96 protein-coding genes, 1 tRNA gene and 1 pseudogene are annotated in these 106554 nt (G+C 53.1%); 73 read left to right on the top strand and 25 right to left on the bottom strand.

Annotated features, from left to right (window positions below; genetic code table 11):
- Window positions 1-131: 131 nt before the first annotated feature.
- The 4 genes from ACFVTB_RS24720 to ACFVTB_RS24705 form a co-directional block, all read right to left on the bottom strand.
- Window positions 132-204 (bottom strand) — tRNA-Val (locus ACFVTB_RS24720).
- 316 nt (window positions 205-520) lie between these two features.
- A complete protein-coding gene (locus ACFVTB_RS24715) occupies window positions 521-787 on the bottom strand; it encodes a DUF2642 domain-containing protein (RefSeq protein ID WP_387755429.1) in 267 nt (88 codons plus the stop codon).
- A gap of 332 nt (window positions 788-1119) precedes the next feature.
- Window positions 1120-1644 carry a stalk domain-containing protein gene (locus ACFVTB_RS24710; protein WP_387755426.1) on the bottom strand — a complete coding sequence of 175 codons (525 nt, stop codon included), beginning with the start codon at window positions 1642-1644 and terminating at the stop codon, window positions 1120-1122.
- 29 nt (window positions 1645-1673) lie between these two features.
- Entirely contained in the window at window positions 1674-2462 is a 789-nt protein-coding gene (locus ACFVTB_RS24705) for a cupin domain-containing protein (protein ID WP_387755423.1), read from the bottom strand.
- A gap of 189 nt (window positions 2463-2651) precedes the next feature.
- Here ACFVTB_RS24705 and ACFVTB_RS24700 point away from each other — a divergent pair, with 189 nt between their 5' ends.
- Together ACFVTB_RS24700 and ACFVTB_RS24695 are read left to right on the top strand one after the other, a co-directional pair.
- The gene (locus tag ACFVTB_RS24700) at window positions 2652-2819 is read left to right on the top strand and encodes a hypothetical protein (RefSeq protein WP_387755420.1); all 168 of its coding nucleotides are present in this window, start codon (window positions 2652-2654) and stop codon (window positions 2817-2819) included.
- A gap of 137 nt (window positions 2820-2956) precedes the next feature.
- The gene (locus ACFVTB_RS24695) at window positions 2957-3199 is read left to right on the top strand and encodes a DUF3892 domain-containing protein (protein WP_387755417.1); all 243 of its coding nucleotides are present in this window, start codon (window positions 2957-2959) and stop codon (window positions 3197-3199) included.
- 294 nt (window positions 3200-3493) lie between these two features.
- Here ACFVTB_RS24695 and ACFVTB_RS24690 read toward each other — a convergent pair whose 3' ends face one another.
- Window positions 3494-4219 (bottom strand): MBL fold metallo-hydrolase, encoded by a 726-nt coding sequence (locus ACFVTB_RS24690; protein WP_387755414.1) that lies wholly within the window; start codon window positions 4217-4219, stop codon window positions 3494-3496.
- Window positions 4220-4385: 166 nt separating this feature from the next.
- On the opposite strand from ACFVTB_RS24690, the gene ACFVTB_RS24685 reads away from it, so the two are divergent.
- The 3 genes from ACFVTB_RS24685 to ACFVTB_RS24675 all read left to right on the top strand — a co-directional run bounded on the left by ACFVTB_RS24685 (window position 4386) and on the right by ACFVTB_RS24675 (window position 5673).
- On the top strand, window positions 4386-4586 hold the full coding sequence (locus ACFVTB_RS24685) for a hypothetical protein (RefSeq protein WP_387755411.1): 201 nt from the start codon (window positions 4386-4388) through the stop codon (window positions 4584-4586).
- Window positions 4587-4675: 89 nt separating this feature from the next.
- Complete coding sequence (locus tag ACFVTB_RS24680; protein ID WP_387755408.1) at window positions 4676-5236, top strand: stalk domain-containing protein; 561 nt, start codon at window positions 4676-4678, stop codon at window positions 5234-5236.
- A 116-nt stretch (window positions 5237-5352) separates the two neighbouring features.
- Window positions 5353-5673 carry a DUF1292 domain-containing protein gene (locus ACFVTB_RS24675; RefSeq protein WP_387755405.1) on the top strand — a complete coding sequence of 107 codons (321 nt, stop codon included), beginning with the start codon at window positions 5353-5355 and terminating at the stop codon, window positions 5671-5673.
- An 82-nt stretch (window positions 5674-5755) separates the two neighbouring features.
- On the opposite strand, the gene ACFVTB_RS24670 is transcribed toward ACFVTB_RS24675, so the two are convergent.
- Window positions 5756-6151, bottom strand: coding sequence for a DUF1885 family protein (locus tag ACFVTB_RS24670; protein ID WP_387755402.1), 396 nt, complete (start codon window positions 6149-6151; stop codon window positions 5756-5758).
- Between the two features lie 165 nt (window positions 6152-6316).
- On the bottom strand, window positions 6317-7786 hold the full coding sequence (locus ACFVTB_RS24665; protein WP_387755399.1) for an aminotransferase class I/II-fold pyridoxal phosphate-dependent enzyme: 1470 nt from the start codon (window positions 7784-7786) through the stop codon (window positions 6317-6319).
- Between the two features lie 200 nt (window positions 7787-7986).
- On the opposite strand from ACFVTB_RS24665, the gene ACFVTB_RS24660 reads away from it, so the two are divergent.
- Window positions 7987-9183, top strand: coding sequence for an MFS transporter (locus tag ACFVTB_RS24660; RefSeq protein WP_387755396.1), 1197 nt, complete (start codon window positions 7987-7989; stop codon window positions 9181-9183).
- Window positions 9184-9300: 117 nt separating this feature from the next.
- Here ACFVTB_RS24660 and ACFVTB_RS24655 read toward each other — a convergent pair whose 3' ends face one another.
- The 5 genes and pseudogenes from ACFVTB_RS24655 to ACFVTB_RS24635 form a co-directional block, all read right to left on the bottom strand.
- Window positions 9301-10326 (bottom strand): ABC transporter permease, encoded by a 1026-nt coding sequence (locus ACFVTB_RS24655; protein WP_387755394.1) that lies wholly within the window; start codon window positions 10324-10326, stop codon window positions 9301-9303.
- On the bottom strand, window positions 10323-11069 hold the full coding sequence (locus ACFVTB_RS24650; RefSeq protein ID WP_387755392.1) for an ABC transporter ATP-binding protein: 747 nt from the start codon (window positions 11067-11069) through the stop codon (window positions 10323-10325). Before ACFVTB_RS24650 ends, ACFVTB_RS24655 begins: the two co-directional genes overlap by 4 nt.
- A gap of 373 nt (window positions 11070-11442) precedes the next feature.
- The gene (locus ACFVTB_RS24645; protein ID WP_387755389.1) at window positions 11443-12111 is read right to left on the bottom strand and encodes a DUF1054 domain-containing protein; all 669 of its coding nucleotides are present in this window, start codon (window positions 12109-12111) and stop codon (window positions 11443-11445) included.
- A gap of 36 nt (window positions 12112-12147) precedes the next feature.
- Window positions 12148-12794, bottom strand: a pseudogene (locus ACFVTB_RS24640) (response regulator transcription factor).
- Between the two features lie 5 nt (window positions 12795-12799).
- Entirely contained in the window at window positions 12800-13966 is a 1167-nt protein-coding gene (locus ACFVTB_RS24635) for a sensor histidine kinase (RefSeq protein WP_387755386.1), read from the bottom strand.
- Between the two features lie 186 nt (window positions 13967-14152).
- Here ACFVTB_RS24635 and ACFVTB_RS24630 point away from each other — a divergent pair, with 186 nt between their 5' ends.
- From ACFVTB_RS24630 to gndA, 6 genes are all read left to right on the top strand, one after another.
- The gene (locus ACFVTB_RS24630) at window positions 14153-15100 is read left to right on the top strand and encodes an ABC transporter ATP-binding protein (protein WP_387755383.1); all 948 of its coding nucleotides are present in this window, start codon (window positions 14153-14155) and stop codon (window positions 15098-15100) included.
- Window positions 15101-15113: 13 nt separating this feature from the next.
- The gene (locus tag ACFVTB_RS24625) at window positions 15114-16274 is read left to right on the top strand and encodes an ABC transporter permease (RefSeq protein WP_387755380.1); all 1161 of its coding nucleotides are present in this window, start codon (window positions 15114-15116) and stop codon (window positions 16272-16274) included.
- Window positions 16267-17418 carry an ABC transporter permease gene (locus ACFVTB_RS24620; protein WP_387755377.1) on the top strand — a complete coding sequence of 384 codons (1152 nt, stop codon included), beginning with the start codon at window positions 16267-16269 and terminating at the stop codon, window positions 17416-17418. Before ACFVTB_RS24625 ends, ACFVTB_RS24620 begins: the two co-directional genes overlap by 8 nt.
- Before the next feature lie 559 nt (window positions 17419-17977).
- Entirely contained in the window at window positions 17978-19699 is a 1722-nt protein-coding gene (locus ACFVTB_RS24615; protein WP_387755374.1) for a proline--tRNA ligase, read from the top strand.
- Window positions 19700-19885: 186 nt separating this feature from the next.
- Window positions 19886-20482: a hypothetical protein gene (locus ACFVTB_RS24610; RefSeq protein ID WP_387755371.1), complete on the top strand. Its 597-nt coding sequence runs from the start codon at window positions 19886-19888 to the stop codon at window positions 20480-20482.
- A gap of 275 nt (window positions 20483-20757) precedes the next feature.
- Window positions 20758-22170, top strand: coding sequence for an NADP-dependent phosphogluconate dehydrogenase (gndA, locus tag ACFVTB_RS24605; protein ID WP_387755368.1), 1413 nt, complete (start codon window positions 20758-20760; stop codon window positions 22168-22170).
- A gap of 24 nt (window positions 22171-22194) precedes the next feature.
- On the opposite strand, the gene ACFVTB_RS24600 is transcribed toward gndA, so the two are convergent.
- Window positions 22195-22530 carry a hypothetical protein gene (locus ACFVTB_RS24600; RefSeq protein ID WP_387755366.1) on the bottom strand — a complete coding sequence of 112 codons (336 nt, stop codon included), beginning with the start codon at window positions 22528-22530 and terminating at the stop codon, window positions 22195-22197.
- A gap of 144 nt (window positions 22531-22674) precedes the next feature.
- On the opposite strand from ACFVTB_RS24600, the gene ACFVTB_RS24595 reads away from it, so the two are divergent.
- The 6 genes from ACFVTB_RS24595 to ACFVTB_RS24570 all read left to right on the top strand — a co-directional run bounded on the left by ACFVTB_RS24595 (window position 22675) and on the right by ACFVTB_RS24570 (window position 30261).
- Window positions 22675-23193, top strand: coding sequence for a shikimate kinase (locus ACFVTB_RS24595; RefSeq protein WP_387755438.1), 519 nt, complete (start codon window positions 22675-22677; stop codon window positions 23191-23193).
- A 56-nt stretch (window positions 23194-23249) separates the two neighbouring features.
- Complete coding sequence (aroA, locus tag ACFVTB_RS24590) at window positions 23250-24542, top strand: 3-phosphoshikimate 1-carboxyvinyltransferase (RefSeq protein ID WP_387755364.1); 1293 nt, start codon at window positions 23250-23252, stop codon at window positions 24540-24542.
- A gap of 41 nt (window positions 24543-24583) precedes the next feature.
- A complete protein-coding gene (locus ACFVTB_RS24585) occupies window positions 24584-25018 on the top strand; it encodes a CoA-binding protein (protein ID WP_387755362.1) in 435 nt (144 codons plus the stop codon).
- Between the two features lie 99 nt (window positions 25019-25117).
- Window positions 25118-27004 (top strand): glucose PTS transporter subunit IIA, encoded by a 1887-nt coding sequence (locus ACFVTB_RS24580; RefSeq protein WP_387755359.1) that lies wholly within the window; start codon window positions 25118-25120, stop codon window positions 27002-27004.
- The gene (ptsP, locus tag ACFVTB_RS24575) at window positions 27001-28746 is read left to right on the top strand and encodes a phosphoenolpyruvate--protein phosphotransferase (RefSeq protein ID WP_387755356.1); all 1746 of its coding nucleotides are present in this window, start codon (window positions 27001-27003) and stop codon (window positions 28744-28746) included. The genes ACFVTB_RS24580 and ptsP overlap by 4 nt, the downstream gene beginning before the upstream one ends.
- Window positions 28747-29079: 333 nt before the next feature.
- Window positions 29080-30261, top strand: coding sequence for an IS256 family transposase (locus ACFVTB_RS24570; RefSeq protein WP_387755353.1), 1182 nt, complete (start codon window positions 29080-29082; stop codon window positions 30259-30261).
- Window positions 30262-31108: 847 nt separating this feature from the next.
- Here ACFVTB_RS24570 and ACFVTB_RS24565 read toward each other — a convergent pair.
- A complete protein-coding gene (locus ACFVTB_RS24565) occupies window positions 31109-31636 on the bottom strand; it encodes a type 1 glutamine amidotransferase domain-containing protein (protein ID WP_387755350.1) in 528 nt (175 codons plus the stop codon).
- A gap of 93 nt (window positions 31637-31729) precedes the next feature.
- On the opposite strand from ACFVTB_RS24565, the gene ACFVTB_RS24560 reads away from it, so the two are divergent.
- From ACFVTB_RS24560 to ACFVTB_RS24545, 4 genes are all read left to right on the top strand, one after another.
- The gene (locus tag ACFVTB_RS24560) at window positions 31730-32161 is read left to right on the top strand and encodes a VanZ family protein (protein ID WP_387755347.1); all 432 of its coding nucleotides are present in this window, start codon (window positions 31730-31732) and stop codon (window positions 32159-32161) included.
- 127 nt (window positions 32162-32288) lie between these two features.
- Window positions 32289-32702, top strand: coding sequence for a hypothetical protein (locus ACFVTB_RS24555; RefSeq protein ID WP_387755345.1), 414 nt, complete (start codon window positions 32289-32291; stop codon window positions 32700-32702).
- A 207-nt stretch (window positions 32703-32909) separates the two neighbouring features.
- The gene (ccpA, locus tag ACFVTB_RS24550) at window positions 32910-33914 is read left to right on the top strand and encodes a catabolite control protein A (protein WP_387755342.1); all 1005 of its coding nucleotides are present in this window, start codon (window positions 32910-32912) and stop codon (window positions 33912-33914) included.
- Between the two features lie 5 nt (window positions 33915-33919).
- The gene (locus tag ACFVTB_RS24545; protein WP_387755340.1) at window positions 33920-34618 is read left to right on the top strand and encodes a 5'-methylthioadenosine/adenosylhomocysteine nucleosidase; all 699 of its coding nucleotides are present in this window, start codon (window positions 33920-33922) and stop codon (window positions 34616-34618) included.
- 104 nt (window positions 34619-34722) lie between these two features.
- On the opposite strand, the gene ACFVTB_RS24540 is transcribed toward ACFVTB_RS24545, so the two are convergent.
- Window positions 34723-35910, bottom strand: coding sequence for an acetoin utilization protein AcuC (locus ACFVTB_RS24540; protein WP_387755337.1), 1188 nt, complete (start codon window positions 35908-35910; stop codon window positions 34723-34725).
- A gap of 99 nt (window positions 35911-36009) precedes the next feature.
- A complete protein-coding gene (locus tag ACFVTB_RS24535; protein ID WP_387755334.1) occupies window positions 36010-36645 on the bottom strand; it encodes a GNAT family N-acetyltransferase in 636 nt (211 codons plus the stop codon).
- Window positions 36646-36888: 243 nt separating this feature from the next.
- Here ACFVTB_RS24535 and acsA point away from each other — a divergent pair, with 243 nt between their 5' ends.
- A complete protein-coding gene (acsA, locus tag ACFVTB_RS24530) occupies window positions 36889-38613 on the top strand; it encodes an acetate--CoA ligase (RefSeq protein ID WP_387755331.1) in 1725 nt (574 codons plus the stop codon).
- 64 nt (window positions 38614-38677) lie between these two features.
- On the opposite strand, the gene ACFVTB_RS24525 is transcribed toward acsA, so the two are convergent.
- Window positions 38678-41788 (bottom strand): transglycosylase domain-containing protein, encoded by a 3111-nt coding sequence (locus ACFVTB_RS24525; protein ID WP_387755328.1) that lies wholly within the window; start codon window positions 41786-41788, stop codon window positions 38678-38680.
- A 348-nt stretch (window positions 41789-42136) separates the two neighbouring features.
- Here ACFVTB_RS24525 and ACFVTB_RS24520 point away from each other — a divergent pair, with 348 nt between their 5' ends.
- Window positions 42137-42667, top strand: a complete 531-nt coding sequence (locus ACFVTB_RS24520; protein ID WP_387755325.1) for an NfeD family membrane protein — start codon at window positions 42137-42139, stop codon at window positions 42665-42667.
- A 57-nt stretch (window positions 42668-42724) separates the two neighbouring features.
- Window positions 42725-44272, top strand: coding sequence for a flotillin lipid rafts scaffold protein FloT (locus ACFVTB_RS24515; protein ID WP_387755322.1), 1548 nt, complete (start codon window positions 42725-42727; stop codon window positions 44270-44272).
- Window positions 44273-44437: 165 nt separating this feature from the next.
- On the opposite strand, the gene ACFVTB_RS24510 is transcribed toward ACFVTB_RS24515, so the two are convergent.
- Together ACFVTB_RS24510 and rpsD are read right to left on the bottom strand one after the other, a co-directional pair.
- A complete protein-coding gene (locus ACFVTB_RS24510) occupies window positions 44438-45217 on the bottom strand; it encodes a class I SAM-dependent methyltransferase (RefSeq protein ID WP_387755319.1) in 780 nt (259 codons plus the stop codon).
- Window positions 45218-45385: 168 nt separating this feature from the next.
- Entirely contained in the window at window positions 45386-45985 is a 600-nt protein-coding gene (gene rpsD, locus ACFVTB_RS24505; protein WP_387755317.1) for a 30S ribosomal protein S4, read from the bottom strand.
- 399 nt (window positions 45986-46384) lie between these two features.
- Here rpsD and ACFVTB_RS24500 point away from each other — a divergent pair, with 399 nt between their 5' ends.
- The 5 genes from ACFVTB_RS24500 to ACFVTB_RS24480 all read left to right on the top strand — a co-directional run bounded on the left by ACFVTB_RS24500 (window position 46385) and on the right by ACFVTB_RS24480 (window position 51795).
- On the top strand, window positions 46385-48331 hold the full coding sequence (locus tag ACFVTB_RS24500; RefSeq protein ID WP_387755314.1) for a sensor domain-containing diguanylate cyclase: 1947 nt from the start codon (window positions 46385-46387) through the stop codon (window positions 48329-48331).
- Between the two features lie 743 nt (window positions 48332-49074).
- Complete coding sequence (locus ACFVTB_RS24495) at window positions 49075-49800, top strand: hypothetical protein (RefSeq protein WP_387755311.1); 726 nt, start codon at window positions 49075-49077, stop codon at window positions 49798-49800.
- A 110-nt stretch (window positions 49801-49910) separates the two neighbouring features.
- Window positions 49911-51026, top strand: coding sequence for an aminopeptidase (locus ACFVTB_RS24490; RefSeq protein ID WP_387755308.1), 1116 nt, complete (start codon window positions 49911-49913; stop codon window positions 51024-51026).
- A gap of 101 nt (window positions 51027-51127) precedes the next feature.
- Window positions 51128-51370: an HPr family phosphocarrier protein gene (locus ACFVTB_RS24485; RefSeq protein WP_387755305.1), complete on the top strand. Its 243-nt coding sequence runs from the start codon at window positions 51128-51130 to the stop codon at window positions 51368-51370.
- A gap of 137 nt (window positions 51371-51507) precedes the next feature.
- Window positions 51508-51795 (top strand): Fpa/YlaN family protein, encoded by a 288-nt coding sequence (locus ACFVTB_RS24480; RefSeq protein ID WP_387755302.1) that lies wholly within the window; start codon window positions 51508-51510, stop codon window positions 51793-51795.
- A gap of 56 nt (window positions 51796-51851) precedes the next feature.
- Here ACFVTB_RS24480 and cax read toward each other — a convergent pair whose 3' ends face one another.
- A complete protein-coding gene (gene cax / locus ACFVTB_RS24475; RefSeq protein WP_387755299.1) occupies window positions 51852-52910 on the bottom strand; it encodes a calcium/proton exchanger in 1059 nt (352 codons plus the stop codon).
- A gap of 166 nt (window positions 52911-53076) precedes the next feature.
- On the opposite strand from cax, the gene ACFVTB_RS24470 reads away from it, so the two are divergent.
- Window positions 53077-53457: an Asp23/Gls24 family envelope stress response protein gene (locus tag ACFVTB_RS24470; protein ID WP_387755297.1), complete on the top strand. Its 381-nt coding sequence runs from the start codon at window positions 53077-53079 to the stop codon at window positions 53455-53457.
- Between the two features lie 67 nt (window positions 53458-53524).
- Here ACFVTB_RS24470 and ftsW read toward each other — a convergent pair whose 3' ends face one another.
- Together ftsW and ACFVTB_RS24460 are read right to left on the bottom strand one after the other, a co-directional pair.
- Window positions 53525-54748, bottom strand: a complete 1224-nt coding sequence (gene ftsW / locus ACFVTB_RS24465; protein ID WP_387755294.1) for a putative lipid II flippase FtsW — start codon at window positions 54746-54748, stop codon at window positions 53525-53527.
- Between the two features lies 1 nt (window position 54749).
- Window positions 54750-55088 (bottom strand): YugN family protein, encoded by a 339-nt coding sequence (locus ACFVTB_RS24460; protein WP_387755291.1) that lies wholly within the window; start codon window positions 55086-55088, stop codon window positions 54750-54752.
- 247 nt (window positions 55089-55335) lie between these two features.
- Here ACFVTB_RS24460 and ACFVTB_RS24455 point away from each other — a divergent pair, with 247 nt between their 5' ends.
- The 13 genes from ACFVTB_RS24455 (at window position 55336) to ACFVTB_RS24395 (ending at window position 67645) form a co-directional block, all read left to right on the top strand.
- Window positions 55336-56541, top strand: a complete 1206-nt coding sequence (locus ACFVTB_RS24455) for a M20 family metallopeptidase (protein ID WP_387755289.1) — start codon at window positions 55336-55338, stop codon at window positions 56539-56541.
- A 69-nt stretch (window positions 56542-56610) separates the two neighbouring features.
- Window positions 56611-57030 (top strand): CBS domain-containing protein, encoded by a 420-nt coding sequence (locus ACFVTB_RS24450; protein ID WP_387755435.1) that lies wholly within the window; start codon window positions 56611-56613, stop codon window positions 57028-57030.
- Between the two features lie 234 nt (window positions 57031-57264).
- Window positions 57265-57753 (top strand): RNA polymerase sigma factor, encoded by a 489-nt coding sequence (locus tag ACFVTB_RS24445; RefSeq protein WP_387755287.1) that lies wholly within the window; start codon window positions 57265-57267, stop codon window positions 57751-57753.
- The gene (locus tag ACFVTB_RS24440; protein ID WP_387755284.1) at window positions 57750-58328 is read left to right on the top strand and encodes a zf-HC2 domain-containing protein; all 579 of its coding nucleotides are present in this window, start codon (window positions 57750-57752) and stop codon (window positions 58326-58328) included. Before ACFVTB_RS24445 ends, ACFVTB_RS24440 begins: the two co-directional genes overlap by 4 nt.
- Before the next feature lies 1 nt (window position 58329).
- Window positions 58330-59145, top strand: coding sequence for a YfjL-like protein (locus ACFVTB_RS24435; RefSeq protein ID WP_387755282.1), 816 nt, complete (start codon window positions 58330-58332; stop codon window positions 59143-59145).
- A gap of 829 nt (window positions 59146-59974) precedes the next feature.
- Window positions 59975-61639: a DNA repair helicase XPB gene (locus ACFVTB_RS24430; protein WP_387755279.1), complete on the top strand. Its 1665-nt coding sequence runs from the start codon at window positions 59975-59977 to the stop codon at window positions 61637-61639.
- Window positions 61640-61675: 36 nt separating this feature from the next.
- Window positions 61676-63625: a hypothetical protein gene (locus ACFVTB_RS24425; protein WP_387755276.1), complete on the top strand. Its 1950-nt coding sequence runs from the start codon at window positions 61676-61678 to the stop codon at window positions 63623-63625.
- Window positions 63625-64110: a YlbF/YmcA family competence regulator gene (locus tag ACFVTB_RS24420; protein ID WP_387755274.1), complete on the top strand. Its 486-nt coding sequence runs from the start codon at window positions 63625-63627 to the stop codon at window positions 64108-64110. Before ACFVTB_RS24425 ends, ACFVTB_RS24420 begins: the two co-directional genes overlap by 1 nt.
- A 63-nt stretch (window positions 64111-64173) precedes the next feature.
- Window positions 64174-64437 (top strand): YlbG family protein, encoded by a 264-nt coding sequence (locus tag ACFVTB_RS24415; protein ID WP_387755271.1) that lies wholly within the window; start codon window positions 64174-64176, stop codon window positions 64435-64437.
- 297 nt (window positions 64438-64734) lie between these two features.
- Window positions 64735-65172, top strand: a complete 438-nt coding sequence (locus ACFVTB_RS24410) for a hypothetical protein (protein ID WP_387755268.1) — start codon at window positions 64735-64737, stop codon at window positions 65170-65172.
- A gap of 120 nt (window positions 65173-65292) precedes the next feature.
- A complete protein-coding gene (locus ACFVTB_RS24405) occupies window positions 65293-66204 on the top strand; it encodes a selenium metabolism-associated LysR family transcriptional regulator (RefSeq protein ID WP_387755265.1) in 912 nt (303 codons plus the stop codon).
- Window positions 66195-67097, top strand: coding sequence for a PHP domain-containing protein (locus ACFVTB_RS24400; protein ID WP_387755262.1), 903 nt, complete (start codon window positions 66195-66197; stop codon window positions 67095-67097). Before ACFVTB_RS24405 ends, ACFVTB_RS24400 begins: the two co-directional genes overlap by 10 nt.
- Before the next feature lie 20 nt (window positions 67098-67117).
- Complete coding sequence (locus ACFVTB_RS24395) at window positions 67118-67645, top strand: YfiT family bacillithiol transferase (RefSeq protein ID WP_387755432.1); 528 nt, start codon at window positions 67118-67120, stop codon at window positions 67643-67645.
- Between the two features lie 216 nt (window positions 67646-67861).
- On the opposite strand, the gene ACFVTB_RS24390 is transcribed toward ACFVTB_RS24395, so the two are convergent.
- Complete coding sequence (locus tag ACFVTB_RS24390; protein WP_387755260.1) at window positions 67862-69634, bottom strand: Rqc2 family fibronectin-binding protein; 1773 nt, start codon at window positions 69632-69634, stop codon at window positions 67862-67864.
- A 155-nt stretch (window positions 69635-69789) separates the two neighbouring features.
- Between ACFVTB_RS24390 and ACFVTB_RS24385 the strand changes: the two genes are divergently transcribed.
- The 12 genes from ACFVTB_RS24385 to ACFVTB_RS24330 all read left to right on the top strand — a co-directional run bounded on the left by ACFVTB_RS24385 (window position 69790) and on the right by ACFVTB_RS24330 (window position 85241).
- Window positions 69790-72564, top strand: coding sequence for a calcium-translocating P-type ATPase, SERCA-type (locus ACFVTB_RS24385; protein WP_387755258.1), 2775 nt, complete (start codon window positions 69790-69792; stop codon window positions 72562-72564).
- 134 nt (window positions 72565-72698) lie between these two features.
- Window positions 72699-73529 carry a diaminopimelate epimerase gene (gene dapF, locus ACFVTB_RS24380; RefSeq protein ID WP_387755256.1) on the top strand — a complete coding sequence of 277 codons (831 nt, stop codon included), beginning with the start codon at window positions 72699-72701 and terminating at the stop codon, window positions 73527-73529.
- Window positions 73530-73545: 16 nt separating this feature from the next.
- Entirely contained in the window at window positions 73546-75462 is a 1917-nt protein-coding gene (locus tag ACFVTB_RS24375; protein ID WP_387755253.1) for a bifunctional homocysteine S-methyltransferase/methylenetetrahydrofolate reductase, read from the top strand.
- A 325-nt stretch (window positions 75463-75787) separates the two neighbouring features.
- Window positions 75788-76048: an extracellular matrix/biofilm regulator RemA gene (gene remA, locus ACFVTB_RS24370; RefSeq protein ID WP_005548256.1), complete on the top strand. Its 261-nt coding sequence runs from the start codon at window positions 75788-75790 to the stop codon at window positions 76046-76048.
- A 19-nt stretch (window positions 76049-76067) separates the two neighbouring features.
- The gene (gene gmk, locus ACFVTB_RS24365) at window positions 76068-76679 is read left to right on the top strand and encodes a guanylate kinase (RefSeq protein ID WP_387755250.1); all 612 of its coding nucleotides are present in this window, start codon (window positions 76068-76070) and stop codon (window positions 76677-76679) included.
- A 25-nt stretch (window positions 76680-76704) separates the two neighbouring features.
- Window positions 76705-76914: a DNA-directed RNA polymerase subunit omega gene (rpoZ, locus tag ACFVTB_RS24360; RefSeq protein WP_387755247.1), complete on the top strand. Its 210-nt coding sequence runs from the start codon at window positions 76705-76707 to the stop codon at window positions 76912-76914.
- A gap of 1231 nt (window positions 76915-78145) precedes the next feature.
- Complete coding sequence (locus ACFVTB_RS24355; protein ID WP_387755244.1) at window positions 78146-80215, top strand: bifunctional aldolase/short-chain dehydrogenase; 2070 nt, start codon at window positions 78146-78148, stop codon at window positions 80213-80215.
- A gap of 399 nt (window positions 80216-80614) precedes the next feature.
- Window positions 80615-81373: a DeoR/GlpR family DNA-binding transcription regulator gene (locus tag ACFVTB_RS24350; protein ID WP_387755242.1), complete on the top strand. Its 759-nt coding sequence runs from the start codon at window positions 80615-80617 to the stop codon at window positions 81371-81373.
- A gap of 170 nt (window positions 81374-81543) precedes the next feature.
- Window positions 81544-82272, top strand: coding sequence for a (Fe-S)-binding protein (locus tag ACFVTB_RS24345; protein WP_387755240.1), 729 nt, complete (start codon window positions 81544-81546; stop codon window positions 82270-82272).
- The gene (locus ACFVTB_RS24340) at window positions 82269-83780 is read left to right on the top strand and encodes a LutB/LldF family L-lactate oxidation iron-sulfur protein (RefSeq protein ID WP_387755237.1); all 1512 of its coding nucleotides are present in this window, start codon (window positions 82269-82271) and stop codon (window positions 83778-83780) included. Before ACFVTB_RS24345 ends, ACFVTB_RS24340 begins: the two co-directional genes overlap by 4 nt.
- 1 nt (window position 83781) lies before the next feature.
- Entirely contained in the window at window positions 83782-84519 is a 738-nt protein-coding gene (locus ACFVTB_RS24335; RefSeq protein WP_387755234.1) for a LutC/YkgG family protein, read from the top strand.
- Between the two features lie 14 nt (window positions 84520-84533).
- On the top strand, window positions 84534-85241 hold the full coding sequence (locus ACFVTB_RS24330) for a FadR/GntR family transcriptional regulator (protein WP_387755231.1): 708 nt from the start codon (window positions 84534-84536) through the stop codon (window positions 85239-85241).
- Between the two features lie 94 nt (window positions 85242-85335).
- On the opposite strand, the gene ACFVTB_RS24325 is transcribed toward ACFVTB_RS24330, so the two are convergent.
- Window positions 85336-86271, bottom strand: a complete 936-nt coding sequence (locus ACFVTB_RS24325) for a J domain-containing protein (protein ID WP_387755229.1) — start codon at window positions 86269-86271, stop codon at window positions 85336-85338.
- A gap of 281 nt (window positions 86272-86552) precedes the next feature.
- Between ACFVTB_RS24325 and coaBC the strand changes: the two genes are divergently transcribed.
- The 12 genes from coaBC (at window position 86553) to spoVM (ending at window position 99487) form a co-directional block, all read left to right on the top strand.
- Entirely contained in the window at window positions 86553-87782 is a 1230-nt protein-coding gene (gene coaBC / locus ACFVTB_RS24320; RefSeq protein WP_387755226.1) for a bifunctional phosphopantothenoylcysteine decarboxylase/phosphopantothenate--cysteine ligase CoaBC, read from the top strand.
- A complete protein-coding gene (gene priA, locus ACFVTB_RS24315; protein WP_387755224.1) occupies window positions 87779-90274 on the top strand; it encodes a primosomal protein N' in 2496 nt (831 codons plus the stop codon). Before coaBC ends, priA begins: the two co-directional genes overlap by 4 nt.
- A gap of 36 nt (window positions 90275-90310) precedes the next feature.
- A complete protein-coding gene (def, locus tag ACFVTB_RS24310) occupies window positions 90311-90799 on the top strand; it encodes a peptide deformylase (protein ID WP_387755221.1) in 489 nt (162 codons plus the stop codon).
- On the top strand, window positions 90800-91783 hold the full coding sequence (fmt, locus tag ACFVTB_RS24305) for a methionyl-tRNA formyltransferase (RefSeq protein ID WP_387755218.1): 984 nt from the start codon (window positions 90800-90802) through the stop codon (window positions 91781-91783).
- The gene (gene rsmB, locus ACFVTB_RS24300; protein ID WP_387755215.1) at window positions 91780-93240 is read left to right on the top strand and encodes a 16S rRNA (cytosine(967)-C(5))-methyltransferase RsmB; all 1461 of its coding nucleotides are present in this window, start codon (window positions 91780-91782) and stop codon (window positions 93238-93240) included. Before fmt ends, rsmB begins: the two co-directional genes overlap by 4 nt.
- A gap of 93 nt (window positions 93241-93333) precedes the next feature.
- Entirely contained in the window at window positions 93334-94410 is a 1077-nt protein-coding gene (gene rlmN, locus ACFVTB_RS24295) for a dual-specificity RNA methyltransferase RlmN (RefSeq protein WP_387755213.1), read from the top strand.
- A complete protein-coding gene (locus ACFVTB_RS24290; RefSeq protein WP_387755210.1) occupies window positions 94394-95161 on the top strand; it encodes a Stp1/IreP family PP2C-type Ser/Thr phosphatase in 768 nt (255 codons plus the stop codon). The genes rlmN and ACFVTB_RS24290 overlap by 17 nt, the downstream gene beginning before the upstream one ends.
- A complete protein-coding gene (gene pknB / locus ACFVTB_RS24285; RefSeq protein WP_387755207.1) occupies window positions 95158-97308 on the top strand; it encodes a Stk1 family PASTA domain-containing Ser/Thr kinase in 2151 nt (716 codons plus the stop codon). The genes ACFVTB_RS24290 and pknB overlap by 4 nt, the downstream gene beginning before the upstream one ends.
- Window positions 97295-98242: a ribosome small subunit-dependent GTPase A gene (gene rsgA / locus ACFVTB_RS24280; RefSeq protein ID WP_387755204.1), complete on the top strand. Its 948-nt coding sequence runs from the start codon at window positions 97295-97297 to the stop codon at window positions 98240-98242. The genes pknB and rsgA overlap by 14 nt, the downstream gene beginning before the upstream one ends.
- Before the next feature lie 5 nt (window positions 98243-98247).
- The gene (gene rpe, locus ACFVTB_RS24275) at window positions 98248-98892 is read left to right on the top strand and encodes a ribulose-phosphate 3-epimerase (protein ID WP_387755201.1); all 645 of its coding nucleotides are present in this window, start codon (window positions 98248-98250) and stop codon (window positions 98890-98892) included.
- A 12-nt stretch (window positions 98893-98904) separates the two neighbouring features.
- A complete protein-coding gene (locus ACFVTB_RS24270) occupies window positions 98905-99207 on the top strand; it encodes a hypothetical protein (protein ID WP_387755198.1) in 303 nt (100 codons plus the stop codon).
- Window positions 99208-99406: 199 nt separating this feature from the next.
- Entirely contained in the window at window positions 99407-99487 is an 81-nt protein-coding gene (gene spoVM, locus ACFVTB_RS24265; protein ID WP_010345573.1) for a stage V sporulation protein SpoVM, read from the top strand.
- A 150-nt stretch (window positions 99488-99637) separates the two neighbouring features.
- Here the strand turns inward: spoVM and rpmB are convergent, their stop codons facing one another.
- Window positions 99638-99826, bottom strand: coding sequence for a 50S ribosomal protein L28 (gene rpmB / locus ACFVTB_RS24260; RefSeq protein ID WP_387755195.1), 189 nt, complete (start codon window positions 99824-99826; stop codon window positions 99638-99640).
- Window positions 99827-100360: 534 nt separating this feature from the next.
- Between rpmB and ACFVTB_RS24255 the strand changes: the two genes are divergently transcribed.
- The 5 genes from ACFVTB_RS24255 (at window position 100361) to ACFVTB_RS24235 (ending at window position 105855) form a co-directional block, all read left to right on the top strand.
- A complete protein-coding gene (locus ACFVTB_RS24255) occupies window positions 100361-100720 on the top strand; it encodes an Asp23/Gls24 family envelope stress response protein (protein WP_387755193.1) in 360 nt (119 codons plus the stop codon).
- A 19-nt stretch (window positions 100721-100739) separates the two neighbouring features.
- Complete coding sequence (locus ACFVTB_RS24250; protein WP_387755190.1) at window positions 100740-102545, top strand: DAK2 domain-containing protein; 1806 nt, start codon at window positions 100740-100742, stop codon at window positions 102543-102545.
- A 33-nt stretch (window positions 102546-102578) separates the two neighbouring features.
- Entirely contained in the window at window positions 102579-103433 is an 855-nt protein-coding gene (locus tag ACFVTB_RS24245) for a DegV family protein (RefSeq protein WP_387755187.1), read from the top strand.
- Window positions 103434-103444: 11 nt separating this feature from the next.
- Entirely contained in the window at window positions 103445-105496 is a 2052-nt protein-coding gene (gene recG / locus ACFVTB_RS24240; RefSeq protein WP_387755183.1) for an ATP-dependent DNA helicase RecG, read from the top strand.
- Between the two features lie 71 nt (window positions 105497-105567).
- Entirely contained in the window at window positions 105568-105855 is a 288-nt protein-coding gene (locus ACFVTB_RS24235; RefSeq protein WP_387755180.1) for a stage VI sporulation protein F, read from the top strand.
- The last annotated feature ends 699 nt before the right edge of the window (window positions 105856-106554 follow it).

Here is a 106554-nt window from a genome sequence, read left to right as displayed (position 1 = left end):
TTTCCTCATGATGTTCATTCCCCGTGTATTCTCGATAGTATGATTAAAACACAAAAACCCATAAGAGGTCACTTTTTTCAAAGTGTCCATCTTACGGGTTACAGTTCAGCTTTGCGGGTTTCTTTACTCTATGATCTGAACAGGGTTCGAACCTGTGACCCCCACCCTGTCAAGATGGTGCTCTCCCAGCTGAGCTATCAGATCACGTTGCAGCGACAAGTAATAATATATCAACAACCAGAAAAGAAGTCAATGTATTTTTTGTTCTGTGTTGTTCGTCTGTGATAATGTCACCCTATAACTGATCTGAGCTAATGTCACTATGTGACAAGAGACATTTGCATTGAGCAGTAAGGAACTGAAGAAAAAAATAAAACCATTAAAAAGCTAAAGAGAATTATTTCAAAGAACCCGGCAGCCGAACTGAAATAAGCTAAGCCGGGCTCGGTTATTCAAATATTACAATAACACTCTATATCAATATAGATGCCCTTGTTCTTCGCGGCTTCATTAATCGGGTCTATAAAGGCATCGTCCATACAATCTCTGCAATCCTTACACACGCCTGGCGGCTGTGCAGCTGTAAAAGTACATGGTCCGGCTTTACGTCTACGATGCTCCCTTCAATAGCGCCTCGCGTTGTTTCGAGTAGGACGCATCGGCCAATTAAGCGGCAAAGGGCCTCTACGACGTAAGGATCAATAGCCGAAACCGTAATAATTTGATTAGGATTAGTCTGGCTTGGACTTAGCTGATTGTAATTGTATGAATACAAAACTTGGATCACTCCCTGATGTTTTAAGCATTATATGTAGTTGCCTAGGTTTAGGAGTGGGCGGAGATCACAATACAAAATCCGAACCGAACTGCTTATGATTAAACCTTACTTAAAATGTTTGCTAAAGCAACCGTACCCATCACAAACAGAACAATGATAATCAAAAGAGCGATAACCACTATTTTGGACGCTTTCATGCTGACAGCTCCTTATTTATGTATGTCTTGTATGAGATTAGACGGTGGCGCTATGGATCAGGTTGCAACTGCAGCAGCTAACATCCGTAAGTTTGCACAAAAAAAGGATACCACGCAAGGAGGTATCCAGCTTACTAGAGGCTATTATTTTTCTGGTATAATGCCCAGTTTTTTCATTTCATCCAAGTAGACATAGAAATTGCCGTTTTTAATAACGAGCGTGAACTTTTTGCCGCTGAAATAAATCGTTTCCGAACGATCCTTAGTGGTATCCGGTTTATTAAAATAAATCGTGTCGCCGATTTCAATATGCTCTTTGATGACAACTTCCACATTGTAATCAAAGGCCAGCTCTTTTAGCGAGATCAACGATGTAGCAGCTTCGCCAGTTGAACCGCCGCTGCCAGAGTCAAGTGTAATCGTGCCGTTGTTGAAGCCTACTTTGTACCCAAGCACGTTTCCGGCTTCGCGCAATGGAATGTATGTATTGTTGTTATAAGTGATCGGTGCATTTTTCATATCGACTTTTTTGCCATCCACCTTAACGGTGTAGTCAGGACGGAGCAGCGCGGAGATTTTAGTAAAGCCTCCAGCTGCGAAAGCCGTTGCTGATGTAGCGAGCAGCGCGCCGGCTACGACGCCGACCAGCAGAGCGCGGATTTGTTTCATAAAGGAATCATTCCTTTCTCCTAATAGGATTACTCCTCTAGTATCGCTTCGTTTGACCCAGTTGTCGACCCTTTTTGTGAAGAAAAAATGAAAAAAGAGGCGGAAGTCGCTTCTATCAACGTTACAATCTGCTGTTTTTTAAGGCCTATAGTAATAACCCGGATAGCCGACCTCATAACCGTTGGACGTACCGGGGCCGGAACGGGAATGCATGGAGGCGACACAACCGTTTGATGAGCCGAGGAGTGAGATGAGGCCGAATGCCACCTATGCGTTTGAGCAATGCATTCGTCGGTAGGGCCGATAATGATTGTTTCGTTGTTTAAAGGCTTGAGCGTTTGCTTTAGCTGCTCCGGATTGAGGCAATACGTATGGGCCAACACTTCGATCGGTGTCTTCGTCAAAATGTCAGACCCGAAAATATATTCCGGATAAGGCGCATCGAAAATGGCCAGCAAATGGGTATTTTCGGATGTAGCGATCTCCCAGTGCCACCAGCCTTGCGGAATATTCGCCACTTGTCCGGGAGCGATATTGACATGCAGCAACTGGTTGTTAAAAGGATTGATAAACGAGACGGCGGCGGAACCGGAAATGCAGTAGACCAGCTCAGAAGCATTTTGATGGTAATGCGGCTCCACTACACGCCCTCTGCTTAAATAAATATCGAGCAGCGATACATTCCCAAGCGTATTGAGATTGTTGCGGCCTAGTTCGTTAATGTAATTTTGGGCATTTCGGGTCATAATTCGGTTCCCGTTGACGTCGAAAAAATATTGGACGTCCGGTTTTGTATAGTCCATATAGGACGTTGCCATCACTACACACCTCGTCGAAAATGTATTCCTTCCCTAAGGTATGGTATTCACCGTCGCCTCTTGCGTGACATTTCACCAGAATTGGCAGCAGAGACTCATATTCGCCGCAGTCGGCGCATACATCTACAATACTATACAGAATACGGAGCTTGCGGGCCCCAGGGCCGGGAAGCGCAGGGAGGCGTTCGTTTGGCGGCGGAGTATGCCCATTTGGCCATTTGGTTAATTGGCCTTTTTGGTATCGTCGTAACGGTAAGCGCTTTTGTGGCGAAGTTCGTTATGACCGATTCGTTAAATTATGACCAGCAATACTTATGGTTCAGAAAAGTGCCGGGGGACGGGAAGAAAAAAAGGTAATCAGTCGGCCTCCGCATTTTACAACACGTCACGTCATAAGGTGACGAAGGAATGGGCATGCTATTTTTTGGTATTGAAAAAAGGCTTCGTCCGGGCCGGCGCCCGGAACGGCCAAACCAAAGGAGCGTGCCATATCGATGAGTCCATCAAGCGAGGAACGCGAGCATTTTGTAGCGGTGCAAAAAAATGGAGACGGAGATTTGACGGCGTTCAAAACGTCTTCGGGCCGAACGCTGGATTACGACACGGCGCTGAATGAAGTGCAGGCCGGCAACATCGCGGGCGTAAATGCCTTTAAGGGCAGAGACGGCGAAACGTACATTCGCGGTGACGCGGACGGCGATCCGACGAACAATCTCGATCAGCTTCCGCTATTTTAACAGGAAAAAGGATGCGCAGCCGCGATGAACAGCGGAACGCATCCTTTTTTTATAGTTTGGAAAGACACCCTTTGAGTAACCTATAACAATGTTTTTATCCTTAGTCTTTTCCTAGGAGGAACACTACTATAAGAAAAGCTAAAAGAATCAGAGGTAATAACGAAAGAATCAATTGTTTTCTTTTATTTTTTATAACGGTTTTATCCTCACTAACACTCACCTGAACTCCTCCAATTCTATTTATGCATTATGGATGCGCAGCCGTGATGAACAGCGGACGCATCCTTTTTTTCGTTATACCGTGTACGTTTGTCCTTGCCGAACAAATGTCATTTTGCCGGTTCGCCCGATATAATCTTCCATATTGTCACCGTAATGCATGAGGAAAACCTTCGACTGCAGCGATTCCGGCAGTGTTAGCAGCTCGTCGAGACTGGCGTGAACGGCGCCCGGCGATAGGAGCTGACAGTCGTGGAAAAACGTTTCAATCCCTTCGCTTTCCAGCCTCTGCAGCAGCTCTCCATTGAATTTCATATCGGCCGAGTAGAAAAATCGGTCGTTGAAAATAAACGAGTAGCTCTGTTTTCCGGGAATGTGGTCGGTCTGGAGCAGTCGCACCGTCACGCCTGGATGCAGCTCGTTCGTTACACCTTCCTTAAGCGGTCGTACTTCAAAAAAATCATCCAGTGCCACAAGCGGCTCTTGCGTCAATCCGCCGCGAAGCGTCTGCTCCCACAAAGGCTCAATCAACGTCTCCGCTATGTACAGCACCGGCTTCCGGCCGTATACGAACATCATCTGAAAAGCATATTCTTCAAGCCCTCCGACATGGTCGCCGTGAATATGGCTGATCAGCACCGCGTCCAGCTCGGAAAAAGAAATTTCCGCCTCGTGCAGCGCTCTTGGCAATGTGATGCCGCAATCGACTAGCAGTTTAAAGCCCTCATGCTCGATCAAAGCGTTATTGTTATTATATTTTTTGGCAAAAGCGCTGCCTGTTCCAAGCATTGTAATATCCATCTCACAAGCCTCCCGTTTTGTGTCCGCGCAATTGCGAGTTAAAAGATAAATGCGCCGGCTTTCTTTCAATGTATCAAAAGCGAACCTGACTGACAAACGCCAGATACACTTTTGCCCAAGTCGACATATAATGCATCAGTTAGAACGGCAGGGAGGCAGAAGTGAAATGGTCAAAGGAAAAGGCAAGGTTGCCAAAAAAAAGCCGGCGTCGGAACGCAAGCAATTCCATTACAAGCTTGTACTATCGGATACCTGCGCCGTATGCAAAACGCCATGCGCGAGGGGAATGTCGTACTGGGCTAAAATGCAGCAGCCGGGAGCTGTCGGCAAAGGCGTGCCTTGCATTCTGACGCGTACGTACGGCTAATCTAAAAAAAATCATTTTCGACCGAAACTTTAGCCCGCTAGTCGAGTATAACCAAACATCCAGACAAACCGGATGGAGGGTTCTCAACGATGAAGTTCAGAAAGGTAGCCATTCTGCTCGTCCTGCTGTCGCTGTGCGGAGGCACGCTGTTGTATGCGGACTCGGCGGTTCAGAAGATACGGGTTATTTTGAATGGAAGCGATATCGACGAAGGCGGGATTATGGTCGACGGCAAGACGTATTTGCCTCTCCGTCAAGTGGCGAGCGGGCTGCAGGCCGTTGTGGCTTGGGACAATCAAAGCAAAAAAGCGACTCTATATAAACCGAACGTTCATATGGTATTGTTTCAAGACAACAAGGTGTTCGGTAATGTGACGAAGGGCCGTTATACGTTTAACGTACTGGCTCAGATCGACAACTTGACGACCGAGGTTGCGGCAGTCAAAGTATCGATTTTCGACCCGAACGGTACGGAAAAAGTGATTCAATCGCAAACGGTTGACATTAAGAAGGATAATTTCTGGTACCGTACCGAGGATTTCAAGTACAACTTCGATTTGGCAGGCAAATACTCCGTCCGCTTCTATATGAAGCTTAGCGCGGCAGACGAATGGACCGTCGTATCGGAGAAGCTTATCACCTCGCAATAATCGGTCAACGCCCCGTTATTCGCCAGCGAATAATGGGGCGTTTTCGTTTGACCACATACATTCCGCATGGTACGATACGAAGGTATGTATCTATTACTGAAATGGGGTATTTCTGCATGAGCGAGCATCAACATGATGAGAACTGTGGCTGCGGGCATGATCACGATCATGACCACGAAGAGCATGTATTCATAGTGGCCGATGACGAAGGCCAAGAGCGCGAAATGGTGATGGTCTATACGTTTGAATCGGAAAACAACGCATACGCGGTTCTGTTGGACCGCAACGATCCGGAAGCGGACGGCGTTATTTTCCGTTTTGAAGAAGAAGACGGAGAGTCGTTCCTCGTTGGTATCGAAGACGACGCCGAGTGGGATCGCGTTACGGCGATTTACGAAGAAATCGCCCGCGTGGAGAACGAATCCCAAGAAGGTTAATCGGCGCCTAGCCCGATTAATCGCGAAAACCGCTTGTCCGGCGGAGCGCTCTGTGAGCGTTCTGCGCCGGATAAGCGGTTTTTTATTTGCGTGGATTATAGTAGATAGTGCGGCCGTTAAAGAGCTTTAGCTCGGCTTGCCATTGCTTGGCCAAATATTTGCACAGCTCGTTTGCTTTCGATTTGTCGCCGTGGGTAGATTCGTCCGGTAGGACGACTTGAACGGCTCTGCCTTCCTCGGTGGTGCCAAAAATAATATATTTATATGACGGATGAGTCCCTTTCAAGTAAAACCAGCGATCGTCCTGCTTTGTTTCGATCGTGTACGGAAAAGCGGCGCCTGCGTAATCCCAATCTAGCTGCCGACCGGTCAGATCGGTTTGATCGCGGTAATGCAGCAGATTTTCTTTCAACTCCGACAGCGACAATTCCTGCCGGGAGGAGCCTTGCACAAGCTTAATGAAAGCGCTTTGACTCAATCGTCCCACCTCCATCCCCATCATAGCATGGCGAGCGTTTCATTTACAATAAGTGGAATGGGGGAGGATGGAGGAAAAGACAAACGCCGACTGAAGGACTGATAGAGCCCTTTCAATCGGCGTTTTAGCTTGTCTATTATTCTAATGGAACATGAAGTCTTTTTATTAGGAAATAGCCGTTTCCTCAACGATGACTTTCACGAATTCGATAGTGCGGTCTTCAGGACCTTTCACTGGCAGACCCACTTCGACGTGGTCGACGATATAGTCAATATTGTTTTGAGAGATAACCTCGCCCGGAAGCAGAATTGGAATACCCGGCGGATATACGTAGATGAATTCTGCAATGATACGTCCGGCCGATTCCTTGAACGGCACTACCTCGGTCTCGCCGTAAAAGGCATCGCGAGGCGACAAGCTGAGCTGCGGAATGTCGGGAATTTTTACGATCAACTCACGTGCTTCCGCACCTTCGTGGAAGGCATCGGATAAGCCGCGGAGCGCTTCGAGCAATTTTTGCACCGAATCGTACGTATCTCCCGGCGTAACTAGGCAAAGAATGTTATACATGTCGCTCATTTCAATTTCGACGTTGTAATGCTCGCGCAGCCAATTCTCCGTATCGTAGCCGGTAAGTCCAAGATGCCGGATATGAACGGAAACTTTGGTAGGATCATAGTCGTAGGTTGCCTCCGTGCCGAGAATCTCTTCTCCAAAGCTGTGGAGGCCTGGGATTTTATTGATTTCTGTTCGTGCATATTGTGCCAGCTCAATGGTCCGCTCAGCTATTTCATGGCCGTTGATCGCCAAATTGCGGCGCGAAGTGTCGAGTGAAGCCAGCAAAATATAGGAAGTGGACGTCGTCGTCAGCATGCTCAAAATTGTTTGGATGCGATGCGGATTAATCCGGTTGCCTCGCACATTCAGCACCGACGATTGCGTCATCGAACCGCCAAGCTTGTGCACGCTGGTCGCCGCCATATCCGCGCCGGCTTGCATAGCGGACATCGGGAGCTTTTCATGGAAATGAATAAGTACGCCATGCGCTTCGTCGACAAGGACCGGAATGTCGTAGCTGTGGACAAGGTCGACGATTTCTTTCAAATTGGTGCATACGCCGAAATAGGTCGGGTTAATGACCAATACCGCTTTCGCGTCGGGATGCCTGTCCAACGCCCGTTTCACCGAACGGGTCGTAATGCCGTGGTCGATGCCGAGGTTGGCGTCGCGCGCAGGGCTAATAAATACTGGCCGGGCGCCGGCAAATATGATGGCTGCCATAATCGATTTATGCACGTTGCGCGGAACGATAACTTTATCGCCCGGGGCGCATACCGACATGATCATCGTAATGATCGCACCGCTCGTTCCCTGCACGGAAAAATACGTATAATCCGCGCCAAACGCATCGGCTGCCAGCTTCTGAGCTTCTTCAATAACACCCGTCGGCTGATGCAGATCGTCTAGCGGAGCTATATTGATCAAATCGATCGACAACGCGTTATCGCCGATAAAATCGCGAAATTCAGCGTCGCTGCCGAGTCCTTTCTTATGTCCGGGAATATGAAATTGTACCGGGTTCTGCTCCGCATGGCGGCGGAGTGCGCTGAAGAGCGGGGTTTGGTTGTGATCCATCCCTTACATCCCTGCCTTTCGGTCTCGTCAAATGTACAAACAAAGTTGAGTATAGCAAAAACAAGTCGGATTGCAAGCTTCATTTTTGCAGCCAAATGTTAGAACCCTATTCAGATGATTTGCGGCGGTATTTTGTTCTTCATTTGTTCATAACTAAGCGAGGGTCCGTTATGGTACGATAACGGATGGAGGGATTTTACATGCGTGATAAACGACTACTCATTGTTGCAGCCATTTTAATGACCACGTTTCTGGGATTCGGGATCATTATCCCGGTAATGCCGGAAATTATTAAGGCAACCGATCCTGTCGGATTCGAGAAGCATACCGGCTATATGTTGGCCGTCTATTCGGCGGTTTCTTTTGTTCTGTCTCCGTACTGGGGCGGTTTGTCTGACCGAATTGGCCGGCGTCCGATCATTTTGATCGGCGTAGTCGGCTTTGCAGCCAGTTTTTTGTTGTTCGGTCTCGCCTCGGGCAATATAACGCTAATGTATCTTTCCCGCGTTTTGGGAGGGTTGTTCTCGGGGGCGGTAACGTCCGTTATCGTCGCTTACGTCGCCGATATTACAGCGAAGGAAGAGCGGACGAAAGGGATGGCCGTTGTCGGCATGTCGATCGGCATGGGCTTTACGTTCGGCCCTGCGTTCGGCGGCTTCCTAAGCCTTATTTCGCTTGAAGCGCCGTTTTTTGCGGCATCGATTCTCGCTCTTATTACATTCTTGCTGGCTTTGCTGAAGCTGAAGGAATCGCTCAAGCCAGAGCAGCGGAGAACGGCAAAAGCGGGTCCGCGTGTCTCGCGTTGGACGGCCTTTACCGGTCCGCTTAAATATTTGTATATCTTAGCGTTTTTTGTAACGTTTACGCTGGCGGGACTGGAGGCAACGCTGCAAATTTTCGGTATGCAGCGGTTCGCGGTAACGCCTCTGCAGGTCGGCATTCTATTCTTCGTCTGCGGCCTCGTCGGCGCTCTTATTCAAGGCGGCGTCGTGCGCCGGCGCGTCAAGAAGGGCGAGGAGCCGAAATATATCGCGATTGGGCTGATCTTATCGGCCGCGGGCTTTTTCATGCTGCTAGCCGCTCATTCCTTATGGTGGGCGACGCTGTCGCTTGCCGTATTCGGCGCCGGCAACGCGATGATCCGTCCTTGCGTCACATCGCTTATTACGCAAAAAACGACGGTCGGACAAGGTGTTGCTTCCGGTTTAAGCTCGTCGATGGACAGCCTCGGACGCATCGCAGGTCCGCTGTTCGGCACCTTCTTGTTCACAGTCAGCATGGGCTTGCCTTATATTTCGGGAGGCGTGCTCTGTATAGCCGCGCTGCTGCTGTTAGCAAGATTCCGCCGTTTAGTCGATCAATCGGAATCGGAACAAACGGCTGCCCAGGAAGTTTAAACTTGTTCATTCATTTCCTAGTGTTCGAAAAAAAGAGCCTGTTCGAAGGATCATCAAGCTTGCGCTTGCTTCCTTCGGACAGGCTTCTTTTCTTTGCGGCGCTCCTATTTGCCAAACTTAGACTGCGCGATGTTTCTTTAATGCGACGATATTCAGCAGAGCGAACGCAAGTGAAAAGCCGGCCAGCACGGCAATATCGAGCGTTAGGTCACTCCAGCCTTCTCCGCGGATCATGATGCCTCGCATTGCATCCGCGCCGTAGTAAAGAGGCATGATGTAGCTTAATTTCTGCAGCAGCGGATGCATCGCATCCAGATTGAATAAGCCCGAGAAGAACGCCTGCGGCACGATAACAATTGGAATGAACTGAATAATTTGAAACTCGCTTCCTGCGAAGGAGGAGAGCAGCGTGCCCAGCGTCAGCGCTGTCAGCGACAGCAGCAAATTGACGGCAAGCATGGCTGCGATGCTGCCGACCATATGCATCCCAAGCACATCGACGGAGTACCAGGCGATCAGAGATGCTTGCAACAGCGTGAACAGGCCGAAACCGGCCAAGTAGCCGAGCACGATTTCACTGCGCCGAATCGGCGAGGCCAGCAGTCGTTCCAGTGTGCCGCTCGTTCGCTCGCGCAGAAAGGAGACGCCAGCCAGCAAGAAGACGAAGAAAAAGGAGAAGAAGCCGATCAGCACCGGTCCGAAGGAATCAAACGGAGCCATATCGGGACCGCCGTGCAAGTAATTCGGCTTGAAATCGGCTAGCGGCGAGCCGGATTGGAGCGCTGTCTGCAGCGTTAGCAGCACGGCCCGGCTTTTGGATGGATCGCTGCCCTCCAGCGTCAGTGACGGACCTCCGTCCGTCCACAGGAGCAGCGCGTCGATCTTGCCTTCGGCGAGCGCCTGTCGGCCATCCTGCTCATTGTCGTAAGCGACTAGCTCAGCACCGTCGCCTACCTGAGCCAGCTTCTCTTCCGCCGTAGGAGGAAGAGAGGTGATGCCGATGATTGGCTGCACGGCTTGGCCGGCGAAGACGAACTTCATCAGCGTCAGGATCAGAAGGGGAGCAAGAAACAGCAGCGCCAGCGTTCTTTTGTCGCGGATGAACTGCTGAACGATGCGAATCGCCAATGCGCGAATGTTCATAAGGTTTCGCCTCCGTTTTCTCCGAACGCGATAAAGGCTTCTTCAAGCGTAACGGATCCGGTACGCTTCAGCAGTTCGGCAGGCGAGCCTGCGGCAATGAGCCGGCCATCTCGCAGCATGCCGAGCCGGTCGCACTTCTCCGCCTCATCCATCACATGCGTCGTAACGATTAACGTAACGCCGCTTGTGCGCAGCGCCGCCAGCTCCTGCCAGATCGACTGCCGCAGCAGCGGGTCGATGCCGACTGTCGGCTCATCAAGCACGAGCAGCTTAGGCTCGTGCAGAAGCGCGATTGCGAGCGACAGGCGCCGCTTCATGCCGCCGGAGTAAGCTCCGACTTGTTTGCCAAGTTCACCGGTCAAGGCGACTAGCCCGGCGGAGGAGGCGATTCGCTCCTGCAGCCGCTTGCCCTTCAAGCCGTACAGCGCTCCGAAAAAGGCCATATTTTGCTTGCCGGTCAGCTCGTTATACAACGCGTCGGATTGCGCCATATAGCCGATTTCCTTCAGGACGCTCAAATCGGGTACGGGGCTGCCGAAAACAGCGGCTTGACCGGCATCGGCCCGATCAATGCCAGTGAGAAGCTTAATCAGTGTCGTTTTTCCGGAACCGGAAGGTCCAAGCAATCCGAACAATTGTCCGGCCGGAATAGACAGCTCGACATGATCGATAATGGTTCGGCCCCCATGTCGGCGGACAAGTCCGGCAGCTTCGACGGCTGGCGGCGGTGCAGCGGCGGGCATAGACGTCACGCTCCTTCATTTGGAATGGAGAGGAAAAAGCATCTTTTATTCCAATATACAAAAATGAGGCGCAGGATTGAAGAGCGATTTTACGGTTCAATACTGAAATCTGTGTTTGACATTAAGCGAGGGCAAGCGCTGCGGGTCAGAGGGTTCTTCCGATGCCATTAAAGCCTGATTCCTTTACTATACGGATGTTTGTGGTAGGAATCTGGCTTTAAAAGCGACCACTATCGTTTCTCTAGAATCCCTCTGACCCTCCGCTGCTCTCTCCTTGTCAGTCGACAACTGATTTATAAGTTTGAACCATTTTACACATGAAAAAACCGGCCTATGCGGTCAAGCACAGGCCGGTTAAATTGTCTATTATTTGCTATACGAGGGAGAGCCGGTAAAGCGGCATAAGCGCCTCGAATGTGGAAGCGGCCATTTCATACAGCGCCTTGCCGTCCTTCAACAACGGATCGCCTACCGGAATATGGCGGCCGACGAGAAGCTCGGCTTTTTGCACGTCGCGGAAACGGGTAAGCGCGTCCTTCCAAGCCTGCTCATCCATTTGATCTACAGACAGCGATTCTTTCTTCGTATGATCGAGCGAAATCCGGTAACCGGCTGGAATCGAAGCTATGACGTCGTCGATCTGGTTCAAGTAAGCCTGGGCGATCGTTTTCTTGTTCGGCGCTTCATAAATAAGCGCAAACCAGAGGAACAAATGGTCGTCGAACAGCCCAAGCTGAAAATGGGGATGCGCTTTATAGCCGCGTTTGTTGGCACAAACAGCAAGCCAGGTGTCCTTCGGCGGATTAACGGTGCGGCGGGCGTGCTTGGCGACGTGCAGAAACATTTCGTTGCCGGCGTGCACAGCCAGGTCTGTCGCAAGCGCTTCGCCGATTTGTTGGAATTTCGGCCGAATGAGCTGCTGAATGGCGGCCATCCGCTCCTCTAATCCTTCAATATGAAATACGTCGAAATCAGCTTGCTCGAAGCCAGCGAAAGACGGTGAGGACGATCCGTTTGTTGCAGTCGGTGTGTTTGTCGTCATGACGAGTTTCTCCTTTGCGGGATGAATTGGATGGATCTATTGCGTCAGCTTTAAATAGAAAATGGCAATTTGGGTTCGGTCGCGGAGCGATAGCTTGCCAAGAATTTCGGTAATATAGTTTTGACGGTCCCCTCGCTAAGAAAAAGAGAGGCCGCAATTTCCTTATTCGATTGCCCGTCCGCAATATGTTTGACAATCTGCTGTTCGGCTGCGGTCAGCCCGTAGCCGTCCAACGTTTTCTCCGGCGGTCGCGGCGCGTAGCGCGGCTGGTCGATGAAACCCGCCAGCTTGCGCGCAATGTCCGGGTGAATGAGGAACGAGCCTTCGTGAACCGTCTTTATGCCGCTAATGATTTGAGCCGGGGGAACGTTTTTCAGCAGGTAGCCGCTAGCGCCGTTGCGGATCGCCTGGGCGATATATTCATCGTCGTCGAAGGTCGTTAAGATGAGCACCTTCGGCGGAACGGGCAGCTCCCGCAGCAGCTTCGTCCCTTCGACGCCGTCGCATACGGGCATGCGGATATCCATCAGCACGACGTCGATCGGCCGTTCAGCGGCAAAGCGGGCTGCTTCGCTGCCATTGCCGCAAGTTCCAGCTACGATCAGCGCGGGGTCCAGCTCCAATATGACCTTCATACTTTCGCGAATAAAAGGATCGTCGTCGACGATTAATACTTGCAGCATCGTGTTTATCTCTCCTCCCGCGTCTTGGTCCGGGTCTCCGTCGTCTCGCCTGTTAACGGCACGATGCTCGTTATCGCGAATCGATCGTCTAGCCGCCACTCCAGCTTTCCGCCGATCAAAGCAAGCCGCTCTTTCATGCCCCGAATACCGAGTCCGGCCTCGATTTCCCCTTCGGGCAGTTTGCCGTTGTTGGATACAGTAAGGGAGGCTTCATTTTCCCGATAATCGAGCACGACGTCAATGGCGGTTGCTCCTCCGTGCCTGACGGCATTCGTAATCGCTTCGCGGGCATTGTTGTACAACATAAACTCAATGCTTGGATAGAGGGGCCTCGGGATGCCGCGCGCTTCGAAACGGACCGGAATGCCGAATGCCTCGCCGGATTCCGCGACAAGACGGTCCAGCGCATAGCGGCGAGCATCCCGATCGTCGGTGTCGGCCAACCTGCGCACCGTTCGGCGCATCCGATCCATGCTGTCTCCCAACTGATCGCGAATTTGCGTCAGCGTTGCTTTCGCTTTTGAGGGATCGATATCGAACAGCTGCAAAGAAGCCTCCGACATCATTTTCAGCCGTATGAGCTGATGGCCGAGGTCGTCATGAATCTGTTTGCCGATCCGGTTGCGTTCCTCGACCTGCGCGTACTGCTCAATTTGCGACGCATAGTCGAGCAGCCGCCGCCTCGCCGCTTGCAGTTGTTCATGGCTTTCCGCAAGCTCCTCGTAAAGCATCTCGACGTGGAGTCGTTTCCGCTCATAGCGGTTTACGATATACAAAATAGACGCCGTCATCGCCCAGATCAACAGCACCGCAGCGATGAGGAAGCGTTCGCGGTCGTGAAGGGCGAGCAGCAGGGAGGCTGTTCCCGCAATCGTCCATGCACCGGCTGCTGCGGGCGAAAGCTTCAAAGTATTGACCTTCAGCAGCGAGGCAAACGGCAGCAGAAACAGCATCCCTTCATAAAGGCTCGCGAACCAGCCGAAATAAATCCATTCGGCTATAAGCAAGACTGTTGCCGCTTTCGGAAACAAGTCGCCAATCCGGGTCAGCAGCAAAGCGAGCAGCGCTAGCGCCGTGTATTCGAAATAGGAGCCCGCCGGCAGCGTCAGCGCGGTAGCGACCGCCGGAACGGCGATCAGCAGGCTTCGGGTTCGCTCGAGAAGCACATTCATAGAACAGGATCTCCGAGTGCAATTTTGCTCCATTATAGCATTTACCACCGTGGCTGTCAGGCAAGTGCTGGCCTAACGGTGCAGAAGATGACTTTTGTCACCTTGGCGAATGACTTTCGATACCTGCGGCCTTGCGAAGCGGTTGGTACAATAAATGCATGGAATAAAGACAGGAGATGAACACCGATGAGTTTCGTGAAATTTCGCGAGGTTGTGAAAAAGTACGATACCGCTTTGACGGTCAATCATTTGACGATGGACATTGAAGAAGGAGAAATTTTCTGCTTGCTCGGACCTAACGGAGCGGGTAAAAGCACGACGATCCGGATGCTTTCCGGCCTGCTTGAGCCGAGCGGCGGCTATATTACGGTGGAAGGCTATTCCGTGCGGAAAAATCCGCTCGAAGTGAAGCGCAGAATCGGGCTGGTGCCGCAGGAGCTGGCGATCTATGAGACGTTAAGCGCGAGGGAGAACGTTGCCTTTTTCGCTAAGCTATACGGCTTGCGGGGCAATCTGTTAAAGGAACGCGTTGATGAAGCGCTGCGGTTCGTCGGCCTGCTGGAGCATGCCAAGCAGATGCCGGCTGCCTTTTCCGGCGGCATGAAGCGCCGGCTCAATATTGCTTGCGCCATTATGCATCGGCCGAAGCTAATTATTATGGACGAACCAACGGTCGGCATCGATCCGCAGTCACGCAATCATATTTTAGAGTCCGTCAAGGAATTGAATCGGCTCGGCTCGACCGTTCTGTATACCAGTCATTACATGGAGGAAATCGAAGCCGTATGTTCGCGCGTAGGCATCCTCGATAACGGGAAGCTGATCGCTTGCGGGACGAAGGAGCAGCTGAAGCGCCAATCCGAACGGGGCGAGGAGCTTATATTCGAGCTCGATCGGCAGCCGTCTGGTGCGCTCGTGGAAATAGAGGAGCATCCAAGCGTGCAGCGCGTTGCCGCTGAACCCGGCAACAGCGACGCTATCGCGGTAACGGTTAAGGAATCGACGACCGTTTTGCAGGATTTACTTTTTATTTTGCAAAAACACGGCGTAGCGCTTCGACGGCTGACGCGTCGGGAGCCGAATTTGGAGTCGCTGTTTCTGCAATTAACCGGACGCACGCTGCGCGACGAATAGGGGGGGAACGACTATGAGAACCTGGTGGATCACAGCCTGTGCCGAGCTGGTGAAGTACAGTCGCATGAGATGGGTGCTGGTCGTTCTGCTTGTTTTGCCTCTTGTCTTGATTGTGCTGCTCGGTGGCGCGTTCGATACGGATGCGAAGCCGGTAAAGGTTGCGCTGTATGTAGCGGATCAGGGCGAATTGGGCACGGCGGCCAGCGAATACTGGAACAGCCCGGACATAAAGCGCTATGTGACGATAGTTGAGACGGTCTCAGAGCGAGAGGTTATTGATTCGGTACAGGAAGGGGCCGTCGATTACGGCGTAGTCGTGCCAGCCGATTTCACCGCCCGCGCGCAAACGGGGCAGGAAACAAACTGGCTCGCTTATCCGGGAAGATATGCGAATAAAAACATAGCTGCAAAAACGATCGCGGAAGGGTATTTAAACGAGTTTAATGTACACTCTGCAGCCGCGGCCGTCCTCGGCCCGGAAGAGGCCGGTCTGCGAGCCGCCAGACCATCGGAAGATGGTCAGCCCCTTGCGATTGCCGGCAACTTAGGGACAGGTGACAGCGATCCTTTTCAATCGTTTTCTGCCGTTCAATATTTCGCGGTCGCTTATTTGAACATGTTCCTGTTGTACAGCAGCATGGCTGCTGCGCTTTCTTTAATTAATCAGAAGCGGGAAGGGACGCTGGCCCGCGTCTATTCACTGCCGACGTCGCTCAGAGCCGTTGTCCTCGGCATCGTAACAGGCGGATTGCTGCTCGGCATGCTGCAAGCGGCCGTCATCATTGGCTTTACCTCCGTTGTATACGGCGTTCACTGGGGCAGCCATTTTGGCTATATGGCGATTGTGTGCTTCCTGACAGCTGCGGCCGGTTCCGGAATGGCGATGATCCTCGCCTCATTTGCCCGAAACGCCAAGACTCTGCAAAGTTTGTTCGTGCTGGCTGCCTTTGTCATGACGTTTCTGAGCGGGGGGATGATTCCCGATATCGACAAGCTGGTTGGCGACGCTGGCAAATATACGATCAATTATTGGGCCAACGATTCGCTTCGCATGCTGATGAACGGAAATACGGATCAAATTGGAATGAATATCGGCATACTAGGCGCCATTGCAGCCGTCCTGCTCATTATTGCGGCCGTTTGTATGCCAAGGGTGGTGAAATACGATGCGTAGCATTTTACCGATTGCATGGCTTCTTGTTCGCCGGACTTTAGGCTCAAGACGCGGACTGCTGCTGAACGTCCTTTTGCCGGTTGCGGTGCTTTCGCTATTATCCTCGCTGTTCGTCGGTTCGGGCAGTGGTGTTCCGAACGTAGTGGTCGGCAATAAGGACACAGGCTACTTGGGGGCGTATATGGTCGATTCGTTGGCGCAGAATGAAGCCTATCGATTTGTTCCGGCAGCAGAGGAGAGCGAAGAGGGTATCAAGTCGGCGGTTGTGGACGGGAAATACGATGGCGCTCTGTTTATCCCTGCCAATTTCACAGAAAAGCTGCTCGCTGGCGAACGTCCTCAAGTAAGGATGTATCGCATGAACGTGCAAATCTGGAATGCAGCGCTGGAGACGGCTCTGCTTAACGAAACGAAAAAACTGGATCAAGCCGCTGCACTGCTTCGTCATGACGACGGAGCAACCGATCCGCAGCAGCTGAAGGAGCTGCTGAACAGATTGAACGGACACTCGGCTCAGCTGAAGGAGGAACCTATGCACCTGGGCACGATGCTCTCCAATCCGGAGATGATCGGCATTATGCTGATGTTTGTTCTGATGCTGGTCGGCCAGACGGTCGGCATTATGCTGGAGGATCGCGATCAACGGACGATGGCGCGCGTTTACGCAGCACCGGTCAAATCGCTTCATATTGCAGCGGGCAATTTCCTGGGGAGCGTCATCGTGGGCACGCTGCAGATCTCCATCATGTTTACGGTTATGCATCAGATGTCTGGCCTGCTGAAAGGTGTCCCGTTCTGGCCGCTCATGCTTGTTATGGAATGCTTCCTGCTTGCCGCTGTCGGTTTGGCGACGATGGTCGGCGGACTCGTCCGCAACAGCAGCCAGCTGAGCCAGATGAACACCTTGATCATCGTGCCGACGAGCATGCTGGGCGGCTGCTTCTGGCCGCTGTCGATTATGCCTGATTTTATGCAAAAGCTGGCCAACTTCACGCCGCAAAAATGGGCAATTCAAGCGGCCGACCGTCTCAGCGGCGGCGGCTCGATTATCGACATAGCTCCTCAGCTCGGTATTTTGCTGCTGTTTGCAGCCGTCTTGCTCGCTTTCGGAGCGGCAGTACTGCGGCCGAACCGTACGGCCTAAGCGTAGCGGACAGCATTGACAATTCCGCCTTCAAGCAGTAAATTACAATAAAATAACGGCTCAAACTTTTAATCAGTACTTGACGGAAAAGGTGAGTAAGCGGAGGGGCAGAGGGATTCTGGAGAAACGACAGTGGTCGCTTTTAAAGCCAGATTCCTACCGCAAACCTTTTTCTAATAAAGGAATCAGGCTTTAATGGCGATCGGAAGAACCCTCTGCCCCATAGCGCTACCTCTCGCTTGAAGTCAAGCACTGATTTCGGTTTTGAGCTTAAATAAACAAAAGCTATGACCAAGGTTATGACGTTCACCCGCGTCCGTCACAGAGAGAAAGCTCTAGGCTGGAAAGCTTTCATGTGCGGTTGAAGGTTTCCCTGCCTTGCGAGCTGCGAAACCGGAGAGCGCATGTCCGGTTTGTCGCCGGAACGGACAGTTCCGTTATGATAATGAAGAGCCTGGCCGTCCTGCGGCAGGCGATAATTAGGGTGGTACCGCGAGCGCATTCGTCCCTGACGAGTGCGCTCTTTTTGTTGTTCAACGATATAAAGGAGGAATGCAAGATGAGACAAAGCAAATTGCTGCTGCCGACGCTGCGCGAAGCGCCAGCCGAAGCGGAGGCTGCCAGTCATCGCCTCATGCTTCGCGCCGGGCTGATCAGACAATTGGCGGCAGGCATTTATACGTATTTGCCGCTTGGAAGGAAGGTATTGCGTAAGCTGGAGACGATTATACGAGAGGAGATGGACAGGGCTGGCGCTCAGGAGGTGCTTATGCCAGCGATGCAGCCTGCGGAGCTGTGGAAAGAATCGGGCCGATACGGCGTATATGGACCGGAGCTGATCCGTTTGCAGGATCGGCATGAAAGAGAATTCGCGCTCGGTCCGACCCATGAAGAGGTCATTACAAGCCTAATCCGTGACGAAATTTCCTCGTATCGGCAGCTGCCGGCCATTTTTTATCAAATCCAAACCAAATTCAGAGACGAGCGGCGGCCGAGATACGGACTGCTGCGAGGCAGAGAGTTTTTGATGAAGGACGCCTATTCCTTTGATGCCGACTTGGAAAGCCTTGATCGCAGCTACCGGGCGATGTACGATGCGTATCACCATATTTTTGAACGGGTGGGATTGACGTTCAGAGCGGTTGAGGCCGATGCCGGTTCGATTGGCGGAGAAGGAGGCACGCATGAGTTTATGGCGCTGGCCGATATCGGAGAGGATACGATTGCCGTATGCGATAGCTGCGGTTATGCGGCCAATCTGGAAAAGGCGGAGTATGCGCGATCGGCAGGTTCCAGCGGCGTGCATCCAGATGAAGCCGCCGGGGCGGGGCCAAGCCGTCTCCATACGCCGGATTTAAGAAAAATCGCCGAACTGTCTGATGCGCTCGGCATTCCGGCATCCGATTTCATCAAGACAATGATTTACAAAGCGGACGGCAAACCGGTAGCTGTACTGGTGCGCGGCGATCATGAGGTCAACGAAATCAAATTGCGTCATACGCTGGCGGCGGCCGAGGTTGAGCTGGCCGACGATGAGACCGTTGCGCGCGTAACAGGCGCGCAGGCTGGCTTCGCCGGACCTGTCGGGCTGGATGTGCCGATTGTAGTCGATGAAGCGGTGGCGCTCATGAAGGAAGGCGTTGTCGGGGCCAACGAGCGAGACTTCCATCTAACTGGCATACGGCCGGGAATCGACTTCCGCATCGACTACCAAGGCGATCTTCGCGAGGCGATGGAGGGCGACGGCTGTCCTCGCTGCCAAGAAGGCAAGCTCGGCTTCCGGCGTGGAATCGAGATCGGACATGTATTCAAGCTGGGCACGAAATACAGCGAGTCGCTCGGCGCCCAGTTCGCCGATATGTCCGGCGTGAATCAGCCGTTTATTATGGGCTGTTACGGCATAGGCGTATCACGGCTGCTGTCGGCGGCGCTTGAGCAGCATCACGATGGGGATGGCATCGTTTGGCCGCCTGCCATAGCGCCTTATGACGTTCACGTCGTACCGGTCTCAATCAAGGATGAGACGCAATCGGTTCTAGCCGAGGAGATCAGCAGAAGGCTGGAGGCGGAAGGCTTCGAGACGCTTCTGGACGACCGCGACGAACGCCCTGGCGTCAAGTTCAAGGATGCCGACTTGATCGGCATTCCGATTCGGATCGTTGTCGGCAAGCTGGCGGCTGAAGGCAAAGTCGAATGGAAACGCCGTGGTGCGACCGGTGTAGCCGCCGTTGCGACAGTTGAGGAGGCGCTTGCCGCCGTTCGCGGTCTTTACGGAAGGTAACCGAGATATATGTACGGGGATCAAGCTCTTGAGATTTTAGGGCTTGGTCCCTTTTTTTTCATTTGAGCCCGTTTGGGCTTAAAATTAGTCAATAATCCAAGTTGCCAGAACATAAGATGGAGTATAAGATAGGGATAAGAACAAATTGTCAGAACATTTCGTCAACTGCTTTAAGGAGGGATTGCCGTGAATAAGAGCTACGAAGTCGAATACTGCAATTTGGAGCTGCGATTTGAACGCCGGCAAATCCAAAACCTCATCCGCGATCTCATTCAGGAAGGGTACTCCTTGTACTGGAGCGAAACGGAGGGGCAGTTTCTTGTATCGATACGTACCGGCCGCAAGCTAGTCAAGCTTAGATTTCAGCGGATGAAGAACCGCTACAAAATCGTCGGGGATTACACCATTAAGGATGAAAAGCTGTCGGAGCTGCTTGAGAAGCTGATCAACGATACGCGGGGCCACGCGGTCGTCAAGCGGATCAAGGATCGTCAAATTGTCATCGAGAGCATTATGTTCGGCGAGATTATTCGACTTGTGGAGGTGTCCGGTATGGAACATCGGATTATTTATCAGAAGAAGCCATTTGTCACAATAGAGGAAATGATTAAAGCTTTTCAATCGAAGCGGGCAGAGGAGCGGGCGGCGGTGCTCCGTTATGAGCTCGATTACGAGCTGTCTGTCCTGTTCGAAGCGATGGAGCAGCAGAACGAGGAAGCCGCTTTGGCGTCCAAGGAGAAGCTGTCGGCGCTTCGTTCGGAAATGCTGCAGCTTGAATTGTAACGTCTTGCCGGCCAGTCTGCCTCACTTGCGAGTAAAAGGAGAACGGTCTATGCGACACGTATAGGCCGTCCTTTCGCGTGTCTGCCTTCATTTTATTGTATGCGCTTACATACTTGAGCGCAGACTTACGTACTTGCCGGCCAATCGGCAAACCTTCATAAAACGCAGATCAAACGATTATAAAATGTTCGGAAATAGTTTTCATCTCACCCTAAAAAGAGTAATATATAGCTATTGGTTTACCAAATTCAATGAAGAAGGATGGAAGAACCCTGATGTCTAAACAGCAAATTGGCGTTATTGGATTGGCGGTAATGGGCAAAAACCTGGCCCTTAATATTGAAAGCAGAGGATTCACGGTATCGGTATACAACCGTTCCCGTGAGAAAACGGATGATCTCGTTAAAGAAGCGGCAGACAAAAACCTCGTTCCATACTATTCGGTCGAAGATTTTGTTAACTCGCTCGAAGTGCCTCGCAAAATTTTGATCATGGTACAAGCTGGCGCAGGTACGGATGCTACAATCGACTCGCTGCTTCCTTACCTGGATCAAGGCGACATCATTATCGACGGCGGCAACGCTTACTTCCCAGATACGCAGCGCCGCAGCAAAGCGCTTGAGGAAAAAGGGTTCCGCTTCATCGGCACCGGCGTTTCCGGCGGCGAAGAAGGCGCGCTGAAAGGCCCTTCCATCATGCCGGGCGGACAAGAGTCGGCCTACAAGCTGGTCGAGCCTATTTTGACAGCTATTTCTGCAAAAGTGGGCGAAGACGCTTGCTGTACGTATATCGGTCCAGACGGCGCAGGCCACTATGTGAAAATGGTGCACAACGGCATCGAGTACGGCGATATGCAGCTGATCTGCGAAGCGTACGATCTGCTCAAAAACGTGCTTGACGTAAGTACGGAAGAACTGCACAGCATTTTCTCCGAATGGAACAAAGGCGAGCTCGACAGCTACCTGATCGAGATTACTGCCGACATTTTCTCGAAATACGACGAAGAAACAGGCAAGTCGATGGTAGACGTTATTCTCGACTCCGCCGGCCAAAAAGGCACAGGCAAATGGACAAGCCAAAGCTCGCTCGACCTGGGCGTTCCGCTTTCGATCATTACGGAATCCGTATTTACGCGCTTCCTTTCCGCAATGAAAGAAGAACGCGTTGCGGCAAGCAAAGTGCTGAACGGACCGGAAAAGGTTGCCTTCCAAGGCGACAAAGCGGCTTTCATCGAGTCGGTTCGCAAAGCGCTGTTCGCGAGCAAAATTTGCTCCTACGCGCAAGGCTTCGCGCAAATGCGCGCAGCTTCCGACGAGTACGGCTGGAACCTGCGTTACGGCGACATCGCGATGATCTTCCGCGGCGGCTGCATTATTCGCGCCGGCTTCCTGCAAAACATCAAGGATGCGTATGACCGCGACGCGAACCTGCGCAACCTGCTGCTTGACCCTTACTTCCAAAATATCGTCGAGTCTTACCAAGGCGCATGGCGCGAAGTGGTTGGCACGGCGGTGGCGAACGGCGTTCCGGTTCCGGCATTCGCAAGCGCGCTGGCGTACTTCGACAGCTACCGCTCCGAGCGTCTTCCAGCGAACCTGCTGCAAGCGCAGCGCGATTACTTCGGCGCCCATACGTTCAAACGCGTGGACAAAGAAGGCTCGTTCCACTACAACTGGCTGCAATCCTAATCGGCTGGGGGGAGCGAAGGGGGCTTACCGTTCGGTTTGTCCGGCGGTCCCGGCTTCTTCCTGCACGAACAAGCCGTACGACGCTTCCAGGAGGCAGCTCCGCAGCCTGTCCGCTTCATGAGCGGTGCAATGTCTGCGGTGGATGAGCGCCATGGCGGCTTCGGCGAAGTAGTAATAGTTTTTCAATAAGCGCGGCGGCGACAGATTCAGGAAAGCGGGATCTTCGTCAGCCGCCTTTTTTTTAATGTAGCCGAGCATCCAGATGACATCTTCGCGGCAGAGCGGATGATCCGGGTTTAAAATTTGGTTGACCCGCCGCTCTGTCGGATGCGGGCTGCCCCAATCGCGTTCGCTTGGCATGTGTTTCTCCCTCCTCTATATCGGCTCTAGCATTAATAACATGCTTACGGCATATGCAACTTTTTTATACCCTATTCCTTCTAAAAAATGATATGATGTGAGGGATAAAGTTTCGGAAAACAAAGGAGCTTCACATTGGAAGAGATGGAACGGCAAGCGCATCGCAAAATTGTATTGGTGGGATTTATGGGCACCGGCAAATCGACAGTGAGCAAGCTGATCGCCGAACGGCTCGGCTGGGAACGCTTCGACTCGGACGAGGAGATCGAGCGCCGCGAGCGCAAGCAGATCCCGCAGCTGTTCGAGACCGTCGGAGAAGCGGGCTTTCGGGAGATCGAAAGCAGCGTCATCGATACGCTGCTTAGCGGACCGAATGATGCGGTCATCGCTACCGGCGGCGGGGCGGTGCTGCTCGAGCGCAATCGCGAACGGATGCTGGCGAACAGCTATGTCGTCGCTTTGACGGCGTCGGCCGAGCGAATTATCACTCGCGTGAAGTCGGATACATCCCGTCCGCTGCTGCAAGGAGATGTGGCTGCCAACGTGCACCGCATTATGGAGCAGCGCAAACACGCCTACGACTTCGCCCACCTGAAGCTCGATACGAGCGGAATGTCGGCTTTCGAAGCGGCAGACGCGATCATGGAACGAATTAACTACTAAATAACCGGACCGGCAAGCGGCCTTTTACGGTGAATATGAAGGAGACATGCTGCACAATGGACGTTATCGTTACCCCTACGCCCGAGCTGAAGGGCAATATTCAGGCGCTTTCCTCCAAAAACTATACGACGCGCTACTTGCTCGTCGCTGCTTTGGCCGAAGGTACTAGCACGATCTATTATCCTGCGCACAGCGAAGACAGCGACGCCATGCGCCGTTGCATCCGCGACTTGGGAGCGGTTGTAGAAGAGGACGACGAGAAAATCGTCATCACTGGTTTCGGCCGCAATCCGAAGCCGGCCAATCAGCTCGACGTCGGCAATGCGGGCGCGGTATTGCGCTTTCTGATGGCTATCGCTTCCTTGTGCCCGGACGTTACGTTTATTAACCGGTACCCGGATTCGCTCGGCAAGCGTCCTCATCAGGATTTGATCGATTCGCTTGAGCAAATGGGCGTAAAGATCGAACATAACGAAGGCAAACTGCCGATCCGCATTCAAGGCGGTCAGGCTAAGGGCGGCAAGATTCAAGTATCCGGCAATGTCAGCTCGCAATTTTTGAGTGCGCTGCTGTTCCTGACGCCGCTACTGGCGGAGGACAGCGAGATTGAAGTGCTGCACGACTTGAAATCGAAGGTCGTTGTCGGCCAAACGCTCGAAGTGCTGGAGCAAGCGGGCATCGTCATCCATGCCAGCGAAGATCTAATGCATTACCGCGTACCGGGCAACCAGAGCTATGCTGCGAAAACCTATATCGTTCAGGGAGACTATCCGGGATCGGCGGCTATATTGGCTGCTGCGGCTGTTACCCAATCGGACGTTATCGTCAATCGGCTTGAAGAGAAAAGCAAGCAGGGCGAGCGTGCAGTTGTCGACGTGCTGCGCATGATGGAGACGCCGCTTACGCATGAGGGCGGTATTGTACATGTTAAAGGCAACGGCAAGCTGAAGGCAGTCGAGTTCGACGGCGACCAAGCAACAGACGCCGTGCTCGCGATGGTGGCTGCGGCGGTGTTCGCAGAAGGCACTTCCCGTTTCTATAATGTCGAGAACTTGCGTTACAAGGAATGCGACCGCATTACCGATTACCTGAACGAGCTGCGTAAAGCAGGCGCGAACGTTGAAGAGCGGCAGGCGGAAATTATTGTCCACGGCCGTCCGGAAGGCGTCGAAGGCGGCGTCGAGATTAATGCCCATTACGATCACCGCGTCATTATGGCGCTGACGGTTGTTGGCTTGCGCGCTAAGCAGCCAATCCGCATTCGCGACGCGCATCACGTTGCCAAGTCGTACCCGATTTATTTCGACCATCTCAAAGCGCTCGGCGCGAACGTAGAATGGGTAGAATAAACGAAGCCGGCTAGTGGAAGCGGCGAAGGAGGAGAAGCAAGATGACATTTGTAAACCCGTCCCGCGACGACATTAAAATCATTTTGGAGCAAAGCGACGTTATTGCCGTCGTCGGCTTGTCCGACAAGCCCGACCGGACATCGTACATGGTATCGGAAGCGATGCAGGCGAAAGGCTATAAAATCGTGCCGGTCAATCCGAATGCCGATGAAATATTGGGTGAAAAGAGCTATAAGACGCTGGCCGACATTCCGTTTAAGGTCGACATCGTCAACGTATTCCGCCGTCCGGAGCATACGCCTCCGGTTGCGGAGGAAGCGGTCGCCATCGGCGCCAAGACGCTGTGGCTGCAGCTTGGCATCGCGAACGACGAAGCGGCTGCGACTGCAGCAGCAGGCGGACTTCATGTCATTATGGACCGCTGTATTAAAGTGGAGGATTCCATTCTCCTGCCTGCGGGCAAATCGAATCGGTAAAACGAAAGGACGGGCGACAGCGCCCGTCTTTCCTTTTTGACAAAACGGCGGGGAACCCTTACCATCAATATAGATATTGGGTTGTCAGGGGGTGCAGCATTGAATTTTTTAGGAAGCCTGCAGCAGCTCGGAAGAGCGTTCATGCTGCCGATGATTGTGCTTCCGGGAGCGGCTATATTTTTGTTTCTCAGCCAGCTTCCTTGGGATTATATTGGATTGCCGGCGATGTCGGGTTATTTGGAAGCGGCCAGCCAAGCAATTTTTGACTACTTGCCTTACATATTTGCGCTCGGCATTTCGCTTGGTCTGACCGGCAACGCGCTTGCCGCAGGCATGGCCGCGATGGTCGGGCTGGTCATATATACGGCGATTACCGGCATGGCGGACGCACGCATTGAGCCGACCGTTTTTATCGGATCGCTGATTGGGATTGTATCCGGTTTCAGCTATGAGCGGTTTAAAAATTTGCGGCTCCCCGAATATATTCAGTTTTTTGGTGGTCCGCGGTTTGTGCCGCTGTTTGTCAGCTCGCTATCGGTGCTTTTATCTATCGCCATGATCGGCATCGCGCCGTTTATTGAGAAAATGCTTGTCGAACTGGGCGACGTCGTGGCGTCGGGAGGCGGCTTCGGCGTTTTTCTCTACGGATTTGTTCATCGCATTCTAGTCGTATTTGGCCTGCATCATTTGGTCAGCCATGTGTTCTGGTTCCAGATCGGCGGCTATGAGACAGCGGATGGCTCGATGGTGTACGGCGATTTGCCGCGCTTTTTCGCCGGAGACCCGACCGCAGGCTATTTCATGAGCGGGATGTATCCGACGATGATGTTCGCGCTTCCGGCGATCGCATTTGCAATCATCCATGAAGCCCGCGAGGATTTGAAGCCGAAGATCCGGAAAACGTTCCTGTACGCCGCGCTTGCTTCGTTTCTGACGGGCGTAACGGAGCCGGTGGAGTTTGCATTTCTGTTCGTCGCGCCTTATTTGTTCGTCTTCCATGCCTTTTTGTCTGGTATCGTAATGTGGATCACCTACGAGCTCGGCATTCGGCACGGCTTCTCGTTCTCGGGAGGCGCGATCGACTTTATCATTAACGAGCATTTGGCGACGAGAGGCTGGCTGCTTATTCCGATCGGAATCGTAGTCGGCATCGTTTACTACGTCTTATTCCGTTGGGCGATCAACCGTTTCCGTATTCCAACGCCGGGCAGGGAAGAAGGCTCGCAGCTCGACGAGTGGGCGGGCGATATTCCTTACCGTGCGCCTTTAATTTTGCAGGCGATTGGCGGCAAGGACAATATTGTGCAAATGGAGTCCTGTATAACACGGCTGCGGTTGAAGGTTAGCAATGAGAAGCTTCTTGATACGAATGCCTTGCGCAATTTGGGGGCGGCGGGGGTTATTCGGCTCGGCGGCGGCAACGTGCAGGTCGTATTTGGTACTTATTCGGAGCTCATTCGCGCCGAGATGATCAAGACAATTCAGCGTGACCAGGAGCAGGTGTTGTTCAGCTCGCCGATGCAGGGGCGGATGATTCCGCTCGAGGAAGTGCCAGATCCGATTTTTGCCGGAAAGATTGTTGGACAAGGGGTTGCTTTTATCCCGGATAAGGGCGAGCTTGTGTCGCCGGTAAAAGGCAAGATCGTTCATATCTATCCGACGATGCATGCGCTAGGCATTCGGACGCCGGAAGGGCTGGACGTGCTGCTGCATGTCGGCATCGATACGTCTCAGCTAGAGGGGAAAGGCTTCTTTCATGCGATGGTGAAGGAAGGCGATGACGTGCTTCCGGGCGCGATGCTGATTCGCTTCGATTTGCAGCGTATACGAAAAGAAGGCAAATCGCTGGCAACGCCGATGCTTATTACGAATCCGGATATGGTTCGTTCCTGGCGATTTGCGCCGTATAAAGCGGTGAAGAGGGGCCAGGCGTCGGTCATGTCCGTTGTGCTAAAAGAGAGAAATAGTGGAGGGGAAGGGCCATGATTCAAGGAATAGGAGCGTCTTCGGGCATTGCGATCGGCAAATCGTTCGTGCTGCCAAGCTGGGAATGGGAGTTTCCCGAGCAGCGGGTCGACGTCGCCGACTTCGCCCGTGAATTCGAGAGGGTTTACGAGGGAATTCGCACGTCGAAGCATGAGATCGAGCAAATGAAGGATGAGCTCCGCGAAGTGGTCGGCGCGAGTGAAACGCAAATTTTCGACGCTCATTTGGCTATATTGGATGATCCGGTGTTCATGAACGAAGTTCAAGGCATTATCCAACGTCAATATAAAGCGGCCGAAGTCGCCGTCAAAGAAGCGATCGATCATTTCGTCACTATGTTCGACCTGCTTGACGACGAGTATATGAAGGAACGCGCGCTTGATATCAAGGATGTCGGGAACCGGCTGCTCAAGCATTTGCTGGGCGCTCCAGAAATAACGCTGCCTTCTGATACTCTGCCTTTTATTCTGGTTGCCCGTGAGCTTTCGCCTTCGCAGCTGGCGCATATCAATCCGCATAACGTGCTTGGCATTGTGACGCTCGTCGGCAGCGCTACTTCTCATTCCGCAATCATGGCCCGCGCGCTGGGCATCCCGCTTGTCGTAGGCGTTGAGGCGAAGCTGGATGAACCGATCGTGACCGGTCAAACGATTGTAATCAACGGCACTGACGGCTCGCTATATCTCGAGCCGGATCAAACGCTGATCGACCGTTATACGGAGCTGCAGTCGCAGCAGCAGAGAGCACGCGAGCAGCTAAGCAGCATTGCTGGCCACCAATCGGTAACGCCGGATGGAAAGCGGCTCGAGCTTGCGGCCAATATCAGTTCCTATAAGGAACTGGAAATTGCGATGTCGAGCGGGGCGCATGGCGTCGGATTGTTCCGTACAGAGTTTTTATACATGGACCGCAATCGTTTCCCGAAGGAAGAGGAGCAATTCGAAGTGTACCGCAGTGTAGCCGAGAGGCTGGATGGCGAGCCGCTTATTATCCGTACGCTCGATATTGGCGGCGACAAGCAGCTTGATTATTTTAGCATGCAGGAAGAGGATAACCCGTTTCTTGGCTACCGCGCTATTCGCATCTCCTTGGATCGGAAAGACTTGTTTAAGGTGCAGCTGCGCGCTGTGTTGAGGGCGAGTCATTACGGGCAAGTCAGTCTGATGTATCCGCTTATCTCCTCGGTGGAGGAGGTGCGGGCGGCCAACGCTCTGCTTGAGGAGGCAAAGCGCGAGCTTAGGCAGGAGGGCCTCCCGTTTGACGAGGGAATGAAGGTTGGCATAATGATCGAAGTGCCGGCTGCGGTTCTTATCGCCGATTTGCTTGCCAAAGAAGTCGATTTCTTCAGTATCGGCACGAACGATCTCGTTCAGTTTACGCTTGCGGTCGATCGGATGAACGAAGAAATATCGCATTTATACGAACCGTTCCATCCAGCTATTTTAAGGATGCTGAAGCTGACGGCGGAGGCCGCAAAGCGAAACGGCATTAAAGTCGGCGTATGCGGGGAGCTGGCTGGCGATCTGCGCGCGCTGCCGATTTGGCTGAGCCTGGATGTCGATGAATTGAGCATGTCGTCGCATTCCATTTTGCAAGTCAAAGAGCGGCTGCTGGTGACGAGGCAGGATGAAAGCCGCGAACTGCTGCCGGAGCTAATCGGCTGCATGACAAGCAAAGAAATTCATGAGCGGCTGGAAAGCTTCTCGGCTCGGATTGCGAAGGGTGAAGCTTCGACTTCCTAGACGGCGGATGGTTACTGCTTAGCTTATGCGTTTGCAGTTGATGGTTGCGGTGATTGGAATACGTAGGAGAAGGCAGCAGTATTGCCTGAAATGCCCGGCTCGTGCACGCAAACGGCTGGTTGGAGTGATTGGAGCTCGAAATAACTGCCAAACGGCAGTTATTTGACCTCTGTCGAGCAAAATGGAGGAAATAACTGCAAAAAGGCAGTTATTGCTTAAGGCGGCGGAGGCAGCGTAAAATAGTTTGTGTACCAAAATTTGTGGCCTAGCCGGGCACAAAAAAAGTAGGGTATCCTCGGGGGTGTCTAAGCCACCAGAGAAAGGACCCTACTCATGACTAATATACCCGAAAACATGCTCACTAATCTATTTGAAAATCTTGTTACCGAGTTCGTACAGGACAATCTCGAACGAATCATGCGTGCTGAGATCGCAGCCTTCATGGAATCGGACGAGGGAGACCGGCACAATAGCCGCAACGGCTACTACAAGCGAACCTTGCACACGAAATACGGCAATATCGAGGATTTGTCAGTCCCACGGGACCGCAACGGTCAGTTCCAAACGCAAGTTTTCGAACCGTATCAACGCCGTGACGGCTGGTTAGAGGAGGCTGTCATTCAAATGTACAAGAGCGGCATGGGAACCCGTGACGTGGCTCGCTTCATCGAAAGCATGTTTGGCAGTCATTACTCCCCGACCACGGTCAGCAACATCACGGCTACGGTGCTTGAAGACATTACGAACTGGCAGGAACGTCCGCTCTCGAAGCGCTATTCCGTCATCTATTTAGATGGGTTGTACGTCAAACTCAAGCGCAGCAAGGTGAGCGGTGAGGTCATCTACTTCGCCATGGGCATCGACGAAGAAGGACGCCGGCAGATCCTCGGATTCTACGTGGGAGGCCAAGAGAGCTCGAATGGCTGGCGTGAAGTCCTGAAGGATCTATACAGCCGCGGGGTTCAGGAAGTGTTGCTCGGCGTATTCGACGGACTCCCTGGACTGGATGAAGCTTTTCGGGAGACTTATCCGAAGGCGGATGTTCAACACTGCATCGTGCACAAGGTCCGCTCCACCTTCCCTAAGATTCGGCTCGAGCACAAAACCGACGTCATCAATGACCTGAAGACGATCTACAACGCGGCCGACCATGACATGGCGCTTGCCGCCTTTGACACGGTAAAAGCCAAGTGGGGTAAGCTTTACCCGAAAGAAATGAAGTCATGGGAAAACCAACTGTCGACCTTGCTGACGTTCTACAATTACCCGGAGGCCATTAAAAAGGCAATTCACACTTCGAATGCGATCGAGCGCATGAACAAAGAATTTCGCAAGCGTCTCAAGCCCATGAACAGCTTAACGAGCATAGATGCTGCTGAGAAAATTGTGTACTTGCAATGCATCGAATATAACGAAACGTATGCGGAACGCATCATACCGGGATTTGCTGTGCCTGAAGTTAAACAGAAGCTTGCCGAGATGTTCGAGCAACGTTATCCTCAGTCCGTTCAGTAACTCATATCCGTTGTCTCCATGGATATTCCTACCGTCTTACACAAACTTCTTGACGCTACCAAGGCGGAAGCGTGAATGGCTGATTGGAGCTCGAAATAACTGCCAAACTGCAGTTATTTGGCCTCTGTCGAGCAAAAATGGAGGAAATACCTGCAAAAAGGCAGTTATTGCTTAAGGCGGAAGCGTGAATGGCCGGTTGGAGCTCGAAATAAGTGCCAAACGGCAGTTATTTGACCTCTGTCGAGCAAAAACGGAGGAAATAACTGCAAAAAGGCAGTTATTGCTTAAGGCGGAAGCGTGAATGGCCGGTTGGAGCTCGAAATAACTGCCAAACTGCAGTTATTTGTCTCTTGTCGAGCAAAAACGGAGGAAATAACTGCAAAAAGGCAGTTATTGCTTAAGGCGGAAGCGTGAACGGCTGGTCGGAGTTCGAAATAACTGCCAAACTGCCAAACTGTTAAGCTGAAGCTATTGATTCGAGGGTAGGGTAAGCACCGGGGGATAGGGCGATATTTATTGTGTGGCGGCAGAGTGGTCCACAAAAGAAGTCCAATTCGCAGAAATAAATCTCCATTGCGAGTGAACCCATATTATCGGAATCTACTCTATAAAAAAATTCAGGCTGTCGAGACAAGCTCGTCAGCCTGAATAATCATAGAGCAAGAATTGAACAAGCTCAGAAGAAGCTCAGAACAAACTCAGAACAAACTCAGAACAAACTCAGAACAAGCCCAGAACAAGCTCAAAACAAGCATTTAACAAAGCTAGAGCAAGCATAGAACAAGCATTAAACAAGCATTAAACAAACAACGTAAAAGCTTTGAAGCCTCAAGCAAGCGTTGCAAGCTTACGCTTGTTGCTCCAAGGCATCGACGAAGGCTTTAGCGTACGGCGGGAGATCCGGCGGACGTCTCGCCGAAATGAGGTTGCCGTCGACGACGACCGCTTCGTCGAACCATTCCGCGCCTGCGTTTTCCATGTCGTCGCGGATGCCTGGTGTGGAGGTTACTTTGCGGCCTTGCAGTATTTTCGCCGAAATGAGCACCCAGCCGGCATGGCAGATTTGTCCGATCGGCTTGCCTGCTGCATCCAGCTCGCGCACGAGCTCCAGTACCTTCGGATATCGGCGAAGCTTATCAGGCGCCCAGCCGCCCGGTACGAGCAGTCCGGCAATTTCGCCCCCGTCAACCTCGTCAAAGCTTAAGTCGGCGACGGCCGGCACGCCGTATTTGCCGATATGCTGCTTTCCCTTCTGAGGACCAGCGAATAGCACAGTTGCGCCTGCTTCCCGAACACGGTAGACGGGATACCACAGCTCTAAATCTTCGAATTCGTCATCCAGCAAGCAAATAATCGTTTTTCCATTCAAACTCATAGAGAATGCCTCCTTGTATTATAGCGGCGCGGGATAATCCCCCAAGTTTTCCGCTACAGTTCCTTATCCTAATATTGTAACGAAGGAGAAAAGATGAAGCAATCGAATCCGAGCAAGAGCAAGCTGCGCAGAGCGGCCCGTTTTATTCCGGCTGTTGCCATTATGGTCGTTATCTTTACTCTCTCGTCCAATACGGGCGACGACGTCGACGAAATCCTACCTTTCTTTCAACGCTTTTTTCCTGCAATGAGCAGCTTCGACTGGGGCCACTACGTGTCGTATTTTGTACTTGCCGCAGCCATCGACTTTGGCATCGGAGCGAAGGCTGACCGATTGCCGTATAAAGCGCTAATTGTGCTGTTGTGCGGTCTGTACGGCGTAACCGACGAATATCATCAATCGTTTATCCCAGGCCGGATGCCGGACATCATGGATATCCGCAACGATATGATCGGCGCATTGGTTTGGACGTTGATCATTGCCATTCCGCCTCTGAAACGGCGCTGGAGAAAGATTGCCGTATAGTAAAAATTGCATAGGACGAATTAGCAGGATTTTTTGCGAAATAGGTCGAATAACTTACGCATCTCATTATGTTTGTGGGAACGTGATGATTCGGCGGACAACCGCCGGCGTGAAGGAGTTGGCCAACGTGCAGAAACGGTGTCATTGCGGTCACATCATGAAGATGAAACTGCGAACCGTCATTTACTCGGGCAAAGTCGAAATTGATAATGTTCCGATCTACTCTTGTCCGGCTTGCAACCGGAGTGAGGTGCTTAAAGAGGTGAAGCCCGATCTAACGGGACTTATCGCACAACTGGGCGCAGAGCCCGGAAAACAAACTTTTTTGTTTAACGAATGCAACGAATGGGCAGATTTGCTAGTAGAAGCATCCGCCAATAAAAAGCAGCCCGACGAAGCTTCGGTTGAAAGGCTTATAGAAGAACGCGTCAATTCGCTGCTCGACCTGCTGCTGTTAGCCCAGCGGTTAGGCGATCGAGATTGGATCGCGGACATAACGAAACGTCTGGCGCAAATTAGCCGGAAGCCGATGCTTACATAAGCAATTCGAATTGGCGTGCTCCCCATTGTTACTTTACTTGCCGTAGAACCAGCAGAACGGGTGCGAACATTGCGAAAAGCCGTATTTTGTCGTATGATTACCTTAATATGCCGTGAACGTACAGCAAAAAAAGATGGAAGATACGGTACATACTGGCTGCATCTTCCAATCGTAAAGTAAAAATTTGAGATAATGGAGAGAAGCACCGTGACGGTAACCATTTATGATGTAGCAAGAGAAGCAGGAGTATCGATGGCTACGGTTTCCCGGGTCGTTAACAACAATCCGAACGTGAAACCGGCAACGCGCAAAAAGGTGTATGAAGCTATTGAACGGCTGGGATATCGTCCGAATGCGGTTGCGAGAGGCTTGGCCAGCAAGAAGACGACGACGGTAGGCGTTGTTATTCCGGACATATCGAATTCGATTTACGCGGAAGTTGCGCGGGGCATCGAAGATATTGCGAATATGTATCATTATAATATTATTTTGTGCAACGCAGATAAACGCAAAGACAAAGAAATTCGCGTTATCAATACGTTGTTGGAGAAGCAGGTTGATGGCTTGCTATTCATGGGCGGCGCCGTAACGGACGAGCACTTGCAAGCTTTCAAGACGGCGAATGTGCCGATCGTCCTTTGCGCGACAACTGATGAGAACGGCGAAATTCCGTCGGTTGACATCGATCACGAGCATGCAGCCTACGACGCTGTACGCAAGCTGCTCGACCAGGGCCATACGCGCATCGCTATGATCAGCGGCACGCTGCAGGACCCGGCAAACGGTTACTCCCGTTTCCAAGGGTACAAGCGCGCCTTGTCCGAAGCAGGCATCGCCTACGACGAGTCGCTTGTTCGTATCGGCAACTATCGCTACGAATCGGGCGCGGACGCAATGAAATACTTCATCGAGCTGGACGAGCGTCCGACTGCGGTTTTCTCCGCGACGGACGAAATGGCGATTGGCGCGATTCATGCGATTCAGGATTCGGGCTTGAAAGTGCCGGAAGACTTCTCGGTGATCAGCGTGGACAATAGCCGTATGGCTTCGATGGTTCGACCGCAGCTGACAACCGTCGCTCAGCCGATGTATGATATCGGTGCGGTATCGATGCGTCTTCTGACGAAGCTGATGAAGAAGGAAAGCGTCGATCATTCGAAAGTAACGCTGCCGCATGAAATTATTGTGCGCAATTCGGTTGGAGGTTTGTAAGCTTTATGAGTTTCGGCAAGATTGGCATTATCGGGGCGATGGCCGAGGAGATCGAGCTTCTTCATCGTCATGTGCAAGTATCAGGGCAGTCCGTTAAAGCGGGCATTACGTATTACGAGGGCCAGCTTCACGGGAAAGACATCATTTATTGCAAATCGGGCGTAGGGAAAGTTAATGCGGCGGTTTGCACGCAGCTGCTGCTTGATCAAGGCGTTGATTGCGTCTTGTTTACCGGCGTCGCTGGCGCTGTTGATCCGCAGCTAAATATCGGCGATATCGTCGTTTCGTCCAGCTGCGTACAGCATGACATGGATTGCTCGCCGCTCGGCTTCGAGAAGGGCGTCATTCCGTTCCACCCCAGGTCTGAGTTTTTTGCGGACGATCGGCTGGTGAAGCTAGCTTCGGAAGCGAGCAGCCGCTTGTTTGAAGACCGCAGCGTCATCGGCGTAGTGCTGTCGGGCGATCAATTTATCGCCAGCCGGGAGACGGTGCAATCGCTGTATGAGACGATGAACGGCGCATGCGCGGAAATGGAAGGCGCTTCGGTTGCCCAAGTATGCGACATGAATGGCATTCCATTTGTTATCATTCGTTCCATGTCGGATAAAGCTGACGGTTCGGCGCATGTCAATTTCCCGGAGTTTACGGTTACAGCCGCTAATAATTCCTATTTGATTATTGACGATATGCTGGCGCATCTGTAGCAGTTGCTTGCGTCATGCTTGAGTAGTATATGAATAGAAATAACGAAAAGAGCCGTCCGGCAAGGACGGCTCTTTTCGTTATAGAAGGAGGAAATGAATATCGGTTATTCCAAGTCTTGAACGGCGATTTGACGCGTTTTTTCGTTCTTGCTTTCGATTTCCGCACGCCGAGGAATAGAAGGGATGTCGGTTGGGTCGTCGAGCCAAAACTGCGGGAGCATATCGGGACTGGCTGCTTGCCATTTATCGAGCCAACTCTGCGGCAAGCGCTCCGAGGAGCCGGCATTCGCAGCCAATGATTCCGCTAACGGATGATCGATCATCGTCAGCCATACGAGCGACCAGGCTCTGGGCACGACGCGCCAGATGTCATAGCCGCCTCCGCCAACAGCTACCCAGCGCCCGCCCGCATAGTCGTGAGCCAGTTTATGAATGATCCGAGGCATTTCGCTATAGGTGCGCATGCTGCAGTGGATATGCGAAAGCGGATCGAAGGCATGCGCGTCGCAGCCGTGCTGGCTTATAATGATGTCGGGCTTAAAGGCTGCTGCTACTTTTTCAATAGAACCGGCAAAGCTGCTCAGCCAGGAATCGTCTTCCGTATAAGGCTCCATCGGCACGTTAAAGCAGGCTCCAAAGCCGCTGTCGGCGCCTTTCTCTTGGACGAATCCGGTGCCTGGAAACAGAAATTTGCCTGTCTCATGTATGGAGTATGTACAAACGTCGGCATCTCCGTAGAAAACCCACTGTACGCCGTCGCCATGATGCACGTCCGTATCGATGTACAAGACGCGAGCGCCATAGGTTTGTCTGATATGGCGAATCGCTACAGCTGCGTCGTTGTAGACGCAAAACCCGGCGCCTCGCTCTGGGAATGCATGGTGCAAGCCTCCGGCCATATGATAGGCGTGGAGCGCTCGGCCGCTCATGACGGCTTCCGCCGCTTCCACGGAACCGGCGACGATAGCGGAGGCGGCTATGTGCATGCCTGAGAAAAAGGGAGTATCCTCGGTATCGAGCCCATATTTGCCGGCCGTTCGGACCGCGTCTTGCGCGGGTTGCTCCTCGCTAAGACGGAGGACCGCTTCCAAATAATCGGCGCGGTGAACGAGCGACAGCAGTTCATTGCTTGCCGTTTGGGCAGGAGCGATCCACTGCTCAGTCGTAAGCGCTCCCATTTCGCGAAGCAGATCGACGGTCAGCGTCAGGCGAAGAGGGTCGAACGGATGCTCTTCCCCAAATTTATACCTGGCCGAATCCGGATGATGAATGAATACAGCATTTGACGACATGTTACTTCATATCCCTCCTCAGCAGCGTAACAAGCTATTGAAGCGCTTCGAATTAATCCAATTGAAGTTCAAAATATCTTTCGGTTCAACCCGATCAGATTAGTACATGAACCGTCGTCGGAATCGGACGCGATCAAATTGCTCGACGGACTGCAGCGGCACTTCTTTGCCGATCTTAACCATTAAGCAGTTAGCCGGATGTGAACAAATTTCCGGATCATCCGTTGCGAACCACTCCATCTCTACCGATTTCATCAGCTTCTCCATCATTCTGCGGTAGTCCCAAACATTAAGTTTTGTTCCTTCTAGATCCCAGTGCCAATAATATTCCGTCGTGAATACGATCATATTCTCCAGCTGTTCGTCTGCAAAAGCGAGCTGAATCATCTTTTTCCCAAGACCGTAGCCCCGATAGTCGTCGGCCACCTCGATCGCTCCCAATTCGATGAGATCGGCCATATTACCTTCCGACCATCGTTCCATTTCATCGGGATAATGGAAGGTGACATAACCGATAATGAGATTGCCCTCGCGAGCCGAAATAAGCCGTCCTTCCGGTAACCCGGCGATTTCGACCAACGCTTCGTGCTGGTCTCTCGGCCTGCGAAACGCATCCAAATCGGAATGCATCTCATACGACCTCAGTATGTTTGGATCGATCGGACCTTCAATAATCAGCTCGCGGTCGTCTTGAATGGCGATACGCTGCTGTTGAAACTTTTTCCGGTGCTCCAAGGCATGCTCCCCTTTCTGCGTGGCGGTGCCTGTCCTGTCCATATATTAAGTTTATAACAAATATAGCAGGAATTGAAAAGCATAGTCGAACGGAAAAAGGATATGTTATAATGGTTGTGGCGGTTGTGTGACCATTTGGATTGCGCCGATGATCAACTTTGCTTGTTTGCCTGCAAGCGTTGGTTGCTATGTAAGCGGATTCTTTATGGTCGGTTTACCAGATTCGATGGGAGAGTGATAGGAATGACCAACTTGCATCAAGAGCGTATTTCGGCAGTGGCATTAAATTCAAACCTCGCAAATTATGAAGAGGCGGCCGCCTCCTTTAACTGGGAAGACATCGAGCGCCAGTTCAGCTGGTACGAAACCGGTAAAGTCAATATGGCGTACGAAGCCATCGACCGTCACGTGGACAACGGCAAAGGCTCCAAGGTCGCGCTGTATTATAGCGATAGTACCCGTGACGAATCATACACATACGAACAGCTTAGCAAGCAATCGAACCGTTTTGCGAACGTTTTAAGAGACCGCGGTATCGGAAAAGGGGAGCGCATTTTTATATTTATGCCGCGCACACCCGAGTTATATTTCAGCATACTAGGCGCGCTTAAAATCGGAGCGGTCGTAGGTCCGCTGTTCGAAGCGTTTATGGAGACGGCCGTCAAAGATCGTCTGCAAGACAGTGAAGCGACTGCGATCGTAACAACGCCCGCGCTGCTTTCGCGCATTAAACGCGACGAGCTTCCGGCTCTCAAACATATTTTTGTATTCGGTGACGACGTCCAAACGGATGGGGAAGTTGTCGATTTCCTCGCCGCGATGAGCGAGGCGTCGGAAGAAGCCGAGATTGAATGGCTCGGCAGGGAAGACGGTCTAATTCTTCATTACACATCCGGCTCGACCGGCAAGCCGAAAGGCGTTTTTCACGTTCAGAATGCAATGATCCAACATTATTATACCGGCAAAATTGTGCTTGATTTGAAGGAAGACGACATTTATTGGTGCACCGCCGACCCGGGATGGGTCACCGGCACCTCGTACGGTATTTTCGCTCCATGGCTGAACGGAGCCACTAATGTCATTCGCGGGGGCCGGTTCAGCCCAAGCGACTGGTACGGTACGATTCAAAAGTATGGCGTCACCGTCTGGTACAGCGCGCCTACCGCTTTCCGTATGCTCATGGGAGCCGGAGACGACACCGTAGCGAACTTCGATCTGTCCAGTCTCCGCCATGTGCTTAGCGTTGGGGAGCCGCTTAATCCGGAAGTTGTCCGGTGGGGGCTTAAAATTTACAACCAGCGCATTCACGATACGTGGTGGATGACAGAAACGGGCGGCCAGCTCATTTGCAATTACCCTTCGATGACGATCAAGCCGGGTTCGATGGGCAAGCCAATTCCGGGCGTCCAAGCGGCAATTATAGACGATCAGGGCAATGAATTGCCGCCGTACCGGATGGGCAATCTGGCCGTACGCACGCCGTGGCCGTCGATGATGCGTAAAATCTGGAACAATCCGGCCAAGTACGAGGAGTACTTCCGTTTGGAAGGATGGTACGTGTCTGGCGATTCCGCTTATATGGATGAGGACGGCTATTTCTGGTTCCAAGGCCGAATCGATGATGTAATCAACACGGCAGGCGAGCGCGTAGGGCCGTTCGAAGTGGAGAGCAAGCTGGTCGAGCATCCGGCTGTCGCCGAAGCGGGCGTTATCGGCAAGCCCGATCCGATGCGCGGCGAGATTATTAAGGCGTTTATTGCGCTTCGCGAAGGTTTCACGCCATCCGACGAGCTGAAGCAGGAAATTGCTCAATTCGTAAAGGTCGGCTTGTCGGCGCATGCCGCTCCTCGCGAGATCGAATTTAAGGATAAGCTGCCGAAGACGCGCAGCGGTAAAATTATGCGCAGGGTATTGAAGGCTTGGGAGTTGAATTTGCCAACTGGCGATCTCTCAACAATTGAAGATTAACGCTCATCAACAAAAAAAAGCGGTAGTTCCTTAATCAGGAACTGCCGCTTTTTTACGGTTTCGTTTAGCTGCTGACCTTGACCTTCTGGGAAGGCGAGGACAGGCCGGTGTCGTTCTCTGCTACGACATAAAACGTACCGGAGACGATTGTCATCGGATATTCGAAGAACGTATCCGATGTTGTGCCGATCTCGATGTAATTGGCGTCGTTATTGGCGCTGACGTATACATGATAGGCTTTCACTTTCTCGCCTGTGGCATTAGCCGACCAGGAAAGCTGCACACTGACATCGTTTTTCGTGCCGCTAATGCCGGATGGAGCCGACGGAAGAGCAAGCTCCGGCGGGCTTGGCGTTTCTATCGGAGTCTCGGTAGGTAATTCGCCAGGGAGCTCGCCAGGTAATTCTCCGCCTTCTCCCGGCGTCTCTGGAGGCGTCGTCGATTTGCCGAATGTCACTTGCACGCTCGACGCCGATTCATGGCCGACGACATCGACGGCTGCCACGTAAAACTTATAGTTTTGTCCGGAGTTAACGTTCAATTTCATCTTATATTCCTCGCCGGTCAAAATAGACGGTTCTAGCTTTTGGAACGGCGCGTCGTTTAAGGATTGATAAATCCGATAGCCGACGACGTCCTTCTCGCTGTTGCCGGCAAACGTAAGCATAATGACATTGTTGCCGATCGAAGAAAGCTCCACGCCGCCTGGCGCGTTAGGCGCTTTGCCGTCGTCGACGCGAGGGTCGACCTTGGAAGGAGCGTCTTTGCCTGCATCCTTCGGCAAATAGTAGGAGAGAGGTCTCCGGCTTCCTGCCGGCAGCCTTCCCTGCGCTTTCGTGATTTCGTCCATCAATGCGTCCAGCGGACGTTTGCGTTTGATTACGATTTGCTGGCGAACCATATCAGAAGGCGTTGCTTCGTTTGGCACGTAATTGACGCCTTGGTAAGGAATATACGACATTTTAACGAGCGTGTCGTCGGTTTCCTTCGGTAAAAACTTTTTGTTGAACCAGTCGGACACAAGCATGCCGGCCTCGCTTGTCAGCTGGCTCGGGAGCTTTCCGCTTGCACTTGATACGGTCGCCTTGACGATGCCGTCTGGTTTGGTAAACTCTTTGGTTTGGAACAGCTCTGGCCGTTTCGCTGTTGTTTCATTCATAATGAGCGCCCAGATCGAGCGAGCGCGCTTCTGTCCCTCTTTAGAGAGGGTATTAATCGGCTTCTCGTATCCCGCCCAGACGCCAAGCGTAATGTCCGGCGTGAAGCCCATAAACCAAACGTCGCCGTAGCTTTGCGTCGATCCGGTTTTGCCGGCGACCGGAATTTTGCCGTACTGTTTAAATTGCGAAGTGAGCGCGTGAGCCGTACCGCTGCCGCTCGAAATAACGGTTCTGAGCATGTCGGTAACGAGAAACGCTGTTTGCTCGGAGAAGACCTGCTTTGGCTCCGCTTTATGCTCATAGACAGTTTTGCCATAGGCATCGGTAATTTTCTCGATCATATAAGCGTCATTGAAGACGCCTTTATTCGGAATAGAACCGTACGCGTTCGTCAGCTCCTCGACCGATACACCGATGCTCAAGCCGCCGATAACGCCTGTTTGCGCGCCGTCGTCCTGCGGCTGCAGCGTCGTAATGCCCAGCTCCCGAGTGAATTCCCACGCGTGCTTAATGGTAACGTCGTCGAGGAAAATTTTCAGGGCTGGCAAGTTGAGCGAGCGATTCAACGCTTCTCGTGCGGTCACGAGGCCAGCGTAGCTGTTGTTGGCATTCTTCGGAATATGGAAGCCCTTTTGACCGTCCTTCAGCACGATTGGAGCGTCGTCCAAAATGCTTGCCGGCTGAACGAGTCCTTTATCAATCGCCGGCAAATAAGCAGCGATCGTCTTCATCGTCGAGCCCGGCTGGCGGGTCATTTGCGTCGCAAAGTTCATTTGCTCCTCATAGAAATCCCGGCCTTCGAGCATGCCGACAATGGCGCCCGTTTTATGGTTAAGCATGACCGCGGCGATTTGCTCCATGCCCTTCGTCTTGCTCAAAGGCGTAAAGTTTTTCTCGTTGGAGCCGATCTCGCGCATAATTTGATAAATATCTTTGTCAATCGTCGTATAAATATGATAGCCGCCTCGCAGCAAATGCTCGCGAGCTTCTTCAATTAACGGCGCATTTTCTTTCTTACGCAGATCCTGCTTCGTTAATGTAGGGTCTTGCTGCAGCAGCATCACTTCTGCCGCTTGACGTTCCGCTTCCAGCATCAGATACGGATAAGTCGTATAGGCTTTCTCTGTCGGCGGGGCGAGCGACTTCCGGATATCGAAAGCCTTCGCTTCGTCGTATTGCTGCTGCGTAATTCGACCGGTATCGCGCATACGCATCAGGACGGTTGCTTGGCGTTCCGTAGCATAGCCGAAGCCTTTTTCATTGAATTGGCCTTTGCCGTTAAAGGCCGTATAAGCGGAAGGCCGCTGCGGAAGGCCGGCCAAATAAGCCGCTTGCGCAATATTAAGCTGATTCAAGTCGGTAATATTGAAAATGCCCTTCGCGGCCGCTTTGATGCCGAATAGGTTGTAGCCGCTTGAACCGTTGCCGAATGGCACTTTATTCAAATAAGCAGCGAGAATTTCCTCTTTCGTCAAGTAACGCTCCATCCGCAGCGCGAGGAAAATTTCCTTTACCTTGCGGCTGTCGGTCTTGTCGAGGCTCAAGAATACGCGGCGCGCGAGCTGTTGCGTGAGCGTACTGCCGCCTGTCTGCGTATCTTCGTTAAGGAGCTTTTGCTTAACGGCCCGTCCAACGCCGTTAATGTCGACGCCGTGATGGGAAAGGAACTTATTGTCCTCGATGGCGAGTACCGCGTCGATGACATGCTGCGGCAATTCTTCGTAATCGATCAAAATCCGGTCTTCCTCGGTCCGGAGCTGGCCGACCAGCGATTCGTCATTGAAATAGACGAAGCCCGTTACCGAGTTCTCGTTCATTTTCTCTTCTATGACCGCTCGCGGACGAACTTCCTCACCTTTTACGAGTGACGCGACATAACCGGTTACGGCGCCCCCCGCAAGCAATGCGATAAAGATGGCGAAGTAGATTAGCCATTTTATCGTTATGAAGGTTACGATCCCGAAGGTGCGCCAGCCGTTCCCCCGGTAATCCGCTGATTTACTTTCTTCTTGCATATAATTATACTCTCCCCCTCCAAATTACCAAACTCTATTATAGCATAAAACCCCTTTAGAGGAAGTATGAACAGCTCTCCACGTTCTCCTCCGCTTACGAACAGTCCTAACGCATTCGTCGAACAGCCGGGCAACGTTAAATAGACGCGAGCGGGGAGCAAAAGGTTCTGTTTTCGGCTAAAAATATCCGCTATCGCCCTAACTAGCATGAATGATAATGCATGAAAATAATCGCGGAACTTGTCCGACGAACAGCTAATTTTGCGAAAAATGAAACAAAATAGACACACTTGCGTAATAAATATCAACAGTTCTAACAACATCTGGTTAGAGAGAAGGGAGGAAGGAATGGAAGGGTTATTTTGGGGCTGTTTGATCGTTGGAGTCCTGTATGCCGTTGTAAGCGTCATTTTTGGCGATTGGATCGGCCAGGCGATGGACGGCGCGCTCGACTTTCTGTCCCTGGACGGTCACGACTGGTTTCAGCCGATGACGCTCATCGGCGGCGTAACCGCTTTTGGCGGCGCCGGATTGCTGCTGACGCAATATACCGCGCTTGGGCAAGGTGCTGTAATTATTCTGGCGCTTGTGATTGCGGTAGCCGCAGGCGGAGGCGTTTATTTCCTTTATGTCAGGCCGATGGAGCAAAGCGAAAATTCGGTAGCATTTTCCGTCCACGATTTGGTCGGGAAGCTGGCGGAGGTGAGCGTGTCGATCCCGCCTTCGGGATTCGGCGAGGTGCTGGTTCAATCCGGCACGGGGAACACGAACCAAATAGCCGCGAGCTTTGACGGGGAACAGATCGAGGGCGGCGCCAGAGTTGTCGTTGTTGAAGTCAAAGACAGCGCGCTTTACGTTTCGAGACTGGATGTGCTTTAAACGAATGTTCTCAATCAATTAACCAGGTACAAAAAGAGAGGAGATTGATTGTCACACATGGAGGAGTATATTACGATTCCCGTTATTGTTATCGCTGTATTTGTCGTATTAGGTCTTGCTTTTTGGGCCCGTTATAAAACGGTCAGCCCGGACGAGGCGATGGTCGTCACTGGTTCTTTCCTCGGCAGCCGCAACGCGTTGGTGGACGAATCGGGGCGTAAAATTAAAATCGTTCGCGGCGGAGGCGCCTTCATTTTACCGATCTTTCAAAGAGCCGAGTTTTTGTCGTTGCTCTCTCACAAGCTCGATGTTTCGACCCCAGAAGTATACACGGAGCAAGGCGTTCCGGTTATGGCCGACGGCGTAGCGATTATTAAAATCGGCAGCGTCGTAGAGGATGTGGCGACGGCGGCCGAGCAGTTCATGGGCAAGCCGATCGACGCGCTCAAGGGTGAAGCGCAGGAAGTGCTGGAAGGCCATCTCCGGGCTATTCTTGGATCGATGACTGTAGAGGAAGTGTATCGGAACCGCGATAAATTCGCGCAAGAGGTGCAAGGAGTCGCGGCTAGAGATTTGAAAAAGATGGGCTTGCAAATCGTCTCGTTCACGATCAAGGATGTACGTGATAAGCACGGTTATTTGGAAGCGCTCGGTAAGCCGCGTATCGCTGCTGTAAAACGGGATGCAGACATCGCAGAAGCCGAAGCTGTAAGGGACTCGCGGATTAAGAAAGCGCATGCTGAGGAAGAGGGACAGAAGGCGGAGCTGCTGCGGGATACGAATATCGCTGAAGCAGAGAAGGAGAAAGAACTGAAGGTCGCATCCTTTAAACGCGAGCAGGATATGGCGAAAGCGGAAGCGGATCAGGCCTACTCGGTTCAGGAAGCGCGTTCCAAGCAGAGCGTTGTTGAGGAACAAATGAAAGTCGAGCTCGTTCGGAAGGATCGCGAGATCGATTTGGAAGCGAAGGAAATACTGCGCCGCGAGAAGCAGTATGACGCCGAGGTGAAGAAGAAAGCGGAAGCAGACCGTTACGCGGTTGAACAAGCGGCGGAAGCGGACAAAACGAAGCGTCTGCGCGAAGCCGACGCTGTGCAATATCGGATCGAAGCGGAAGCGAAGGCGCTTGCCGAGCAGAAGCGGCTTGATGGTTTGGCGATCGCGGAAGCAGAGAAGGCGAAAGGTACGGCGGAAGCGGAAGTTATCCGATTGCGCGGTTTGGCCGAAGCAGAAGCGAAGGAGAAGCTGGCGGAGGCGTTCGAGAAATTCGGCGAGGCTGCCGTTCTCGATATCATCGTGAAAATGCTGCCGGAACTGGCTGGAAAAGTAGCCGAGCCGATCAAAGGCATCGACAAGTTGACGGTTGTCGACACAGGCAACGGCGAAGGCGCTGCGCGTCTTAGCAATTACGTTACTTCGCTGATGGCGACCGCTCCGGAAATGCTGAAAGGTATCTCGGGCATCGATGTCAATCAAGTCATTCGAGGACTGACTTCGAAAGTAACGGATTCGCCGAAAGCGCCTCCGGTTGCGGCAACCGCAGAGACGGTGCAGCTGCCGGTAGCGGCGGAAATCCGCTTGGACGAAAACAAGAACGAAGGATAATGCGAACAAATGGCAAGAGGCCCGCTGCCGGCAAGGCAGCAGGCCTCTTTTTTCATTTAAGATGCTTCTAAATCAGATCTGGCCCAAATTCAATCTAAAGCTGAAACGGAGATGGAACATATCGTTTCCCGCTCGCTACTGTCAAAACCATAGTCTAACCTTCGATTAAGGCTTTATCGCTACAAATCTCAGCCGGACATAGTCGGCGACAGCCGATTCCGGAGCGGCTCCTTGCGCCTTGCGGCGGCTTTGAATCAAGGCGGCGATTTCCTTTTGTGCCGCCTGTCGTTCGGGGGCTGTGAAGCCGGCAAAGAAGACATCGGCGAATTGATCGAGCCAATGAATGAAGCCGATCTCTCCGTCCGGCAGCGCCGTAGGCCGCGGGAAATGCTCGATCGAGCGAACCCAGAAGCCTTGGCGTTCCAGCTTCGATGCATATTCGCCCGCCGAAGGGAAGAACCACGGATTTCGATCGCTTGGCGCTGTGACACCGTACTCCGGCAGCACATCCAAAATAGAACGAACGATCAAATCTACGTTTCCTTTGCCGCCGAATTCGCCAACGAAGCGCCCGCCTGGCCGAAGACTGTTCCATACCGAAGCAATTGCACCGTCGGCGCCCTTCATCCAATGCAGCGCCGCATTGGAAAACACCGCGTCGAAAGGTTCATCCGTCTGAAACTGTTCGCCGTTGCCGACGTGAAACGGCAATCCCGGGAATTTGGAGCGGGCGGCGGCGATCATGGACTCGGAATAATCCATGCCGGAGACGATGGCGCCAGACTCGGCGATTTGCTTGGTCAGATCGCCCGTTCCGCAACCCAGATCGAGAATGCGTTCGCCTTTCTTGGGGGCCAGAAGTTCCAGTGCTCCTTGGCCAAGCTGCGAGACGAATGCTAAATGCCGGTCATACGTTTCAGGCTTCCAGGTTTGTTCATTTTCCATAGGGATTCTCTCCTTTGCCGTTTGCAATATTGTAGAATAACGTTATTGTGGCATAGGAAAACGAATAAGTTAAATATATAAATGATATCAACTTTATAGTTACAACCTATAAGCGAACAAAAGAAAGCCGCAAGCCCGAGATGGACTTGCGGCTGTTCGCAACGACTATTAACGGCTGTAGAATTCGACAATTTGCTTTTCGTCGATTTCTTGGGACAGCTCGGCACGCTCAGGCAGGCGAACATACTTGCCTTCCACAGCTTGATCGTTGAATTCCAAGTAGTTTGGAATGTGGTGACGGCCTTCCAGCGCTTCTTTGACTGTTTTCAGACCGCGGCTGCGCTCGCGAAGACCGATAACGTCGCCAGTCGAAACTGTGTACGAAGCGATGTCGACTTTTTTGCCGTTAACTGTTACGTGTCCATGAGCTACCAACTGACGTGCGCCTGCACGGGAGTTGGAGAAACCAAGACGGTAAACGAGGTTGTCCAGGCGGCTTTCAAGCAGGATCATGAAGTTTTCGCCGGAAATACCTTTCAGTTTAGCAGCTTTGTCGAACAAGTTGCGGAATTGCTTCTCGTTCAAGCCGTACATGTGACGCAGTTTTTGTTTCTCTTGCAATTGAACGCCATAACCGCTCAGCTTTTTGCGTTGGTTAGGACCGTGTTGGCCAGGAGGGAATGCGCGTTTCAATTCTTTGCCAGTACCGCTCAGGGAAATACCCAGACGGCGGCTGAGTTTAAATTTAGGACCAGTATAACGTGACATGTGTCTATTAACTCCTTCATCAAATGGAATTTTTGAGGATGGGGTTGCGTTTCGCGGAATACGCTCTGCGCTTCGGTTTACCGAAGCCTGATACACAGTTCAGCCGCTGGAATATCAGTGAACGTACTCTCGAGGGTGACACAAAACCGATGCCCATGCATTCAACAATAGATTTTATATGAAAAATGGTCCGATTGTCAAGAAGATAAAGCCTTTCAGCGCCAAGTGAAACAATGCGCCATAAGACCTAAGAATTGTGGATTGACTAGTGCAATATTCTTAAAAATAAAGTATATTAAAGTTATTACTAACTTGGACATGCTCGATGCTTTATGATGATTTTAAACTGGATGGATACTCATCTCCTTGATACACGTGCGAAAGGGCTGGGTGTTGTCGATGGCAGATAACTATAATAGCCGAATAATCGGGGATGAAGCTGCCGAAGCCGTTCATCCGAAGACGGTTCCGGACGGCGCGGTTTGGTTCGAGCGCGAGGACATTACGGATGCGGATCGGCCTTACGTCGCCTCTCTTATGAATGACAGTATGGCGCTATGGTCGCAAGATGCGGACCCGCAGCTGCTGTCTGAAGGATGGTACGCCGTTTACGACTGGCAGCTAACGTTTGCAGGGGCAACGGGAAGCTGTTCTGCTGCAGGAGATGAGTCTGCCCGGCTTCTTGCCGATCAGGCCGCTTCTGCGGCCAAGGATACCGCCATGCCGGTGTCTAAGGCGGGCCATTCGCTTACGGCATACGCTGTACCGCTCCACAAGCGTTCGGATGATCGCATATTCGGATTTTTTGTTTATGTCACACCGGAAGGCACTGAAGCCGGGTCTCTGTATGCTAACCTGTGCGCCAGGCACTTCCGTAGCTGTTTTTACCGCCGGTTCGAGCAAGTCTATGTGAAGGATCTGCTTATTCAACAGGAGAGAACGGAGCGCGAGCTTGGCAGGCGCGACGGACTGTTTCTCGCAGTCAAACGGCTTTACGATCAAATCGACGTAACCTCGGTGTTAACCGAGATGCTATATAGTTTGGAGCAGCTGTACCCGGATTCGGCAGTTCATCTCTACTTATCGCAGGATCATTTGAACGGCGATCCACGGGTTAAGCCGCTTGTCTTTAAGAACACGTCGCATGACATTGTCGCCAAGGCGTTTCTGGAAGGACGTCCGGTTAATGAGCGGGAACGCAGCGGAAAGATCCGGCTGGCTATGCCGATGACAGGCAAACAGGCGGCCTACGGCGTTCTCTGCATTACGATGGATGAGGAACTATGGGACGAGGCCGATTTGCCGGCATTTACGCTGTTGGCCGATACGGCCGGCTCAGCGTTCGAGAACGCTAAGCTGTACGAGCAGTCGAACTTGCTGATCAACGAGCTGAGACTCATTAACGAACTGACAAAGCGATTAAATCAATCACTTCGTCTGAAGGAAATATTTCAATTTGTTACGAAGGAACTGCTCGGCGTCTTCAATGCCGACCATTGCTGCGTATTGCAGCTAAACCGGGAAAAAAATCAATTTATTGTGATGTCCAGCAACATTCCGGATATGTCGAGCGAACAATTCTCGCCGGAATACGGTTTTTGCGGCATCGTCTACCGGACGAAAGAACCGCTTATTATTTCTGATTATTGGAATACGCGAATAGTCACCTCCAAGCTGATGGACAACACGGGGTCCCGCTCCTTGATTGCTTCCCCGATCATCGTCGACGGAGCAGTGGCGGGAGTCATTCTTGTCACGCACAAGACGGCTAATTTCTTCTCCTACGACAATTATAAGCTGCTGCAGGTCATGTCGACGCATATCGGCCTAGCCATTACGAACGCCTCGCTGCATGCCGAAGTGCGGCGCATGGTTATTACGGACAATTTGACGGGCTTGCACGCCCGGCATTATTTGAACGAGCAAATTCAGAGCCGGCAGCGCAAAGACCCGTTAGGCGCGCTTATACTCGTCGATATCGACCATTTCAAACGAATCAACGATACGTTCGGCCACCAAGTAGGCGATCGGATACTAGTTCAGGTTAGCGGCATCATACGAAGCTCCATTCGTAACGGCGATATAGCCGCCAGATGGGGAGGCGAAGAGCTCGCCGTCTATTTGCCGGGCATAAAGGCTGATCAGGCGTACCGGATTGCGGAACGAATCCGTTCGCAGGTCGAGAAGGAGACCGATCCCGTCGTGACTGTATCCTGCGGCGTGTCCGAATGGACGTACGAGAATGATAAAATAAGCGTTGAGTCGCTGTTTTACCGAGCGGATATGGCGCTGTACGAAGCGAAGCATCGGGGAAGAAATTGCATCTTCGTCGGACAGACCGGCTAGAACCAAGACTGTGTGCAATCGCAGTTATTCACAACCTCAAATGGAATCCTAGGGGGCGTATGCCCCGCTGTCTCGAACTGCCGATAAGGGCTGAATGCCTTTGTCGGCAGTTTTTTTTGGCTCCAAACCGAAATCAGTTCTTGACATGAAGCGAGGGGGAAAGCTGCGTGTCCTTTACCTTCCGTAAGATGGTTGTGCGATCAACCCGCCTCAATCGATCCACAAGACAAGCTTGTGAAAAGGAGTTTTTTAATGGTTCACAATGGACAGCAGCGTTATCGTATCCATCAAGCGGTCCATTCTGACCGTTAGAGCAAAAAACAAAGCCTATTCCCTTTCTTTAAGGACACTAGTGACCGTTAGAAGATGATTGCACGCTATTCTCCGCCCTTATCCCTTGCTTAGGGACAATAATGTCCATAAGCGAGCCGAATTTTCGAATAATCGGCGCTAACGGTCACTACTGTCCATTAACTAGGCTCCAAACCGAAAATCAGTACTTGGCTCAAACCATCACTCCTTCTTTTCGAATGCAAAGTCTTGCTATAACGGTCACTTGTGGTTCAGACCTAACTACTAAAAGTGTCAAGCACTGATTTCGGTTTTGAACCGATTTTCGAACGGTAGGAACCGAATCGGGCTGTTCAAGGATACGCGTATAAGGAACGGGCCGCGCAGGAGACGATAGAGATGTGTGCAAGCAGCATGCCTTTTAAGGCGAAAAAAGAATGGAGGAATGCTTCATGGCGGGAATGCGGCGGATTAAACTGGTTGCGGCGGCAGGGGTTGCAGCCGTCATCGTCTTTGCTGTCGGATGCGCGGGCATGGGCAAGCGGTCGCCTGAAGAATGGCTTAGCTTGTCGGTCTCCGGGCTGGCGGCAACGGATCAATATGCATTTAAGGGGAAGACGGTCGTATCGGCGGGCGGATTAACGTTTACGCCTCGCAGTTTTTCGGGCAAAGTAACCGATCACAACCATATCATGGCGAAAACAGAAGACGGCAAAGCGTTGGAATGGAGCCCAGCGCAATGGATAGAGAAAATAAATGATTCGAACAAAGAGGTGAGCATTGCAAGCAACAACGACGAAGGCGCACGTTCCGACACGGTGAAGCTTCGGGTAAGGCTCGACGACGCCTCAGCGACTGCGATATGGAAAAAACAGCTGACGGAAGAGATGGAAGCGGTGGCGGCGAGCGTGCCTATTGAAGCCAACGCGCATCGTGACGAATGGCTGAAGGAGCTTGAACGGTCCAAACGGGAGCTGAACGCGATGCTGGAGACGCTGACGGTTCAATCCGAATTCGATGTTGTAATTGATAAAGGAAAGCTCGTCCCCCTCACGCTAAACGAGCATTCGGTATTTCGGTACAACAAGGATAAGGGACAAAAAGAAGAAAAACGGGACACAGCCGTTGAATTCGACTCCTTCGACGGCACACCTGGTACGTCCAAGACAAGCAAATAGACGATCGGCCGGCAAGGTGATACGATATGATTGGCCGCAGCGTTCTGACCGCATACATGCACATGCGCTGCGAAAAAGCGGCGGCTAAAGAAGAAAAGGAGGGGCTTATTATGCGAGACCCTAGATTGCAGACGCTGGCTGCCAATCTTGTCGGCTATTCCATTGACGTGCAGCCCGGCGACAATGTATTGATCGAGATGATCGGCTCCGAGCGTGAACTGGTGAAATGTTTGATTGAAGAGGTGGTCAAGCGCGGCGGCAAGCCGTTCGTTGAAACGAACGAGCGCAGCGTTCTCCGGACCATGCTCCTGAACGCGACCAAAGAACAGATTGAGCTGTGGGCAAAGCTTGATTTGGAGCGAATGAAGCAGATGCAAGGCTACATAGGGGTACGCTCCGGCACGAATGCCAACGAGTTGGCCGACGTTCCGGAAGATAAAATGCGGTTGTACGACCAGCATTATTTGACGCCGGTTCATCTGGAGGAGCGGGTGAAGCGGACAAAGTGGGTTATTTTAAGATATCCGAATCCTTCTATGGCACAGCTTGCGAAAATGAGCACAGAGGCGTTCGAAGACTTTTATTTTGACGTGTGCAATTTAGATTATGCGAAAATGGATGCCGCCATGGACCCGCTGCAGGCGTTGATGAAGCGGACGGACAAAGTTCGCATCGTCTCTCCAGGCACTGATTTGTCCTTTTCGATTAAAGACATCGGGGCGAAAAAATGCTCCGGCCACCGTAATATTCCGGACGGCGAAGTATTCTCCGCGCCGGTGCGCAATTCGGTACAAGGCACGATTACGTACAATACGCCGACGGTATATTCCGGCGTAACGTTCCAGAATATTTCGCTGACGTTCAAAGACGGCAAAATCGTCGAAGCGACGAGCAACGATACGAAGCGGCTGAACGAGATTTTGGATGCCGACGAGGGCGCTCGCTATGTCGGTGAGTTTGCCATCGGCTTCAACCCGCATATCCTGCATCCGATGAATGATATTTTGTTCGACGAGAAGATCGCCGGCAGCCTTCACTTCACGCCGGGTCAGGCTTACGACGAAACCGATAACGGCAATCGCTCCTCGATTCACTGGGACTTGGTGCTCATTCAACGCCCGGAATACGGGGGCGGAGAAATTTATTTCGACGACGTGCTGATCCGAAAAGACGGACATTTTGTGCTGCCAGAGCTTGAGGGCCTAAATTCCGAAAATTTGAAATAATTGAAATTGAAGCGTTTTTCATATTCCCTCTTGATGGAAGCGATATTTCGGGTTATCATGAATGCAAGGAAAGCTTTACTAATTCACTGGAGGGATTCCCCATGTCCAATAATGCAGCTATCGTAGAAATTTCTCAGGCGGCTAGCCAATTCCGCTCGTCCATTGTTTTGCAAGCCGACAATAAATATATCGATGTTAAAAGTATTCTTGGACTGTTCACTACGCTGGTAGGCGGGCATGCATATGAGTTGCATGTTCACGGTCCGGACGCGGAAGAAGCTAAAGCGGCGATGGCCGAAGTTTTCGCGAAGCATAGCTTGAATGTAACCGTAGTCAGCGAATAATAGAACATTGGAATGGAGAAGCGCTTTTTCATTATTTTTGAAAAGGCGCTTTTCTGTTTTGTCCTTGTGTATTGCTTTCTTTTCGTCTAATATAAAGGATATAGACGACGGCGGGTAATCGCACAGGGGGGAAAACGATGTCTTCACCGGAAGTCACGATCCAATTACATGAAAAGGCGCTTCGTCTCCTAACGGAGGATGCCAGCAAGATCGAGAAGCTCATAGAAGTCCAGATGGAGAACTTGACGACCCGTCAATGTCCGTTGTACGAGGAAGTTTTGGACACGCAAATGTACGGATTCTCACGCGAGATCGATTTCGCGGTGCGAGCTGGACTCGTTACGGAGCAAAGCGGGAAAGAAATGCTTAGCCGGCTGGAGAGGAACTTGGCTCAGCTGTATGAAGCGTTAAATAGAAAGGAGTAGGCCCCAAGGGAGCCTGCTCCTTTTTTTTGTACATATCGATTTTAAACGGCCGCCTGTTAGACCAGAAAGAAGGCGAAGCCAAGAATGACGTAGACCATCAGCAGCAGAAAGCCCTCATACCAGTTGGTCGTTCCGTCTCTCGTAACCGACTTGGCGATAAAGACGGACACGCCGATGGCAGTCAGTTCGATTGGGGTGAAAATAATGTCCATCGTCGGACCGAACAGCGTGCTCACCAGAATGAGCACTGGAGCGACAAACAACGCGATTTGCAGGCTGCTTCCAATGGCGATTTCCACGGCTGCGCCGATTTTGTTCTTCATCGCAAGCATGACGGCCGCGCTATGCTCCGCCGCATTGCCGACAATCGCAATGACGAACGCGCCGACGAACAACTCAGACAGGCCGAATCGTTCCGTGAACGTATCGAGCGTATGGACGAGCCATTCGCTGACGAAAGCGACCATGACAGTCGCTACGACGAGCATGACGATCGATGTGCCTTTGGACCAAGCGGGCTCTTCACCGTGATCGGCATTCATCTCCGTGTCGCTCAGCACGTCTTTATGCGTAATCATCGAGAAAACAAGCCATAGCACATAGGATATGATCAAAATGCAGGCAACCGCTAGACTGAGAAAGCGGTCCTTCTCTAGGGAGAAATGCTCCGCGCTGACGAATACCGCAGGTACAAACAGCCCGATAACGGCCATAATCATGAGTGTGGAATTATGCTCGGCCAACTGATTGTTGAACTTTTGCTGCTTAAACTTGATCCCGCCGGCCAGCAGGCTGAGGCCTAGAACGAGCAACAAATTTCCGATAATGGAGCCGGTGATGCTGGCTTTTACCATATCGAACAGTCCTTCTTTAACGAGGAAGATTGCAATAATAAGCTCTGCCGCGTTGCCGAAGGTGGCGTTGAGGAAGCCTCCGAGTCTTTGACCCGCGTAGTGGGCTACACTTTCCGTCGCTTTGCCGAGAAAACCGGCGACAAACACGACGGCGATTGCCGAAATGACGAATTGAAGGGTCATGTCGAAGCCAGCGAAATGGCCGATTGCGCTAAGCGCGAACATGACAATCATAACGGCGAAAAATAACTTCTGTTTCAAACGGAGACACCTCTTTGCCTGATTGGACTGAAAACATATCTAATATATCCGAAAACATGATTATTGTAAACTTTTCCAATAAAGTGCGAACGGTGTTGCTCAATTGTTGCTTCCTAGGCGGCCATCCAGTACAATGAACATATATGGCAAATTGAGGAGTGATCACATGACCGAGGACCTTCAAACAGGCATTATCCGTATTTCAGACGATGTAGTTGCAACGATTGCAGGACTCGCCGCACTGGAGACTCCGGGAATTGCCGCAATGTCGGGCGGGATTTCCGAAGGGCTTGCCAAACGGCTTAGCGGTAAAAACGTGCAAAAGGGCGTGTCGGTGGAAGTAGGCCAGCTGGAAGCGGCTATCGACCTTCGTATTATTGTCCATTACGGCATTCCGATTCAAGAAGTATGCCGTCAGCTTCAGCTAAACGTACGTGAATCCGTTGAGAATATGACTGGCTTGCACGTAGTGGAAGTCAATATAAAAGTGGAAGGCGTCGCGTTCAAAGAGGAAGAAGTGAACGAAGAAGCGCCCCGTTTGAAATAATTGGCGGCCAGCGCACACGAAAAAACAGTTCCAACTGAGGAACTGTTTTTTTTATTGCTTTCTGCGATTAGCTTTGTCTGAGCGTAGACACCGACTTTAACGTGGTCGAGGTCGTGGTAGTCGTCGTCGTGCGCTTCCGTTCTACCGCTGGCTTTTCTTTGTTGGATTCTCTCGAAATACTAAGAAGTATGCCAATGCTGACGAGGCAGACCAGCAAGGAGGACCCCCCGGCGCTTATAAGCGGCAGCGTAACGCCGGTCATTGGAATCGTACCGGTTACACCTCCGATATTAATAAACGCCTGTAAACCGAAGATGGCAATAATGCCTACGCCGACGATCGTCCCGTACTGATCCGGGCAGCGAAGCGCAACGATTAGTCCTCTCCATAAGAAGAGCAAGTAGGTGAGGATGAACAGTGCGGCCCCAATAAAGCCGAACTCCTCGGCAATAATCGAGAAGATGAAGTCATTGTACGGGTAAGGAAGATAGTGCAGCTTCTGCACGCTTTGCCCGAAGCCGGCTCCGGTTAGCCCGCCATGCCCAAGCGCCTGAAGCGAGGAAACGAGCTGTAAGCCGGAATTTTGCGCGTCGGCGAGCGGATCTTGAAAGGCGGTGAAGCGGTCGACCCGGTATTGCCAAGCATCGGGATCCATCGCCATCGAAATGCTCACCGCAACGGCCAAGACAAGGCCAAGCACAATTCCCGTCATAAAGACCTGCTTCAGATTGGCCCCGCCAGCGACGACCATGATCGTGGCGCACATCGCAAGTATCATGCAGGAGCCAAGATCAGGCTGCATCATAATGAGTCCGCAAACGATGCCAACAATTATAATGACCGGCAGCAAGCCTTTCTTGAAATCGCGAAACTTCTCATCCTTCTTGGCGATCAAAGACCCCAAATATAAAATGAGAGCGAGCTTGGCGAATTCCGTCGGCTGTAAACTCTGAGAACCGACGGCAAGCCAACTGCTTGCGCCGTTTACCGCTTCGGAAAACGGAACGATAAGAAGCATGATCAGCACCGGTATAAAGAGAAAAATAAAGCCCTTCTTGAACACCTTGTAAGGAATGTTCATAACGAAGAGCATACACAAGATGCCGATTCCGGCCCAGATCAGCTGCTTTCTCGTAAAATACAACGCGTCGTAGTTGAACTTCGACGTAACGAGAGCAATGCTGGAGCTCGCGCTGAATACCATCACGAGCCCGAAGCCGACTAGCAGAAGCGTTAAAATAAGAAGCAGAAAGTCCGGTCGTCCGCGGCTTGCGTTCTGCTGTGTTCCCATGCTAGGCAAGCAGTTCTTTTAATTGCTCAAGCTTCTGCGTAGCCGTGTTCAGAATCGATTGCGGAACCGGAGACTCGTAATCCAAACCGTGAGGGAAAGTAGCTCGTCCGATGTATACCGCTTCAATAGCGAGAACGGCATGCGACTGCTCGAGCTTTCCTTCCACGGCGCGGGTGTTGATGCGCACGAAGTATTCCGAATTTGATTCTTCGATTTTCAAATCGTATGTAGCGCGGTAGTATTCCCATTGCCAGCGAACGAAGCCAAGCTTTTCCGCCGAATCGTCCAAATGGTGAAGCTCGGATTGAACGCCGTTCAGGCCGCTATTTTCAATAATCATCGTATTTCCTCCTTAAATTCGTAAGCGTAGGGTCAGTAAAGCTGCATCCTAATGCTGTACATTCTTTTCCCATGATAGTATGTTTCCCCAGTATTCGCAACCCTTACTCCCGCCGATTATTTCACAGGTTCGTGACATTTGGGGGCGTTTGCTTGCGTTAAACGAACCGGATAAGAATCGCCTTATCAAGGAGGCGCGCTTCTGTTAAAATAGATGAAACGAGGAACGAGAGGGAGGTTTGCAACCTATGAAGACAGGCGGCCATTTGAAAAAACTGCTGCAGCCTCTTTATCCGGACATGATCCGGAGGCGCAGATATCTCCATCAACATCCCGAATTGTCCTTTCAAGAAGCGAAAACATCGCAATGGATCGCATCCGAGCTGCGCAGCATGGGCTGTGAGGTGCAGGAAGGGGTTGGCGGCTATGGCATCGTTGCAACGATAAAAGGTCATCTGCCCGGGCCGGTTGTCGCGCTGCGTGCCGATATGGACGCGCTCCCGATCCAGGACGAGAAAACATGCGAATACGCATCCAAAGTGCCAGGCATTATGCATGCGTGCGGGCATGACGGCCATACGGCCGCGCTGCTCGCCGTTGCTGAATATTATCAGGGCGGCAAAGATCAGCTTGCTGGGGAACGCCGTCTGCTGTTTCAGCCGGCGGAGGAACTGACGCCGGGCGGCGCGGAGCCGATGATGAAAGCGGGAGCTCTCGAAGGCGCAGACGTCATTTACGGCGTTCATTTATGGTCACCGCTTCCTTACGGACAAGCTTCGACCAAACCGGGACCGTTTATGGCGGCGGCCGATGAGTTTACGATTGATATTACCGGCTTAGGCGGTCATGGCGGCATGCCTCATAAAACAGTTGATGCGATCATTGTGGGTTCGGCGATTGTGCAGGCGGCACAGTCGATTGTAAGCCGGAACGTGAATCCTCTTCAGCCTGCAGTCGTAACGATCGGTTCCTTTCAGGCGGGTTCCGCTAACAACGTAATTGCGGAACGATGTCAATTAAAAGGGACGGTTCGTACATTTGATGCAGAAACACGCGCCTACGTTCATGAGCGGTTAAAGGCGACGATTGAGCATATTTGCGGCATGTACGGAGCGAGCTGGGAGATAGATTACCGATTCGGATATCCTCCTGTCGTGAACGATGAGACGGAAGCGGATCGTTTCTTCCGGACGGCGCCGGAGTTGTTTGAGGGCGGCGTCGTACGAGCAGAGGCGATTATGGTGGCGGAAGATTTTTCGTATTATTTGGAAAAGCTGCCGGGCTGCTTTATGTTCGTCGGCGCGGGCAATGCGGAAACGGGCGCTTCCTACGCTCATCACCATCCGCGCTTCGACATCGACGAGAGGGCAATGATCGATGCTGCAAGTCTGCTAGTGGCGATGGCCGAGCATTATTCGACGGAATGGCCGAGCGAAGGGCTGGATACGCTATAGGCGAAGCTTAGCCTTCATTACTTCGCTTAGGAGGCCGTCCAATTGTCAAATAGAACGGTAAAACAGATTATGTCGAAAGAGTCCGTCACTGCTACGCTGCAGGATAATATTTACGAGCTCGCGGTACTGATGAAAAAGCATGATATCGGGTTTGTTCCGATCGTGGACGGGAAAAAGCTCGTCGGCGTCGTTACGGACCGCGACCTGGTTGTGCGCGGCTATGCTGAAAAGCATCCGGGCTCGACCAGCGTAGAGCAGGTGATGACGACTGATATCGAGACGATTTCGCCCGAAGCGTCGGCTGACGAAGCGGCAAAGCTGATGGCTAGCCGCAAAATACGCAGGCTGGCAGTCGTCGACAACGGCGAGTTGGCGGGCGTGCTGGCTATTGGCGATTTGGCGGTGCGAGATATTCTTTCGCAAGAAGCGGAAGCGGCGCTCAGTCAAATTTCGGAAGGCGCCAGCGAGGAGCATGCGTTTCACCATTAACGATGCAAAGCCGAAGAGAGCTTTTGCGCAGATAGCGCAAGAGCTCTCTTTTTTTTGGATCAAATTTAAAATGAGCAGCACACATGATTTCAATGACAGTTGTCGAAATAAGAATTAATGACGAAAGTTGTGTAACAAAACACTCGAATTGTGCGACTCATTAAATAGAAGGTAAGCTCAGCCCCGTTTGTTGGCTTGGCCGTGCATTTTATCGGAAAGGGGGCTCGACCAGCCTTGCACAAAATTGAAACACTATATAAGCAGTACAAACAGGACGTCTACCGGTACTTGCTGAGTCTGACCCGCGAGCCCACCCTTTCCGAGGATATGCTGTCGGAGACATTCCTCAAGGCGATTCGCGGATTGCCGGGCTTCCAAGGCCGATCCTCTATCAAAACCTGGCTGTTTGTTATCGCCCGGAACGTGTGGCTGCAGCATTTGCGCAGTGTGAAGCCGCAGCTGGAGCATAGCGATCTTATGCAAATTTATATGACAAACAGTCTGGAGGAGCATTACATAACCCAGGAAGCGGCGGAGCGTATTGTGGCTCTTCTAGACAGTCGGGATGACCGGACCCGGACGATCGTGCTCATGCGGGTCGACGGGTATGCTTTCGCTGAAATATCAAATGCGCTGGGAATTTCGGAGAGTTCAGCCAGAGTCATCGATCACCGGGCGAAAAATTGGATCAAGTCTACGCTGGAGAAGGAGGGATTGCGATGAAGCAGATGAACCAAGGAAACGAAATGTTAACAATTAGTTGCGGCATTTGCCGGGACCTCATTCCGCTTGTGCAGGACGGCGTTGCTGGCAACGACAGCACGGACGCCGTCATGGCGCACATTGCGGGCTGTCCCGACTGCAGCCTGGAATTCGGTGGAATATCAGACGCAAGAAGCGTCCTCGAAGGATCGGGTCTGGACGACGGCAAAATTATGCGATCCATCCGCAAGCATATGTTTCTGATTGCTTTGGCTTTTCTTGGCTGCGGCACACTGTTTGGCATCTCTCTCACTAACACATTCGGCATGTTCTACAATCTGTTGATTATGCCGTTTCTCGGCGGCTTCGGCTATATGGTGCTGCGGCAGAGATGGTACCTGGCGGTGGGGGGCATCCTCCTGTTAACGTACATCTGGCAGATTGGCTGGCTTCTGAAAGAGGGAGGCCTGACTAAGAGTTGGCATCTTGACTTTTTTTCCGTTCCGCTATGGTTCAGCCTTGGTTATTGCGGGCTGTCTATTCTAGGGGTGCTGATCGCGGCACTGCTTCATTACGCATTTCGAAAGGAGACCTAAGGTGAAACGAAGGATACGATTTCTGAAAATATTAAGCTTTGCTGCCGCTGCAGCGCTGATTTGGCTCATCTTGGCGGTGACTAATGCCTTTACGGGAAATCCGATCTCGTCTCTGGTGGCGAAAAAGGCGATTGAACGGCATGTGGAGCAAACCTACCCGGATCTTGCGCTTCATATTGGGAAAACGAGCTTCAACTTCAAATTTCACGAGTACTGGGCCAAGGCATCGTCCGAGACAAGTCCCGACACCTATTTCAATGTGTACTACAGGAACGGGAAAGTCCAGTATGACGAATACGACAGCCGTGTCGTCGGTAGAATGAACACTGGGGAACGTCTGGAGAAGCAATATTCTGCTCATATTACGCCGCTCTTGGAGACAATTGAGGGCCTTTCCAACACGAGAGCATTCGTCATGCTGGACACTCCTATGGACGAGGCTCGGGAAAAGCTGGCGCTCGATATGAAATTCGAGCCGAACCTGCCGCTGAACGTGCGCTTGAACATTTATGCTGACATGCAAGCTCCGTCATTGTCTAAAATGACAGACGTGTTGGAGCAGGTTCATCAGCGATTGTTGAGTGCAGGCTGCACGTTTATTGAGTACAGTATTGATGTTCAAGGAGACGGGGGGCAAATGTCCGCCAGCTTTGTGAAGCCGAAGGATATCGAGAGCGGCGAGCTGGCCTCGCGGCTGGAAACGGCATGGATTTCCGCCCAAGCGAGCGAGGTTCCTGATTTAAAGGAAGATCTAAAGGAAGATTCTCCGATTGAGACTGAGCACGACATCTATGTATACATAAGAAAAGCTGAATAACGAAACGATTAACATTTTAAACTCAATTGGAAGCTTGGCTAAATATAGTCGAAAAATCATATATATTTTGCTCTCATACGGAGATTCGGCCGAATATATGTGAAAAATCGGCTCCAAACCGAAATCAGTTCTTGACATAAAGCGAGGGGAAAAGCTGCTTGTCCTTTACCTTCCGTAAGATGGTTGTGCGATCAACCTGCCTCAATCGATCCACAAGACAAGCTTGTGGAAAGGAGTGTTTAATGGTTCACAATGGACAGCAGCGTTATCGTATCCATCAAGCGGTCAAGTCTAACCGTTAGAGCAAAAAACAAAGCCTATTCCCTTTCTTTAAGGACACTAGTGACCGTTAGAAGATGATTGCACGCTATTCTCCGCTCTTATCCCTTGCTTAGGGACAATAATGTCCATAAGCGAGCCGAAATTTCGAATAATCGGCGCTAACGGTCACTACTGTCCATTAACTAGGCTCCAAACCGAAAATCAGGGCTTGGCTCAAACCATCACTCCTTCTTTTCGAATGCAAAGTCTTGCTATAACGGTCACTTGTGGTTCAGACCTCTAATAAGAGTGTCAAGCACTGATTATGGTGTAGAGCCGAAAAATCATAGATATTGATTAAAGCTTAAATCAAAAGCACCCGTTCCCGTTTCTAGAAATCGACTAGTTCTTCTCAACAATCCGAAGCCCGTTCCCTTCCTAAAGATGGGGAGCGGGCTTTTGAGCATTTCCTTTCTTGCCAAGGAAGGCATAAAACGGGGTCTAGTTCTTCATACTAAGAAGTGGAGCCAAACCCAGAGCGGGAACGGCAAGAAAAGGAGGGACGAGCATGCTGGAGCGACAAGACGGGCCTTTAATCGTGCAATCGGACATGACGGTGCTGCTCGATAACGAGCATCCGCTTGCTGAGCGGGCCAGAGAGGAGCTATGCGGCTTTTCCGAGTTGGTGAAAAGGCCTGGAAATTGGCATACCTACCGGATTACCGCCTTATCGTTATGGAACGCGGCGGGTGCGGGGATCGGCGAGGACCGGGTGACGGAAACATTAACGAAGTACGCCCGTTACGGCGTTCCTGGTTATGTGGAAGCAACCGTGAGAAAGCTGCTAGACCGTTACGGCAGGCTTGTCTTAGAAAAAAGCGGCGAGACGCTCCTGCTGCGCGGAAACGGGGATTTGCTGAACGAGCTGTTCGGAGCCGGCGCTATGCAGGAATGGCTGGGAGAACGGGTAAGCGATGAGGAGTGGGCAGTGAAGGGCGAGTACCGGGGGCAGCTGAAGCAGGAGCTGACGAGGCTGGGCTATCCAGTCATCGACCTTGCCGGCTATCATTCGGGCGAGGAGCTGCGTCTGTCCTTGCGATCGCCGACGCTGCGCGGCAAGCTTTTTTATTTGCGCGACTATCAACGACAGGCGCTGGAGCTGTTTTATCGCGAAGGTTCGATACAAGGCGGGAGCGGCGTCATCGTGCTGCCTTGCGGAGCGGGCAAGACGGTCGTCGGGCTGGCCGCTCTTGCCCGGCATAGCAGTGCGACGCTTATCTTGACATCGAACGCTACCTCCGTCAAGCAGTGGAAGGACGAGCTGCTCGATAAAACGACGCTTTCTCCGTCGGAGGTCGGTGAATATACGGGTGCGGTGAAACAGGTTCGTCCAGTGACTATCGCTACCTATCAAATCTTGACGCATCGCAAATCAAAGGAGGACCCGTTTCGGCATATGAAGCTGTTCTCGGAGCGCGATTGGGGACTAATCATTTACGACGAGGTTCATTTGCTGCCGGCGCCTGTCTTTCGGATGACAGCTGAAATCCAAGCGACCAGGCGGCTTGGATTGACGGCCACGCTTGTGAGAGAGGACGGCTGTGCAGAGGACGTTTTCTCGCTGATCGGACCAAAGCAGTACGATATGATGTGGAAAACGATGGAGGCGAAAGGACATATCGCGTCCGTCACCTGTACCGAAATCCGCGTACCGCTAGATCAAGGCGCAGTCGATCTGTACCGTTCAGCCCAAAATCGCGCCCGGCTGCGGCTCGCGGCGGAAAATCCGGGCAAGCTTAACGTCGTGAAGCAGCTGCTGGAAAAGCACGAAGGAACACCGACGCTGATTATTGGCCAATATTTAAAGCAGCTTCATTCGGTTGCCGATACGCTCGGCGTTCCAGTGATTACAGGGGAGTTAGCTCAATCTGACCGCCAAAATCTATACGATCGGTTCAAATCGGGGGATATACCAGTTCTGGCTGTATCGAAGGTCGCCAATTTCGCCGTCGATTTGCCCGATGCGGCGGTCGCCATTCAAATTTCGGGCAGCTACGGTTCCCGGCAAGAGGAAGCGCAGAGAATCGGTCGCATTTTACGGCCGAAGCAGGGCAAGAATGAAGCCTGGTTCTATACGATTGTAACCGACGAGACGAGCGAGACTGATTTTGCCGCCAAGCGGCAGCTGTTCATGGTCGAGCAGGGCTATGCTTATACGCTCCGCAAACGATAAATCCGCTAGAAAGCGAAAGCAACAAGGAGGAGCGGCATGTATCTAATGGAAATTGCAAAAAGAATGCCGAAAGAATCATTGGCGCGGCTGCTGGAATCGCCGATCTGGCGAGAAGCAGCGTCCGAAGGAGCGAATTGGACGGAGGCAGCGGCCGACGAAAAATATATCAAATTCGCTGCGGATCGATTGGAGCCCGCCGCCCGTACGGCGCTCGGCGCGATGATCGTCCGTTTCGGACGCGCTCCGGTCGAGGAGGAACGGATGCTGATACAGGGAGCATCAGCTGCCGGCATTTCTGGCGCGGAGTTTCGATACGGGCTGCACGTTCTTGTGCAGGCCGGGATCGTATTTGCGGTACGGAAAGCTTGGGGGGAACGGCTTTATTTTATTCCAACGGACAGCTTTTCGATTTGGCTGCGACAGCTGTTTCCGGGGCCGTTTGCCGGGTACTCGGAAGATCATTCGGATAGTCCGCACTTCTTCAGCCACTCAGGTGAAACGAATCCTAAACCATTAGGAGAGCAGTTGCTGGCTGTATGGGCCGAGCTTGCACGAACCGGAACCGGATTAACTGCGCAAGGCCGTTTACCGAAGCGAACAGCGGACAAACTGGTTAAGCTGCTGAAACCTATTCGGATGGCGCTGGATGGAGTGGGACTTCCTGATGCGATCGACATTCCTAAAGAGCTTGCTTTCGCGCTGGAGCTATCTGAGCGAATTGGCGTTTTAAAGCGGGGAAAAAGAAAGCTCGACTGGTCGGAAAACGGAATGGCAGCTTGGTTCGCAGCTGCTGCGTCATGGCGGGAAGCTGTCTTGCTGCGCATTTGCAGAGAATGGCTGCTGGCCGATAAGCAAGCCGCTGCATGGCTGGACGGTTGGCTGGCCGAAGCGAAGCCGGGGATATGGCAGAATCGGGGCAATTTGAAGCAGCAGCTCGAACGGCTGGACGGCGTCTTCGGCTTTCGAATGGAGCCGCTGGCAACTGGAGAAGGGGAAAGCTGGTTGGATTTGCTTAGCGCTTTTGGCTGGCTTGAACTGGCCGCAGCACCGTCCGGTAAGCTTCTCCGCTGGCTTATCGCTTATCCCGGCGACGGGGAAGAGACTCTTCCCCGCGCTGCTTCCGATACTCGTGCAGAGGAGCCCGTTTCGGTGGAGCCTAACGGGGATATTATCGTACTGCCCGGCTGCAGCTGGCGTGTTCGCTGGGCGCTCGAACAGTTTGCGGATAAGCTGTCGGACGATACGGTGGCGATTTATCGGCTGAATGCCGCTGCTTCGGCAAGGGCAGTAGAACATGAATGGGATGCGGCTCGTATTGCGAGTTTTCTTGAGACCGCTTCCGGGGGACGACCGCTGCCGGAAGTCGTATCTGAAAACCTGCAACACTGGGCGAGGCAAGCTATGTACAGGACAGGACAGCAAGAACGTATGGAAAGAACAGCCGGCTCTTATCCGAACATGCCTGACGATCTGCCTGTATCCGGTAACGAATTGCATTCCTTATTATTCTGCGAACAACAGTTGCATGAGCCAGCCGGCTGGCTGCCCGCGCTTGCCGACATTCGCAGCTTTGAGCTGGTAGGACCTCCGGAGCAGTCAGGTATAGACAAGCTGGATAAGCTGTTTCCCGAGCTCGGTCAAACGCCGGCCAGCTGGATTAAACAGTTAAGGCCGTATCATCATTCGACGCGAAAAGAAATGATGGAAAAAGCGTTGTATTGGCAAGCGCCGGTGCAGCTTCGCTTGAATGGATCTCTCCAGCCGTTCGTACCGTTACGGCTGAGCAGCGATGTTAATGGTTGGTCCGTCGAAGGACTATTGAGGGAGCCGGACGCTCGCCGTGAAGTTCGTCTGACGCCCGACATGTGGGAGGAAATGAGGCTTGTCGTGCCGGGCAGCGTCGGTTTTATGCAAAATTGTATCAATTGGTTCGAGGAGTATGTTATGATAGGACGAAGGCAAGCGATAGGAGATGAGGTGGATTAATGCCTACTGCACATGACGTTTTGTCGGAACTGCCGCTCAGCGCAAACGGTGTTTCTTCGCTGGATATGGCTTCGCTGCTGCTGTGCGCATACGAACTGGGTGATTGGATCAATCAGTCGGCGGAGGTTGCCGAATATTTATATTGGAAAGAAGCGGTTAAGAAAGACGAGCAGGTCGCTGCGGTGCAAAAGCAATTCGCCAAGGCTAAAGAGCTGTTCGAGGAGTGTCAGCGTTTCGGACGCTTCCATCCTGACTATCACGCCGCTAAAGATAAAGTGAAGCAAATTGAGCGGGAGCTTGGCGGAATTGAGTCGGTTATGCAGTTTAAGCTGGCTGAACAAGCCGTCGACACGATGCTGTTCGAAGTGTCCCGCTTGATCGCCGAATCGGTATCGGACACGATTAAAGTGCCGAGCAACGAGAAGGCGACCGGCGGTTGCGGCGGCGGAGGATCATGCGGCTGCGGAAGCGGCGGCTGCGGCTAATCGCCGCCGACCGCCGCGGTCGCCCGACCGGCAATGCAGACGAGATGACGGAGGGAAGTTCTATTGATACCGGAACGTACGGGATATATTATATGGGTTAGCGATCTGAAAGCGGCCCGCTCGTTAGATAAATACGGAACGGTCCATTACCTGTCCCGCAAAATGCATTACGTGGTCATGTACATGAACGCGGAGCGGGCGGAAGAGGCGGTCCGCCTCATCGGACGTCTTCCATTTGTCCGAAAAATCGAACGTTCATATCGGAACGAGCTCAAGACCGAATACAGTAAAGACAACGAAGACAAAACAAGATTTTACAGTATGTAATGATCTTATAACAGATGGAATAGACGGTTTGTAGGCGAAGAGTGCCGCAAACCGTTTTATTTTTATTCAATTTGTATTACTTGTTACAGAAAGGACACCAATTTGTCATTCTTTTGTTTCCGAAATGTGATGTGCCTAGCTTGCGGAAATCAACATAATTTGTTAATATAACATTATTTTACAAAAATGTCTTAGCGTTTTTTTATTGTTGAAAAATCGGACAATCATGGTAAAATAACAGGTATACATAGAGAGTAGTAATAAAGACCTGGTTCTTTGGAGGGAGTGTGGTTGACGATGAAGGACAAAGTGACTAAGCGCTGGAGCACCTATGATACGTTTTATGTCGATTTAGGCGACAAAAAGGTAGCAGATATCGTAATTACCAACCACGCAAGGAGCCGCTGGACCGACCGCATTGAAAACGAGAAGACCGGCTTCGAAGACATCGCCGAATACTTATGGGATTGTTTGAAAAAGGACCAGATCAAGCCTTACTACCGAAACGAGCAGGACGTCTATTTGATTGATGACGATCTTGTGTTCGTAGCCGAATTTTCCACGTCTGAGAGCGATACCGATTTGTTGGGCAATCCGCTCCATAAAATGATTGTCGTCACGTTTCTTGGCCGTATGTCCGAGACGATCGAATTGCGCGATTTGAAATCGTATTACTCCTGGCTGCGCCATTCGCGCAGAATGACGCTTGTAAAGAACAGCAGAAAGAAAAGATAAGGGCAAGCGCCGGTGTCGGCTGCTTCAAGCCCGCCAATTCATACAAACGCGGTTTCCGTATTCAGGAAGCTGCGTTTTTTGTGTATAATAAGCGCTAACAGAGGAAGGTGGTCGGACGGAATGGCTTTGAATTTTCATCAGCTTCATATTTTTTACACCGTTGCGGACAAAGGGAGCTTTTCTGCAGCCGCCGCGGCTCTTCATATGACGCAGCCTGCCGTAACGATGCAGGTGCAGTCGCTGGAGGAATATTTCGGAACGAAGCTGCTCCGGCGGTCGACAAAACGAATCGAGCTGACGGAAGCGGGTAAGGCGCTAATGCCTTACGCCAGCCGCAGCATTCATTTGATACAGGAAACAGAGCAGGCGATGTCGGCTTTTACAAAGCAGTTGAAAGGCAAGCTTCAGCTCGGCGCCAGCCTGACGATCGGCGAATACATATTGCCCCGGCTGCTAGGGCCTTTCGGCAACGAGTTTCCGCATATCGCGATCAGTATGAAAGTGATCAATACTTCGCAAATTATCGATGATATTTTGAGTCATCAGCTTAACTTTGGTTTGATCGAAGCGCAGGTGAGTCACCCTGATATGCATATGGAGGCGGTCATGAGCGACGAACTGAAGCTGATCGTTCCGAAGAACCATCCGCTTGCGGGTAGGACCGATGTCGCATTAAGCGAGGTTGCTGAGTACCCGTTTGTACTAAGAGAACAGGGCTCTGGCACTCGTCTCGTGATGGAGGAGCAGTTGAAGCGCAAAGGAATCGATCCAGCAAATTTGAGAATCGTCATGGAGCTGGGCAGCACGGGCGCGGTGAAATCGGCTGTTGAAGCGGGACTCGGCGTCTCGATCATTTCCGTTTCGTCGGTCAAGCATGAGGTTGCGTTAGGGCTTCTTGCCGTCGTGCCGATCGTCGATACGACATTTAAACGGCAATTTTACTCCATACATTTGAAATCTTCGGTGCTGCCTTTATCGGCAGTTACGTTTTTAACCTTCTTGAGAGAAAGGGACTTGCTGCAATGGCTATAATCGGGTACGAAAACGGCGTCGGGCATTTGGCTGACCTCCATACGCATACGACAGCGTCGGACGGGACCGGCTCTCCAGCTTCTAACGTTCGTCTTGCTAAGGAAAGAGGGCTTGCGGCGGTGGCTATCACCGACCATGACACAATGGCGGGCGTGGAAGAGGCATTGGCGGAAGGCGAGAAGCTCGGCATTGAGGTTGTGCCGGGCGTCGAGCTCAGCACGGTGGCGGAAGGCAATGACATTCATATTCTTGCTTATTATCCGGAACGTCACAATTCGGTTTGGCTGTCGAGGCTGGCGAGTCTCCGCGACCTGCGCGATCGTCGCAATGAGATGATTGTCGAGAAGCTGACGGAGTTGACCGGCATTCCGTTCACGATGGACGAGGTAGCGGAGATAGCGGGCGTAAAGGACAAATTCGGGCAATCCTTACCCGTAGAGAGCGGAAAAACGATTGGACGTCCTCATATAGCCGACCTGCTTGTACGCAAAGGCGTCGTATCTACGATCAAGGAGGCGTTTGACCGTTATTTGGCATCCGGTGCGGCCGCTTATGTCAACCCGCCGCGTCTGCATCCGTTTGAGGCGATCGAATGGATCAGAGAGGCTGGAGGCACGAGTGTAATTGCTCATCCGGGTCTCTATCGCAACGACGAACTGGTCGAGACGATCATCCAACACGGAATTCAAGGAATTGAAGTCTACCATTCGGATCACACCGAGGAGGACGAAGTCCGTTATTTGCAGTTGGCGGAGCGATATGGGCTAATTGTAACGGGGGGGTCGGATTACCACGGAGAGCGGCAGGGCAAAGTGTTTCATGGCGAGCTGGGCAGCCGGTCGGTGGATGTCTCGGTGCTGCAGCAATTAGGGAAACAAGCTAAGGGGGAATAGAGATGGATCGAATCTCTGATTTGGAAAAACTGCGGTATCCAATCGGCAAGTTTGTACATGAAGGAGAAATCGGCGCCGGTAAACGCGCGGAGTGGATGGACGATATTGCAGCGCTGCCGAAGCTCATTGCGGAGGCTGTAGAAGGGTTGTCAGAGGAACAGCTAAATACCCCTTACCGTGATGGGGGCTGGAGCGTTCGCCAAGTTGTTCATCATGTGGCGGACAGCCATATGAACAGTTTTTTTCGATTCAAGCTGGCATTGACGGAAGCGAATCCGACCATCAAGGCTTATGAAGAGAAGCTTTGGGCTGAACTGGCCGATTCCTCCGAGGCCCCGGTCACCGAGTCGCTCGCCATTATTGAGGGGCTTCATTCCAGATGGGTGCGGCTGCTGCGGGCTATGACGGCGGAGCAGTACGAGCGAACGTTCTATCACCCCGGCTATGGGCAAACGTACAGCCTTGCGACCTTGCTTGGCATGTATTCCTGGCACGGCCGACACCATCTGGCGCACATCGTAACTCTAAAAGAACGCAGCAGCTGGTAGCAGCGCAGTTAGCGCGTGCCGAAGTGTGCCGAGAGGTAGGTTAAGAACCCATTGTGCAAACGGTATAGCCATGGGGTCATCGGGTCATGGGGCCTGCAGTTACTAACGTAGATGGATGCGGCAATATTTTCGTGCACAGACCATCATACTTGCATGCAAAAAAGAGAAATTCCTCGGGTGCCCACAGTAGGCCGCGAGGAATTTCTCTTTTTGTTATTAATTGACGCTGCGCGAAGGCAATTGCTTGATGCGCTGCTCGTCCGGCGTAATGAACAGCGTGCGCTGATGGTCGTAAATGACAAAGCCGGGCTTGGCGCCGCTTGGTTTGCGAACATGGCGGATGTAGGTGTAGTCGACCGGCACAAGGCTGGATGACTTAGCTTGGCTGTAATGGGCTGACAGCATGGCTGCCTCCTCCAACGTCGCATCGCCGAAGTCGCCGCCCCGGATGACAACATGCGAGCCGGGAATGTCCTTCGTATGCAGCCAAGTATCGCTTGGTGCGGCCAGCCGGTTCGTTAAGTATTCGTTTTGCGTGTTGTTTTTGCCGACGTAGATTTGCGCGCCTTCCGAAGACGTGTAGCAAAGCAGTGTAGGACGAGAGGCCTTTTTACGCTTAGGCCCGCGCTTCGCTCTGTCACGAAGATAGCCTTGCTCGACAAGCTCTTCCCGGATTTCTTCGGTGTCGGACAGCGCTGCGTTGTCGAGCTGCTGGATCAACGATGCCAAGTAAGCAATCTCGCCGTCCGCCAGTTCCATCTGTTCCGTAACGTAAGCGATGCTGTTCTTATGCTTCGTATAACGGCGGAAATAACGCTGCGCATTTTCTGACGGCGTCATTAGCGGATCGAGCTCGATGTCAATCTCCGCCTGATTCTCGTCGTAAAAATTGATTAGCCGGACCGATTTGTCGCCTCGGTTAATCTGGTGCATATAGGCGGTCAGCAACTCGCCTAGAACGCGGTATTTGTCCGCGACATGCGCTTCATCCAGCGTTTCTCTCAGTTTTTCCAGCTTCTTTTCGTTTTTCGTCTTTTCGTTGTGAACGAACCGGATCAGATCGGCGACCCGCTGCTTAACGGTGTCACGTTCCGCTTTGTCGCCGTAGTACGCTTCGAGGCATTCGCTGACTGATTCGAAAGACGACGCACCCGCAGCTGCAGCAGCCGTTAAATGGGTAAGCGGCGTGATCGAAAAAAATGATTTGCCCTTTGTATCGGTCACGATGTTTGGCGAGAAGCGCTTCTCACGGAGCTCGTCCAACAAGGCTTTGAAATCGGCCCATAGTCCGCCGCCGGACGTCTCTGAACGAAAGGCGATTTCTTTGGCGATGAGCGGACTTAAGCCGCTGAAAGCGGAAACGAGACGCTGCGAAGGCAACAGCTCGCTGTCTTTTCGGTCATCCCCATTCCCGTTTTCTCCAGCGCGCTTCAGCAGCGCTTCCATAAACGCTCCTTCGTCGCTAACGGAGAACGGGTCGGTTTTCCCTTGTTCCGGCGGCGCTTCGTAGCGGCTGCCCGGCATGACGATCCGGTAGCTGCTGATCGCCGGCGTAACGTGATGAATGCCGTCGTGTATAACGCCCGAGGCCGGATCGAGCAAAATAATATTGCTGTGGCGGCCCATCAGCTCTACAACGATGGTCTTGAAAGAGACGTCGCCCAGTTCGTCGCGGTGACGAACGTCGATATGAATGATTCGTTCTGAGCCGATCTGTCTAACCGCTTCGATAACCGCCCCTTCGCAATGCTTGCGAAGCAGCATGCAGAACATAGGCGCTTCGAGCGGATTCGTATAAGAGGCGTTCGTATAGTGGACGCGCGGATAAGTCGGGTTGGCTGACAATAACAGCTTGCCATGCGCGCCGGCCCCTCGGAGACCAATGACGATGTCATGGTCGGTCGGCTGATGGATTTTATGAATGCGAGCGCCGATGCAGCGCTGCAATTCGCTGGTTACGGCATGAATGACGAGGCCGTCTAAAGCCATGATTTATGTAGCTCCTTTGCTTTCGTATTTCTCTATCATGCCATAGTTGGCGCAAAAACTTAAGTCTTTCTGGGATATTTGAGCGGTTGTCCGAATACATTTAGGCTTGAGAGGCTGTCCGAGGTGCGCTCGGCATATACGGGAGGGAGTTCACGATGGAACAAAGGAAGTGGCATCAACTGGGGAAAAGCGAACTGGCGGAAGCGCTGGGCAGCTCACCCGAGCAGGGATTGTCGGCAGCGGCGGCGGAGGAGCGGCTCGCGGAAAGCGGACGCAACGAGCTGGCGGAAGGCAAACGCGTTTCTCCGGTCGTTTTATTCCTAAACCAATTCAAAGATTTCATGGTGCTCATCTTGATGGGCGCGACGCTGATATCGGGGCTGCTGGGCGAGTATATGGACGCCATTACGATCGTCGCAATCATTTTCATCAATGCGGTGCTCGGCTTCATTCAGGAGTTTCGTGCCGAGAAGTCTCTGAGCGCGTTGAAAGAATTGTCCGCGCCATCCGCCAAGGTGATACGCGGCGGGCAAATTCATATGATCCCGGCAAAAGAGCTGGTAGCCGGCGACATCGTGATGTTAGAGAGCGGCGACCGGGTGCCTGCCGATTTGCGTCTCATTGAAGCGAATACTTGTTACATCGAAGAGTCGGCTTTGACTGGCGAGTCTGTACCGGTCGGCAAGCATGCGGCGGCAATCGGCGAGGAGGAGCTGCCGCTCGGCGACCAGCGCAATATCGGCTTTATGGGCACGATGCTGACGCGAGGAACAGCTAAAGGGATGGTCATTCGTACGGGCATGCGGACGGAAATGGGCAAAATCGCCGGGCTGATTGAGCAGCAGGAAGCGATGGAGACGCCGCTTCAGCACCGATTGGAGCAGCTCGGTAAAATATTGATTGCGGTCGCGATCGGTTTAACGGTCATGGTCGTCGTCGCCGGTATTCTGCACGGCCAGCCGGCATACGGCATGTTTCTGGCTGGGGTCAGCCTAGCCGTCGCGGCCATTCCGGAAGGGCTGCCCGCTATCGTCACGATTGCGCTGGCGCTAGGCGTTCAGCGGATGATCAAGCGGAAGGCGATCGTGCGTAAGCTGCCTTCCGTCGAAACGCTAGGCTGCGCCTCGGTCATTTGCTCCGACAAGACCGGCACGCTAACGCAAAACAAAATGACGGTAACGGATATTTGGCTCGGCGGACGGCGGCTCCAAGTAAGCGGTGAGGGCTACGACCCGAGCGGGGCGATATTCGAGGATGGAAATCAGCTCGATATTAAGCATGACACTTCTATGAAAAGGCTGCTGCAAATTTCGGCGTTGTGCAACAATGCGGTGCTTGACCGGAACGAAGCGCAGGATTCGAAGAAACGCAAGGGCAAGGAGCTGCAGGAGGAATGGGTGCTCAAAGGCGATCCGACGGAAGGTGCGCTCGCGGTGCTGTCCGCCAAGCTAGGGCACACTGCAAAGTCGCTGGAAGGGCTCTACAAGCGGGAGAAAGAGTTTCCGTTTGATTCGGAGCGGAAAAGAATGTCCGTCGTCGTCGCTCATCAGGGAGGGCGTATTGTATATACGAAAGGCGCTTCGGACGTTCTGCTTGACTTGTGCAGCTACGTTCTGTGGGATGGCAAGGTCGTGCCGTTCACTGCAACGCTGAAACGCAAATGCTCGGAGGCGGCGGAGGAAATGGCGCAATCCGCGCTGCGGGTGCTCGGACTGGCTTATCGCGACTTGCGAAGCGGCGACGACTGCGCAAACGAATCGGAGGCCGAAAATCAGCTCGTATTCGTCGGTTTGACCGGCATGATCGATCCGCCTCGCAAGGAAGCGCGGGATGCGATCGCCACCTGCCGCCGCGCCGGCATCAAGACGGTGATGATTACCGGCGACCATCAACTGACGGCCGAGGCAATCGCTGCACAGCTCGGCATTATGCCTCGCGGAGGCGCTGCGCTCAGCGGCAAACAGATTGAAGCGATGAGCGACGAGCAGCTCGACAAACAAGTAGATAACGTGTACGTCTACGCACGGGTTTCTCCGGAGCACAAGCTGCGGATTGTAAAATCGCTGCAGCGGCAAGGACATGTCGTAGCCATGACGGGAGACGGGGTCAACGACGCTCCGGCTATTAAGGCGGCCGACATTGGCATTGCGATGGGCATTACGGGCACCGACGTATCGAAGGAAGCGTCCGCTCTCGTATTAAGCGACGACAATTTCTCTACGATTGTGTCGGCTATCGAGGAAGGACGAAACATTTACGAAAATATTCGCAAGTTTATCCGATACCTGCTCGCTTCGAACGTAGGCGAAATTTTAACGATGTTCCTTGCGATGATGGCAGGGCTGCCGCTGCCGCTCGTTCCGATTCAGATTTTGTGGGTCAACTTGGTGACGGACGGCTTGCCGGCGATGGCGCTCGGCGTTGACCAGGCCGAGAAGGATTTGATGCAGCAGCGTCCGCGATCGTCGAGAGAAAGCATTTTTGCTAGAAGGCTGGGTTGGAAAATCATCAGCCGCGGCATTCTGATCGGCGTATGTACGCTCGGCGCATTCTGGATTACGCTGCAAGGATCGGGAGGCAATCTCGTTAAGGCGCAGACGGTCGCATTCGCGACGCTCGTGCTGGCGCAGCTGATTCACGTGTTCGATTGCCGCAGCTCGCGTTCGATTTTCCACCGCAATCCTTTCCAGAACAAATACCTGGTGCTGGCTGTGCTGTCCTCGCTTGTGCTGATGCTCGGCGTACTCTACATTGACGCGCTGCAGCCGATCTTCAAGACGGTGCCGCTTGGTTTCCGCGAATGGTGCCTCGTCTTCGTAGCCGCGGGCATTCCGACCTTCCTGATGGGCATCGGCAGCGTGCTTGGAACGAGAAAAGCCAAAAACAAACCGACCAAGCTGAACCTGCATCCGAAGGCGTCTGTTCGATGATAGGATGATGCAGAAAGTACAAATGTTGATGTAATTTATGAATAGCCTTTCTCATTGCTTTGCGGTATGCTAATAGGAAAAAATGATAGCTTTTCATAGCTGACGCAGTGATGAAGCAAAGGGAGTGCTAGTGAATGAATTTTACGAAAATGCACGGTCTGGGCAATGATTTTATCGTGGTTGCCGGGGAGAAACAGCTTCCTGACAACGCGGCGCAGTTGGCGACCGACTTATGCAATCGTTTCTTCGGCATTGGAGCCGACGGACTTGTCTATATTTTACCTTCGGAAAAAGCCGATTTCCGCATGCGCATTATCAATTCGGACGGATCGGAAGCAGAGCAGTGCGGCAACGCGATTCGCTGTGTGGCAAAATATGTTTACGATAACGGCTTGACCAATCAAGAAGAGATTACGATTGAAACGCTCGGAGCCGGCGTGCAGAAGGTGCAGCTGACCATCGTAGACGGCAATGTGCAGACGGTGCGCGTCGATATGGGCCAGCCGATTCTGAACGGCCTGCAAGTGCCGACGACGGTTGATGCGGAGCGCGTAATCGAGCACCCGATCGAGGTTGACGGCCGCGAATTCCGCTTTACGGCTGTGTCGATGGGCAATCCGCATTGCGTCATTTATGTTGATGACGCGGTCAACTTCGATCTGGCGACATGGGGACCGAAGCTTGAAACGCATCCGCTTTTCCCACGTAAAATCAATGTGGAGTTCGTTACGGTAAACTCCCGCACGCATACCGATATGCGCGTATGGGAACGCGGCGCGGGACCGACGCTTGCCTGCGGAACGGGCGCTTGCGCGACGCTGGTATCCTCAGTGCTGAACGGGCACACGGACCGTACCGCGACCGTATCGCTCAAAGGCGGAGATCTGCTGATCGAATGGAACGAAGCGGATAACCACGTATATATGACGGGACCTGCTGCGGAAGTATTCCGCGGCACGTTATAAGGCGGCGGCAGCGGGTATGACAAACGCGAAGGCTAACTTAAGAGAGGCGCTGAAGCAGCGCATACTGCCGGGAGACGGCGCGATGGGAACCTATCTGTATCAGATGGGGTTCCCTGTCGGCGTTTCATACGAGGAATTCAATTTGCTCCGTCCGGAAGTGATCGAAAGCGTTCATCGCAAGTATTATGAAGCGGGAGCACGGGTGATCGAGACGAACACGTTCTCGGCTAATCCTGAGAAACTCGCCTTCCATGGACTTGATGGCGAGACGGAGGCGATTAACCGTGCCGGCGTACGCATTGCCAGGTCGGCCATCGGTTCGGACGCTTACGTCGTCGGTGCAGTCGGCGCCATTCGCGCGGGCAAGCTGAAGCAGGTTCGAACCGCAAAGCTGCGAGAGGCGTACGAGCGGCAAATGGCTGCGCTTTTGGAAGAAGGCGCGGACGGGCTGCTGCTCGAAACATTCTACGATTTTGACGAAATGCTGCTTGCGCTGAGCGTAGCACGCAAGCTGTCGGACGTACCGGTCATCTGCCAGTTTTCGGCGGAGGATGTAGGCCGTACGCAAGACGGTACGCCGCTGCACGAAGCGTTTACGAGGCTGACGCAAGCCGGTGCGGATGTAGTCGGCTTCAACTGCCGGACCGGTCCGAACGGGCTGCTGCGGGCCATCGATTCAATCGGCGGACCCGTTGAGCTTCCGTTGTCCGTATTTCCGAACGCGGGCATACCGGATTACGTGGACGGCAAGTACAGCTACTCGGCAGGCCCGGATTATTTTGCCGAGACAGCTCGCCGATTCGCCGATCGCGGCGCGCGCATTATCGGCGGCTGCTGCGGCACGACGCCGGAGCATGTGGCCGCAATGGCGCAGGCGCTGCAAAATTATGTGCCTATAGCAGGCGATGAGGCTGCTTCGGTATCCGTTGCTGTTGCTCCACAGCCGGAATCGATTCTGGTAACGAGCGAACGTTCCGAACAGACTGCTTCGAGCAATGAGGCATCAGGAGCGGATGCAGACGGCGTATCGGGAACGCCTTCCATCGTTGATCTTGTACAGCAGCGGCATACCGTAATTGTGGAACTGGACCCGCCGCGTGATCTCGATATCACGAAGTTTATGGCTGGCGCGGCTGCATTGAAAGCTTGCGGTGCGGATGCGATTACGATGGCGGACAACTCGCTTGCCGTAACGCGGATGAGCAACTTGGCATTGGCTGCGCTTGTGCAGGAGAAAGTAGGCCTTCGCCCACTCGTCCATCTCGCCTGCCGAGATCGAAATTTGATCGGCACGCAGTCGCATATGATGGGTCTCGACGCGCTTGGCATCGATCATGTGCTTGCCGTTACGGGCGATCCGGCGCGGTTTGGCGATTTGCCGGACTCCAGCTCGGTTTACGATCTGACGTCTTTTGAGATGATCAAGATGATCAAGCAATTGAACGAAGGCATTGCCTTTTCCGGCAAGCCGCTGAAGCAGAAAGCGAAGTTTGTTGTAGGGGCTGCTTTTAATCCGAACGTCAAGCATTTGGACAAGGCTGTCCAGCGGCTCGAACGTAAAATTAAATCCGGCGCGGACTATATTATGACTCAGCCGGTATACGATCCGGCTTTGATCGAACAGATCGCCGACGCTACGAAGCATTTGCCTGTTCCGGTGTTTATCGGCTTGATGCCGCTTGCGAGCGGTCGAAATGCCGAATATTTGCATAACGAAGTGCCAGGCATTCAGCTGTCGGATGAAGTGCGCCGCCGGATGGCCGGTCTCGAGGGTGAAGCGGGCCGGGCGGAAGGCGTGCGCATCTCCAAGGAGCTGCTCGACGTTATGACCGCTCATTTCAAAGGAATCTATTTAATGACGCCTTTTATGTTTTACGATATGGCCGTCCAGTTGACGGAATACGTATGGCGGAAAACAGGGGCGCGAAAATGACAAAGAAGCCGTAAAACAAGAGAAAAGCGGCATTTTTCGCATGTTTTCGCTTTTTCTCTTGTTCAGAGCTTCAAAATCAATTAAAATATATTCCGATGGACGGCTGCTGACCGCTGTCGGTTCGTAACGGTCAGGAAAAGCCGCAGCTCCGCGAGGCACGCGCGATGCGGTGCCGGGAGCGTATGCTCCGGACTTTTTTCGTCAACAATAGTGCAATGGTTCTTACTTTATTTGGCAGGTGAATCGGATTCATCCACCAAACTTTTATTAGCTATGAAATGTTATTTCGGGCAGTTGCACGAGGAAGACCGGAGGGGGATCTTACTTGGCTATTAAACTTATTAATATTGGTTTCGGCAATATCGTGTCGGCCAATCGCATCATCTCGATCGTGAGTCCGGAATCGGCCCCGATCAAGCGTATTATACAAGAGGCGAGAGATCGTCATATGCTGATCGATGCGACTTATGGGCGGCGGACGCGCGCCGTCATCATTACCGACAGCGACCATGTCATCCTGTCGGCGGTGCAGCCGGAGACGGTGGCTCATCGATTGTCGACCAAGGATGACGATAACGACGAATAGTACGGGTACGGGGAGTCATATGGATAAAGGATTGTTAATTGTATTGTCGGGTCCATCCGGCGTGGGCAAAGGAACGGTTTGTTCCGTTTTGCGTAAGAAGGTGCCAGAGCTCGTTTATTCGGTTTCGGCGACGACCAGGTCGCCGAGGGAAGGCGAGATTGACGGCGTCAATTATTTTTTCAAATCAAGAGAGCAGTTCCAGGACATGATCGCTCGCGATGCATTGCTGGAGCATGCAGAATACGTCGGCAATTTTTACGGTACTCCTCGCGATTTCGTCGAGCGGACGCTGGAAAGCGGCAAGGACGTTATTCTGGAAATCGAGGTTCAGGGCGCGCTGAAGGTGAAGGAGAAGTTTCCTCAAGGCGTGTTTGTGTTCCTGATGCCGCCTTCGCTTGACGAGCTGAAGCAGCGGATTACCGGCAGAGGCACCGAGACGCAGGATACGATCAACCACCGGATGTCTGTGGCTGTCGAAGAAATCAATTTGCTTCGTCACTATGACTATGCGGTCGTGAACGATGAAATTGAATCGGCTTGCCACCGCATTCAAAGCATAATTGTTGCTGAGCATTGCCGTGGGGACCGCTATTTGTCCCATTTGGCCGAGCTCCCAAAGGCGTTGAAGTAAGTAGGAACAGGAGAGGTGATTATCGATGTTATACCCTTCTATTGACGAAATGGTTAAGAAAGTCGATAGCAAATATTCACTCGTCGTAGCGGCTTCGAGACGCGCTCGCATGCTGCGCAACGGCGACAAATCGGAGCTTCGCAGCCCGAAATCGCGCAAGTTCGTAGGCGTTGCGCTGGAAGAAATTTATCATGATATCGTACAAGTCGAAGCAAACGGCAACGATAGCAAGTAAGGTTCGGTCCGTGTACGGAACGAATGGAATGGAATGGCTAAAAAGGAGTGCCTCATATGGGCATTTCTTTTTTTTAGGTTGGAGACAATGTTGAGGTTCCGCGTTGTGCTGCGAATGCACAAGTAACAAGCATGTCAGCCGGAGAGACGCGGAAGGTTCCGGGGAATAACTGCTGAAACGCATTTATTTCGGACATGTTCGGGCCGAAAACGGGAAATAACGTCCGGAATGCAGTTATTTAGAGGCAATCGCGGGCTGAAGAGGGGGAAGCGAAGGGAATAACTGCCAAAATGCATTTATTTATCTTAAAACGCTTAATGAGGGCAGAAATAACGTCCGAAATGCATTTATTTTCCAAGGTATGCTCGATCGCGTGGCTTGCCGACTCGAAAGTTAATTGAAGGCAGGTACGAGAGCATGCCTAGTGCTGCTGCAACAGCAGTTTCAATGGCAGCAAGTAGTTATCGACGAGCCACGCGTAATAGCAGTACAAACTACTGGACTCACACTAACCGCAACAACAGACCACTTTACCGTGCCCCACCCACACCAATCGCAACAACAGACCACATCCACCGTACCTCACACTAGTCGCAACAGCAGACCACATCCACCGTACCTCACACTAACCGCAACAACAGAGCACCTCCACCGTGCCTCACACTAACCGCAACAACAGCACCTCCACCGTACCTCACACTAACCGCAACAACAGACCACATTTACCGTGCCCACCCACACCAATCGCAACAGCAGACCATATCCACCGTACCTCACACCAATCGCAACAGCAGTCCACTTCCATCGTGCCTCACACTAGTCGCAACAGCAGACCACATCCACCGTGCCTCACACTAACCGCAACAACAGACCACCTCCACCGTACCTCACACTAGTCGCAACAGCAGACCTCATCTACCAGACCCACACCATCAAAACCCGAAACAGTAGCCCCCGATCACACTTTCCCTCTCATAACAACTGCGACAACAAACCAAAAGCAAATCATGACAGACAGCATTTCGATTATCACCGAAACGTAAGTTAGCGTAGAATCACATGCTTTGCTTTCTTTGATCTTTTTCTATACCATGCTAAAATATATTTCCGTTTGTGTTTGAAAAATGTCTATTCAAAAACAAACAAATATGATAATATCAATTCAAGCAGAAACAAACAAATAAAATCATTTATATTAAAAGAAAACAAACACAAAACGGAGGGTATCAAAATGGTACAAAGCTTGTGGGATCAAACGAAAGTATCGGCTCTTCAAGAAGAACTTGAAACGCTCGTATATCGTTCTAATATAATCGGCGAAGACCGGCGCGTATGCAACTGGGGCGGCGGCAACACGTCCAGTAAAGTCATCGTCAAAGATTTCCGCGGTCGTGACGTAGAAGTTATGTACGTAAAAGGCAGCGGCTCTGACCTGGCATCGATGAAAGCGGGCAATTTTACGGGACTCCGCATGGACGACATCCGGCCGCTGTTCGAACGCCCCGAAATGTCCGACGAGGAAATGGTAGGCTATCTCGTAAACTGTATGATCGACTCCAAGCACCCTCGCGCTTCGATCGAAACGCTGCTCCATGCGTTCTTGCCGTTCAAGCATGTCGACCATACGCATCCAGACTCGATCATCAGCCTCTGCTGCGCAGATAACGGCAAGGCGCTCGCGAAAGAAATTTTTGGCGACCGGTTCGTATGGGTGCCATATATTCGTCCAGGATTTACGCTGTCGAAAATGATCGCCGAAGGCGTACTGGCCAATCCGAACGCCGAGCTCGTTCTGATGGAGAAGCACGGTCTCGTCACTTGGGGCGAAACGCAAGAGGAGTGCTACGCGAAAACGATTGAAATCATCAGCGAGGCTGAGGCTTTCATCGAAGCTCGCGTAGACGAAGCCAAGCTGTTTGGCGGCGTGAAGCATGAGACGCTTCCGGCTGACGTCCGCAGAAGCATTGCGGCGCAAGTCATGCCGACAATTCGCGGCGCGGTGAGCGATGCGAAAAAAATGATTTTGACGTTCGACGACGAAGCTGACGTGCTTCAATTCGTCGGCGGCGCGAACTCGGCGCAGCTGTCGCAAGTTGGTGCAGCTTGCCCGGATCATCTCGTTCATACGAAGGTCGTTCCGCTCTTCGTGGACTGGACGCCGAACGCTGACGATGTGGAAGGCTTGAAAGCGAAGGTGAAAGCGGCCGTCGAAGCTTATAAAGAACAATATAAAGCTTACTTCGAACGCAATAAAAACGAAGGCGACGTCATGTTCGAAGCGGCACCGCGCGTCATACTGATCCCTGGCGTCGGCATGATCAATACAGGAAAAAACTGGGCGATGTCGAAAGTAAGCGGCGCCCTGTATCATCGTGCGATTGCGGTTATGCGCGGCGCGACGGCACTCGGGGATTTCGTATCGCTGTCCGAGAACGAATCGTATAATGTTGAATATTGGCCGCTTGAGCTTTACAAGCTGAGCCTGGCTCCAGCCGAAGCTGAGTTCTCCCGTCAAGTCGCTTTGATTACGGGCGGAGCCGGCGGCATCGGCAGTGAAACAGCTCGCCGTCTCGTATCGGAAGGCGCGCATGTCGTGCTGGCCGACCTGAATCTCGAGGGCGCGGAACGCGTAGCCGCCGAAATTAACGAGAAATTCGGTGAAAACCGTGCAATCGCGGTTAAGATGGATGTAACGAGTGAAGAAATGGTTATCGCCGCTTATCAAGAAACAGCTATCGCGTACGGCGGTGTGGACATTATTGTAAATAACGCGGGCCTAGCGACTTCGAGCCCGTTTGACGAAACATCGCTTAAAGAATGGAACCTGAACATGAACGTGCTCGGCACAGGCTACTTCCTCGTGGCGCGTGAAGCGTTCAAAGTAATGAAGACGCAAGGCGTTGGCGGCAACATGGTATTCATCGCTTCCAAAAATACGGTTTACGCCGGCAAAAACGCATCGGCGTATAGCTCGGTTAAGGCGCTTGAAGCACATTTGGCGCGCTGCATTGCAGCAGAAGGCGGCGAATTCGGCATCCGTGTCAACACGATTTTGCCGGATGCTATTCTTCAAGGCTCGGCTATTTGGAACGGCAACTGGCGCAATGAGCGCGCTGCCGCTTACGGCATCGAACCCGATCAGTTGGAGGAATATTACCGCAAACGGACGACGCTGCTCGTCAACATCTATCCAAGAGATATTGCAGAAGGGGTTGCATTCTTCGCTTCGTCGAAATCGGCGAAAACGACGGGCTGCATGCTGACAATCGACGGCGGCGTACCGGCTGCATTTACGCGATAACGGCAAAAGATCACTTAAAACAGGGCAAGAGAGCGCGCGGCATATAGCCGCAGCCGCTTTCCTGCCCGTTTCCGTTCCGTGTTGGAACAGGTAGATAAAAAGTGAAAATGGCAGTCATGACTGCCTATTGATAGAAACCGAATGTAATTGTGCGTTGTATATTGAATGGCTTGGCATTAAAATGGATGTTAGAAGATAAAGCGATTCGTCCAGAATGCACGGTTCCATTGCCCGCTTTTTCATGAACCTCGGGTGAGGAGAAGCCTACAATTGTAGGGCGGGTTGTATTCGCCAGCTGAAGCGAAAACGCTTTCCATTAACAATGGGATGCTGGTTAAAAGCCTGTTCTCGTCGTGTCTGTTGGCGAAATTATTCATTCGGAGATTGGAAGAGGTAACTATGCTGGTAGCGGAACGTTATGAGAAGATCGTTCAATTGGTGAACGAGAGGGGCAGCATTCGGGTGTCCGAATTAAGCGAGCTATGCCAGGTTACAGAGGAAACGATTCGGCGCGATCTGGATCGGCTCGAGCAGGCAGGCAGGCTTCGCCGTTCGCATGGGGGAGCGGTCAGCGTTCGTGAGCAGCAGCCGGAAACCCCGTACTCGGAGCGCGAGATCATGCACGCGGAAGAGAAGAGGCGGATTGCAAAGGAAGCGATTAAGCTTATTCAGCCAAAGGATCGCATCTTGCTGGATGCCAGCTCTACTGCCTGGTACATGGCAGCCCATCTTCCGGATATTCCGCTGACGGTGCTCACCAATTCGATAAAAGTGGCGGTCGAGCTTAGCGGAAAAGAGAAGATCGAGGTCATTTCCACAGGCGGTTTGCTCGCATCCCGTTCGCTGTCGTACGTAGGGCCGTTAGCTGAAAGGTCGTTGGATTCCTACTATGTCAACAAGCTGTTCCTGTCTTGCAAGGGCGTTCATTTGGACAAAGGCATTAGCGAATCCAATGAGCTGCAAGCGCGCATCAAGCATAAAATGATCGGCATTGCCGAGCAAGTCATTCTGCTAGCGGATGCGAGCAAGTTCGGCGTACAGGCGTTCACGCACGTGGCCGACTTGGGCGACGTTAGCCGGATCGTTACCGACCGAAGCGTTTCGCAGCAGACGGTCGAGCAGCTGGCAGAGCGCGCAATTGAAGTAACGGTAGTCTAAAAGATATTAAAAGAACTAGCTTTCATGCAAATGAAGATGTAATAATAATGCCCATTTCTCTTGTTTTCTCCCGCGGAGGCACCGTCCGCCGCGGGAGAGGAAGGGGCGCGCTGCAATCCTATTTTTAATCAACTTGTCTGATAACCTGATAATAATGCGAGGTGCTTGCTGTGAAAGTTTCGTTATTTATCACTTGTATAAGCGATGCGATTTATCCTCGAGTTGGGGAAGCGATGGCACGGATATTGGCTCGCTACGGCATTCAGCTGGAATTCCCGCCCGTTCAGACGTGCTGCGGTCAACCGGCGTTTAACAGCGGCTACTGGAAGGAAGCAAGAGCGACCGCAACGACGATTATCGAAGCCTTTGAAGACAGCGATTTCGTGATCGCGCCTTCCGGCTCCTGTACCGGCATGATTCATCATTATCCAAAGCTGTTCGAGCATGATCCTGTAATGCTGGCCCGTGCAGAAAAGCTGCAAAAGAAAGCATACGAATTTACCCAGTTTCTTGTGCAGGTGTTGGATGTAAAAGATATTGGGGCCGTATTCCCGCATAAAGTGACGTATCACCCGTCCTGTCACGGCACACGTATTCTTGGCATTAAGGATGAGCCGATGGAATTGATGAAAAACGTGAAAGGGCTGGAATTTGTGCCGCTGCCTTACGCCGAGGACTGCTGCGGTTTTGGCGGTACGTTTGCGGTGAAAATGGCCGATATTTCCGGGGCGATGGTAACGGAGAAGGCCGACCACGTGCTGGAGACGGAAGCGGAAGTGCTGGTCGGTCTCGATATGGCGTGCCTGATGAATATTGCCGGCAATTTGCGCTATCGCAACGAACCGGTGAAGGTGATGCATTTGGCTGAGCTTTTATACGAAGGAGTGAAGCAGGCATGAGTACGGCAGGGGGAGCATCAACCGTCAAGGAGCGCGCCAATTTGGCGCTGAACGACGAATTTCTGATTAAAGCGGTGAAGTTTACGACTGAACGGCTGCGCAACGGCAAGAAGGCAGCTTCCGCAGAGCACGGCAATTGGGAAGAGTGGCGGGAACGCGGCCGTCAAATCCGGCTGCATACGATTGCCCACCTTGATTACTATTTGAATCTGTTTGCAGATAATGCGAGAGCGAACGGCGTGCACGTCCATTTTGCGTCGACTTCGGCCGATGCTGTCAAGGTTGCGCTTGAAATCGCACAGCACAAGCAGGCGAAAACAGTCGTCAAATCGAAGTCGATGGTAACCGAGGAGCTTCATCTTAATCAGAAGCTGGAGGAGATCGGCGTGGAAGCGATTGAGACCGATCTCGGCGAATATATCATTCAACTGGCGGGAGAAGCGCCGTCCCATATCATTATTCCGGCCATTCATAAAAACCGGTTTCAAATCGCCGACCTGCTCTCCAAAGAAGCGGGGCAGGAATTAGAGCCGGAAACGTCGGTACTGGCCGGATTCGTCCGCAAAAAGCTGCGCGAAAAATTTCTCGAAGCCGATATCGGCATGACGGGCTGCAACTTCGCGATTGCCGAAACCGGCTCAATGGTGTTGTTCGAGAACGAAGGCAATGCACGCATGGTGACGACCGTGCCGAAAACGCAAATTACACTGATGGGCATGGAACGGATCATCCCGTCTTGGAGTGATCTGGAAGTGATGGCGACGTTGTTGCCCCGTTCGGCCACCGGCCAGAAGCTAACCGCCTATATGTCTGGGATTACAGGGCCGCGGCGCGAAGCTGACGCAGACGGGCCAGACGAGATGCATATCATCATTGTTGACAATGGCCGCTCGCTGCAGCTTGGCGATCCGGAATTCCAGGAGCTGCTTAACTGCATCCGCTGCGGCGCGTGCTTGAACGCTTGTCCGGTTTACCGTCATATCGGCGGTCATGCGTACGGCGGCACGTATAGCGGTCCGATCGGCGCGGTGCTAACTCCGGCGTTGAAGAGTAATGTAGCGGAATGGGACGATATCGCAAACGCGTCTAGTCTGTGCGGCGCGTGCTACGAGGCTTGCCCTGTCAAAATACCGTTGCACGATATGCTTGTTTATCTTCGTCGTCGCAAGCAGGAAGGCGGGCACGGCAATGCGGCCGAGTCGATCGGCATGAAAGGGTTCGCGACCGCCCTCGGCGACTCGAAGCGATTCAGAGGCCTGCTGCGTATCGGACAGCTCGGCCAGAAGCTGGTCGTCCGCAACGGCGAAATCCGGACGAAGCTCGGCCCGCTTAAAGGCTGGAACAGCTACCGAGTTACGCCGAGCATACCGAAGCAGACGTTCCGTCAGCGCTGGAATACGCTGGAGGAGGAGCTGCGGCACGGTCTCCAGGAGCTAGACCCAGCGGCCAAGCAGCGTATGGAAGCGCTCGTCGCGGACAGGGAGAACGGGAAAGGAGGCGGACACTGACATGGCTGAAACGGATACGGAAACTTATGAAGCGTGGTTGAAGCGCAAGGAAGAGGAATCGCGAACGAAGCAGAATGCGTTTATGAACGAAATCGCACAGAAGCTGAACCGGCCGCGCGTAATGGAAGCGCCGTCCCATCCGTTCCGCGGAGCTCCCGACTTCTGGAAGGCGTATGAATGGACGGAGGAAGAACGGATCGAACGGTTTACAGCCAACTTCAAGGCGGCCAGCGGCTTTGTTGAGCGGCTAACCGATCTGGAGGAGGCCAAATGCTTTATCGCGAAAAAGGCGGAGGAATTGAGCGCCCATTACATTGTGCGGCAAAATCAGCCGGAGCTGAACGGCATGGGTCTCGAAGAGGCGCTGCCGGACGCGAAAATATCGGTTTGGAACAGCGATTCCGAGCAATATTGGAAAGCCCGCGCCGCTGAAGCCGATTTTGGGGTTGTCGTCGCCGATCACGCGGCCGCATACACCGGTTCGGTAACGGTACTTTCCTCCGGCGACAAGGGAAGGTCCGTCAGTCTTCTGCCTACCGTGTTGTTTATCATTTTGCCGCTTGAGCGGTTGAAAACGCGCCTCGGTGAAATATTGATCGGCTTCGACGAAGCCGGCCGCGAGCGTCTGCCTGCGGGCATTCATTTTATTTCCGGCCCGAGCCGTTCCTCGGACATCGAAAATGCGCTGACTATCGGGGTTCACGGGCCGGGCGTCGTTTACGCTCTTCTTGTGGGCTAGGAGGATTAGGCGAGATGCAAGTGACGAAGCTGACAAAGCGGAACCATTACGAAGAAATTACGGAGCAGATTAAGCGGTTGATTATTGAGGGCGATCTTCGTCCCGGCGACAAGCTGCCCTCGACGAAAGAAATGTCGGAACGATTCGGCGTCGGCCGTTCGACGACGAGGGAGGCGCTTAGCGCCTTGAAGGCGATGGGGCTGATCGAGATCAAACAAGGGGGCGGCTGTACGGTCATCGGGACGCTCCCGGCTGAGGTCGAGCTGCCGGAGCTGCAGTCGCTGCGGCTTAATCGCGAGACACTGCTGGAGCTGCTGGAAGCGCGTCAGGCGCTAGAGGTGTCCAATGCCTCGATTGCCGCGATCAAGCGGACAGACAAGGACGTTGCCGCTCTCGGCGTCATTGTGGAAGAGATGGAGCGGTCGATCGGCGACGACGCGCTTGGCGAGCGCACCGATCTGCAGTTTCACGCCACGCTGGCCAATGCTACCGGCAATTCGATTATGGTTCGCCTGTTCGAGTCCATTACAAGCCAGATGGAGACGGCCATTCATGAGGTGCGCCGCGTCGAGCTTTACGCGAACCGCTCGGTGGCCGAACGGCTATACGCCGAGCATAGGGCTATCTACGATGCCGTTCTGGCTGGAGACGCGGACGAAGCGGCGGCATGCATGAAACGGCATTTGCATCATGTGGAAAGCATACTCATGAAATACGTGTAGTCAAGCGCCGATCGTTGTTCGGTAAAGAAAGAGCAAGCCAAAAGGGATGTCCCGGATCAAAGTCGATCCGCGAGACATCCCTTTTTTAGCATCCTTATTTCGTTTCGAGGAAGCGCTCGATAAATTCCAGCGCCTTTTGCTGTCGTTCGCTGTTAACGCGAATGGCCACGATGTAGTTGTCCTTGGCGACGACAGGAAGGTTGTTCAGCAACTTGCTGCCGCTAATTTCAATGCCATAAGTACGACTTTCCGTATCATCCTCTGTTTTTTGCTTGAATGCGGCGTCTGTGCCGAGCGCTTCTTTCAGCTTTTCTCCCGCGTTCTGACCGGCCTCGTCGAGATTGAGGAACGGGCCTTGCGGCGATATCCAGTTGAACGTTCCTTTGTCCAGAATATAGACGTCTGGTTTCTCCGTGGCGAGCATAACCATCGCCTTCTGCTGAGAGGCGATATCCATCTGATCCTTCACGTCCATCGGCGCATAAATCAATTTGACAGTGAAACGATTCCAGTCCGGGAACTGCGCGAGCAGTGCTTCTTCGAGCTCCGCCTCCTTGCCCGTGCCGCCATTGCCGTCGCTAATAAAATATTCGCCCAAAAACATAATTTCAAGATCGACTGGAGGCAGGCTGGCCAGCCGTTTTTGTTCCTCTCGATGGTCGATAAAGGCGGTTATGCCGTAAATAATTAGAGCGACGAGGACAATTCCGCCAAAAACATGAAATTTGTAATAACGCCAAAAATGATCGACCTTCTCGGCAGTTCCGGCCATTTTTTTATACTTGCCGTATTCCTGCTGATTGAATTGTTCCGCCGCCTGCTTGTCCTCGTGAGCTAAAATAAAACGGTAGGCGCGCGTAATACTGTCAAAGTCGAACGCGTCCTCGCCTTCCGAACGTTCTCCGCTCTCCGCTTGCTTTTGTCTGGCGCGCGCTTGGCGCAGAAGCAGCGAGTAACGCTTTTCCACCTCTTCCTTGGAAGCGCTGTCGGGCAGGCCAAGCGTCCGGTAGGCTTGTTGCAGTTCGTCCATGAAGTTCACCTCTGCGAAATAAATAGTAGAAAGAAATAACGATTCAAAAGCTCCACCCTCTAGTATACGGATTTACGAGACAGATTGCCAATTTAACGGCCGGTCTATTTGTACAGACGGTTCGACGAGCGAGGCTACAAATCGGGGGTCCATATGGTATGATAGGAAAAAGCGCGAACAGGCGGGCGGAAAAACGCTATTTTTCGAAGTCGGCTTATGGCTGACCTGACGCACTGTTCGGTAGATACATGATTAACGGCACTGTAACGGGGGATATAATTATGCTAAAAGGCAAATCGATCATTCTCGGCATTACCGGGGGCATTGCGGCGTATAAAGGAGCCGCGCTCTGCAGTAAGCTGGTGCAAGCTGGAGCCGACGTTCGCGTCATTATGACGGAATCGGCGGCAAAGTTCATTACGCCGCTGACACTGCAGACGCTGTCCCGCCATCCGGTATACATCGATACATTCGAGGAGCGGGACCCATCGGTCGTCGCTCACATCAACTTAGCCGATCATGCGGATTTGATCTTGGTCGCACCGGCGACGGCGAATGCGATCGGCAAGATGGCGAACGGTCTCGCCGACGATATGCTGAGCACGACGCTGCTGGCCGCAACGAGTCCGATTATTGTCGCGCCGGCAATGAATGTCCATATGTACGAGCATCCTGCTGTTGTCCGCAATATGGAGACGCTCGCTCAGCGCGGCGTCATGTTCGTGGAGCCTGGCACAGGTCAGCTCGCTTGCGGCTATGTGGCGAAAGGACGGCTGGCAGAGCCGGAAGATATCGTGAAGGCGGTCGAGATGTTTTTCGGTCGCGTCGGCAAGCTGGCGGGCAAGAAAGTACTTGTGACGGCAGGAGGTACGGTTGAGCGGTTCGATCCGGTTCGTTACCTGACAAATGATTCGTCAGGCAAAATGGGCTTCGCCGTCGCTGAGGCGGCGCGGACGATGGGGGCCGACGTGACGATCGTCGCCGGGCGGACAACGGCGGAGCCGCCTGCTGGCATGACGGTCGTCCGGGTGGAATCGGCGCAGCAAATGCTGGAGGCGGTTGTCTCCCGGTCGGACGACGCAGATATCATTGTGAAGGCGGCTGCCGTAGCGGACTATCGTCCCGTTAGGAAGCTTGACCAGAAGATGAAGAAGACAGGCGAAAGCTTGACGGTCGAGCTGGAACGGACAACTGACATTTTGCAAACGCTCGGCTCGCGCAAGAGGCAAGGGCAGCTGCTGATCGGCTTTGCGGCTGAAACGGAGGATGTGGAGCGTTATGCGATGGACAAGCTGACGCGCAAAAACTGCGATTTTGTCGTTGCGAACGACGTCAGCGCAGAAGGAGCCGGCTTTAACGGCGATACAAATATCGTGCAGCTGTATGGACCCGAGGGGCTGATCGCCTCGCTGCCGATGCTGACGAAACGCGAGGCTGCGGGTCGTATTATGGAAATTGCAGCAGCCAAACTGACGGCAGCCGCTGCCGGCGATGGAGGTCAGGCGGAATGATCGCCAAAGTCATTGTCGACGTGCCGAGCCGCCAGACGGATCGGCCGTTCGACTACGAAGTGCCTGAAGAAATGGCTGATTGGATTGAAATCGGCAGCCGCGTTGGCGTACCTTTCGGCGGGCGTGTATTGCAGGGCTTTGTTACGGAGCTGACGGAGCGGGCTGACATTGACGCCAAGCGGTTAAAGCCAGTGGCTGAGCTGCTTGACGCTCAGCCTCCGTTGCTGCCGGATTTGGTCGAGCTTGCGAAATGGGTCAGCGACAAATATTGCTGCTCGTGGACGGCGGCGCTGCAAGCGATGGTGCCAGCGGCTTTGAAAGGAAAAGCCGAGCGCGTCATTCGTCTGAACCCAGATCTTTCTTTATCCGGAGCAGGCCTGGCTTCGCCCCTGCCCGCCGAATTGACAGCCTGGCTGGACAAGCAAGGCGAGGCCAAGCTGGACGCCTTGCTCAGCCGGTTTCCGCTCTACTCCGGAGCCATTAAGACGGCGCTGAGAGAGCAAATCCTGCTCGAGCAATCGTCCATTCGCGATCGGGTATCTATCCGCAAAGTGCTGACCGTTTTCCCGCCGCAGGATCGGGAGGCGGCGCAGGCGGAGCTTGCATCTTACCCGGCACGAGCCGCGAAGCAGCGCGAGCTGTTGGCGTTCATTCTGGAGAAGAACGAGCAAATGCCGCTCGCCGAGCTGTTGGCGGAGGCAGGCGGTTCTGCTGCGAGCGTGAAGGCGCTCGCCGCCAAAGGCTTAATCGAGCTGCGCGAGGAGGAACAACAGCGAGATCCGTATGCCGGCCGAGAGTTTCGGCAGACGGAGCCGCTGCCGTTGATGGAAGGGCAGCAAGACGTCTTCGAAAGCATCGCCGATGCCGTTACGCGGGGCGAGCCGCAGGTGATGCTGCTGCACGGCGTAACGGGCAGCGGCAAAACCGAAGTGTACTTGCAATCGATTCAGCATTGCCTCGCGCTTGGCAAGCAGGCGATCGTGCTCGTTCCCGAAATTTCGCTGACCCCGCAAATGGTTGAGCGCTTCAAGGGCCGATTCGGCGACGCCGTCGCCGTCATGCACAGCCGGCTGTCGAACGGAGAGCGCTACGATGAATGGCGAAAAATCCGAAATCGCCAGGTGCAGGTCGCGATCGGAGCACGGTCGGCGATTTTCGCGCCTTTCGAACAGCTTGGCCTCATTATTATTGACGAGGAGCATGAATCGTCCTATAAGCAGGAGGAAAGCCCGAAATATCATGCTCGCGACGTCGCTGTCAAACGTGCCAGGCAGCATGGCGCGGCCGTCGTGCTTGGCTCAGCGACACCTTCGCTTGAGTCTTATGCTGCGGCAAGTCGGTCCCTGTCTCCAGACAAGCCGCCGTCGCTGCTGCCAATGCCGGAGCGAGTGGGCGGACGGCCTCTGCCGCCCGTCGAAGTGGTTGACATGCGCGCCGAGCTGACGGAAGGCAATCGCTCCATGTTCAGCCGTCGCCTGCACGCGGCGCTCGCCGAGCGGCTGGAGCGGGGCGAGCAGTCGGTGCTGCTGCTCAACCGCCGCGGCTACTCGACGTTCGTCATGTGCCGCTCCTGCGGTTATACGGCGACCTGCCCGCACTGCGACATTTCACTCACCTATCATCAGAAGACGCGGCTCATGCGCTGCCATTATTGCGGGCATGCCGAGCCGCAGCCGCGTGTGTGCCCTTCCTGCGAGAGCGAGCACATCCGCTACTTTGGTACGGGAACGCAGCGGGTGGAGGAAGAGCTTGCGAAGCTATTCCCAGGCATTCGGGTCATCCGGATGGATGTCGATACGACGTCGGAGAAGCATGCGCATGAGAAGCTACTTGGGGAATTCGGCGCCCGCAAGGCGGACGTCCTGCTGGGCACGCAAATGGTTGCCAAAGGGTTGGATTTCCCTTACGTGACGCTCGTCGGCGTCATTGCGGCGGATACTTCGCTTAATTTGCCGGATTTTCGGGCGGGCGAGCGTACGTTTCAATTGCTGACGCAGGTGGCCGGTCGAGCCGGCCGGCATCATCTTCCCGGGGAAGTGGTCGTTCAGACGTACACGCCGGAGCATTACGCCATCGCAACGGCGCAACGCCACGATTATGACGCCTTTCTCCGCGAAGAGCTGAAGCATCGAAGTGTGCTCGGCTATCCGCCGTTTTGCCGGCTGGCGCTCGTCACGATGTCGCATGAGCAGCTGCCGCTGCTGACGCAGACGGGCGAGCGATTCGCTGCAAGACTGCGGGAGCTTGCGGAAGCGGAGGGCGTGCTCGGCCCGCTTGAGGGCGGACTGCCGCGAGCGCTGGACGTACTTGGGCCGGTCGCTTCGCCGATTTCTCGAATCAAAGATCGCTACCGTTTTCAATGTGTGATAAAATATCGGGGAAACATCGACGTGCCGGCGCTGCTGCGCGAGGCTACGGCGCCTTTTATGGAGGGGCCGCCGCAAAAACAGGTGCAATTCGGCATCGACGTCGACCCGCAAGTCATATTATAAAATCGAATATATTGTTGCAAAGGATGGGAATGTTCCATGGCAATACGTATTATTGTAAAAGATCCGGATCCGGTGCTTCGCGAACCGGCCAAAGAAGTGACGAAATTCAACTCGAATCTGGCTAAGCTGCTGAAGGATATGGCGGAGACGATGTACGACGCGGACGGCGTCGGCCTTGCTGCGCCGCAAATCGGCATTTCGAAGCGGGTTATCGTTGTCGATATCGGCGATGAGGAGAATGGTTTGATCGAGATGGTCAATCCGGTCATCGTCGAGCAGGATGGCGAGCAGTTCGGTCCGGAAGGCTGCCTCAGCATCCCGAATTTGAACGGCGACGTTCGCCGCGCGGATCGCGTCGTCGTAAGCGGGCAATCCGCCGACGGCACGCCGTTCACGGTAGAGGCGACCGGCTTTCTGGCACGCGCCTTCCAGCATGAGGTCGATCATTTGAACGGCATTCTGTTCACCGATCTCGCCGAATCGATCTACGATATTTCGGACAGACCGCGCAAAGGCGGGGAGTAGATGCGAATTGTATTTATGGGGACGCCGGAATTCGCCGTCCCTTCTCTTCATACGCTGCTAGACAACGGCTACGAAGTTGTGGCGGTCGTGACGCAGCCGGACCGTCCGAAGGGGCGCAAGCGGGTGCTTACGCCTCCGCCGGTCAAAGAAGCGGCGCTTGCGCTCGGTCTGCCGGTGCTGCAGCCGGAGCGGATGCGCAGCGAGGAAGCGGCCGAGGCAATCGCCGCGCTGAAGCCCGATTTGATCGTAACCGCCGCATACGGGCAAATATTGCCGAAAGCGGTGCTGGACACCCCTCCTCTCGGATGCATTAACGTGCACGGTTCGCTGCTGCCTCAGTATCGCGGAGGCGCACCGATTCAGCGTTCGATTATTAATGGGGAAAAAGTGACGGGCGTGACGATCATGTATATGGCGGCCGGTCTCGATACCGGCGACATGATCAGCAAAGTCGAAGTGCCTATTGAAGACGACGATACGTCGGGTACGCTCTTCGAGAAGCTGAGCCTCGCGGGAGCCGAGCTGCTCGCACGGACATTGCCTGCCATCGCGGCCGGTGATGCGGCGCGTACGCCGCAGCAGCATGAGCTGGCTACTTACGCGCCGAATTTGACGCGCGACGACGAACGGATCGATTGGAGCCGTACCGCCCGCCAAATTTACGACCAAGTGCGAGGGCTGTCGCCAATGGCCGGCGCTTTCACGACGCTATCTGGCGAGGTATTCAAAGTGTGGACGTGCGCCAAGCCGGCAGACGGAGCATCAGCAGCCGGCAAGCATGATTCTGGTACTGTGCTGGAAGCGAGCGATAAAGGCATACGCGTACAGACTGGCAGCGGCGAGTTGTTGCTGTTGATCGTTCAGCCTTCAGGCAAGCGGGCAATGGACGTATCTGAATGGCTGAAAGGCGCGAAGCTGCCAGCAGGAACACAGTTTGGCCAAGCTTCAAGCGACGGCGAACAAAGCGAAGGTGGCGCGCAATGAACCAACGGAAAGGTAATAGCCGGAACGGTCGCCCGAACGGCGGTCGGCCGTTCCGCAAGCCGGCGGGCGCAGCTCCCGCCGCGCCTAGAAAGAAAACGGCGCGTGAAATAGCGCTGGACACGCTGCTCCGAGTATCGGAGACGGGCGCGTACAGCAATTTACAGCTCAATCGGGCGCTGTCTGACGCGCAGCTGCAGCGAGCCGACGCGGCGCTGGCAACGGAGCTCGTGTACGGCACGATTCAACGGCAGCTGACGCTAGACCATTGGCTCGCTCACTTTGCGGCCAAAGGGCTTCGAAAGCTGGAGCCGTGGGTCCATCAGCTGCTTCGCATGAGCGCTTATCAGCTTCTCTACTTGGACCGGATACCGGCCCATGCGGCGGTGAATGAAGCGGTGACGATCGCCAAACGGCGCGGACACCAAGGCATATCGGGAATGGTCAACGGCATTCTCCGCAGCATAGACCGCAACCGCAGCGAATTGACGGCATCCGCGATCACGGATCGTGATGCGGCAATAGCGCTGTCGCTTCGGCATTCGTATCCGGAATGGCTCGTGCGGCGCTGGCTCGGCGCATTCGGCGAGCAAACGACCGAAGCCATTTGCGCCGCAGGCAACGAGCCTCCTCACGGAAGCGTGCGCGTCAATCGACTGCGCGAATCGAGGGAGAAGACGCTGCTTCAACTGACAGAGCAAGGCTTCGAAGCGGCTCCGTCGGACGTCGCGCCTTACGGCGTAGCCGTCAAGCGTGGCGGCAATATGGCCGATACCGACGGCTATCGCGCCGGTTTGTGGACCGTGCAGGACGAGAGCTCGATGCTCGTCGCCGAGATCGTCGCACCGAAAGCGGGCATGCAGGTGCTTGACTGCTGCGCCGCGCCGGGGGGCAAGACGACGCATCTCGCAGAGCTAATGGAAGGCAAGGGCAAAGTATGGGCCAACGATGTTCATCCGCATAAGCGGGAGCTGATCGAAGGACAAGCGGAGCGGCTTGGGCTGACGAACGTCGAAGCGATTACGGGCGATGCCGGCGAGCTGCCGGATCGGTTTGCGCCTGGTTCGTTCGATGCCGTTCTGCTCGACGCGCCGTGCTCCGGCTTCGGCGTTATTCGCCGCAAGCCGGAAATTAAATGGACGAAATCCGAAGAAGACGTTCTTGCAATCGCAGCTATCCAGCGGCGGCTGCTGGAGGCCGCTTCGGGCCTCGTAAAGCCGGGCGGCGTGCTCGTATACAGTACGTGTACGATCGAGCGAGCCGAGAATGAGGAACAGGTAGAGCAGTTTTTAGAGCGGCATCCAGAGTTTGAGTTCGACGCCGATTGGCCGGAAGCGGTGCTTGCACCGCTGCGTACGGCTGGCATTGCAGACGACTCGTTCAGAGGGTCGATCCAGCTTCTGCCGCAACATTTCGGAAGCGACGGCTTCTATATCGCCCGCCTGCGCAGACGCCCTTAGGGCGTCTTGTGGCTGTGCATAGGCGTTTGTGGTAAAATAAATCATCAGCGGCACGAGAGCCGCGCTATTTGAGAGTCAGGTGTGATAACAATAATGAAACCGATAATTTACGATTATACGCTAGAGCAGCTTCAAGATTGGATGAAGGAGAACGGCGAGCCTGTGTTTCGTGGCGGCCAACTGTTTGACTGGCTGTACGTGAAGCGCGTCAAAAGCTTTGACGATATGTCCAATCTGCCGAAGGAAATGCGCCAGAAACTTAACGACCAATTCCAATTCGTCACGCTGTCGGAAATTACAAAGTTCCAGTCCAAGGACGGAACGGTCAAATTTCTGTTTGGTCTGCACGACAACCACGCAATTGAGACTGTCATTATGAAGCATGATTACGGCAATAGCGTTTGCGTTACAACGCAAGTCGGCTGCCGGATCGGCTGTACGTTTTGCGCGTCGACGCTCGGCGGGCTGAAGCGGAACTTGACGGCGGGCGAGATCGTCGCGCAAGTGGTTACCGCGCAGCAAATGCTGGACGAGACGGATGAGCGGGTATCCAGTATCGTCATCATGGGCTCGGGCGAGCCGTTCGAGAATTACGACGCGACGATGGCTTTTCTGCGCATTATGATTCACGAGAAGGGGCTTAATATCGGCCAGCGCCATATTACCGTTTCGACGAGCGGCATCGTGCCAAGCATGTATAAGTTTACGGAAGAGAATACGCAGATCAATCTGGCTATCTCTATCCATGCGCCGAACGACAAGCTTCGCTCGAAGCTGATGCCGGTTAACCGCCGCTTCCCGTTCGAAGACGTTATGGCGGCATGCCGCAACCACATCGCCAAGACGGGCCGCCGTATTACGTTCGAATACGCGTTGATCGGCGGTGTCAACGACCAACCCGAACATGCGCAGGAACTGGCGGACGAACTGCAAGGCATGCTCTGCCACGTCAATCTGATCCCGATCAACCATGTGCCGGAGCGCAATTACGTACGCACGCCGCGGGAAGACATTTTCGAATTTCAACGCGTTTTGGAACGCAACAAGATCAACGCGACGATTCGCAGAGAGCAAGGTCACGACATTGCGGCCGCATGCGGCCAGTTACGGGCGAAACATATGGAATCCTCGGGCGAGGTGATGACGGTTGAGAATGGCAAGCCGAAGTGATGTTGGACGGGTACGTCAAATTAACGAAGACCGCAATTGGGCGGGAACGCTGGTAAACGGCGTAACGGTGGCGATCGTTGCCGACGGCATGGGCGGTCACAAGGCCGGTGACGTTGCCAGTCAGCTGGCGGTAAACGGCTTTCGTGAAGCGATTGAGAACGGCGCCGGCAAAGAAGGCTTGACGGTGGAGGAAGGCAAGATGCTTATTCGCCAAGCGATTGTCAAAGCGAACGACATCGTCTATGATATGGCCTCCCGCAACGAGCAGTATTCCAACATGGGGACGACGATCGTCTCTGCTCTTGTTATTGGAGACGAAGCGGTAATCGGCCATATCGGCGACAGCCGCGTCTATCATATTGACGCGGACGGCATCGTGCAATTGACGGACGATCATACACTTGTGAACGAGCTGGTCAAATCCGGCCAAGTGAGCCAGGAGGAAGCAGCTCATCATCCGCGCCGAAACGTCATTACGCGAGCGGTTGGAACAGACGCCGAGATTGAAGTCGACGTATTATCCAAGGCGCTTGAGGAAGGCGACGTTCTGCTGCTGTGCAGCGACGGCTTGACCAACATGGTTGGCGACGATGAACTGCAACGCATTGTTACGGATGACAGCCGTACGCTGGACGGGAAGGCGGATCGGCTGATCGAACTCGCGCTGAACGCGGGCGGAGACGACAATATTACGGTCGTCCTGCTTCATCACGGCCAGAAGGCAGCGAATCCGGGAGGTGACAACGGATGATCGGACATAACCTGGGCGGACGCTACGAAATACTGACCCGCATTGGCGGTGGCGGCATGGCGCTTGTCTACAAAGCCCATGACGTGCTGCTGAATCGCAATGTCGCGGTGAAGGTGCTGCGCCAGCAATTCGTTCACGACGAGGAATTCATCCGCAGATTCCGGCGCGAAGCGCAATCGGCGGCGTCGCTCTCCCATCCGAATGTCGTCAGCATTTACGATGTCGGGCAGGAAGACGACACGCATTATATCGTCATGGAATATATCGAAGGCAATAATTTGAACGAAATTATTCAAGAGCGAGCGCCGCTGCAAGCCGACGAAGCGGTGCGTATTGCGCTGCAAATTTGCGACGCACTGGATCACGCTCATCAGAACAGCATTATCCATCGCGATATTAAGCCTCATAATATATTGATTGGTAAAAACGGCAGAGTGAAGGTAACCGATTTCGGCATTGCACGAGCCGTTACCTCATCTACCATTACGCAGACCGGATCCGTCGTAGGCTCGGTCCACTATTTCTCTCCGGAGCACGCAAAAGGCGTCAGCACTGGGGAAAAGTCGGATTTGTACTCGCTCGGCATCGTCCTCTATCAAATGCTGACCGGCAAGCTGCCGTTTCTCGGTGAAAGCCCGATCAGCGTAGCGCTGAAGCATTTGCAGGAGGAGTTTGAGGAGCCGCGAGTTGTTAATCCGCATATTCCGCAAAGCGTGGAAAATGTTATTTTGCGCGCGATGCGAAAAAATCCGGCGGAGCGCTATCACTCGGCGCACGAGATGCTGATCGATTTGGACAGCTGCCTGAAGCCTTCGCGGCTGAACGAGCCGAAAGCGACGTTTGACGGCGACAGCGATATGGAAGCGACTCGGGTCATGCCGGCGCTGCGGCCGTCCGATTTCCGGCCTTCCTCGTCTTCGTCGGTTGGCGAATGGCAGCCTGGACCTGCTTCTCCTTCTTCTCAAACGCAAGACGACGGTAAGCGAAAGGAAGAGGGGCTGTCCGAACGTCCGAAGCAGAAGGGCTGGAAGCGGCCGGTAACGATCGTTGTCGTGACGCTTATTGCTCTCGCGCTTATTATTTGGGGTTTTAGAGCCATTCTGAACATGCTGGACGTTCCCGAGGTGGACGTGCCTAACGTCGTCGGCGAACAACTGGCGGATGCAAAGGTCAAGCTGGAGGAAGCAGGCCTTAAGCTGCAGGAGCCCATTCATGAAGAGTTCATGTCCGACTTTCCGGCCGGCGAGGTGTACGAGCAGACGAAGGCCAAAATGCGCGTCAAGCAGGGCTCTTACATTGAGCTATGGGTTAGCAAAGGGATCGAGCTGGAAAGGCTCGGCAGCTATATTGGGAAAAAAATTCAGACGGCGAGAGATGAACTGAAAGTACTCGGCGTCGATGTCAGTGACCCGTCTGTCTTCAGCGTGGATGAAGTGTTCAGCGAGCAGGACCCGGGAACGATTTTGAAGCAAACGCCGGAAGCGGGAACCGAGTTCGATCCGAAAGAGCTCAAGCTGACGTTCATGGTCAGCAAAGGACGAGAGACCGTTCCGATGCCGAATCTAATCGGCAAAACGGTTGCCGAAGCGAAAGATATGCTTCGCGCCGTCGATCTGGTGCTGAAGGATTCGGATATATTAACCGAGCCGAGCTATGCGATGAAGAAGGGGCTCGTCATGGATACGGGTAAATTCAAGTTTCAGGATCCGCTGACGAAGGGCACGGAGGTGTCGATCACCGTCAGCTCCGGTCCCCCGAAGGATGCGCTCGAGCATAAATTCAACGTAACGATCGCTCCGGCGGTTGCAGGCAAGACAAGTGAAATTCGCATCGTATATTCCGACTCTACCGGAGAAAACATGGAATGGGGCAAGCGGCAAATTACCGAGATGCAAACTTTTACCGTCAGCGTTATTTTATCGCCTGATGCGGAAGCGAGCGTCAAAGTGTACCGCGACAGCCAGTTTGTCGATGAGAAAAAGATCAGCTACGCTGATGTCAAGAATGGAACAAAGACATCCAATATGAACGTGCCTGGCACCGAGCCGACGCCGCCTCCTCCTACGCCGACGGAAGTGCCGACGATCGGAGAACCGCAGGAAGGGACGGGTGAAGATCACGGAGACAACCCAGATGATGAGCAATAGCGTGAAAAACTTGAAAACCGGTTCGCCAAGCGGCCGGATCGTCAAAGCGCTGAGCGGCTACTACTATGTGCTGCCGGACGGAGCCGATCCGCACGGGGCGACCGTACAGTGCAGAGCGCGAGGCGTTTTTAAGAAAAAAGGGATCAACCCGCTTGTTGGCGACGAGGTGCTGTACAGCTTGACCGAAAACGGCGAAGGAACGGTGGAAGAAATATTGCCCCGTTCTTCTGAGCTGATCAGGCCGCCTGTCTCTAACGTCGATTTGGCCATTCTCGTCTTTTCCGTTACCGAGCCGACGCTCAACCTGCAGCTGCTCGACAAGTTTCTTGTGCATATCGAGCATGCAGGCATCGAACCGTTGCTTTGTTTGAGCAAGCGGGATCTAGAGGCCGAGGGCGATGAGACGGAGGAAGCGAGAAAGGCAACGGAGGACGTGCGGCGCATCTACGGAGCGATTGGCTACGAGGTATACGGCACAAGCTCTCGGCGCGGGGAAGGCGTTGAGGCGCTGCACGAGCGGCTGAGAGGTCACATCGCCGTATTCGCTGGACAATCCGGCGTCGGCAAGTCTTCGCTGCTCAACGCGATCGTGCCCGGACTCGCACTGGAGACGAACGAGATCAGCAACCGGCTCGGGCGCGGCAAGCATACGACGCGCCATGTGGAGCTGATCGAGGTTGGCGGCGCCTACGTGGCGGATACGCCGGGCTTTAGCCAGCTCGATTTCACCGAGCTCGGCATTGAGGATTTGGGCTACTGCTTTAAGGAAATGCGCGAGCTTGCGCCGTCATGCAAATTCCGGGCCTGCACGCATGTGCACGAGCCTGGCTGCGCGGTGCTTGCGGCCGTCGAGGACGGCGGCGTCGCAGAGAGCCGCCATCGCCATTACGTACAGTTTCTGACGGAAATGAAAGAGAAAAAGCGGAGGTACTAACAGATATGGCTATAATCGCACCTTCTATTTTGTCCGCGGATTTCGCCAAGCTGGGCAGCGAGATTCAAGACGTGGAAAGATCCGGAGCGGATTGGATTCACATCGATGTGATGGACGGCCTTTTCGTGCCGAACCTGACGTTTGGTCCGCCGGTCATTAGCGCGGTACGTGCGGCGACAAAGCTGCCGTTCGACGTTCATCTGATGATCGAGCGTCCGGAGCTGTCGATTGCCAGCTATGCGGCTGCGGGAGCGGACCGTATTACCGTTCACGCTGAGGCTTGCGTGCACTTGCACCGCACGATTTATCAAATTAAGGAGCTCGGTCTCCCGGCCGGAGTCGCCCTCAATCCCGCAACGCCGGTGTCCCAAATCGAGCCGATCTTGGGCGATATCGATCTCGTTCTGATTATGACCGTAAACCCTGGCTTTGGCGGACAGAAATTTATCCAGCAATCGCTGCAGAAGCTGCGTCAGCTTCGCGCACTGCTTGATTCGCAAGGCTTGCAGCACGTTCATGTGCAGGTGGATGGAGGCGTTAACAGCGAGACGGCTAAGCTCGTCACCGAAGCTGGAGCAAACGTGCTTGTAGCCGGCAACGCCGTATTCGCCGAGAATGACAGAGCGGCTGCAATTGCAGCGCTTCGTTAGGAGGCGTAGCCGGTGAAGGACCGCAATTATGATTCGGAAGAGCCGTTGTCGCTATGGAAAGTCACGCTGTGGATCGTTTTGTACGCGGCCGTTTGCGGCGTGTTGCTTGCCGCCTTCACGTTGATTGAGTCGGTTCTCAAATTTGTTCTCTCGCTTGTGGCGCTCTATTTTATGATTCGTTTCTTCAAGAAATACGAGAGATGGAGCATTCGGATCAGCTTTATTATTTGCACGCTGCTCGCTTATTTCAGTACCGTAATTATGATGGCTTTTTGGCTTTATATGACCAATGAAATGGCGGGCACGGCGGGCTGATTCGCTAAAGAATAGACGATTCCTCAATGGAATAGGACAAACGAATTTCGCATAGGATGGTTACATGAACAAAGGTTCGTGTAGCCATTTTTTGTGCGCAAACGGGCGTTTCGCAAGCGAAAGAGAGGCTAACAGGACGGTTGTTACGGAAATGAAGGATATTCTGCGTCTCATGAGCGTGTCTAGGGAGGGAGAGGGCATGAAATTTTACACGATCAAACTGCCGAAATTTTTGGGCGGGTTCGTTAAAGCAATATTGAACACCTTCCAGAAAAATTAGCCATGTTGTTGCGGCCTCCTTCACAATTCGGATCGTGGGCAAGCATCGGGCAGTTCGAGGCGGAACGGTCGCGCGTCTAAGCCGAAGCTGCACAAAAAAAAGCACCTGAACGCTCAGGTGCTTTTCGTCTGCCGCGATATGCGGCTCCTATTATACGCGAGTCACTTTGCCGGATTTCAGGGCGCGTGCGCTGACGTAAACGCGTTTTGGTTTGCCGTCAACCAAAATGCGGACCTTTTGCACGTTTACTCCCCAAGTACGACGGTTTTTGTTGTTAGCGTGGGAAACGTGGTTGCCTGTTCCAGGCGCTTTGCCTGTAATGAAACATTTGCGGGACATGAGTACACCTCCTTCAAAAGCTTGCTTCGTTCGCATGCACTGTAAAGTTTTGCTCCTAGCAAAACGGCTGTCGCCGCTTCTGCTTATTCTACAAGCGAAACCTGGGAAGCTATCGCCGCAGAAAGCGGTGAACGTCCGGTTACGCCGGGGCAAAAATAATGGCATTGTTGCATGAGTTGCGAGCGGCCGCAGAACGGCGCTCTTCTTAAGCATGGTCAATATTCCGATTTCGCCTTCGGTGAAGGACAACAAGTTGTCCTATGCGGCGATCCGCATCCGAACTGGCGCGCCCGGCAAGGGCGCTTGGAATATGCCTGCATATAAACACACTTGAATATCGTATCATAATTGTCTAGGTTCAGCAACTTAAAATGTGTGTGCGATATTAACTTTTCGTTGACGAACGGCCTTTTTGCCGTATATGATTTGTGAGATAATAAATATCAAGGTTTTGCATGCCGCCCTTCTATATCGGTGCCAATTATAGTACAATGGGATATAGTCCATAATACTTATGTAAAGGAGTGTATTTCCATGCCACAGCAGCTGAGCACCGAACTAGGACAAATATTTGTAACTGACAATTGCATTGCCGTTATTGCAGGCTCTGCAGCGATGGAATGTTATGGACTGGTCGGTATGGCATCTCGTAAACAGCTTAAGGACGGAATTGCCGAACTGCTCGGCAGAGAGAATATGTCGAGAGGCGTCGAGGTGCGCAGAGAAAACGATAAGCTTCATATCGATCTGCATATTATAGTAAGCTACGGGACGAAAATTTCGGAAGTTGCGCATAATATCCAAACCAAGGTGAAATATGTGCTGAACGAAGTCGTAGGCCTTCAAGTGGATCAAGTCCATATATTTGTTCAAGATGTAAGGGTGATATTGTAGCAGGAAGGGGAATTGTCGTTTGAGTAAGCGCTCCATTAACGGATCTGATTTTACCGCCATGGCACTTCTCGGTGGGGATTTATTACAGCGAAACGTAGACCGGGTCAATGCATTGAATGTATTCCCGGTGCCTGACGGGGATACGGGCACGAACATGAATCTGACGATCGTATCGGGGATTCGCGAACTGCGCAGCAAGCCGTCCGCGCATCTCGGCAAAGCGGCAGAGGCGCTTTCCAAAGGCTTGCTGATGGGAGCAAGGGGGAATTCTGGCGTTATTTTGTCCCAATTGTTCCGAGGGTTCGCCAAATCGCTTGCCGCGCACGAAGAAGCGGGAACGACGCAAATTGCGGCCGCGCTTCAGCTGGGCGTAGATATGGCGTATAAAGCGGTCGTGAAGCCGGTGGAGGGCACCATTCTGACCGTTGCCAAAGAGTCGGCCAAGCATGCCGTGCAATATGCCCGCCGAACGAACGATGTGATCGAACTGATGCAAGAAGTTCATGCCAAAGCGAATGAAGCGCTGAAGCGGACACCCGATTTGCTGCCGGTTTTAAAGCAGGTAGGGGTTGTCGATTCCGGCGGACAAGGACTCGTTTTCATTTATGAAGGTTTTCTTCGCAGCTTGACGGAAGCCGGCGACGCATACGATAACGATTTGATTCAATCAGAGGCGGCAGCCCCGGAGGAAGTGGCGATTGCCCGTCCGGTCGTTGAGCCAAGGCTGACAGTACCGCAATCCGCGACTTCAGCCCAATCGAAGCTGTCGACGGAAGCAATCGAGTTTTTATATGATATGGAATTCTTTATCAATCGGACATTGGGCGGGAAAACAGCTCCGTTTTTTGATGAATACGCTTTCAAGAAATTGCTTGAAAAAGACGGCGATTCCATCCTCGTCATTGCCGAGGACGATATTATTAAAGTGCATGTTCATTCTCGCAAACCGGGGGATGTGCTCAATTACGCGATTCCTTACGGTGAACTGACCGATATTCATATTTTGAACATGAGAGAGCAGCACAGAGATTTGCTGGAGCATGAGACGGCTGCTGCGGAAACGTTCGCACCGGTGGCCGATTACGCGCTGACTGGGGATATTTCGTCTCAGCAGCTGCTTGCCGGATCATCCGCCGACGCTTTGCCTCCTGGCCAGGTGCATGAATGGGCGCCGTTCGGTATTATCGCGGTTGCGCTCGGAGAAGGAATCGCGAATATTTTCCTCGACAATGAGGTCGATATCGTGCTCTCCGGCGGACAGACGATGAATCCGAGCACCGAGGATTTCGTGAAAGCGATTGAAGCGCTGCCTGCGGAGCATATTTATCTGTTGCCGAACAACGGCAATATTATTCTTGCCGCCGAACAAGCGGCCGAGCTAAGCGAGCGCCATGTAACTGTTATTCCGACGAAGACAATTCCGCAAGGGCTGGCAGCTATCCTCGCCTTTAAGGAAGAGGAGTCGGCCGAGCGCAACGCCGCTTGGATGAAAAATGCGGCCGAGCATGTCGTATCTGGCCAGGTAACGCAAGCGGTGCGCGATACGACCATAGACGAGGTTGTCATTCGCGAAGGCGATTACATTGGCATTAAAGAAAAGGCGATTGTTGCGGCCTCGAATGAGCAGGCCGAGACATGCCGCCAGCTCATTGCGCAAATGATGGCGGACGGCGGCGATTTGCTGACCATTCTGACCGGCGAAGACGCTGAAGCGTCCGAGACCGAAGCTTTAATCGCTTGGATTTCGGAAGCCTATCCGGACGTCGAGGTGGAAGTACAAACCGGTGGACAACCGTTATACCCTTATTTATTTGCTGTAGAATAGATCGATATCATTTAATAGGAGAGGATGAGCGTTATGGGGAACATTCGAATCGTTGTCGACAGCACCTGCGATATTCCTTTGCAAGTCCGCGAAGAGCTCGGAATCGAGATGATTCCGCTTAAGGTGCTATTCGGCGAGGAAACGTACTTAGATACTGTTACGATTGACAACAAGCAGTTCTACGAGAAGCTGGCTGTATCGCCGGTTTTGCCGAGGACATCGCAGCCGTCGCCTTCGGAATTTCTAGAAACGTACGAGCGCATTCTGAAGGAAGATCCGGACGCGTCCATTATATCGGTTCATTTGTCGGCAGCGCTAAGTGGCACGTATCAATCTGCGGTCATCGGCCATTCCATGCTGGATGAGGAAGCGGACATTACCATTATCGACTCCAAATCGGCTTCTTATGGAGCGGGTATGCGAGCGGTAAAGGCGGCTCGGATGGCGAAGGAAGGCCGCACAAAGGAAGAGATTTTAGCTGAAATCGACCGTTTGGAGCGGGACACGCAGCTCTATTTCCTTGTCGATACGCTTGAGTACTTGCATAAAGGCGGACGCATCGGACGGGCTTCCGCGTTGATTGGTTCGATTTTGAACATTAAACCGATTTTGTCGCTGGATCTTGAAGGAACGGTCTACTCCGTGGACAAGCAGCGCGGAACGAAAAAAGCGATTCAACGCATTTTGGATATGCTGGATCAGAAGTTCGGCAGCGATCCGGTAGCGATTACAATCGCTTGGACGCATGGCGACGCGATCGCGATGGATCTTTGCGAACAGGTGAAGAGTAGGTTTAACGTACAATCCGTCGATTTCACGACGATCGGAGCGGTGATCGGGGTCCATGTTGGCCCGGGCACGTCCGCCGTGTTTATGCATAGAGTGTGAGGTAGATAATTATGACGCTGGATCAACTAACGGTCCGGCAAATCAAAGGCGTGAGCGCTCCCAAGGAACAAGAGCTTCACGCCTTTGGCGTTCACAGCGTCGCCGATTTGCTGGACTATTTTCCTTACCGGTACGAGGATTACCGGATTCGTTCGCTTGCCGAAGTGAAAGACGGCGAGAAGGTTACTGTGCAAGGCATCGTTCGGGGAGCGGGCATTCTTCAACGATATGGAAGAAGCAAATCCCGGCTTACATGTAAAATCGAGGTCGATCATATGCTGGTGACGGCCGTGTGGTTTAACCGCCACTTTTTGCAAAACCAGTTGACTGCCGGCCGGGAAATTATGCTGACCGGCAAGTGGGAGCAGCATCGCCTGCAGATGACGGTGTCGGAATCGGAGTTTGCCGACAAGGCGAGCGGCGTGAAATCGGACACACTGCAGCCGGTTTATTCGGTCGGCGGGGGGATCACGCAGCCTTGGATGCGGAAGACAATCGCGCAAGCGCTCGTACAATTCGGCACGATGATCGAAGAGGTGCTGCCGCATGAGCTGACGGAGCGTCACAAGCTCATGCCTCGGCGGGAAGCAGTTCAGCTTATCCATCAGCCGGGTGACGTGCGGGAAGGACAGGAAGCACGCAGACGGATGGTGTACGAAGAGCTGTTTCTGTTTCAGTTGAAGCTGCAAGCTTACCGTGCCGTTAACCGGAAGCGTCCGGGCGGCATTGCCCATCATGTGTCTGGAGAAACGGTTCGTCAGTTTGCCGGGACGCTTCCGTTCGAGTTGACCGACGGACAGAAGAAGGTCGTGAACGAAATACTGTCTGATATGCGCCAGCCTTCGGCGATGAACCGGCTGCTGCAGGGGGATGTCGGTTCCGGCAAAACGGTCGTTGCTGCGATCGCCCTTTACTGTACCGTCAAAGCGGGACATCAGGGGGCGCTAATGGTCCCGACGGAAATATTGGCCGAGCAGCATATGCGCTCCTTGCAGAAGCTGTTCGCCGATGCGGACATTGAAGTCGCGATGCTGACGGGCGGCATGCCGGCGCGCCGTCGTCGCGATCTGTTGGCTGGCCTGCAGATGGGCATGACCGACGTGGTCGTTGGGACGCATGCGCTTATTCAGGACGACGTCTTTTTCCGCAGTCTCGGTCTCGTTGTGACGGATGAGCAGCATCGTTTCGGTGTCAATCAGCGCAGCGTCTTGCGCCGCAAAGGCTTGAATCCGGACGTGCTGACGATGACGGCGACGCCGATCCCAAGGACGCTTGCCATTACTGCGTTTGGCGATATGGACGTTTCGACGATTCGGGAGCGTCCGCATGGGCGAAAGCCGATTAAGACGTATTGGGTGAAGCCAGGTTCGATGGACCGGGTGTTGGAGTTTATTCAAAGCGAGGTTAGTCAGGGCCGTCAGGCATACCTGATTTGTCCGCTGATTGAAGAGTCGGACAAGCTTGACGTGCAGAACGCAATCGACCTTTATGTGCAGATGCAGCAGGCTTTTCCGAACTATAAAGTCGGTTTGCTGCATGGCCGTCTAACCTCCTCGGAGAAGGATGAGGCGATGAGCTTGTTCGGCGCCAACGAAATTCAAGTGCTGGTTGCGACGACTGTCGTCGAGGTTGGTGTCGACGTGCCGAATGCAACGCTAATGATCATTATGGACGCGGAACGGTTCGGCCTGTCGCAGCTTCATCAGCTTCGCGGGCGGGTTGGCCGCGGTCAGCATCAGTCGCATTGCATTCTCGTCGCCGATCCTAAGTCAGAGAATGGGCGTGAGCGAATGAAGGCGATGACTGAAACGGACGACGGCTTCGAGCTGTCGCGCCGTGATCTGGAGCTTCGCGGTCCGGGCGATTTCTTCGGCACGAAGCAAAGCGGCCTGCCGGAATTTCGGATCGCCGATATGGCTTCCGACTACGAGGAGCTGGAGACAGCTCGCGACGACGCGGCCGATCTGGTTGGTCAGGATGATTTCTGGACGCAACCGGTCTATGAGCGGCTGCGGGTTTATTTGCAGAGAGATCAAATATTTCAAGGCGAACAATTGGACTAAGCAACATCGTCCGCTTTCCGGCATATAGTTAAACGATTGAACCGGAATGCCGGCTGGAGGTGTCTTAGTCGATGAGTTACCAGAAATACGGCATTAAGCCGCAGTTAGTCGAACGCGTCAAGTTCAAATTGCAAAATCCGGTTATGAAGGATCGGATACGCTTTTTGCTTGGCAACGTCACAAAGTACGATTTGCAGGACCGGGTAAAAGTGAGAAAGCTGGTGAAGTCCGCGGCCGTTATTTTGCAGGAGCAGCTTACGGAAACGCAGGAGGAGCAAATTATCGCGTTTGTGCTGGGTCAAAAAATAGATCCGAATAATACGTTCCATCTGCTAAAGCTGTGGGGCATGTTCCGCTGACCGGCGGAAAAGCGGGCTGGACGCTCAGGTTAAACTTGAGCGCCCAGCCCGCTTTGTTGTTGCTGGGAGGTTGCGTGAGTGGTGTGGCTTGGTGTGTGGCGGACGTAGTTGTCGTCTAGATACGCTATTGATAAATAGCGGTAGTTGTAGCTGTCTATCTACCACGGCGATAGCCGGGTTGTTGTTGCTACTGGCGCTCGTGGCGGGGTACTTGCACGAGTGTATGCATGTGTAAGGTGAGTTGCAGGTGCGTCGAAATGGGGCTGTAAGGCTCGGAAACGCCTTACAGCCCGTATCGCTGCCACGAAACAGCGCCCGTAATGCTCGAAAGCGCCTTACAGACCCCGTCGCCGCGTCGAAAAGCCGCTGTAAGGCTCGAAAGCGCCTTACAGCCCGTGTTGCCGCGTGGAAACGACGCTGTAAGGCTCGAAAGCGCCTTACAGCCCGTGTCGCCGCGTGGAAACGAAGCTGTAAGGCTCGAAAGCGCCTTACAGACTGTGTCGCCGCGTGGAAACGACGCTGTAAGGCTCGAAAGCTCCTTACAGCCTGCGTCGCGGTCACGAAACAGTGCCGTAAGGCTCGAAAGCGCCTTACAGACCGCATCGTGGATGTAGACTAAAAAGTAGACACGCTGTAACAGCGACCTGATACAATAAAACTAACAAAAAAGGTCGAGGTGTGTCATGGGAGATATCCGCC

The sequence above is a fragment of the Paenibacillus sp. NPDC058071 genome, from assembly GCF_042885235.1.
In the GTDB taxonomy this organism is placed as follows: domain Bacteria; phylum Bacillota; class Bacilli; order Paenibacillales; family Paenibacillaceae; genus Pristimantibacillus.
Note: the sequence above shows the minus strand (reverse complement) of the source record. Positions and strands in the feature narration are given on the sequence as shown.

Coding starts and splice junctions, on each gene's coding strand:
- ACFVTB_RS24655 (WP_387755394.1), bottom strand. CDS start 10,326: ATGAACATTCGCGCATTGGCGATTCGCATCGTTCAGCAGTTCATCCGC.
- ACFVTB_RS24325 (WP_387755229.1), bottom strand. CDS start 86,271: ATGGACGAACTGCAACAAGCCTACCGGACGCTTGGCCTGCCCGACAGC.
- dapF (WP_387755256.1), top strand. CDS start 72,699: ATGAATTTTACGAAAATGCACGGTCTGGGCAATGATTTTATCGTGGTT.
- rpoZ (WP_387755247.1), top strand. CDS start 76,705: ATGTTATACCCTTCTATTGACGAAATGGTTAAGAAAGTCGATAGCAAA.
- ACFVTB_RS24600 (WP_387755366.1), bottom strand. CDS start 22,530: ATGCCAAGCGAACGCGATTGGGGCAGCCCGCATCCGACAGAGCGGCGG.
- ACFVTB_RS24690 (WP_387755414.1), bottom strand. CDS start 4,219: ATGGATATTACAATGCTTGGAACAGGCAGCGCTTTTGCCAAAAAATAT.
- ACFVTB_RS24335 (WP_387755234.1), top strand. CDS start 83,782: ATGGCTGAAACGGATACGGAAACTTATGAAGCGTGGTTGAAGCGCAAG.
- ACFVTB_RS24385 (WP_387755258.1), top strand. CDS start 69,790: ATGGAACAAAGGAAGTGGCATCAACTGGGGAAAAGCGAACTGGCGGAA.
- def (WP_387755221.1), top strand. CDS start 90,311: ATGGCAATACGTATTATTGTAAAAGATCCGGATCCGGTGCTTCGCGAA.
- ACFVTB_RS24680 (WP_387755408.1), top strand. CDS start 4,676: ATGAAGTTCAGAAAGGTAGCCATTCTGCTCGTCCTGCTGTCGCTGTGC.
- ACFVTB_RS24340 (WP_387755237.1), top strand. CDS start 82,269: ATGAGTACGGCAGGGGGAGCATCAACCGTCAAGGAGCGCGCCAATTTG.
- ACFVTB_RS24490 (WP_387755308.1), top strand. CDS start 49,911: ATGCGAGACCCTAGATTGCAGACGCTGGCTGCCAATCTTGTCGGCTAT.
- rlmN (WP_387755213.1), top strand. CDS start 93,334: ATGAAACCGATAATTTACGATTATACGCTAGAGCAGCTTCAAGATTGG.
- coaBC (WP_387755226.1), top strand. CDS start 86,553: ATGCTAAAAGGCAAATCGATCATTCTCGGCATTACCGGGGGCATTGCG.
- ACFVTB_RS24525 (WP_387755328.1), bottom strand. CDS start 41,788: ATGCAAGAAGAAAGTAAATCAGCGGATTACCGGGGGAACGGCTGGCGC.
- ACFVTB_RS24500 (WP_387755314.1), top strand. CDS start 46,385: ATGGCAGATAACTATAATAGCCGAATAATCGGGGATGAAGCTGCCGAA.
- pknB (WP_387755207.1), top strand. CDS start 95,158: ATGATCGGACATAACCTGGGCGGACGCTACGAAATACTGACCCGCATT.
- ACFVTB_RS24695 (WP_387755417.1), top strand. CDS start 2,957: ATGAGTCCATCAAGCGAGGAACGCGAGCATTTTGTAGCGGTGCAAAAA.
- spoVM (WP_010345573.1), top strand. CDS start 99,407: ATGAAATTTTACACGATCAAACTGCCGAAATTTTTGGGCGGGTTCGTT.
- ACFVTB_RS24460 (WP_387755291.1), bottom strand. CDS start 55,088: ATGATTATTGAAAATAGCGGCCTGAACGGCGTTCAATCCGAGCTTCAC.
- ACFVTB_RS24595 (WP_387755438.1), top strand. CDS start 22,675: ATGGAACGGCAAGCGCATCGCAAAATTGTATTGGTGGGATTTATGGGC.
- ACFVTB_RS24330 (WP_387755231.1), top strand. CDS start 84,534: ATGCAAGTGACGAAGCTGACAAAGCGGAACCATTACGAAGAAATTACG.
- ACFVTB_RS24565 (WP_387755350.1), bottom strand. CDS start 31,636: ATGAGTTTGAATGGAAAAACGATTATTTGCTTGCTGGATGACGAATTC.
- ACFVTB_RS24515 (WP_387755322.1), top strand. CDS start 42,725: ATGGAGGAGTATATTACGATTCCCGTTATTGTTATCGCTGTATTTGTC.
- ACFVTB_RS24705 (WP_387755423.1), bottom strand. CDS start 2,462: ATGGCAACGTCCTATATGGACTATACAAAACCGGACGTCCAATATTTT.
- ACFVTB_RS24660 (WP_387755396.1), top strand. CDS start 7,987: ATGCGTGATAAACGACTACTCATTGTTGCAGCCATTTTAATGACCACG.
- ACFVTB_RS24495 (WP_387755311.1), top strand. CDS start 49,075: ATGGCGGGAATGCGGCGGATTAAACTGGTTGCGGCGGCAGGGGTTGCA.
- ACFVTB_RS24430 (WP_387755279.1), top strand. CDS start 59,975: ATGCTGGAGCGACAAGACGGGCCTTTAATCGTGCAATCGGACATGACG.
- ACFVTB_RS24245 (WP_387755187.1), top strand. CDS start 102,579: ATGGGGAACATTCGAATCGTTGTCGACAGCACCTGCGATATTCCTTTG.
- ACFVTB_RS24375 (WP_387755253.1), top strand. CDS start 73,546: ATGACAAACGCGAAGGCTAACTTAAGAGAGGCGCTGAAGCAGCGCATA.
- ACFVTB_RS24585 (WP_387755362.1), top strand. CDS start 24,584: ATGACATTTGTAAACCCGTCCCGCGACGACATTAAAATCATTTTGGAG.
- gmk (WP_387755250.1), top strand. CDS start 76,068: ATGGATAAAGGATTGTTAATTGTATTGTCGGGTCCATCCGGCGTGGGC.
- ACFVTB_RS24480 (WP_387755302.1), top strand. CDS start 51,508: ATGTCTTCACCGGAAGTCACGATCCAATTACATGAAAAGGCGCTTCGT.
- fmt (WP_387755218.1), top strand. CDS start 90,800: ATGCGAATTGTATTTATGGGGACGCCGGAATTCGCCGTCCCTTCTCTT.
- rsgA (WP_387755204.1), top strand. CDS start 97,295: ATGATGAGCAATAGCGTGAAAAACTTGAAAACCGGTTCGCCAAGCGGC.
- ACFVTB_RS24410 (WP_387755268.1), top strand. CDS start 64,735: ATGAAGGACAAAGTGACTAAGCGCTGGAGCACCTATGATACGTTTTAT.
- ACFVTB_RS24255 (WP_387755193.1), top strand. CDS start 100,361: ATGCCACAGCAGCTGAGCACCGAACTAGGACAAATATTTGTAACTGAC.
- rpsD (WP_387755317.1), bottom strand. CDS start 45,985: ATGTCACGTTATACTGGTCCTAAATTTAAACTCAGCCGCCGTCTGGGT.
- ACFVTB_RS24710 (WP_387755426.1), bottom strand. CDS start 1,644: ATGAAACAAATCCGCGCTCTGCTGGTCGGCGTCGTAGCCGGCGCGCTG.
- ACFVTB_RS24570 (WP_387755353.1), top strand. CDS start 29,080: ATGACTAATATACCCGAAAACATGCTCACTAATCTATTTGAAAATCTT.
- ftsW (WP_387755294.1), bottom strand. CDS start 54,748: ATGGGAACACAGCAGAACGCAAGCCGCGGACGACCGGACTTTCTGCTT.
- ACFVTB_RS24235 (WP_387755180.1), top strand. CDS start 105,568: ATGAGTTACCAGAAATACGGCATTAAGCCGCAGTTAGTCGAACGCGTC.
- ACFVTB_RS24405 (WP_387755265.1), top strand. CDS start 65,293: ATGGCTTTGAATTTTCATCAGCTTCATATTTTTTACACCGTTGCGGAC.
- ACFVTB_RS24630 (WP_387755383.1), top strand. CDS start 14,153: ATGAGTTTCGTGAAATTTCGCGAGGTTGTGAAAAAGTACGATACCGCT.
- ACFVTB_RS24635 (WP_387755386.1), bottom strand. CDS start 13,966: ATGAATGTGCTTCTCGAGCGAACCCGAAGCCTGCTGATCGCCGTTCCG.
- ACFVTB_RS24425 (WP_387755276.1), top strand. CDS start 61,676: ATGTATCTAATGGAAATTGCAAAAAGAATGCCGAAAGAATCATTGGCG.
- ACFVTB_RS24510 (WP_387755319.1), bottom strand. CDS start 45,217: ATGGAAAATGAACAAACCTGGAAGCCTGAAACGTATGACCGGCATTTA.
- ACFVTB_RS24485 (WP_387755305.1), top strand. CDS start 51,128: ATGTCCAATAATGCAGCTATCGTAGAAATTTCTCAGGCGGCTAGCCAA.
- ACFVTB_RS24620 (WP_387755377.1), top strand. CDS start 16,267: ATGCGTAGCATTTTACCGATTGCATGGCTTCTTGTTCGCCGGACTTTA.
- ACFVTB_RS24540 (WP_387755337.1), bottom strand. CDS start 35,910: ATGTCGTCAAATGCTGTATTCATTCATCATCCGGATTCGGCCAGGTAT.
- ACFVTB_RS24355 (WP_387755244.1), top strand. CDS start 78,146: ATGGTACAAAGCTTGTGGGATCAAACGAAAGTATCGGCTCTTCAAGAA.
- ACFVTB_RS24350 (WP_387755242.1), top strand. CDS start 80,615: ATGCTGGTAGCGGAACGTTATGAGAAGATCGTTCAATTGGTGAACGAG.
- ACFVTB_RS24470 (WP_387755297.1), top strand. CDS start 53,077: ATGACCGAGGACCTTCAAACAGGCATTATCCGTATTTCAGACGATGTA.
- rpe (WP_387755201.1), top strand. CDS start 98,248: ATGGCTATAATCGCACCTTCTATTTTGTCCGCGGATTTCGCCAAGCTG.
- ACFVTB_RS24560 (WP_387755347.1), top strand. CDS start 31,730: ATGAAGCAATCGAATCCGAGCAAGAGCAAGCTGCGCAGAGCGGCCCGT.
- ACFVTB_RS24440 (WP_387755284.1), top strand. CDS start 57,750: ATGAAGCAGATGAACCAAGGAAACGAAATGTTAACAATTAGTTGCGGC.
- ACFVTB_RS24645 (WP_387755389.1), bottom strand. CDS start 12,111: ATGACGACAAACACACCGACTGCAACAAACGGATCGTCCTCACCGTCT.
- recG (WP_387755183.1), top strand. CDS start 103,445: ATGACGCTGGATCAACTAACGGTCCGGCAAATCAAAGGCGTGAGCGCT.
- acsA (WP_387755331.1), top strand. CDS start 36,889: ATGACCAACTTGCATCAAGAGCGTATTTCGGCAGTGGCATTAAATTCA.
- ACFVTB_RS24455 (WP_387755289.1), top strand. CDS start 55,336: ATGAAGACAGGCGGCCATTTGAAAAAACTGCTGCAGCCTCTTTATCCG.
- ACFVTB_RS24450 (WP_387755435.1), top strand. CDS start 56,611: ATGTCGAAAGAGTCCGTCACTGCTACGCTGCAGGATAATATTTACGAG.
- gndA (WP_387755368.1), top strand. CDS start 20,758: ATGTCTAAACAGCAAATTGGCGTTATTGGATTGGCGGTAATGGGCAAA.
- ACFVTB_RS24615 (WP_387755374.1), top strand. CDS start 17,978: ATGAGACAAAGCAAATTGCTGCTGCCGACGCTGCGCGAAGCGCCAGCC.
- ACFVTB_RS24390 (WP_387755260.1), bottom strand. CDS start 69,634: ATGGCTTTAGACGGCCTCGTCATTCATGCCGTAACCAGCGAATTGCAG.
- ACFVTB_RS24685 (WP_387755411.1), top strand. CDS start 4,386: ATGGTCAAAGGAAAAGGCAAGGTTGCCAAAAAAAAGCCGGCGTCGGAA.
- aroA (WP_387755364.1), top strand. CDS start 23,250: ATGGACGTTATCGTTACCCCTACGCCCGAGCTGAAGGGCAATATTCAG.
- ACFVTB_RS24520 (WP_387755325.1), top strand. CDS start 42,137: ATGGAAGGGTTATTTTGGGGCTGTTTGATCGTTGGAGTCCTGTATGCC.
- rsmB (WP_387755215.1), top strand. CDS start 91,780: ATGAACCAACGGAAAGGTAATAGCCGGAACGGTCGCCCGAACGGCGGT.
- ACFVTB_RS24665 (WP_387755399.1), bottom strand. CDS start 7,786: ATGGATCACAACCAAACCCCGCTCTTCAGCGCACTCCGCCGCCATGCG.
- ACFVTB_RS24675 (WP_387755405.1), top strand. CDS start 5,353: ATGAGCGAGCATCAACATGATGAGAACTGTGGCTGCGGGCATGATCAC.
- ACFVTB_RS24420 (WP_387755274.1), top strand. CDS start 63,625: ATGCCTACTGCACATGACGTTTTGTCGGAACTGCCGCTCAGCGCAAAC.
- rpmB (WP_387755195.1), bottom strand. CDS start 99,826: ATGTCCCGCAAATGTTTCATTACAGGCAAAGCGCCTGGAACAGGCAAC.
- ptsP (WP_387755356.1), top strand. CDS start 27,001: ATGATTCAAGGAATAGGAGCGTCTTCGGGCATTGCGATCGGCAAATCG.
- ACFVTB_RS24400 (WP_387755262.1), top strand. CDS start 66,195: ATGGCTATAATCGGGTACGAAAACGGCGTCGGGCATTTGGCTGACCTC.
- priA (WP_387755224.1), top strand. CDS start 87,779: ATGATCGCCAAAGTCATTGTCGACGTGCCGAGCCGCCAGACGGATCGG.
- ACFVTB_RS24650 (WP_387755392.1), bottom strand. CDS start 11,069: ATGCCCGCCGCTGCACCGCCGCCAGCCGTCGAAGCTGCCGGACTTGTC.
- ACFVTB_RS24290 (WP_387755210.1), top strand. CDS start 94,394: ATGGCAAGCCGAAGTGATGTTGGACGGGTACGTCAAATTAACGAAGAC.
- ACFVTB_RS24545 (WP_387755340.1), top strand. CDS start 33,920: ATGAGTTTCGGCAAGATTGGCATTATCGGGGCGATGGCCGAGGAGATC.
- ACFVTB_RS24625 (WP_387755380.1), top strand. CDS start 15,114: ATGAGAACCTGGTGGATCACAGCCTGTGCCGAGCTGGTGAAGTACAGT.